Origin of the sequence: Streptomyces roseus, from assembly GCF_001044425.1 — a bacterium.
Lineage (GTDB): Bacteria > Actinomycetota > Actinomycetes > Streptomycetales > Streptomycetaceae > Streptomyces > Streptomyces roseus.
The window spans coordinates 1-110877 of record NZ_LFML01000053.1 but is presented as its reverse complement, the minus strand read 5'-3'; the positions used below and the strand labels follow the sequence as shown (position 1 = coordinate 110877).

Genomic DNA, 110877 nt, shown 5'->3' with positions numbered 1-110877 from the left:
GAACGCGGAGACGGCGTAGACGACGACGGGGGCGTCGGGGACCACGGACGCGGTCCAGGCGGCGCGCTGGCTGTCGGCGAAGCCGTAGCCGGGTGGGGCGGGCAGGTGTCCGCGCAGGGCCGCCATCGCGGCCGCGTCGGCCGGGGTGAAGACCAGGCCGACGGTGACGAGGGAACTGCGGGTGGCGTCGCTGTAGGTGGCGCGCAGGACGCGGGTGCAGCCGGTGGCGGCGAGGGCCGCCCGCCAGTCGGCGGCGAGCGCGGGCGCGCAGTCGGAGTCGGGGGCGAGCGCGACCCGGATCCAGGTCCGGTCGGCCCCGCCGGGGCCGGCGTCGGCGCCGTCGAGGACGGGCGGGATCAGGGTGTCCACGGGCGTCTCGCGCCACAGGGATCCGGCTTCGCGATAGGCGGCCGCGGCGGCCGGGGGCCGCCGGGCGTCGCGCTGCTGGGCCCAGCCGCCGACCCCGGCTCCGCCGAGGAGGGCGACCCCCAGTACGGCGCACACCACGACGGCGACGCTGCGGCCGGCCCCGCGCCGCCCCGGCCGGGAGGGGGCCACGGGCTCGGACCAGGCCGCGGTCTGCGGTGTAGACGCACTCATCCGGCGGCTCCGCCCCCCGTTCCGTCCGGCTGCCACCCCGTACTCTACGCGCCCCCGCCGTCCCGGCCCCTGGACCGGGACGGCGCCCCGGGGCGCAGGCCGGGGCGGGGCCGGGGCCGCGGACCCCTACCCACCGGTATGAGCATCTGGCAGGCTGCCGCCCATGAATCTTCCCGCCGGTGGAGACCGCGCCCGCTACGACCGGGCCACCGCGCACCTCGACGCGCCCCTGGCCATCGTCGATCTCGCCGCCTTCGACGCCAACGCCGACGATCTCGTCCGCCGCGCGGCCGGCAAGCCGATCCGGGTGGCCAGCAAGTCCGTGCGCTGCCGCGCGCTCCTCGAACGGGTCCTCGCCCGGCCCGGTTTCGCCGGGATCATGTCGTACACCCTCGCCGAGAGCATCTGGCTGGCCCGCTCCGGTTTCGAGGACGTGCTCCTCGCCTACCCCTCGGCCGACCGCACCGGATTCGCCGAGCTGGCCGGCGACCCCAAGCTGGCCGGGGCGGTCACCGTCATGGTGGACGATCCCGCCCAGTTGGAGCTGATCGACGGGGCGCGCGACGGGGGGACGCAGGAGATCCGCGTCTGCCTGGAGCTGGACACCTCCCTGCACCTCCTCGGCGGCAGGTTCCGCGTCGGCGCCCGCCGTTCGCCGCTGCGCGAGCCGTCCCAGCTGGCGGACCTGGCCCGGGCCGTCCGCGCCCGCCCCGGCTTCCGGGTCGTCGGGATCATGGGCTACGAGGGCCACGTCGCCGGCGTCGGGGACGCCCTCGCCGGGCGCCCGTTGCGCTCCCGTGCCATCCGGCTCATGCAGGCCGCCGCCCGCAGGGAGCTCGCGGCCCGCCGCGCCGAGGCCGTACGGGCCGTCCGCGCGCTCGTGCCGGACCTGGAGTTCGTCAACGGCGGCGGTACCGGCAGCGTCCAGCAGACCGCCGCCGAGGACGCGGTCACGGAGATCGCCGCGGGCTCGGGGCTGTACGTGCCGCGGCTGTTCGACAACTACACGTCCTTCCGCGGCCGTCCGGCGGCGCTCTTCGCCCAGCCGGTGGTCCGCCGGCCCGGCGTCGGCGTGGTCACCGTGCTGGGCGGCGGGTACCCCGCCTCCGGCGCGGCCGGCGCGGACCGGCTGCCGGTCCCGTACCTTCCGCAGGGTCTGCGTTACGACCCCCAGGAAGGGGCGGGCGAGGTGCAGACGCCGCTGCTCGGCGGCCCGGCCGACGATCTGCTGATCGGCGACCGGGTCTGGTTCCGCCACGCCAAGGCGGGGGAACTGTGCGAGCGCTTCGAGGCGTTGCACCTCGTGGAGGGCGACCGGGTGACGGCCACCGTCCCGACGTACCGGGGCGAGGGCCGCACCTTCCTGTAGGCGCGCGGCTAGGCCGTGCCTTTCGGATCATGGCGGGCCCGGGGCGCCTGGCACCGCGCCTCGCGGCGTTCTCGTCGGTCGCCGACACACCACGTCGGCTCCCTCCTCGGCCTTGCGACGCACGGCACCAGACACCCCGCCCTGATCCACCCCGATCCGAAAGACACCGCCTAGAAGACGCGGTCCGTCTGGTCGGGGATGACGCTGGTGTCGCCCCGGCGGACGGGGCCGGGCGTGCCGTCGTGGTCGACGTAGCCCGTGGTCGAGCAGGGGTAGGGCGCGGCCTTCTGCTTCTTCGGCTCGATGAACATCGGGTTCACGATCCACTTGCCGTCGCTGTCGTCGTACGCGCGGCACATCAGCTCGTTCTTGTTCCGGTTCAGCACCAGCCGCAGGGCGGTGGCGTCCCGCAGGAACGAGATGTCGGTGTCGGAGTCGCCCGCGGCGAACACCTGGCGACGGGCGGCGGGCTGGACCTTCTCGGCGGCCGCGCCGCGCACGCCGAAGACCTCCTGGTTGATCCAGCAGCGCTTGCCGTCGATGTACGTGATCATCGTGTCGGCGCCGTCCTGCACCGATCCGCAGCCCTTCAGGTGCGCGGTGAACTTCCCGCCGGCGGTGGTCGTGTTGCGGATGCCGATGACGTGGTCGGCGGCGACGCCCACCCCCTTGGCCCAGACCTCGACGACCGGCTGCGGCGAGGCCGAGCTGATCCAGACGTCGAAGCCGGCTTTGCGCAGGCCTGCGATGAGGTCCTTCTGCTGGTCGTAGTAGCGGACCCAGCCGGTGACGGATGCGCTGCCGACCCGCTGTGTGGCGCCGATCGGGGCGGCCAGGTTCTCGGCCCGCGCCGCGGCGGCGAAGCCGCGGACCTCGGCCGCGGTCCAGCCCTGCATGAGCTGGGGCAGCCAGGCGTAGGCGGGCTCGATGGTGCGGTGGTCCCAGCCGGCGAAGGCGGCGGCGCCGGAGCGGGTCGCGGCGGTGCCGTAGACGGCCGCGAGTTCGTCGGCGCAGCCCGCGCCCGCGGGGGTGCCGGTGGGCAGCGGGGCGCCGGGGCGGGCGAGGGCCGCGCAGGCGTCGGCGAGGGACCGGGCCGCGGCGGGTGTGAGGTGGCGGCTGGTGGTGGTCCAGTCCCCGCCGGCGGGCTGGCGGATCCTGCCGTTGCGCAGCAGCCAGTACATCTGGGCGTCGCCGACGTCGTTCTTGACGACGGTGTTGTCCCAGTCGAAGACGGCGACGGGCTTGGCGCGGGTGGGCCGGTACGGGTTGCACTTCCCGTACTGGTCGATCAGCTGCTGGAGCCGGGCCTGGTTGTCCCCGTACCAGCCGGCCGCGAGCCGCGGGGTGGCGCAGTGGGCCGCCTGTGCGGCGGGTGCGGTGGCGACGAGGGTGCCGGCGGCTATCGCGGCGGCGGCGCCGACGGCCTGCAGCCGTCGTGCGGTGTTGCGCGGGGTCACTGGGGTGAACACTCCCTCACGTTCCTATGAAGATCATCTCGGACGGTAGAACACGACGGCCGGACGTCGTGCGACGCCCGGCTGTCGTGCGGGTGGAGTCCGGGTGAACGCTTACAGCGGCGTCACGTACGCGCCCGAGATGCCGCCGTCGACCAGGAAGTCGGTGGCGTTGATGAACGAGGAGTCGTCGCTCGCGAGGAAGGCGACGGCGGCCGCGATCTCGGTGGGCTCCGCGAACCGGCCCAGCGGGATGTGCACGAGGCGCCGGGCCGCGCGCTCCGGGTCCTTGGCGAACAGCTCCTGGAGCAGCGGGGTGTTGACCGGGCCCGGGCACAGCGCGTTGACGCGGATGCCCTCGCGGGCGAACTGCACGCCGAGCTCGCGCGACATCGCGAGCACGCCGCCCTTGGAGGCGGTGTAGGAGATCTGCGAGGTGGCGGCGCCCATGATGGCGACGAAGGAGGCGGTGTTGATGATGGAGCCGCGGCCCTGGCGCTGCATGTACGGCAGGGCGGCCTTGCAGCACAGGTAGACGGAGGTGAGGTTGACGTCCTGGACCCGCTTCCAGGCCTCCAGGCCGGTGGTGAGGATCGAGTCGTCGTCCGGGGGCGAGATACCGGCGTTGTTGAAGGCGATGTCGACGGAGCCGTAGGTGTCGAACGCGGTCTTGAAGAGGGCCTCGACCTCCTCCGGGCTGGTGACGTCGACCTTCACGAAGAGCCCGCCGACCTCTTCGGCGGCGGCCTTGCCGGCGTTCTCGTCGATGTCGGCGCAGACCACGTTGGCGCCCTCGGAGGCCAGGCGGCGGGCGGTGGCGAGGCCGATGCCGCTGCCGGCTCCGGTGATGACGGCGGTGCGGCCGACGAGGCGGCGGCAGACGATCTCGGTGTCAGAAGTGGTCATGATGGGCTCAGGCCTCCGTGCTGATGAAGACGTTCTTGGTCTCGGTGAATGCGGTGAGGGCGTCGGGTCCGAGCTCGCGGCCGAGTCCGGACTGCTTGTAGCCGCCGAAGGGGGTCCAGTAGCGGACGCTGCTGTGGGAGTTGACGGACAGGTTGCCCGCGGCGACGGCGCGCGAGACGCGCAGCGCGCGGCCGATGTCGCGGGTCCAGAGGGAGCCGGAGAGGCCGTACTCGGTGGCGTTGGCCAGGCGTACGGCGTCCTCCTCGTCCTCGAAGGGGAGGACGACGGCGACGGGGCCGAAGACCTCGGCGGCCGCCACGGGCGCGGTGGGGTCGACGTCCGTGACGAGGGTCGGCGGGTACCAGAAGCCGGGGCCCTCGGGGGCGGTGCCGCGGATCGCGGTGAGGTCGTCGCCGACGTAGGACCGTACGCGGTCCAGCTGCACCCGGGAGATCAGCGGGCCCATCTGGGTCCTCTCGTCGGCCGGGTCGCCGACGACGACGCCCTCGATGCCGGGGGCGACCAGCTCCAGGAACCGGTCGTGGACGGATCGCTGGACGAGGATCCGCGTACGGGCGCAGCAGTCCTGGCCGGTGTTGTCGAGGAAGGACATCGGCGCGGCCGCGGCGGCGGCTTCGAGGTCCGCGTCGGCGAAGACGATGTTGGGGCTCTTGCCGCCGAGTTCGAGGGTGACGCGCTTCACCCGGTCGGCGCACTTGGCCATGATCTGCTTGCCGACCGGGGTGGATCCCGTGAAGACGATCTTGGCTACGCCGGGGTGCTCGACGAGTGCGTCGCCTGCGACGGCCCCGTGGCCGGGGAGCACCTGGAAGAGGTGCTCGGGGATCCCGGCTTCGAGGGCGAGTTCGGCGAGGCGCAGTGCGGTGAGCGGGGTGGTCTCGGCGGGTTTGAGGAGGACGGCGTTCCCGGCGGCCAGGGCGGGGGCCAGGCCCCAGGCGGCGATCGGCATGGGGAAGTTCCAGGGGGCGATCACGCCGATGACGCCGAGGGGTTCGAGGAAGGTGACGTCGATGCCGCCGGCGACGGGGATCTGCCGCCCGGAGAGCCGCTCCACTCCCCCGGCGGCGAATTCGAGCAGGTCGCGGACGTTGCCGGCTTCCCAGCGGGCGTTGCCGATGGTGTGCCCGGCCTCGCGGACCTCGAGCCGGGCCAGTTCCTCGATGTGCTCGTCGACGACCGCGGCGAAGCGGCGCAGGAGGCGGGCCCGGTCGGCGGGAGCGGCCGCCGCCCAGCCGCGCTGGGCCGCCGCGGCCCGCGCCACGGCGGCGTCGACATCGTCCCGTGTGGCGGCCGGGACGATGGCGACGACCTCCTCGGTGGCCGGGTTCAAGACTGTCAACTTGTCGGGGGCCAGCGCATCGGACACGTATTGCCTCACAGATGTTCGGGGGCAGGGTTGGCGGTGACCGGTCGGCCGGGTGGCGACCGGATGGCCGGGGGGCGACCGCTTTGCCGGGCGGCGGCCGGTTTGAGGGGGGGAGGGGCGGACGGCCGGGGGCGCCCGGACGGCCGGATGGCTACAGGCGTTCGAAGGAGCGCCGCAGCTCCCAGTCGGTGACGGCGGAGTCGTAGGCGTCCAGTTCCACGCGGGCCATGTTGCGGTAGTGGGCGACCACTTCGGGTCCGAAGGCGGACTTGGCGATCTCGCTGTTCTCCCAGAGTTCCGCCGCCTCGCGCAGGGTGGTGGGAACGTGCGCGAAGTCGGCGGTGTACGCGTTGCCCGCGCAGGCCTCGGGCAGTTCGAGGCGGTGCTCGATGCCGTACAGCCCGGCCGCGACCAGGCCGGCGACGGCCAGGTACGGGTTGACGTCGCCGCCGGGGAGGCGGTTCTCGAAGCGCATGGAGCGGCCGTGGCCGACGACTCGCAGCGCGCAGGTCCGGTTGTCCACGCCCCAGGCGACGGCGGTCGGCGCGAAGGATCCGGGCCGGAAACGCTTGTAGGAATTGATGTTCGGGGCGTAGAGAAGGGAGAAGTCGCGCAGCGCGGCCAGCTGGCCGGCCAGGAAGTGCCGCATCACCGGTGACATTCCGCCCGGGCCGTCACCGGCCATCGCGTTGTGCCCGTCGGCGTCGCCCAGCGAGAGGTGGATGTGACAGGAGTTGCCCTCGCGCTCGTCGAACTTGGCCATGAAGGTGAGCGAGACGCCCTCCTGGGACGCGATCTCCTTGGCGCCCGTCTTGTAGACGGCGTGCTGGTCGCAGGTGGTCAGCGCCTCGTCGTAGCGGAAGGCGATCTCGTGCTGGCCGAGGTTGCACTCGCCCTTGGCGGACTCGACGGTCAGCCCCGCGGCCTGCATCTCGTTGCGGATCCGGCGCAGCAGGGGTTCGATGCGGCCAGTCCCGAGGACCGAGTAGTCGATGTTGTACTGGTTGGCGGGGGTCAGCCCGCGGTAGCCCGAGTTCCAGGCCTGCTCGTAGGTGTCCTGGAAGACCATGAACTCCAGCTCGGTGCCGACCATGGCCGTGTACCCGTGCTCGGCGAGGCGCTCCAGCTGACGGCGCAGGATCTGGCGGGGCGCGGCGACCACGGGCGAGCCGTCGTTCCAGGCGAGGTCGGCCAGGAGGAAGGCGCTGCCCGGGTTCCAGGGGATCCGGCGCAGGGTGGCGAGGTCGGGGTGCATGGCGAAGTCGCCGTAGCCGCGGTCCCAGGAGGACATCTCGTATCCGTCGACGGTGTTCATGTCCGTGTCGACGGCGAGGAGGTAGTTGCAGCCCTCGGTGCCGTGGGCGAGGACCTCGTCGAGGAAGAACTGTGCGGCGAACCGCTTGCCCTGGAGGCGTCCCTGCATGTCGGGGAAGGCCAGGACGACGGTGTCGATCTCACCGCTCGCCACGAGAGCACGGAGCTCTTCGGGCGCGAGCGGCGGCTTGCGGTCTACCACTGGAATCTCTCCTTCGGTGAGCCGAGAACGCCTAAGGTATTGAACAGAACCATTGCTTGGGAAGGGGAGGAGCCGAGATGACCGACACGGCGAGCGAAGGCGGCGCGATCGCGCGGCTGAATCCGGTACTGCGGCAGGTGCGGGCGGGCAACGGTTTCGAGGAGGCCCTGGAGCAGATCCTCCAGGTGGTCCGGCTGGGTCTGGTGCCGGGCGGCGAACGGCTGCCGCCCGAGCGGGAGCTGGCGGAGCGGATGGGGATCAGCCGGGTCACCCTGCGCGAGGTGCTGAAGGTGCTCCAGGACCAAGGGCTGGTGGAGGCCCGGCGCGGGCGGTACGGCGGCACGTTCGTGCTCCCCCGCCCCGACCCCCCGGCCGGCGCCGCCGAGGACGAGCTGCGCCGGCGCGTGGTGGGGGTGGACATCGAGGACGTGCTGCGGTTCCGCGAGGTCCTGGAAGTGGGCGCGGCCGGGCTGTGCGCCTCCCAAGGGCTGACCGAGGAGGGCTCCGAGCGGTTGCTCGGCGCGCTGGCCGCCACCCACGACGCCCCGCTGACCGACTACCGCCGCCAGGACACCCTCTTCCACCTCACCTTGTGCGAGCTGGCCGGATCGGCCACCCTCACGGCCCAGTACGCCGCCGTCCGGGCCACCGTGAACGACCTGCTGGACTGCATCCCGCTGCTGGTGCGCAACCTGGAGCACTCCCAGCAGCAGCACAGCGCGCTCGTGGAGGCGGTGCTGGACCGCCACGCCGACGCGGCGCGCGAGGTGATGCGCGAGCACTGCTGCGGGACGGCCGCCCTGCTGCGCGGGTTCCTCGCCTAGCAACGCGGTGCCGAACGGCCCGGAAACGGACGCGGCGGCAGCGGACCGAGAGGTTTTCGTAACCCCTGTTTAACGCAGGGGTCTTGCGCACTCCACTCCGCTACGGCAAAGGTACGCCACACAACCATTGCCCTAGGCAGGAGCGCACATGGCCGACGACACCGAGGCACGGCTCGCAGCCGTACCCGAACCCACCACATCGACCGAGGGCGGCGACGGCTATCTGGAGCGGCGTACGCTGCGCCGCGGCAGTGCCGGCTGGCTGCTGCTGACCGGCCTCGGCGTCGCGTACGTCGTCTCCGGCGACTTCTCCGGCTGGAACGTCGGCCTCGCCCAGGGCGGTTTCGGCGGGCTCGCCATCGCCACCGCCCTGATGGGCGCGATGTACGCCTGCCTGGTCTTCTCCCTCGCGGAACTCTCCGCGATCCTGCCCACGGCGGGCGGCGGCTACGGCTTCGCCCGCCGGGCGCTCGGCACCTGGGGCGGCTTCCTCACCGGCACCGCGATCCTCATCGAGTACATCCTGGCCCCCGCCGCGATCTCCATCTTCATCGGCGACTACGTCGAATCCCTGAACCTGTTCGGCCTCACCTCCGGCTGGCCGGTCTACCTCGCCTGCTTCGCGGTCTTCATCGGCATCCACCTCTGGGGCGTCGGCGAGGCCCTGCGCTTCTCCCTCGTCGTGACGGCCGTCGCCGTGCTCGCGCTGATCGTCTTCGCGCTGGGCGCCTTCACCGGGTTCGACCCCTCGAACCTCGACGACATCGCCGTGGACACCACCGCCGCCGGGGCGAGCTCCTGGCTGCCGCTGGGCCTCCTCGGCATCTGGGCCGCCTTCCCCTTCGGCATGTGGTTCTTCCTCGGCGTCGAGGGGGTGCCGCTGGCCGCCGAGGAGGCCAAGGACCCGGTGCGCTCCATGCCCCGGGCCCTGTCGATCTCCATGGGCATCCTCGTCCTGCTCGCCCTGGTCACCTTCCTGGCCTCGACCGGCGCCCGCGGCGCCGACGCCATCAAGGACGCCGGCAACCCGCTCGTCGTCGCCCTCGAAGGCAACCCGGGCCTGTCCTGGCTGAAGACCTTCGTCAACTACGCCGGTCTCGCGGGTCTCGTGGCCTCCTTCTTCTCCCTCATCTACGCCGGCTCCCGCCAGCTCTTCGCCCTCTCCCGGGCCGGCTACCTGCCGCGCTTCCTCTCCCTCACCTCGAAGCGCAAGGCCCCGTACCTGGGCCTGCTCATCCCCGGCGCGATCGGCTTCGCGCTGGCCGCGGCCACCGGGAACGGCCCGCGCATGCTCAACATCGCGGTGTTCGGCGCGACCATCTCGTACGCGCTGATGGCCCTGTCCCACATCGTGCTCCGCAAGCGGGAGCCGGGGCTGGAGCGCCCGTACCGTACGCCCGGCGGGATCGCCACCTCCTCGGTGGCCTTCGTCCTCGCCCTGTCCGCGCTCGTCGCCACCTTCCTGGTGGACAAGGACGCGGCGTTCATCGCCCTGGGTGTGTACGCCGTCGCCCTCGCCTATTTCGCGTTCTACAGTCGGCACCACCTCGTGGCGTCCGCACCGGAGGAGGAGTTCGCGGCGCTGGCCCAGGCCGAGGCCGAACTCACCCGGGACTGACCGCCGTTCCCCACCCCCCTGGAGGTAGCAACCGTGCCCAGGCCGCTCATCGGCATCACGACCTACGTGGAGGAATCCACCCGCTACGGGGTGTGGGACGTCCCCACGTCCCTCGTACCCACCGGGTACCACGAACTCGTCCAGGCGGCGGGCGGCGCGGCCGTGCTGCTCCCGCCGGACGAATCCGGTACGGCGGCGGAGGTGCTGAGCCGGCTGGACGGCCTGGTCGTCGCGGGCGGCCCCGATGTGGACCCGGCCCGCTACGGGGCCGACCGGGACCCGCGCACGGGCGCTCCCGCCACCCGGCGGGACGAGTGGGAACTCTCCCTGATCGCGGCGGCCCTGGCAGCGGGGATGCCGGTCCTGGGCATCTGCCGGGGCATGCAGGCGCTGAACGTGGCCCTCGGCGGCACGCTGATCCAGCACATCGACGGCCATGCCGTCGCCCCGGGCGTCATGTCCTGGCACCCGGTCCGCCCGGTCGAGGGCACCCGGTACGCGGCCCTGGTCCCGGAGGAGGCGGAGGTGCCGACCTACCACCACCAGGCCGTCGAACGCCTCGGCGAGGGCCTGATCGCCTCGGCGCACGCGGCCGACGGAACGGTCGAGGCCATCGAGCTCCCCGACCCCGCCCACTGGGTCCTCGGCGTCCAGTGGCATCCGGAGCGCGACAAGGACACCCGCGTCATGGCGGGCCTGGTCGAGGCCGCCGCGATGGCCCCGGCCGTGCGGGTCTGACGGCTCCGACGTGCGGGCATTCCTCCGGGTCGCAAGACTGGAGGCATGAGGGACAAAGCCGTGCTGGAGGGCGGACCGGGTGACCTGCCCGGGCGGATGGTCGACGCCCCGTCCTCCGGCGAGGACCTGAAGATCCCGTTCCGCGGCGGGTACGAGCACTACCGGCCCACGGCGCGGGTCCAGGACGGCCCGCTGGGCTCGCTGCGCGTGTTCGAGTGGTGGGAGCGGACCGAGATCGCCGAATGACGGGACGGGCCGCTCCGCAGCTCGAACCACACCGCCTTCCCGACGCCGCAGCCCCGCGGGTACGCGCCCCAGTCCGCGGCCAGGGCCGCCACGATGGCCAGCCCCCGCCCGGCCTCGTCCTCGGGGGCCGCCTCCCGGGGCACCGGCAGGTCCCGGCTCGCGTCGAGCACCTCCACCCGCAGCCGGTCGCCCGCCCACTCGGCCCGCATCCACACCTCGCGGCCGGCGGGTACCCGGGCGTGCCGGCAGGCGTTGGTCATCAGCTCGCTGAGCAGGAGCAGCGCCGTCTCCGCGAGGTCGTCGGGCAGCTTCCACTCCCGGGCCTGCACGGCGAACAGCGCCCGCGCGAGACGAACGCTGCGCGGGCTGCGGACGAAGTGGCACTCCATGGTCTGGTCTTCCATGATCCGCAGCCTCCCGCCGGGCACGCCCCGGCGGCGAGCAACGGCCCGGTGGGCAGAGCCGGTTGTACCCGTCCGGTACCGGCCGAGAACGCACTCGTTGGAGTGACGCGCGGTGTGCCGGGCCCGCCGGGGGGTAAGGGCCGGGCGGACAGGGGTGCGGGGAGGGGCGGGGGCGCGATGAGCGAGGCGTGGCGGTACGGCGGCAACCAGATCAAGCTCTGGCGGATGGAGGCGGGCAAGACCCGCGAGGAGCTCGGCGAGGAGGCCGGCTACGCCCCCGAGTACGTGAAGTCCATGGAGCAGGGCCGCCGCCGCCCGACCCTGCACCTGCTGCGGATCGCGGACGCGATGTTCGGAGCCGGCGGAAAGCTGACCGCTGCCGCGGAGTACATGAAGCCGGAGCCGTTCCCGAAGCGGTCCGAGGAGTACATGACCGCCGAGGCCGAATGTCTTGAGTTGCACTCCTACGAACCGCTGTTCATTCCTGGGCTGCTTCAGACCGAGGAGTACATGCGAGCCCTCTTGCGGGATGGGTGCCCACCGCCGGACGACGAGACCTTCGAAGAAAGGGTGCGCGTTCGTCTGGCTCGTCAGGCAACTCGCGCCAGCCGGGTGACGACACAGTACGGCTTCATCATCTACGAAGCTGCGCTCCGCACGTGCGTCGGCGGCGTGGAAACGATGCGCCAGCAACTCGTCCAACTGACAGAACTGGCGAACGTGCGCAACGTCAACGTGCAGGTACTTCCGGCCCATCAAGCATCAGGCCAGGCTCTGCGGGGCTCCCTCGTCATGCTGGAGACTCCAGATCACCAGCTCTGGGCCTGGACCGAGGGGCAAGGCGTGAGCGCCATGCACACGTCACCGGAGAAGGTGAGCGAACTTCGCCAGACACATGGAATGATCCGCGTCAACGCGCTCAGCGCGGCGGAATCAGCAGAATTCATCAAGAAGGCCGCGGAGGAACTGTGAGCAGCACCGAACTGATCTGGTTCAAGTCCAGCTACAGCGACGACGAGGGCAGCAACTGCGTCGAAGTGGCTCTCGACTGGCACAAGTCGACGTACAGCGACGGCGAGGGCAGCGCCTGCGTCGAGGTCGCCACCTGCGCCCACGCCGTCCACGTCCGGGACTCCAAGCTCGGCGGGGACGGGCCGACGTTCGCCGTCCCCGCGGGGGCCTGGCAGGCGTTCCTGTCGCAGGTCAGCTGAAGACGACCGACCGCAGCTTCAGCCGTTCCGAGCCGCGGCCCGTGAGCGGGCGCAGCGTGAAGTAGTCGCCCTCACAGTCCGGTTCGGTGAACACCGTCGCCGTCGAGGTGGTGCGGTTGCGCGGGGAATGCGCCGGCGAGCTGGCGCTCGGGTCGGCCACTTCGGGGAGCGTGATGCACTCCCCGCTCGGCGGGTCCAGCAGGAACCCGGCCTTCGCGTTGCCGTCGAGGCCGACGTACGTGTACTGGAACTCGCCGACGGCGGCCGACGCCGACGTCGGGATGGCGAGGACAAGGGTCAGCGCGCCGAAGGCGGCGACGGCTGCGCGGCGAAGATGCATGGGGGTCCCTTCACGACAGGCGACAACGTGCAGGAGCCACCTTTCCGGCGGGACCCGTCCGGGGTCACCGTCCACCCCGCGGCGAATCGATCCCTCCTCGCCCGAACGGCCTACGCCCGGCGCCGGGTCAGGGACAGCAGGTCCCGGGCCGGGCCCGCCGGGCGGGCGCCCGCCGGCCAGACCGCCCGCAGGGCCCGGCCGAGGCCGGCGTCCGGTACCGGGACCTCCACGAGACGGCGGGCCGCCAGTTCGTCCCCCAGCGCCAGCTCCGACAGGACGCACGGACCGGCGCAGCTGACCGCCGCCGACTTCACCGCGGTGGTGGACGCCAGCTCCAGCAGCGGCGCCGCCAGGCCACCGGCCGCCGCGAGGGCGGCGTCCAGGACCTGGCGGGTGCCCGAGCCCCGCTCCCGCAGGATCAGCGGGCTCCCCGCCAGCTCCGCCGCGTCGATCCCCTTCGCGCGCCGCGCCCAGGGGTGCGTCGGAGCCACCGCCACCACCAGGCGGTCCTGCGCGATGACCACCGAGTCCAGGCCGTCCGGCACCCTCAGGCCCTCCACGAAACCGAGGTCCGCCTCGTGCGCGAGGACCCGCTGGGCCACGTCGGCGGAGTTCCCCGCGTGCAGCGACACCGCCGTGTCCGGCCGGTCCGCGCGCAGCGCGATCAGCCATCCCGGCAGCAGGTACTCGGCGATGGTCATGCTGGCGGCCACGCGCAGCCGCGAGTCGCGCCGCCCGCGCAGCGCCTGCGCCCCCGCGTCGAAGGCCTCGGCCGCCTCCACCACCTGGCGGGCCCAGTCCGTCACCAGGGCCCCTTCCGCCGTCAGGGTCGAGCCGCGCGGCGAGCGGTCCACCAGCGCCACCCCGAGCCGGGTCTCCATCGCGCGGATCCGGCTGCTCGCGGCGGGCTGGGTGATGCCCATGTGCTTGGCGGCGGCGCTCAGGCTGCCGACCCGGGCGACCGCGAGCAGCAGCTCCAGCGCCCCCAGGTCCGGTACCCGGTGCGCCAGCGGAACCCACTCCTCGTTACCCATAAAGTCAGTTTATGGCCTCATAGGAACACGGCCTCTGCCGTCCGGACGGGCCCGCCCGCAGGCTGGGTCCATGGCCACCACCCTCGTGCGACCCCGCACCGTCGTCCCCCTCGCATCCCGGACCCACAAGGCCCCCGCGCTGCGTCACCTCGGCCCCAACTGGTACGCCTCCGTCATGGGCACGGCGATCATCGCCAACGCCGGGGCCACGCTCCCGTACCAGGTGCCCGGTCAGCGCGTGGCCTGCCAGATCGTCTGGGTGCTGTCCGCCGTGGCCCTCGCCGTCCTGCTGGCCGCCCGCGCCGGGCATTGGCTGCACCACCGCGACCAGGCCCGCGCCCATCTGCTCGACCCCGCCGTGGCCCCCTTCTACGGGTGCCTGTCGATGGCCCTGCTGGCCGTCGGCGGCGGCACCCTGATCGTCGGCAAGGACCTGATCGGGACCGGCGCCGCCGTGGCCGTGGACGCCGTCCTCTTCACCGCCGGCACGGCGACAGGCCTGGTCATGGCAGTGGTGGTGCCCTACCTGATGGTGGTCCGGCACAGGGTCGTGGCCTCCCAGGCCACCCCGGTGTGGCTGCTGCCCCTGGTCGCCCCGATGGTCTCCGCCGCCGTGGGCCCCCTGCTGGTCCCCCACCTGCCCGCGGGCCAGCCCCGCGAGGCGCTGCTGCTGGCCTGCTACGCCATGTTCGGCGTCAGCCTGCTGGCGACCCTGCTGATGTTGCCCCTGATCTTCGGGCGGCTGATCCTGAGCGGCCCCCTGCCCCTGGCCCTGACCCCGGCCCTGTTCCTGGTGCTGGGCCCGCTCGGGCAGTCCACCACCGCCGTCAACCAGCTCGCCGACGTGGCGCCCGGGGCCGTCGACGCCTCCTACGCCCACGCCCTCGGCGCCTTCGCGGTCGTCTACGGAGTGCCCGTGATGGGGTTCGCCCTGCTGTGGCTGGCGCTGGCCGCCGCGATGCTGGTGCGGGCCGCCCGGGGCGGCATGGGTTTCGCGATGACCTGGTGGGCGCTGACCTTCCCCGTCGGCACCTGCGTCACCGGAGCCGCCGGTCTGGCCCGGCACACCGGTCTGGACGCCTTCGCCTGGCTGGCCGCCGCCCTCTTCCTCGGGCTGGTCACCGCCTGGCTGGCGGCCGCCGCCCACACCCTGCGCGGGCTGTTCAGCGGCCGGCTGCTGCCGAGGACCGCCTGATCGCCGCCGAAAGGACCTCCGGGGCCTCGGCCAGCGAGGGCCCGTACCAGGTGAGGTGGCGGCCGCTGACCAGGGCGGCCGGGAGGCCCGGGAAGGCCTCCGGGCCGTCCTCGGCCGTGAAGGCGTACGGCTCGTCGGGGAGCACCACCAGATCGCAGCCGCTCGCCACCAGCTCGGCGAGCGGCACCTTCGGATAGCGCTCGGGATCGCCCGCGTAGGCGTTGCGGATCCCCAGCCGGGCCAGCAGGTCGCCCGCGAAGGTGTCCCGGCCGAGCACCATCCAGGGCCGCCTCCAGATCGGCACGAACGCCGTCAGGGGGCCGAGGGGCTCCACGGCCGCCCAGGCGGCCTCCGCCTCGTCCAGCCACTTCGGCCGCTCCAGCCCCAGCGCCCCCACCAGCAACCGGTCCAGTTCGGTCAGCGCCTGCGGCAGCTCGCGTACCTCGGTCACCAGCACCTCCACCCCGGCCGCGCGCAGCGCCGCCAGGTCCGGGGCCCGGTTCTCCTCCTCGTTGGCGATCACCAGATCGGGGCGCAGCGCGGTGATCCGCTCCACGTCGGGGTTCTTCGTACCGCCGATGCGGACCGCGCCGCGCCCGTCGAGGTCGCCGGGGTGCGTGCACCAGTCGGTCACCCCGACGAGCAGCCCGGGAGCGCTCACGGCCACCGCCTCGGTCAGCGAGGGCACGAGCGAGACGACGCGCGTACGGGCGCGGCTCACTGCCCGGGAGAGGGCGGCTCGGAGGTCGCGTGGATGTGCTCGCCCACCGCCACGACCAGGAGCCGGGTGTCCTCGGAGACGGCCCGCCAGCGGTGGCGCACGCCGCCGGACAGGAACAGCGCGTCCCCGCTCTCCAGCCGGTACGCCCGCCCCTCGGCCTCCACCTGGCAGGCGCCCGAGACCACGTACATCAGCTCGTCGTTGCGGTGCTGGTACTCGCGGCCGGCGTCCTGATCCCCGGTGAACTCCAGCGCGTGCAGCTGGTGGTGGCCGCGCACGAGGGGCCGTACGCCGGGGACCGGCGTGAGCCCGGAGTCGTCCCCGGCCCGTACGAGGTCGACCGTGCGCGCCGTGTCGGAGGCGGCCAGCAGCTCGACGGCCGTGGTCTCCAGGGCGTCCGCGACCCGTTCCAGGGAACGCATGCTCGGGCGGGCCCGCTCGTTCTCTATCTGGCTGAGGAAGGGCACCGACAGACCGCTGCGCGCCGACACCGCGGCGAGGGTCAGGTGGAGCGCCCGGCGCCGCTTGCGCACGGCCACGCCCACCCGGAGCGGTTCCTTGGCGTCCTTGTCCCGTTCCTTGTCGTCCGAGCCGTCCCTGTCGTCCATGGCGGGGCTGCCCTCCCCTTGTCTGGTCCGTCGGCGTACGTCGGCGTCCGGCGCACATCGGAGTGCTGTAAGCACCTTACGCAGCAACCGCCCCCGGTTTCGCGTGCAAGAGCCGACCAGCGTACGCCCCGGGTGAAACTCCCGTGCCGTTTCCGAGCGCTCTCACGGCCACTTTCCGTACCCCGGGGCGTCACCGCCGACTGCGGGCGCGCGCCCGGGGTGCGGCATCATCGTCACCGTGACGACGACTCGACGCCTGATGCTGCTGGACACCGCCTCCCTCTACTTCCGCGCGTACTTCGGCGTACCGGACTCCGTGAAGGCCCCGGACGGCACCCCGGTCAACGCGGTGCGCGGGCTGCTCGACTTCATCGGGCGCCTCGTCCAGGACCACCGCCCCGACGATCTGGTGGCGTGCATGGACGCCGACTGGCGGCCGGCGTGGCGGGTGGAGCTGATCCCCTCGTACAAGGCGCACCGGGTCGCCGAGGAGACGGAGAGCGGCCCGGACGTGGAGGAGACCCCCGACACGCTGTCCCCGCAGGTGCCGATCATCGAGGCGGCCCTGGACGCGTTCGGGATCGCCCGGGTGGGCGTCGCCGGGTACGAGGCCGACGACGTGATCGGCACGCTGACGGCGCGCGCCACGGGCCCCGTGGACATCGTCACCGGCGACCGGGACCTGTACCAGCTGGTGGACGACGCCCGGCAGCGGCGCGTGCTGTACCCGCTCAAGGGCGTCGGCACGCTCCAGGTGACGGACGAGGCGTGGCTGCGCGAGAAGTACGGGGTGGACGGCCCGGGCTACGCGGACCTGGCGCTGCTGCGCGGGGACCCGAGCGACGGGCTGCCGGGGGTGCCGGGGATCGGCGAGAAGACGGCGGCGAAGCTGCTGGACGCCTACGGCTCGCTGGCCGGGATCATCGCGGCGATCGACGACCCGAAGTCGAAGCTGACGCCCACGCAGCGCAAGCGGCTGGACGAGTCCCGGCCGTATCTGGCGGTGGCCCCGAAGGTGGTCCGGGTGGCCTCCGACGTGCCCCTTCCGGAGTTCGATCCGGCCCTTCCCGCGGCGCCCGCGCAGCCGGACCTGGTCGACGCGCTCGCGCACCGGTGGGGTCTGGGCGGAGCCGTATCGCGCCTGAGCAGCGCGCTGCGCCCTTGAGATGCTAACTTAGGTAATCCTAAGTTTCAGGGGAGCAAGGGGAGACGCCGTGGCAGAAGGACGCGCCCGCAACATCGGCACCGCAGTCGTCGTGCGCACAGAGCGGCTGACGCCGCACATGGTGCGCGTCGTGCTGGGCGGCGCCGGACTGGTCCGATTCAGCGCGGGCGAGTTCACGGACCACTACATCAAGCTCCTGTTCGCCCCCGAAGGCGTCACCTACCCCTCGCCGTGGGACCTGGAGCGGATCCGCGCCGAGTACCCGCGGGACGCCTGGCCGCGCCAGCGGGCGTACACGGTCCGCGCCTGGGACCCGGTGCACCTGGAGCTGACGCTCGACTTCGTCGTCCACGGCGACGAGGGGCTGGCCGGCCCCTGGGCGGCCCGCGTCCAGCCGGGCGAACTCGTCCGCTTCCTCGGCCCCGGCGGCGCCTACGCACCGGATCCGGCGGCCGACTGGCACCTCCTCGTGGGCGACGAGAGCGCCCTGCCGGCCATCGCGGCCGCCATGGAGCGGATGCCCGCGGGCGCGCGGGTGCGCGCGTTCGTCGAGGTCGAGGGCCCGGAGGACGAGCAGAAGTTCGCCACCCCGGACGGCGTCGTCCCGGTCTGGCTGCACCGCGGCTCCGGCCGGGTCGGCGAAAGACTCGTCGAAGCGGTCAGAGCCATGGAATTCCCCTCCCGCGACGTCCACGCCTTCGTGCACGGCGAGGCGGGCTTCGTGAAGGACCTCCGCAGCCACCTGCGCCTGGAGCGGGGCATCCCCAGGGAGCGCCTGTCGATCTCCGGCTACTGGCGCCTCGGCGAGACCGACGAGGGCTGGCGGGCGATCAAGCGCGACTGGAACGCCAGGGTCCTGGCCGAGCAGGAGTCGCAGCAGGAGTCGGCTGCCTGACGGCCGCGGCCACCGCCCCGGGGGACACCGGGGACGTCTGCGGCTCCGGCGTCTGCGGCTCCTTGCGCGGGCCACCCGCTACGCGTCCCGTACCCGTCGCCACGGCGGGCGGGTTCGCCCGTTCGGCGGGACAATATCGCCATGCGAACGCTCCACTCGCTCGGTGTGGCAGGAGCCGCCGTCGTGCTGGCCGCGACCGGCGCAGCCGCCGCACCCAGCCCACCGCCCGCGCCGAAGCCCCAGATCACGGATGCGGAGGTGGACAAGGCGCTCGCGCGCCTGCCCGGCTTCGTCACCGACGCCATGCGCAGCACCGGGGTCCCCGGGGCCGCCGTGGCCGTCGTCCACGACGACAAGGTCGTCTACCTCAAGGGCTTCGGCGTCCGGCGCACCGACGCGCCCGGGGCCATCGGCCCCGACACCGTCTTCCAGGTCGCGTCCGTCTCCAAGCCGATCTCCTCCACGGTGGTGGCCGGAGCCCTCAAGGACCCCGCCGAATGGAACGACCGCACCGAGCTGCCCGGCTTCGCGCTGAAGGACCCCTGGGTCACCGGCCACGTCACCACCGCCGACCTCTTCTCCCACCGGAGCGGCCTCCCCGACCACGCCGGGGACCTCCTCGAAGACCTCGGATACGACCAGGCGTACATCCTCGACCACCTGCGCCTGGAGGCCCTCTCCCCCTTCCGCGCGAGCTACAACTACACCAACTTCGGGCTCACCGCGGCCGCCGAGGCCGTCGCCCGGAAGCACGGCACGACCTGGGAGAAGCTCAACCAGGACGTCCTGTTCAAGCCCGCCGGGATGACGCACACCAGCACCGAGTTCTCGGCCTTCGTCAACGCCCCCGACCACGCGGCCACCCACGTCAAGAACCCGGACGGGACCTGGTCCCCCCGCTTCGTGCGCGACCCCGACGCCCAGGCACCGGCCGGCGGCGTGAGCTCCACCGCCACCGACATGGCCCGCTGGCTGCGCCTCCAGCTCGCCGGCGGCACCCTCGACGGGAAGCGGATCATCCCCGCCGACACCCTCGCCACCACCCGCCTGCCGCACATCCTGTCGCAGCCGCCGACCCCGCCCCTGGAGCACACCGGCTTCTACGGGCTCGGCTGGAACGTCTCGTACGACGAGGCGGGACGGCTGCGCCTGAGCCACTCCGGCGCCTTCGAACTCGGCGCCAACACCAACGTCACCATGCTCCCGCTGGAGAAGCTCGGCATCGTCGTCCTCACCAACGGCGCCCCGGTCGGCCTCGCCGACGCCATCGCCGCGGACTTCTTCGACACCGCCGAGCACGGCAAACCGACCACCGACTGGCTCCCCCTCTTCGCCGAGCTCTACGCCCGCCAGCTCGGCCCCGGCCCCTCCGCCACCGACTACGCGCACCCGCCCGCCGGCGCCAAGCCGGCCCGCGCCGACACCGCGTACACCGGCACCTACACGAGCCCCTACTACGGGAAGCTCACCGTGACCGCGAACACGGGCGGCAAGGGCGGTCTCACCCTCTCCCTCGGCCCCAAGCCGATGCGCTTCCCGCTGACGCACTACGACGGGGACACCTTCAGCTACGTGACCGCCGGCGAGAACGCCGTCGGCCGCACCGGGGTGGTCTTCAAGGACGGCACGGTCCGCATCGAGTACCTGGACGCCAACCACCTGGGCACCTTCACCAAGCAGTAGTCCCCGGCACATAGCCTGGACCCGATGAGACGCAGAACCCAGGCGCCCCCCTCGCCCCTGCCCCAGGTCGCCGGCATCGACCCGGTCCGGCTGCGGCTGCCCGCCGACCCCGACGGGCGCTGGCCCGACCTCGGCGGCTACCTCGCCGCCCGCTACGCCGGCACCCGCGGCGCCGAATCCATCGCGCACCTGCTGCGCGCCGGGCGGGTGCTCGGCCCCGGCGGACGGGTCCTGAGGGCGCAGGACCCGTACGAGCCGGGCGCCTACCTGTGGTTCCACCGGGACATGGAGCCGGAGCCCGTGGTGCCGTTCCCGATCCGCGTCGTCCACCGCGACGCGCACCTGCTGGTCGTCGACAAACCGCACTTCCTGGCCACCACCCCGCGCGGCAGCCACATCACGCAGACCGCCCTGGCCCGGCTGCGCACCGAGCTCGGGCTGCCCGAGCTCAGCCCCGCGCACCGGCTGGACCGGCTGACCGCCGGACTGGTGATGTTCAGCATCCGCCCTGAGGACCGCGGCGCCTACCAGCTGCTGTTCCAGGAGCGGCGCGTACTCAAGCAGTACGAGGCGCTGGCCCGCCACGATCCGGCGCTCGCACTCCCGCGCACCGTCCGCAGCCACATCGAGAAGGCCCGCGGGGTGATGGCGGCGGTCGAGGTCCCCGGCGCGCAGCCGAACGCGGAGAGCCTGGTCGAACTCCTCGACACCAAGGGGGAGCTGGGCCGCTACCGGCTGACCCCGCACACCGGCCGCACCCACCAGCTGCGGGTGCACATGAACGGCCTCGGGCTGCCGATCCTCGGCGACCCCCTCTACCCGCAGGTCACCGACCCGGCCCCGGACGACTACCGCCGGCCGCTCCAGCTCCTGGCCCGTACGGTGTCCTTCACCGACCCCGTCACCGGGGTCGCGCGCCGCTTCGAGAGCGGCCTGGGCCTCGGGGCCTGGGAGGACCTCGCCGGATGGCGAGGCTCCGAGGACCCGGGGCACGAGGACCCGGGGCACGCCGGCCGGCCCGGAGCCCGTCAGCCGACCGAGCTGTAGGCCACCACACCGCGCAGCAGCGCGTCGACGGCCTTGCGGGCGTTGCGGGCCACCGTGCTCCCGCTGTCACCGGAGGCCGCGGGAGCCGCGGCCGCGATCTGCCCCAGCACGTCGATGACCTGCTTGCACCAGCGCACGAAGTCGCCGGCCGGCATCTCCGCCTCCCGCAGCACCTCGTCCAGGCTCTTGTCGGAGGCCCACTGGTAAGCAGCCCACGCGAAGCCGAGGTCCGGCTCGCGCTGGCCCACGCCCTCCGCCTGGTTGATGCGGTGCTCCTCCTCCAGCGCGTCGAGGCGGCCCCAGATCCGGACCATCTCGCCCAGCGCGGCCTTGGCCGCGCCGCCCGGCACCTTCGGCGCCACCGCGTCGTCCGACTGCCGCGCCTCGAACACCAGCGCCGAGACGCAGGCCGCCAGTTCCGCCGGGGACAGCCCCTCCCAGACGCGCTCGCGCAGGCACTCCGAGGCCAGCAGGTCCAGCTCCCCGTACAGCCGGGCGAGCCGCTTGCCGTGCACGGTGACCTCGTCCTCGCGCAGGTAGTCCAGCTCGGTGAGCAGGGCGTGGATCCGGTCGAAGGTGCGGGCGATCGTGTTCGTCCGGCCCTCGATGCGCCGCTCCAGCTGCTGGGTGTCCCGCTTGAGCCGGTGGTAGCGCTCCGCCCAGCGCGCGTGGTCCTCGCGCTCGTCGCAGCCGTGGCAGGGGTGCGCCCGCAGCGCCGCGCGCAGCCGCGCGATCTCGCGGTCGTCGGCGGCCGCGGCCCGGCCCCGCCCGCGCCGCTCCGGCGCGATGTGCCCGGCCTTGGCCCGCAGTTGGGAGGCCAGGTCCCGACGGGACTGCGGCGAGCGCGCGTTGAACGTCTTGGGGATCCGCATCCGCTCGATGGCCTCGACCGGCACCGGGAAGTCGATCGCGGCGAGCCGCTTGACCTGCCGCTCCGCGGTCAGCACCAGCGGGCGCGGGCCCTCGGCGTACTCGTACCCGCGGTGCCCGTTGACCCGCCCGGCCGGCACGCCCGGGTCCAAGACGAGGGCGAGCCCGGCGAACTTGCCGGTCGGCACGTGGATGATGTCGCCCGGCTTGAGCTTCTCCAGCGAACCGGCCGCCTGCACCCGGCGCTGGGCCGCGCCCTGCTTGGCCAGGTCCGTCTCGCGGTCCTTGAGGTCGCGGCGCAGCTGCGCGTACTCCGCGAAGTCGCCGAGGTGGCAGGTCATGCCCTCCCGGTAGCCCTCCAGGCCCTCCTCGTTGCGCTGCACCTGCCGGGAGATCCCGACGACCGAGCGGTCGGCCTGGAACTGCGCGAAGGAGGTCTCCAGCAGCTCGCGCGAGCGGCGCCGCCCGAACTGGCTGACCAGGTTCACGGCCATGTTGTACGAGGGCTTGAAGCTGGAGCGCAGCGGATACGTACGGGTGCCCGCGAGCCCGGCGAGCCCCGCCGGGTCCATGCCCCGCTGCCACAGCACCACGGCGTGGCCCTCGACGTCGATGCCGCGCCGCCCCGCCCGGCCGGTGAGCTGCGTGTACTCGCCGGGCGTGATGTCGGCGTGCTGCTCGCCGTTCCACTTGACCAGCTTCTCCAGGATCACCGTGCGCGCGGGCATGTTGATGCCCAGCGCCAGCGTCTCGGTGGCGAAGACGGCCTTGACGAGGCCGCGGACGAACAGCTCCTCCACGACCTCCTTGAAGGTGGGCAGCATGCCGGCGTGGTGCGCGGCGATGCCCCGCTCCAGCCCTTCCAGCCACTCGTAGTAGCCGAGGACGTACAGGTCCTCGGTGGGGATGGAGGCGGTCCGCTCCTCGACGATCTCGCGCACCCGCAGGCGGGCGGTGTCGTCGTTGAGCCGCAGGCCCGCGAAGAGGCACTGCTGGACGGCGGCCTCGCAGCCGGCCCGGCTGAAGATGAAGTTGATGGCGGGCAGCAGCCCGTCCCCGTCGAGCCGGGCGATGACCTCGGGCCGGCTCGGGGTCCAGATCCGGCCGCGGGAGCGCCGCTCGCGCTCGCGGTCGGCCTCGCGGACCATCTTGCCGCGCCGCCGGTCCTTCGGACTGTACGTACGGGTGTTCTCCTCGCGCGCCATGCGCAGCAGGTCGGGGTTGACCTCCCGGCGCGCGGAGCCGCGGCCGCCGTGGTCGGACTCCTCCTCGAAGAGGTCGTAGATCTTGCGGCCGGCCATGACGTGCTGCCACAGCGGGACGGGCCGCTCCTCGGAGACGATCACCTCGGTGTCGCCGCGCACGGTGTCGAGCCAGTCGCCGAACTCCTCGGCGTTGGAGACGGTGGCCGACAGCGACACCAGCGTGACCGACTCGGGGAGGTGGATGATCACTTCCTCCCAGACGGCTCCGCGGAACCGGTCGGAGAGGTAGTGCACCTCGTCCATCACGACGTAGCCGAGGCCGCGCAGCGACTGCGAGCCCGCGTAGAGCATGTTGCGGAGCACCTCGGTGGTCATCACGACCACGGGTGCCTCTGAGTTGACGCTGTTGTCACCGGTCAGCAGGCCCACCTTGTCGGCGCCGTAGCGCTTGACGAGGTCGGCGTACTTCTGGTTCGACAGGGCCTTGATCGGCGTCGTGTAGAAGCACTTGCGGCCCTGTCCGAGGGCGAGGTGCACGGCGAACTCGCCGACGATCGTCTTGCCCGAGCCCGTCGGGGCGGCGACGAGGACGCCCTTGCCGGCCTCCAAGGCCTTGCAGGCCTCGACCTGGTACGGGTCCAGGTCGAATTCGTACATCTCGCGGAAGGGGGCCAGGGCGGTGGCCTCTTCGGCGGCGCGGATCCGGGCAGCGGCGTACCGCTCCGCCGGTGAGAGTTCTTCGGTCATCTTGTCTTCGAGCCTACCCGTCGCCCCTGACAACAGTCGCGATCATTTATACGGACCGCGCGGCCGCCGCCACCGCCCCTACACCAGGAGCCGCACGGCCCCGGGGACGCACCGCGCGGTCACCGGCAGCGCTCCCAGCGGCTCGCCGTCGGCGTACGCGGTGATCCCCGCGGCCTCCAGGGTGACCTTCGCGGCCCGGTGGACGGCCACCTTCGGGTGGCCCAGGTGCGTCCCCTTGTAGACCTGCGGAAACACCTTCAGCAGGGTGGTCCGGCTGCAGTCGCCCACGATCACGACGTCGAAGAGCCCGTCGTCCGGGACGGCGTCCGCGCAGATGCGCATGCCCCCGCCGTACGAGGAGCTGTTGCCGACGGCCACCAGCGTGGCCTCGGTCTCGATCACCGGGCCGTCGTCGAGGGTGATCCGGTACGGGAACGGCCGGAAGGAGGCGAGCTCCGCCAGGATCGCCAGGTCGTACTTGAACCGGCCGGCCGGCAGCCGCATCCGGTTGCCGCGGTCGTTGACCCGCGAGTCGAAGCCGGAGCACAGCACGGTCCCGTACCAGGCCTCCGCCCGGCCCGGGGCCCCCGCCAGCAGGCCGAGGTCCACCTCGCGGATCCGCCCCTCCTTGAGCGCCGCGGCGGCCAGCCGCCCCGCCCGGGCGGGCTCCCGTACGGGCAGCCCCAGGGCCCGCGCGAAATCGTTCCCGGTGCCCGCGGCGACCACCCCGAGCGGCACCAGCGTCCCGGCCAGCGCCTGCAGGGCCAGGGAGACCACCCCGTCACCGCCCACCGCGATCACCGCCCCGGTGCCCTCCCGGACGGCGGTGCGCAGCCGGGCCAGCGCGTCCGCGGCGTCGGCGCCGAGGACCGTCCGCACGGAGAATCCCGCGGCCCGCAACGCGGAAGCGGCCGGCTGCGCGGCGTGCGCGCCCCGGCCGCGTCCCGCGGTGGGATTGACGAAGAGGGTGATCTCAGCGGTCACTCACGGGAATGTACCTGTCAGGTCGCGTCGTCGTAACCGTTGATCTGCCGACGCCCGCCGTCGGCCTGCTCGGGCAGGGCGGTCGGTGCCTGGACGGGCTCCATCTCGCCGATCGGGGCGGGCGTGAGGTCCAGCTCCGAGGCCTCGTCGTCGTCGAGCAGTGCGTCCGGGTTGCCGCGGCGCCGCCTGCGGTCGTTGACCAGGCAGATCCCGAGGGCGATGAAGTAGAGGGCGACGATCGGCGCGGCCAGCGACATCATCGTCAGCGGGTCACCGGTGGGCGTGGCGAACGCCGCGAAGATCGTGATGCCCAGCACCATGGCCCGCCACCAGCTCGCCAGCCGCTTCGCGGTCAGGACCCCGGTGAAGTTGAGGAGGATCAGCAGCAGCGGCAGCTCGAAGGCGAGGCCGAAGACGATGACCATGCGCGTGACCAGGTCGAGGTAGTCGTCGACCGGCAGCAGGTTGCGCGCGTTGTCCGGGGTGAACTCGAGCAGGATCGTCGCGGTCTGCGGCAGCAGCTTGTACGCGAGCACCCCGCCCGCGGCGAACAGCGGAGCGCCGACGGCCACGAAGCCGACCGCGTAGCGCTTCTCGTGGTTGTGCAGGCCCGGGGCGACGAATGCCCACAGCTGGTAGAGCCACACCGGCGCCGAGAGCACCACACCGGCGGTGAGCGACACCTTGAGGGCGATCGAGAACGGGGCGATGAGGCCGTTCACGGTCATGTCGGCGCAGGGCCGGCCGTTGCGCTGCGAGACCACCCCGTTGGTGCAGCCGACGGAGTCCAGCATCGGCTTCAGCATGAAGTCGATCAGGTCCTTGTAGTAGAACGCCGCCACGATGGTGATCACGAGGATCGCCAGGACCGACTTCAGCAGGCGGTTTCTCAGCTCACGCAGGTGCTCGACAAGAGGCATCCGCCCTTCGGCGTCCTTGCCCTTGCCTTGCTTCTCCTGCTTGCGGGCAGACTTGAGCAACCCACGTCCCTTGTCTCGTTGCAGATGACCGGCGTGATCCGGGCCGCGGGCGGACAGCCCGGCGGCCGGGCGATCAGCCCTGGGTGGTGTGGTTCGGCTCGGTGACCGGACGCGAGCCCGTCACGTCGCCGGGGGCGGCCTTGATCGTGCGCGGGGCGGCGGCCTGCTGCGGGGCCTGGTCGGCGACCGTCGCGGCGGCGGCGTTGTCCTCCGCCGCGCTCTCCGCCTTCATGGCCTTGGCCTCGCTCTTGAGGATGCGGGCCGACTTGCCGAGGGAGCGCGCCATGTCGGGGAGCTTCTTGGCACCGAACAGCAGGAAGATCACGGCGATGATCAGGAGGATCTCAAGAGGCTTCAGATTGCCGATCATGTCTGACTTCCTTCTCACCGGAACGGCTGGTTGTGGGGTAGGCGGCCGCGGATGCTGATCCGTGGCCGCTCAGGCAAGGATCGTAACCCCCGGGGGTTAACGCCCGGCAATCCCCGGGGGTATCCCGCCTTGCGTGCGGCTGGGACCGACGGTACGGCTCGCGACCCGCACTTTCCAGAGACCTGCGGGCCATGATCCTGCGGTTTGTACCGTTTTCACGTGCGGGCGGCGCCGCCCGCACGCGCCAGGTCGCCCGCCGCGCGCTCCAGCTCCCCCGAGGCGTCCGCGATCCGCCGGCTGGCCAGCTCGACCTGGCCGGACAGCCGCCGCACCTCCACGAAGACCCGTACGGCGAGGACGGCGAGAACGGCGAGCCCGAGGAAACCCAGGGCGATTGCGAGCATCGGCCACAGCATGGGTCGAGCCTAGGCCACCGGCCGCCTCAGACGCTGCGCAGGGTGCTCACGCCGCCGCCGGTCAGCAGCTCCACGATCCGCTCACCGGCCGGTTTGCGCACCGACGCCCCGCAGGCGGGACAGGTGAACGAGTAGAACGTGGTGCGCCGGCTCCCGCCGATCACCAGCCGCAGGGCCCCGGCGTCCAGCTCGAAGCGGGCCCGGCAGTCCGAACAGGCGGCTTTGAAGGAGACCGGCGGCCCCGCGGCCCGCACCCTCCGTGACCCGGACATTGGCGACATCGCTCGGCGCTCCCCTCAGACCGTCCCTGGCGGACGGCGCGGCTCCCATGCGGAAGGGGCCGTGCCTCCGGCCCCGCCGCCTCCCCTTGCCCAGCCCTGCTCGTACCGCTGCCTCAGCCCTGTTCCCCGTAGCCGGCCAGCGCCTCCCGCGCCGCCTGCCGCGCACTGTCGGCCAGCTCGGCGGGCGCCACGATCAGCCCCTCGCGGCCCAGCCGCAGGGCGAGCCGGCGCAGCGAAGCAGGGTCCGGGCTGCGCAGCGTGATCCGCAGACCGCCGTCGGACAGCTCCTCGGCGCTGTCGTGCGGGTAGTACTCGGCGACCCAGCGGCCGCCCGGTCCGACCTCGACCACGACCTCCGGGTCCTCGGCGGCCGGCTGGACGAGCCCCTCGGACAGGTCGCGCGGCTCGATGGCGGGCGGCTCCGCGCGCTCGTCCAGGAGCCGGATCTCGGCGACCCGGTCGAGGCGGAAGGTGCGCCGGGCCTCGGAGAGGTGGCACCAGCCCTCCATGTAGGTGTGGCCCACCGCGAAGAGCCGGATCGGGTCGACCTTGCGCTCGGTCAGCTCGTCGCGGGCCGGCGAGTAGTACCGCAGCCACAGCCGCCGGCGCTCCGCGATGGCCCGGTCCACGTCCGCGAAGACCCCGCCCTCCGACTCGAAGGTCACCGACAGCCGGGCGCTGGCCCCGGCCGCCTCTCCCGCGGCCGCCTCCAGCTTCGCGGTGGCCCGCAGCAGGGCGTCCCGGTCGCTCTCGCGCAGCCCCGGGAGCGTGGCCACGGCGCGGGCGGCGACCAGCAGCGCGGTCGCCTCGTCGGCGGCCAGGCGCAGCGGCTCGGCGGTGGACTCCCCCGAGGCGTCGGGGTTGCGCCACCAGATGCGCTCCCCGTCGGTGTCGATGTCGAGCAGGTCCCCGCCGCGGAAGCTGGTCCCGCACATGGGCAGCACGTCGAGGTCCGAGATCAGCTCGTCCTCGGTGATCCCGAAGGCGCGGGCGACGTCGGCGACGTGCGCCCCGGGGCGCTCGCGCAGGTACGTCACCAGGGACAGCATCCGGCGGGTCTGGTCGATGGCGTTGGCAGCCATGCTGGTACGTCTCCCCCTCAGGGCACGTCTTGCGGACGTTGCGGTGGTGCGATCGGTGCGGCGGATCGGCCGCCGGACGGGGCGGACCGGGCGGACCGGGCCCGTCCGGTCCGCCGGTGCGGCGGCCTCAGCCCGCGGCCACGGCGCGCAGCCGGTCCACGACGTCCGCCCGCAGGTCGGCGGGGCCCACGACCACCACGTCCGGCCCGAACTCGACGAGCCAGGCGTCGAGCCCGTGCCCGTACGGGATCTCCAGCTCGTCCCAGCCGTCCCCGCCCTCGCGCACGGCGGTGGCCTTGGCCCGCAGCGGGTACCCGGCGCCGCTGCGCAGCCGGATCAGCGCGGAGCGGTCCGCGCTCTCCCCGGCCCAGCTCGCCACGGTCTCCCGCACGGTGACCACGTCCGGCACCTCGGCGGTGTACCCGGCCGACCGGGACTTGACCTTGCCGGTGATCCGGGAGAGCCGGAACACGCGCTCCGCCCCGCGGTCGCGGTCGTATCCGGCCAGGTACCAGTGGCCGCGCCAGCACTCCAGCGCCCACGGCTCCACCTGCCGGGTCTCGGGGCGCGCGGCGGTGGACTTGCGGTAGTCGAAGACCACCGGCCGGCGGTCGCGGCAGGCCAGCATCAGCGGCTCGAAAGCCGCCTCGTGGACCGGGATGCGCGGCTCGATGGCACTGTGCTGGCCCTCGTACGGGTCCCCCGCCTCGGGCATCCCGCCCGCGCGCAGCTTCTGCAGGGCGCCGCTGGCCGCTCCGGCGAGGCGCGCCTGCTGCCAGACCTTCGCCGCGAGCCCCAGGGCCGCGGCCTCCTCGGCGTCGAGGGAGACGGGCGGCAGCCGGTTGCTGTCGCGGCGGGCGAGGTAGCCGGTCTCGCCCTCCAGGTTCTCCACCGTCTCGATGACCAGGCCGAGTTCACGCAGATCGTCCTTGTCCCGCTCGAACATGCGGTTGAACGACTCGTCGTTGCCGGCTTCCATGTACGCCTCGATGGAACCGCGCAGCTCGCGCTTGCTGAGCGGCCGGCGGGTCCCCAGCAGACACAGCGCCAGATTCATCAGCCGCTCGGCCTTGGCAATCGCCATCGACGCCCTTCCGCCCTTCTCCGCCCACACGTTGCACCCACGGCACGCAGGACACGCCCCGTGACCGCTGACCGTACCGCCCCGGCGGGCCCCGGCAAAAGTGAGGGCCCCCGCCTGACGGCGGGGGCCCTCGCTACCGATCGGAGGTCGTCGGATCAGACGCCCATCAGGTCGCAGACGAAGATCAGCGTCTCGCCCGGCTTGATCGCGGGGGTCGGGCTGTTGTCGCCGTACGCCAGGTGCGCCGGGATGACCAGCTTGCGCCGGCCGCCGACCTTCATGCCCTGGACGCCCTGGTCCCAGCCGGAGATGACCTGACCGATGCCCAGGATGAACTGCAGCGGGGCGCCACGGTTCCAGGAGGCGTCGAACTCCTCACCGGTGGAATAGGACACGCCCACGTAGTGGACGGAGACCTTCTTGCCGGCCTCGGCCACCGGTCCGTCGCCCTCCCAGATGTCCTCGATGACCAGGTCGGTCGGGACCGGGAAGTCCGGGAAGTCGATCTCGGGCTTTTCGAGCTGGTTGCTCACGGAACTGCTCCTCAGAACTGAATCAGGTCAACCCGGACAGTCTTACATCACGGCGAGGATGTCGAGGCTGAAGACCAGCGTCGAGTTAGCCGGGATGGTGCCCGTCTCCTTGTCGCCGAAGCCCTGGTCCGGCGGGATGACCAGGAGGATCCGGCTGCCGACCTTCTTGCCGGTCAGGCCCTCCTTGAGCCCCTTGACCGAGAGCTGGTCCATCGGCCAGGTCACCGTCTGGTCCGTGGCGTACGTGCTTTCGAAGGTCTTGTCGTCCTTCCACGTCTTGCCGTTGAACTTGACCACGACGCTGTCGGTGTCCTTGACGGCCGGGCCGTCACCCTCCAGCACGTAGTTCGAGACCAGCTTCGCCGGCGGCGCCACGTCCTTCGGAACGGTCACGGAGACTTCCTTGCCGTCCGTGTTCGTACCGATCTTCGGCAGGTCCTTGTCGTCCTGCGCGACCTCCTTGCCCTTGGCCGAGGCCGGGACCGAGGTGCCCTTGACGATGTCCACCACGAAGACCAGCGTGGCGTTCGGCTTGATCTTGTCGCCGGAGCCCTTCTCCCCGTAACCGAGGTCCGGCGGGATCACCAGCTCCAGGCGGCTGCCGACCTTCTTGCCCTCAAGGCCTTGGTCCCAGCCCTTGATGACCATTCCGGCACCGATGGTCACCTCGAACGGCTTGCCCTTGCCGAAGCTCTGGTCGAACGGCTCCTTGCCGTCCCAGACCTGACCGAGGTAGTTGACCTGGGCGACATCGCCCTTCTTCAGCACCGGGCCGTCGCCCTCGCTGACGGTCACGACCTTCAGTTCCTTCGGCGGGTCCCCCTTGCCCTTCGACAGGGTCGGGGTCTCACCGAACTTGGCACCCTTCGTGATCGCGGGCGCCCCGTTCTTCATCTCGGCAGAATCGGAGCCGCTGTCGCCACACGCTGCTGTCGACAGCAGCAGAAGGGGTACGACAAGCAGGCCGGCAAGTCGGCGCACGTGTTCCTCAGATCTCAGACGGCGGTGCGGTCGACGCCACTCTAAGGCGTGGGCCGGGCCCCGTACGAGATCCGTACGGGGCCCGGCCCAAGATCAGCGGGATCTCACATCCCCGCGATCAACTTCTCCACCCGGTCGTCCACCGACCGGAACGGGTCCTTGCACAGCACGGTCCGCTGCGCCTGGTCGTTCAGCTTCAGGTGCACCCAGTCGACCGTGAAGTCCCGCCGCTGCTCCTGCGCCCGGCGGATGAAATCGCCGCGCAGCCGCGCCCGCGTCGTCTGCGGGGGCACCGACTTGCCCTCGAAGATCTTGAGGTCGTTGCAGATCCGCGCCGCCTGCCCCTTGCGCTCCAGCAGGTAGTACAGCCCGCGCCGGCGGTGGATGTCGTGGTACGCGAGGTCTATCTGGGCCACCCGCGGGTTCGACATGGTCATGCCGTGCTTGGCACGGTACCGCTCGATCAGCTGGTACTTCATGACCCAATCGATCTCGGTCCCGATCCGGTCCAGGTCCTCCGCGTCGATCGCGTCGAGCGTGCGGCCCCACAGCTCCAGCACCTGGTCCACGGTGCCGGTACGGATCCCGCGCCGCTCGGCGAAGTCCACGGCCTTGTCGTAGTACTCCCGCTGGATCTCCAGCGCCGAGGCCTCGCGCCCGCTCGCCAGCCGCACCTTGCGCTGACCCGTGATGTCGTGGCTGACCTCGCGGATCGCCCGGATCGGGTTCTCCAGGGTCAGGTCCCGCATCACCGTGCCCGCCTCGATCATGCGCAGCACCAGGTCGGTGGCCCCGACCTTGAGCAGCATGGTCGTCTCGGACATGTTCGAGTCCCCGACGATCACGTGCAGGCGGCGGTAGCGCTCCGCGTCCGCGTGCGGCTCGTCCCGGGTGTTGATGATCGGCCGCGACCGGGTCGTCGCCGAACTGACACCCTCCCAGATGTGCTCGGCCCGCTGGCTCACGCAGTAGACCGCACCCCGGGGGGTCTGCAGCACCTTGCCCGCACCACAGATCAGCTGACGCGTGACCAGGAACGGAATGAGGATGTCCGCCAAGCGGGAGAATTCCCCGTGCCGGGCCACCAGATAGTTCTCGTGGCAACCGTACGAGTTGCCCGCCGAGTCGGTGTTGTTCTTGAAGAGATAGACGTCGCCCGCGATTCCCTCCTCGTGCAGGCGGCGTTCGGCGTCGACGAGCAGACCTTCGAGAATGCGCTCGCCCGCCTTGTCGTGCGTGACGAGTTCCGTCACGTTGTCGCATTCGGGAGTTGCATATTCCGGATGCGAACCCACGTCGAGGTACAGGCGGGCGCCGTTCCGCAGGAAGACATTGCTGCTGCGGCCCCATGACACAACACGGCGGAAGAGGTAGCGCGCCACTTCGTCAGGAGACAGTCGGCGCTGTCCCCTGAACGTGCACGTGACGCCGTACTCGTTCTCCAGCCCGAAAATGCGGCGGTCCATGACTGAACATTACGCCTTCCGCACTGTTCTGAAACCGGGTTCGTGAACGCCGTTTCGATCAGTTCCCGACGAACCGCTCCGCCGGACCCTCCACCGCGCCCCCGCCCGCACCCCCGTCCACGTCCCCGTCCGCACCCGCGGCCCCACCCGCCGCGGGGCCCGCAGCAGAGCCCGACACCGTACGGGCCCGGCCCGGAGCCGCCAGCACCCGCTGAGTGACCGTCAGCACCAGCAGCGCCGCGGCCCCCGCGACACTCGCCACGGCAAACCCGCTCGCCGTACCCCCCAGTTCCACCGCCGGGCCCGCCGCTGCCGTACCGATCGCCGCACCCACCCCGAAGAACGTCACCAGCCACGAGAACGCCTCCGTCACCGTCCCCGCCGGCGCGTGCCGGTCCACCACGATGAACGCACACGCCAGCGCCGGCGCCAGGAACACACCCGCCAGCGCCGCCAGCCCCGCCATCGCCACCGGACCCGGGACCAGCATCAGCGGCAGATAGCAGACCGCCAGCAGCGCCACCAGCAGCCGCAGCCGCCGCTCCGGCGCCCCCGCCCACTGCCGCGCCCCGTACGTCACCCCGCCGGCCAGCGCCCCCAGACCCAGCGCCGCCATCAGCCAGCCGTACACCGCCTGGTTCCCGTGATCATCCGCATACGCCACACCCGCCACCGTGATCGAACCCAGCGCCCCGCCCACGAAGAAGAACGAACCCAGCAGCGCCAGCAGCCCCGGCGAACGCAGCGCGCCCAGCCAGTGCGCCTCCCGCGGCTCCGAACGCCACGTCCGCGACGGCTCCGACACCACCACCGACAGCGCCCCCAGCACACCGATGGCATTGATCACCAACAGCGCGGCCGCCGGATCCCACAGCGCCACGAACAGCGTCACCAGCAGCGGACCGACCGTGAACATGACCTCCTGCGCCACCGCGTCCATCGCGTACGCGGCGTGCACCCGCTCCTCCCTGCCGCCGAGCACACCCGGCCACAGCGCCCGCAGCCCGCCCTCCAGCGGAGGAGTGAACAGCCCCGCCACCACCACGGCCCCGTACGCCGCCCACGCCGACCCGGTACCCGCCACCGCCAGCCACACCATGCCCAGCGCCGACACCACCGCCGCCGGCAACTGCACCCGCGGCTGCCCGAACAGGTCCACGGCCCGCCCCAGCAACGGCTGCCCCACCGCGTTCGCCAGCCCGTACACCGCCGCCAGCGCGCCCGCCAGGCTGTAGCTGCCGCCCTCCGCCCGGGTGAACAGCACGATCGCGATCGGCCCGGTACCGTTCGGCAGCCGGCCCACCAGCGTGCCCACCAGCAGCCTCGCGGCGTGCCGGGTCCTGAGCAGCTCCGCGTATCCCGCGGCCATGACGGCCCCCTTCTGCCCGGATCCAGCCGGGGTAATACGTATAACGTGACCCGTCATACGTACCATGTCCCCACCACAGGGGTCCACCCGAACAACGCCACCAGGAGCACCGTGTGACGAGACCCACCAGCCGCGACGTGGCCACCGCCGCCGGAGTCTCACAAGCCACCGTCTCCCTCGTCCTCGGCGACAAATGGCGCGGCCGCGTCTCCGAACGCACCGCCGCCCACGTCCGCCACACCGCCACCACCCTCGGCTACCGCCCCAACCTCGCCGCCCGCAACCTCCGCCTCGGCTCCACCCGCACCGCCCTCCTCGTCGTCCCCGCCCTCACCAACGAGTTCTTCGCCCGCGTCTACACCGGCGCCGCCCGCATCGCCGCCGAACACGGCTTCGGCGTCGTCCTCTACCCCTCCCCCGACGGCACCGGCCCCGCCCGAGACCCCTTCCCCTCCGCCAGCACCGCCCTCGACGGCGTCATCGCCTCCTCCATGGCCGCCCACGCCCTCGACGCCATCGGCGGCGACACCGAACTCCCCCTCGTCATGCTCGACAGCGACCCCACCGCCACCCGCGCCAGCGCCCACGTCAACCTCGCCATGGCCGACGGCATGCGACAGATCACCGAACACCTCCTCACCCTCGGCCACCGCCGCATCCTCCACCTCGCCTCCGCCGTCGACTCCTGGACCTTCGACGTCCGCGCCCACGCCCTCGCCGCCCTCCTCCCGCCCCACGCCGAGCTGCGCACCGTACGAGCCCCCCTCACCGTCACCGGGGCCCGCACGGCCATGGAAACCGCCCTCGCAGCCCCCGGAACCCGCCCCACCGCCGTCGTCTGCGACGACGACATCCTCGCCGCCGGCACCTGCAAAGCCGCCCGGCGCCTGGGCCTGCGCATCCCCGAGGACCTCTCCGTCACCGGCTTCGACGACCTCGCCCTCGCCACCGCCGTCGAACCCGAACTCACCACCGTCCACCTCCCCGCCGAACGCGTCGGCGAACAAGGCATGACCGCCCTCCTCGCCGTCCTCGACGGCACCCCCTGGAGCGCCCCCGACCTCCCGGTCGACCTCGTCGTCCGCGCCTCCACCGGCCCGGCCCCCGCCTGACAACACGAAAGCGCCCCCGGCCCGAAGGCCGGGGGCGCTCTTCACACGGGGATCCCTACTCGGAATCGTCCTCGGGAGCCTCGTCGTTCGACACGGCGTCCGCCTGCACCGCCGCCGTCACGTCCGCCTCCAGCAGCCGCGACAACTGCCGCCCCCGGATCCGCTTGAACTTCCGCTGCTGGGCCCGCGTACGGTCCAGCACCGCGACCTCCAGCCGCTCGGCCGGAATCGTCTTGTCCGCACCGTTCGCCTGGCTCGACAGCGCCTGCACCGCCAGCTTCACCGCCTCCGCCAGCGTCATCCCGTCCCGGTGCCGCTGATCCAGGTACGTACTGATCTGCTCGGCATTGCCACCGACCGCGACCGAACCGTGCTCGTCCACGATCGAACCGTCGTGCGGCAGCCGGTAGATCTGGTCACCCGCCGCCGTCGCACCGACCTCGGCCACGACCAGCTCCACCTCGTACGGCTTCTCACCGGCCGACGAGAAGATCGTGCCCAACGTCTGCGCGTAGACGTTCGCCAGCCCACGGGCCGTCACATCGTCACGGTCGTAGGTGTATCCGCGCAGATCGGCATAGCGCACGCCACCGATCCGCAGGTTCTCGTACTCGTTGTACTTGCCGGCGGCCGCGAAGCCGATCCGGTCGTAGATCTCGCTGAACTTGTGCAGCGCGCGCGACGGGTTCTCACCCACGAACACGATGCCGTCGGCGTACTGCAGCACGACAAGGCTGCGACCGCGGGCGATGCCCTTGCGGGCGTATTCCGCCCGGTCGGCCATGGCCTGCTGGGGTGACACATAGAACGGAGTCGACACCGGTTGTCCGTCCCTTTCTTCTGGGCGACGAGAGGAGTGGTCAGAGCAGGGCGGCGCGCGGGCCGTCGGGCTGCTCCAGCCGGCGGTTGGTGACGGTACGGGCGAGCTCCTGCGACTCCTCGTCCGTCAGCCTGCGGAAGCCCTCGTCGGTGATGACCGTGACGATCGGGTAGATGTGGCGGTACAGGTCCGGACCGCCCGTCGCCGAGTCGTCATCGGCGGCGTCGTACAGCGCCTGCACGACCAGGGTGGTGGCCTGCTCCTCCGTCAGGTCGGGGCGGAACAGCTTCTTCATCGAGCCCCGGGCGAAGATCGAACCGGACCCCGTCGCGGCATAACCGTGCTCCTCGGAGCGGCCGCCGGTCACGTCGTAGGAGAAGATCCGGCCCTTCTCCTTGGCCTCGTCGTACCCCGCGAACAGCGGAACGACCGCCAGCCCCTGCATCGCCATGCCCAGATTGCTCCGGATCATGGTGGAGAGCCGGTTGGCCTTGCCCTCCAGGCTGAGGGTCGTCCCCTCCACCTTCTCGAAGTGCTCCAGCTCCAACTGGAACAGCTTGACCATCTCCACGGCCAGACCGGCCGTACCGGCGATGCCCACCGCGGAGTACTCGTCGGCCGGGAACACCTTCTCGATGTCCCGCTGCGCGATCATGTTCCCCATGGTCGCGCGCCGGTCACCGGCCAGCACGACCCCGCCGGGGAAGGTGGCCGCGACGATGGTCGTCCCGTGCGGCGCCTCGACGACGCCCTCGGGCAGCTTCCGGTTGCCCGGCAGCATCTCGGGCGAGTGCGCCCCGAGGAAGTCCATGAACGAAGACGAACCCGGCGTCAGGAAGGCTGCCGGTAGACGCCCTGTGCCGCGATTGTTGGCTTCCACAGGTTTCCTTCCACGTAAGCGGCTGCACGCCGTATGACGTCCGGCCGATCCTTGAACTGTCCCAGTGCCGCGTTACAGCTGAAGCACAGTACGCCTCGGACCTTACCCGTCTGATGATCGTGATCCACGTGCTCTGCCGGACCCGCTTGGCAGATGACGCAGACCCCGCCCTGCGCGGCGATCATCTCGTCGCGCTCCGACTCGGTGATGCCGTAGTGCCGCTTGAAGTACGAGGCCCGATTGCGCTGAGCCCGGCATTCTCGGCAATAGCTGGCCCACCCGTCCGAACTCGTCTTGTTGGGCTCCCACTGCGAGTAAGGCTTGACCTCCCCGCACTGGGGGCACCGTTTATGCCCGGACGGCACGGGGATCTTGACCCGTACCGTCCTCCCCTTCGCCTCTTGCCGCTGCTTGTAGTGCTCGGCCTGGCAATCCCGGCAGTACGCCTGCAGACCGTCCCGCATGGCGCGATTACTCGCGAAGGCGTCGCACGACTGAACGCGCTTACATCGCGAGCAGCGCTTCATGCCTTCAGGCACCGTCTTGGCCACCCAACCCCCCATACCTTCGATTCGAAGGCTAAACGGCCCCGACGAGCCTTACTCGCCACCCTTTTGCACGAATGACCTCACGAAATCCTCGGCGTTCTCTTCCAAGACATCGTCAATCTCGTCAAGTACGGAGTCGACGTCGTCGGAGAGCTTTTCCTGGCGCTCCTTGAGGTCGGTCGATTCCTCGACCGCCGCCTCCTCGACCTCCTCGGTCGAGCGAGTCGCCTTCTGCTGTCCGCCGCCGGTGTCCTTGGTCGCCATGTCTACCTCACCCCGCTCGGTTCGCACGCTCATGTCGAGAGACCCCGGGATCGGGATCTCTCAAGATCAGACCCTATGCCGGACCCTACAAGGAGGGTCCGACATCCGTCCCCGCACTTTCACAACATGCGGCTGCTTTCATGATTCCCTGACCGGAGGCTTTTCAGCCCTCAGTTCCCGCTGAGTACCCGCACCAGGTCCTCCGCCGTGCGGCAGCGGTCCAGGAGCTCCTTCACGTGCTTGCGGGTACCCCGCAGGGGTTCCAGGGTCGGGACCCGCTGGAGGGAGTCGCGGCCCGGGAGGTCGAAGATCACCGAGTCCCACGAGGCCGCGGCCACGTCGTCCGCGTACTGCTCCAGGCACCGGCCCCGGAAGTAGGCCCGGGTGTCCTCCGGCGGCTTGCCCTGGGCCCGCTCCACCGCGGCCTCCTCCACCAGCCGCTTCATCTTGCCGCGGGCCACCAGGCGGTTGTACAGCCCCTTCTCGGGCCGTACGTCCGCGTACTGGAGGTCCACCAGGTGCAGCCGGGCGGCGTCCCAGCCGAGTCCGTCGCGCCTGCGGTAGCCCTCCAGGATCTCTCGCTTGGCGATCCAGTCCAGCTCCCCCGACAGGCTCATCGGGTCGCTCTCCAGCCGGCCCAGCACGTCCTCCCAGCGGACCAGGACGTCCTTGGTCTGCTCGTCCGCGTCCGAGCCGAAACGCTCGTCCACGTACTTCCTGGCCAGCTCGAAGTACTCCATCTGGAGTTGTACGGCGGTCAGGGTGCGCCCGCTGCGCAGCGTGATCAGGTGTTGCAGATCGGGGTCGTGTGAGACCTGGTGCAGGGTCCGGACGGGCTGGTCCACGGCCAGGTCGACGTTGATGAAGGAGTCCTCGATCATGGAGAGGACGAGCGCCGTGGTGCCGAGCTTGAGGTACGTGGAGATCTCGGAGAGGTTGGCGTCGCCGATGATCACGTGCAGGCGGCGGTACTTCTCGGCGTCCGAGTGCGGCTCGTCGCGCGTGTTGATGATGGGCCGCTTGAGCGTGGTCTCCAGGCCGACCTCGACCTCGAAGTAGTCCGCGCGCTGGCTGATCTGGAAGCCGTGCTCGCGGCCGTCCTGACCGATCCCCACGCGTCCGGCGCCGGTGACCACCTGGCGGGAGACGAAGAAGGGGGTCAGGTGGCGCACGATCTCCGAGAAGGGGGTCTCCCGCTTCATCAGGTAGTTCTCGTGCGTGCCGTAGGAGGCGCCCTTGTTGTCGGTGTTGTTCTTGTAGAGGTGGATGGGCTGGGCGCCGGGGAGCTGGGCGGCCCGTACGGCGGCCTCGGCCATGATCCGCTCCCCGGCCTTGTCCCAGAGGACGGCGTCGAGCGGGTTGGTGATCTCCGGGGAGCTGTATTCGGGGTGCGCGTGGTCGACGTAGAGCCGTGCGCCGTTGGTGAGGATGACGTTGGCGAGGCCGATGTCCTCGTCGGTCAGCTGGCTGTTGTCTGCGGCCTCGCGGGCGAGGTCGAAGCCGCGGGCGTCCCGCAGCGGGTTCTCCTCCTCGAAGTCCCAGCGGGCGCGGCGCGCCCGGTGCATCGCCGCCGCGTAGGCGTTGACGATCTGGGACGAGGTGAGCATGGCATTGGCGTTCGGGTGCCCCGGGACGGAGATCCCGTACTCCGTCTCGATTCCCATTACTCGCCGTACGGTCATGCGGCCCTCCTTGCCCGGCGGCGCTCCCGTTCGGGAGCGGCGCTCAAGTACCGCTGGTGCTCCGGTGCGTGTGCGGTGCCCGTCCCCGCACTGCGCGACCGGCGGTACGGAAGAGCCTAGAACCACTCCGCGCCGGTGGGGAGATCATTTCAGTCATTGACTTCACTCCGTCACCGGCTGAAAGCAGTCGGTAAAGCAGTCGGCTGCGGGTGCCCGGGCAGGGCACCCGCAGCCGCCCTGTTCGATCAGAGGTACTGACCGGTGTTCGCCACCGTGTCGATGGAGCGTCCGGTGTCCGCGCCCTGCTTTCCGGTGACGAGTGTGCGGATGAATACGATCCGCTCGCCCTTCTTGCCGGAGATGCGGGCCCAGTCGTCGGGGTTGGTGGTGTTGGGCAGGTCTTCGTTCTCCTTGAACTCGTCCACGCAGGCCTGGAGCAGGTGTGCCACCCGCAGGCCCTTCTGGTTGTGTTCGAGGAAGGCCTTGATCGCCATCTTCTTGGCCCGGTCCACGATGTTCTGGATCATGGCGCCGGAGTTGAAGTCCTTGAAGTAGAGGACTTCCTTGTCGCCGTTGGCGTACGTGACCTCGAGGAAGCGGTTCTCCTCGGTTTCGGCGTACATCTGCTCGACGACGGTCTGGATCATGCTGTGGACGGCGACCTCGGGCGAGCCGGAGTGCTCGGTGAGGTCGTCGGTGTGGAGCGGCAGCGAGGCCTTGAGGTACTTGGCGAAGATGTCCTTCGCCGCTTCGGCGTCGGGGCGCTCGATCTTGATCTTCACGTCGAGCCGGCCGGGGCGCAGGATGGCCGGGTCGATCATGTCCTCGCGGTTGGAGGCGCCGATGACGATGACGTTCTCCAGGCCTTCCACGCCGTCGATCTCGGCGAGCAGCTGGGGGACGATGGTGTTCTCCACGTCCGAGCTGACGCCGGATCCGCGGGTGCGGAAGAGGGATTCCATCTCGTCGAAGAAGACGATGACGGGGGTGCCCTCGCTGGCCTTCTCGCGGGCACGCTGGAAGACGAGGCGGATGTGCCGCTCTGTCTCGCCGACGTACTTGTTGAGGAGTTCGGGGCCCTTGATGTTCAGGAAGTAGGACTTGCCCTGGGCCTGTCCGGTCACTTCGGCGACCTTCTTGGCAAGGGAGTTGGCCACTGCCTTGGCGATGAGCGTCTTGCCGCAGCCGGGGGGGCCGTAGAGCAGGATGCCCTTCGGGGGCCGCAGTTCGTGTTCCTTGAAGAGGTCGGGGTAGAGGTACGGGAGCTCGACCGCGTCGCGGATCAGTTCGATCTGGTCGCCCAGGCCGCCGATCTTGTCGTAGTCGATGTCGGGGACCTCTTCGAGGACCAGGTCCTCGACCTCGCTCTTGGGGACGACCTCGTAGACGTAGCCGGAGCGGGGTTCGAGCAGGAGGGCGTCGCCGGGGCGGATGGTGATGTCCAGGAGCGGCTCGGCGAGCCTCACCACCCTCTCCTCGTCGGTGTGCCCGACCACCAGGGCGCGCTCGCCGTCCTCGAGGATCTCCTTGAGGGTGACGATGTCCCCGGCCCGCTCGAACTCCATGGCCTCGACCACGTTGAGGGCCTCGTTGAGCATGACCTCCTGGCCGCGCCGGAGGTCTTCCGGTTCGACGCTGGGGCTGACGTTCACGCGGAGCTTTCGGCCGCCGGTGAAGATGTCGACGGTGCCGTCTTCGTTGGCCTGAAGGAAGACGCCGAAGCCGGCCGGCGGCTGCGCGAGCCGGTCGACTTCCTCTTTGAGCGCGATGATCTGGTCGCGGGCCTCACGGAGCGTATTTGCCAGTCGCTCGTTTTGCGCGGAGACGCCGGCCAGGTTTGTCTGGAGCTCGACGATCCGCTCTTCGAGAATCCTCGTGTGTCGCGGAGAGTCGGCGAGCTTTCGTCGCAGGACGGCGATTTCCTGCTCGAGATAGGCAACCTGGCCGGCGGGGTCCTCAGACCCTCGCCCCGGCCGGATGCCGCGGTTGATGTCGTCGTCGTGGGCTGCCACGGTCCTCACCTCCTCCAAGGGGAGCTGGACGCTTCCTGACCCTACCTGGGCTGGTGGTGATTGAAACCCCTAGATCACAAAGACGGTAGAGGTGTGTCCGATCTTCACCCTTGCGTACTCCCTCACGCCAAGGAAATACCCACCCATCAACATCGGAAAGCGGCCGGTTGTAAGGTCGAAGTGTTCAACACCCGTCAGGGCCCGCGCGACTTGCCGCGGCTCGTGGCGGAAACGGATCACTGAGCGCAGGGAACGGCAGGAGATATGACCGTGCAGCAGGAGGCTCCCACGGGTGGTGCCGGGCAGGCCGGCGAGCCGCTCGAGGTCTGGATCGACCAGGACCTGTGCACCGGTGACGGCATCTGTGTGCAGTACGCGCCGGAGGTGTTCGAGCTGGACATCGATGGTCTGGCGTATGTGAAGAGCCCTGAGGACGAGCTTCTGGTGGAGGCGGGGGCGACGACTCCGGTTCCTCTGACGCTGTTGCAGGACGTGGTGGACTCGGCGAAGGAGTGCCCGGGTGACTGCATCCACGTAAGGCGCGTTTCGGACAGGGTCGAGGTGTTCGGTCCGGACGCGGAGTGAGGGTTCAAACACTCCCGGCGTCTGAGTTCGTCAGCTCCTGGCGGAATTTTCCGCCGGTCCAGCGCCACTTGGCGAGCTGTTTCACGTCGGGGCTGTAGCGGGGCACCTGGGGTGAGGAATAACCCAGGAGGCTGGCGGTGACGACTCCGTCGCTGATCGTGAGGTCGGCGGCGGTTTGTCGTTTCCCGGCCTCCAGGAGGGTCGCGACGATCCTCGGGGTCGCGCCGGGGGTCCTGTCCTGGGCGAGGACGTAGATCGCGTGGGGCGGGGTGCCGGATCCTGCGTCGCAGCGTACGGCGGCGACGGTCTCGGGGCGGCGGTCGCCGTCGAGGTCGCCCTGTGCGGTGGCCGTGACGGCCGTGGGGAGCCCTTTGCAGTCCAGCGGGTAGGTGACGGCCGCCGGGTCGGGGGCGGTGGCCTGCGGGCCGCTCGCGGGGGCTGCGGTGGTGCCGGTCGGGGCGGCTGCGCGGCCGGTGGCGGAGGCGTCCGGCTGGAGGAGTCCCGCGAGGGCCACGACGGCGGCCATGGCGGTGGCCGTGGCGAGCCAGTGGAGCGGCCCGGCGCCGTGGTGGGACAGGAGTTCCGGCGTCGGCGTCAGCTCTGCGGGGCGGTGCGGCACGCGGGGTGTCTCCTGTGCGGGGGATGACGGGGAGCCAGCATCGTGCCACACCTCACACCGGGGTGGAACGGCCGGGTCCGTGTCGGCTGGGGCCGGTATGGGGGGGGGTGGCTGGTGGGACAACGAAAAGGCGCTGTGGCGCAGTTCCCGGATGGTGCGGGGAACTGCGCCACAGCGCCTTGGTGTTGGGTGGGCCGGGGGGCCTCGCCGGGGTCTAGGCGGAGCGGTCGCTGCCGGGTCCGTCGTAGTCCTCGCCGTAGGCGCCCTTGGCGGGGCGGCGGCGACGCATGGGCGGCTCGACGCCGTCGGCGAGGCGGCGGGCGGTGACGAGGAAGCCGGTGTGGCCGATCATCCGGTGGTCGGGGCGGACGGCGAGGCCTTCCACGTGCCAGTTGCGGATCATCGATTCCCAGGGCTGCGGCTCGGCGAAGCAGCCGATCTCGCGGATGGACTCGACGGTCTTGGAGAGCTGGGTGGTGGTGGCCACGTAGCAGCAGAGGATGCCGCCGGGGACCAGTGCCTTGGAGACGGCCTCCAGGCACTCCCAGGGAGCGAGCATGTCGAGGATCACGCGGTCGACGTCGGTGTCGGACAGGTTGTCCTGGAGGTCGCCGACGGTGAGCTGCCACGCGGGGTGGGGTCCGCCGAAGTAGCGCTCGACGTTGGCGGTGGCGATCTCGGCGAAGTCCGCGCGGCGCTCGTAGCTGTGGAGCATGCCCTGGTCGCCGATGGCGCGCAGCAGGAAGCTGCTGAGGGAGCCGGAGCCCACTCCCGCTTCCACGACGCGGGCGCCGGGGAAGATGTCGGCGAAGGCCAGGATCTGGCCGGCGTCCTTGGGGTAGACCACGGCGGCGCCGCGGGGCATGGACAGGACATAGTCGGGGAGCAGGGGACGCAGCGCGAGGTAGGCGACGTTGCCCGTGGTACGGACGACGCTTCCTTCGGGGGAGCCGATCAGCTCGTCGTGCGGGAAGGAACCCTTGTGGGTGTGGAAATTCTTCCCTGCTTCGAGCGTGAACGTGTAGTGGCGGCCCTTGGGGTCGGTGAGCTGAACCTGGTCCCCGACCTCGAAGGGCCCGCGTCGGCGGGCGGCACCGGTCGGTTCGGACATGTGACCAGTGTATTGGCTTCAGGACTGGGGCCGTGCCATGGCCTTCACGAAGGCCTTCTCGACGTCGAGGGTGGACAGGACGCCGTAGATCTCGCCGGTGGGTTCGAGGACGAGGTATTCGGTGGCGGGGGTGGCGCGGAGGTGGTCGAGGAGTGCCTCGCCGGAGAGTTCGGCGGAGACCTTCATTCCGTCGGTGAGGTCCTGGGCGAGGGTGCTGACGGCGATCCAGGGGCGGCGGTGTTCGGGGACGGAGGCGATGGCGCTCTCGCGGACGAGGGAGAGCGGGTCGCCGTGGGCGTCGACGACGACGATGGCGCGGGCGCCGTGGGCGTTGGCGCGGCGCAGGGCCTCGGAGAGGGGGGTGGCGTTCTCCACGGGGACGGCGCGCCGGGTGAGGGTGCGGGCGCGTAGTTCGGGGAGGTGTTCGCGCAGGCGGGCCATGCGCAGGCTGTTGCCGGCGCCGGTCCAGATGATGGCGGCGAGGATCGCGGCGAGCAGGGCGTCCATGACGGTGTTCATGCCGGTCGACTCGTTGGCGCCGGTGCCGGCGCCGAGAATGCCGGTGTGGGTGATCATCGGGAGTCCGATGAGGACGGTGACGGCGAGGGCGCGGCCGACCCAGGCGGCGGCGACGGTGCCGGTCATGGGTTTGCCGGTGATGCCCCAGATGAGGGCGCGGAGCATGCGGCCGCCGTCGAGGGGGAGGCCGGGGAGCAGGTTGAAGGCGGCGACGAGCAGGTTGGAGATCATCAGGCCGGCGAGGAGGACGCCGGGGACGGTGGCCGGGTCGACGAGTTCCATGCCGAGGTAGAAGGCGCCGGCGAGGAGGAGGGAGAGGAGGGGGCCGACGAAGGCGAGGACGAATTCGCGGCCGGGGGTCTCGGATTCCTTCTCGATCTCGGAGACTCCGCCGAAGAACTGGAGCTGGATGCGGCGCACGGGGAGTTTGAAGCGGAGTGCGGCGACGGTGTGGGCGAGTTCGTGGACGAGGACGGAGGCGTAGAAGGCGACGGCGAAGAAGAGGGAGACGAGGTAGCGGGCGGGGCCGAGGTCGGGCAGGACGCGGTCGAGCTGGTCGCCGAAGACCCAGGTGATGAGGGCGGCGACGAGGAACCAGCTGGGCGAGACGTAGACGGGCACGCCGAAGGGGCGGCCCATGAGGATGCCGCCGCCCGGTCCGGAGCGCTTGTGCGCGCGCTCGCCGGTTTCGTCGGTGTCTGCCACGGCTGTCCTTCGTTCGGTGCTGTCCGGCGGGGTTGCGGCCGGCGGTTCTCTCAGTGTGGTGCAGGTGCACGTTCGGTGCGGGGTGGGGGGTGTGGTGGCGCGGTGTGATGCTCTGATCATGCAGTGCGATGGGGGTCGGCGTCGATGGTATGCGCGTGCCGTCGGCGGCGGGTCGTAGGGTTTTGTCCATGACGACGAGTCCCGGTCCGGTTCCCGGTACAGCCGATGCGGTCGCAGCGCCGCGCGCTGTGGCGCCTTCCTCGCTCTCCCCTTCGCGGGCGAGCGATTTCATGCAGTGCCCGCTGCTGTACCGGTTCCGGGTGATCGACAAGCTGCCGGAGAAGCCGAGTGCGGCGGCGACGCGGGGCACGCTGGTGCACGCGGTGCTGGAGCGGCTTTTCGATCATCCGGCGGTGGAGCGGACGGCGCCGCGGGCGAAGGCGCTGATTCCGGGGCAGTGGAACCGGTTGCTGGAGTCGAAGCCGGAGCTGGTGGAGCTGTTCCCGGAGGCGGATGAGGGGGCGGGGCTGGCGCGGTGGCTGTCGGAGGCCGAGGCGCTGGTGGAGCGGTGGTTCACGCTGGAGGACCCGACGCGGCTGGAGCCGGTGGAGCGGGAGTTCTTCGTGGAGACGGAGCTGGAGTCGGGGCTGCGGCTGCGCGGGATCATCGACCGGGTGGATGTGGCCGCGTCGGGTGAGGTGCGGATCGTCGACTACAAGACGGGCAAGGCGCCGCGGCCGGAGTACGCGGAGGGTGCGCTGTTCCAGATGAAGTTCTACGCGCTGGTGGTGTGGCGGCTGAAGCAGGTCGTGCCGCGTCGGTTGCAGCTGGTGTATCTGGGCAGTGGGGACGTGTTGACGTACGACCCGGTGGTCGCGGATCTGGAGCGGGTGGAGCGCAAGCTGCTGGCGCTGTGGGAGGCGATCAGGGAGGCGACGGAGACGGGTGAGTGGCGGCCGCGGCCGACGAAGCTGTGCGGCTGGTGCGATCACCGGGCGGTGTGTCCGGAGTTCGGCGGGACTCCCCCGGTGTATCCGCTGGTGATCGTGCCGAGGCCCGGGGCGGGGCCCGATTCCGGTTCCGGGGCCGGGTCCGGTTCCGGGGCTGAGCCCGTTGCCGGGTCCGGGTCCGGGGAGTCCTGAGGGGCCGGTCAGGGCAGAATGGGCGGCGTCCGTCGATGTCGCCGTACGAATACGAGGTACCTCACCGTGGCGATCCGCGTCCTACTGGTCGACGACCAGCCGCTGCTGCGCACCGGTTTCCGGATGATCCTGGAGGCCGAACAGGACTTGGCGGTCGTGGGCGAGGCCGGGGACGGTCTGCAGGCCTTGGAGCAGGTGCGGGCGCTGCAGCCCGACGTGGTGCTGATGGACATCCGGATGCCCCGGATGGACGGGGTGGAGGCGACCCGGCAGATCACGGGTCCGGGCCGGGACGGTCCGGCGAAGGTGCTCGTGCTGACCACGTTCGATCTGGACGAGTACGTGGTGGAGGCGCTGCGGGCGGGGGCGAGCGGGTTCCTGCTGAAGGACGCGCCGGCCGTGGAGCTGGTGCAGGCGATCCGGGTGGTGGCGGGCGGCGAGGCGATGCTGGCGCCGAGCATCACGCGGCGGCTGCTGGACAAGTACGCGGGTCATCTGCCGTCGGGTGAGGAGAGCGTGCCGGACACGCTGGGGACGCTGACGGAGCGGGAGGTCGAGGTGCTGAAGCTGGTGGCGCGCGGCCTGTCGAACGCGGAGATCGCGGCGGACCTGTTCGTCAGCGAGACGACGGTGAAGACGCATGTGGGGCACGTGCTGACGAAGCTGGGTCTGCGCGACCGGGTCCAGGCGGCGGTGTACGCGTACGAGAGTGGTCTGGTGCGGCCGGGGGCCGGGGGCTAGGCCGAGGATGCCGGAAGGGGCCGGTGGCCGCGTTGCGCGGCCGCCGGCCCCTTCGCCGTACCGGGTCGGGTCAGCCCTTGCTGATCTCCCAGAAGCGGAAGACGGTGGAGGCGTCCAGGGACCACTGGAGGCCGGTCACGTTCTGGCGGGTGACGGCGTACTGCTTGCTCTGCCAGAGCGGGAGCAGCGGGATGTCGTCGGCGACGAGGTCCTGGAGGCGGTTGTAGTCGGTGTTGGCCGCGGTGCGGTCGGACTTCGCGGAGGTCGACGGGATGATGGTCCCGCTGATCTCCTTGTTGTCGTAGTTGTTGTGGACGACGTTGTCCGGGCCGAAGAACGGCTGGGTGAAGCTGTCGGCGTCGGGGTAGTCGGGGACCCAGCCCTTGACGTACACGCCGTACTTGCCGTCCTGGATGTCCTTCTGGTACTGCGTGAACTCCACCGACTTGACGTCGGCCTCGAAGAGTCCGCTCTCGTTGAGCTGCTTGGCGATGAGCTGGAACTGCTGGTCGGTGGAGGGGCCGTTGCGGGTCGTCGTCGAGTACAGGGTGATCTTCACCTTGTCCTTGATGCCGGCGGCGCGCAGGACGGCTTCGGCCTTCTTCGGCTGCGGGGTGCCGCCGTAGCGGTCGAAGAAGGCGGTGTTGTGGGAGGCGATGCCTGCCGGGACGATCGAGTAGAGGGCGGTCGTGGTGCCGTCGTAGACCTCCTTGACGATCGCTTCGCGGTCGACGAGGTAGGCGATGGCCTTGCGGATGGGGAGCTTTCCGGCGACGGGGTCGTTCATGTTGAAGACGAGGTGCTCGACTTCGGCGCCGGTGCCCTGGACGACCTCGACCTTGTGGTCTCCGGTCTTGGTGGAGGACAGGGCGGCGATGTCCTTGGCGGCGAGGCCGCGGAAGGCGAAGTCGACGTCGCCGCCTTCCAGGACCTTCTTCAGGCCGGCCTGGTCGCCGTTGAAGAACTTGAGGGTGACTCCGGTGTTCTTGGCCTTGGCCTTGCCGCTGTAGTTCTCGTTGACGGAGAAGGCGGCGCTCTTGTCGTTGAAGGAGTCGAGCTTGTAGACGCCGGAGCCGACGGCCTTGTTGTCGGTGCGCAGCTTGTCGGCGGGGTACTCGCTGTGGTCGACGATGGAGCCGGCGCCCGAGGCGATCTTGCTGGGGAAGGTGGCGTCGGAGGTCTTGAGGCGGAAGACGACGGTCTTGTCGTCGGGGGTGTCGATGCCGGCGATCGAGGCGAGCATGACGGCGGGGCCGTTGTCGTCGTTGATCTTCAGGGTGCGCTCGAAGGAGTACTTGACGTCCTTGGAGGTGAGCGGGTGGCCGTTGCTGAACTTCAGGCCGGTGCGCAGGACGCACTTGTAGAGCTTGCTGTCGCCGCCCTCGAAGTTGCAGCTCTGTGCGGCGTCGGGTTCGGGGGTGGTGCCGCCGCCCTTGGGGAAGGCCAGCAGGGACTGGAAGACGTTGTTGAAGAGCAGCCAGGAGCCGGCGTCGTAGCCGGAGGCGGGGTCGGTGGACCGTACCCGGTCGGATATGCCCATGACCACGCCCTTGCCGCCGCCGTCGGCGGTGGGGCTGCCGGTCGAACCGCAACCGCTGAGCAGTGCGGCGGCGGTGGCCGCGCCGAGCGGGGCCGCAAGCCACTGGTTACGTCTCATCACGCGAACGTCCTTCACAGTCAGTCGAACTGTTTCGTTTTTCCGCCGGCCTGCGACACCCGCCGCCGGTTCTGCCGGTACTGCCGGTGTCAGCCGCTGACGCCCCGGCCGAGTTCCCACAGCTGGAGGTCGGAGATGGCGTTGACCGACCACTCCACTCCGGTGATCCCGTCGCGTGCGGCGACGTACTGCTTGCCCTGCCACAGGGGCAGGACGGGCACGTCCTCGGCGACGATGTCCTGCATCTCCGTGATCGCGGGGGCGGCGACGTTGCGGTCGACCGCGCGCCGGGAGTCGGGGATGAGCTTGGTGCGCACCGCGGTGTTGGCGTACGGCGTGCCCAGGAAGTTGTCCTGCTCCAGGAAGGGGGCGAGGAAGTTGTCGGCGTCCGGGTAGTCGGGGAACCAGCCGAGCCCGTAGGCGGCGTAGTCGCCCTTCTTCTGCGCGGGCCGGAAGTCGGACCAGTCGGAGCCCTGGACGGTGATGTCGAAGAGCTGGGTCGAGTTCAGCTGGTTCTTGAGGGTTTCGAACTCGGTGGCGGTGCCGTCGCCGTAGTGGTCCGTGGTGTAGTTCAGCGTCAGCTTGACGGGGGTCTTGATTCCGGCGCTCTTCAGCAGGTCGGCGGCCTTGGCGGTGTTGGCCTCGCCGTACTTGTTGAAGAAGGCGTTGACGTGGCCGGGGACCGAGGAGGGGACCAGGGAGTACAGCGGCTGGGCGGCCTTGCCGTAGACCTTGTCGATGATCGCGTTGCGGTTGACGGCGGCGGCGAGGGCCTGGCGTACGGCCTTGTCCTTGACGCCGGGGGCGTCGGTGTTGAAGCCGATGTAGCGGATTTCCAGGCCGGGCATCGGGACGAGCTTGACGCCCTTGGGCGGCTTCGCGGCGAACTCGGTGATCTGGGCGGGCGACAGGGTGCGGGAGACCATGTGGACGGTTCCGGCGGTGAGGGCCTTGCCCATGGCGGCGGAGTCGTCGAAGGTGCGCAGTTCGACCTTGTCGTTCTGCAGCTTCAAGTCGCCCTTGTAGTTCGGGTTCTTGGTGAAGACGGCGCGGACGAGGTGGTTGTCCTTGACTTCGGCCTTCATCGTGTAGGGGCCGGAGCCGTCGACGGCGAAGCCGTCGCGGAGCTTCTTGGCGTCGTAGTTCTTCTCGCTGACGATGCCGGTGGCGGGGGTGGAGAGTTTGTAGGGGAAGGTCGCGTCCGGGGTCTTCAGGTGGAAGACGACGGTGTCGGCGGACTTCGCCTCGACGGTGTCGAGGGTGGAGAGCAGCGAGGAGGGGCCGTTCTCGTCCTTGATGGCGAGGACGCGGTCGATGGAGTACTTGACGTCCTTGGCCGTGAGGGGCTCGCCGCTCGCGAACTTGAGGCCGGGGCGCAGGGTGCAGCGGTAGCTCTCGTTGCCGGCGTCGGTGAAGCGGCAGTCGGAGGCCGCTTCGGGGACGGGCTGGCCGCCGCCGCGGGGGCTGTGCATGAGCGTCTGGACGGTCTGCCGCAGGACGTTCCAGGCGCCGGCGTCGTACGCGTAGGCGGGGTCGAACGGTGCGGGAGCGTATTCGGCCGCCTCGAACCGGTCGGTGGTGCCGACGACGATCACTCCGGATCCCGCTGCGCCTCCGCTCGTGCTGCCGCAGGCGGCGAGCGTGGGGGTGAGCAGTCCGGCCGCGGCCGTCAGCACCAGGGTCTTGCGGTTCATGCTGGAAGTACTCCCTTGACCGGCACTTGCTCAAAGCGGCGTAAAGGGCACTTCGCGGCGGTCGCCCGTTCAGGGCGGAACGATCGGGCCGGTGTTGTGACGATCGGTCCACGCGGGTCCGGCACATGGGTGTGTGTCCGGGACAGCAGAGGTGCGGCGTAGTGCCCGCGTCGACATTAGTGGTCTGGGAGGGGATGGCTTGAACTGGCAGGACTTGGGGCGTAATCGCACGGTGATGGGCGCGGACTGGCTGTTTATGTGCCGGTCGCCTCAGATTCGGTCAGGAGCTGATCAATCCGGACACAAGGGCAGGTTTCCCGGCCTCTGGACCGGTCCGTCGGAGGGTTGGCGGGTGACAAAGGTCACCCGACTCAACTGCCACGGAAAGGATGGAATTTCAGCCTCCAGGCCATGGAACGGAAGATCCTTCCGTGGGACCTCGGTCACACCGTGATTCCGTTCGGCACTGAGCGTATGCGATCAGTTCAGCGGAGTGATGAGGGAGCGCAGGAACGGAAGGTCCACTTCCTCCAGCGAGCGGACGATCGTGCGGCCCGGGGCGGGCGGGATGACGCCGACGGAGGGCACGGCCACGACCCGGCAGCCGGCCGCCTCGGCGGCGGCCACGCCGGTCGCGGTGTCCTCGATGACGGCGCAGCGCGAGGGGTGGGCGCCGAGGGCGGCGGCGGCGAGCAGGTAGGGGTCGGGGTGCGGCTTCGTACGGGCCACCTCGTCGCCGGCCACGCTGAGCGCGAACCGCTCGGGGCCCAGGGAGCGCAGTACCCGGTCGATGACGCGGCGGTGCGAGGCGGAGACGAGGGCGGTGGGCACGTTGTGCCGGGCCAGCTCGGCCAGCAGCCGCTCGGCGCCGGGCATCATCGGCACCTGGTCGGCGATCCGTGCCTCGAAGCGCTCGTTGAGCAGGACGCTCAGCTCCGAAAGGGTGATGGCGGCGCCGGTGGACTCGATGAGGAAGGCGGCGGAGCGCGTCATCGGCCCGCCGACGACGACGTCGCGCCAGGCCTCCTCCAGGCGGTGGCCGAGCTCGCCGAAGACGTCGACCTCGACCTCCCACCAGAATCCCTCGGTGTCGACGAGGGTGCCGTCCATGTCCAGCAGCACCGCCTGGAGGGCATGCCCGTCGGCCGTACGGGCGACGGACGCGGGAACGGTGCTGGTCATGCGGCACACACCTCTCTCAGGGGACGAGAAGGCCGGCCGCCTCTTCCCCATGGGCATTCCCCGGGGGAACAGGCGACCGGCCTGTATGGGACCGACAAGTGTACGTCGGTCCGCGTCAGCGTGCGTTGAAATACTTCGCTTCGGGGTGGTGGATGACGATCGCGTCGGTGGACTGCTCCGGGTGGAGCTGGAACTCCTCGGAGAGGTGGACGCCGATCCGCTCCGGCCGGAGGAGGTCGGCGATCTTGGCGCGGTCCTCCAGGTCGGGGCAGGCTCCGTAGCCCAGCGAGAAGCGGGCGCCCCGGTACTTCAGGTCGAACATGTCCTCGACGGCCGCCGGGTCCTCGCCGCCGAAGCCGAGCTCGGCCCGGACGCGGGCGTGCCAGTACTCGGCCATGGCCTCGGCGAGCTGTACCGACAGGCCGTGCAGCTCCAGGTACTCGCGGTAGGAGTCGGATTCGAACAGCTTGGCCGTGGCCTCGCCGATCCTCGACCCGACCGTGACCACCTGGAGGCCGACCACGTCGGTCTCGCCGGACTCCTCCGGGCGGAAGAAGTCGGCGAGGCACAGGCGCCGGCCGCGGCGCTGGCGCGGGAAGGTGAAGCGGGTCCGCTCGTTGCCGTCGTCGTCGAGGATGATCAGGTCCTCGCCCTTGGAGACGCAGGGGAAGTACCCGTAGACCACCGCGGCTTCGAGCAGGTTCTCGGTGTGCAGCTTGTCGAGGAGTCCGCGCAGCCGCGGCCGGCCCTCGCTCTCGACGAGCTCCTCGTACGTGGCCCCGCCGGCGCGGGCCTGCTTGAGGCCCCACTGGCCCTTGAACAGCGCGCCCTCGTCGAGCCAGGAGGCGTAGTCCTTGAGCGGGATGCCCTTGACCACGCGGGTGCCCCAGAACGGCGGGGTGGGGACGGGGTTGTCGACGGCGACGTCGGAGCGGCCGCCCTTCTCCTCCGGCTCCTCCACCTGGACGACGGGCGTGTCGCGCTTGGCGACGCGGCGCTGCTTGAGCTCGGGAAGGGAGGCGCCGGGGACCCCTCGCTTGACGGCGATCAGGGCGTCCATCAGGCGCAGGCCCTCGAAGGCGTCGCGGGCGTAGCGGACCTCGCCCTCGTAGATCTCGTGGAGGTCCTGTTCGACGTAGGCGCGGGTGAGGGCGGCGCCGCCGAGGATCACCGGGTAGTCGGCCGCCAGCTTGCGCTGGTTGAGCTCCTCCAGGTTCTCCTTCATGATCACGGTCGACTTCACGAGGAGGCCGGACATGCCGATGACGTCGGCCTTGTGCTCCTGCGCGGCCTCGAGGATCGCGGAGACCGGCTGCTTGATGCCGATGTTGACGACGTTGTAGCCGTTGTTGGTGAGGATGATGTCGACGAGGTTCTTGCCGATGTCGTGGACGTCGCCGCGGACGGTGGCGAGCACGATCGTGCCCTTGCCCTCGTCATCGGTCTTCTCCATGTGCGGTTCGAGGTAGGCGACCGCCGTCTTCATGACCTCGGCGGACTGGAGGACGAACGGCAGCTGCATCTGGCCGGAGCCGAACAGCTCGCCGACGACCTTCATGCCCTCCAGCAGGGTGTCGTTGACGATGTCGAGGGCGGCCCTGGTCTGCAGCGCCTCGTCGAGGTCGGCCTCCAGGCCGTTCTTCTCGCCGTCGATGATGCGGCGCTGGAGCCGCTCGTCGAGCGGGAGCGCCATGAGCTCCTCGGCGCGGCCGGCCTTGAGGGACTTGGTGTTGACGCCCTCGAAGAGGGCCATCAGCTTCTGGAGCGGGTCGTAGTCCTGCGCGCGGCGGTCGTAGATGAGGTCGAGGGCGGTGTTGACCTGCTCCTCGTCGAAGCGCGCGATGGGCAGGATCTTGGAGGCGTGGACGATCGCCGAGTCCAGGCCGGCCTTGACGCACTCGTCGAGGAAGACCGAGTTCAGCAGGACGCGGGCGGCCGGGTTCAGGCCGAAGGAGATGTTGGACAGGCCGAGCGTGGTCTGGACGTCCGGGTGGCGGCGCTTGAGCTCGCGGATCGACTCGATCGTCGCGATGCCGTCCTTGCGGGACTCCTCCTGGCCGGTGCAGATGGTGAAGGTCAGCGTGTCGATGAGGATGTCCGACTCGTTGATGCCCCAGTTGCCGGTCAGGTCGGCGATCAGGCGCTCGGCGATGGCCACCTTGTGCTCGACGGTGCGGGCCTGGCCCTCCTCGTCGATGGTCAGGGCGATCAGCGCGGCGCCGTGCTCGCGGGCGAGCCGGGTGACCTTGGCGAAGCGGGAGTCGGGGCCGTCGCCGTCCTCGTAGTTCACGGAGTTGATGACGGCGCGGCCGCCCAGCTTCTCCAGGCCCGCCTGGATCACGGGAACCTCGGTGGAGTCCAGGACGATCGGCAGCGTCGAGGCCGTGGCGAAGCGGCCGGCGAGCTCCTTCATGTCCGCGACGCCGTCGCGGCCGACGTAGTCCACGCACAGGTCGAGCATGTGCGCGCCCTCGCGGATCTGGTCGCGGGCCATCTCGACGCAGTCGTCCCAGCGGGCGTCGAGCATGGCCTCGCGGAACTTCTTGGAGCCGTTGGCGTTCGTCCGCTCGCCGATCGCCATGTACGCGGTGTCCTGGCGGAACGGGACGGTCTGGTAGAGGGAGGACGCGCCGGGCTCCGGGCGGGGTTCGCGGACGGCCGGGCTGAGCGCGCGGACCCGCTCGACGACCTGGCGCAGGTGCTCGGGCGTGGTGCCGCAGCAGCCGCCGACCAAGGAGAGGCCGTACTCCCGGACGAAGGTCTCCTGGGCGTCGGCGAGCTCGGGTGCGGACAGCGGGTAGTGCGCGCCGTTCTTGCCGAGGACGGGCAGGCCGGCGTTGGGCATGCAGGAGAGCGGGATGCGCGCGTTGCGGGCCAGGTAGCGCAGGTGCTCGCTCATCTCGGCGGGGCCGGTGGCGCAGTTCAGGCCGATCATGTCGATGCCGAGCGGCTCCAGCGCGGTGAGCGCGGCGCCGATCTCGGAACCCAGCAGCATGGTGCCGGTGGTCTCGACGGTGACGGAGCAGATGAGCGGGACAAAGAGGCCGAGGGCCTCCATGGCGCGGCGGGCGCCGATGATGGAGGACTTGGTCTGCAGGAGGTCCTGGGTGGTCTCGACGAGCAGGGCGTCGGCCCCGCCGGAGATCAGGCCCTCGGCGTTGACCTGGTAGGCGTCGCGGATCGTCGCGTAGTCGATGTGGCCGAGGGTGGGCAGCTTGGTGCCGGGGCCCATGGAGCCGAGGACCCAGCGCTGCTGCCCGGTGGCGGCGGTGTATTCGTCGGCGACCTCGCGGGCGATGCGGGCGCCGGACTCCGACAGCTCGAAATTGCGTTCGGGGATGTCGTACTCGGCGAGGGCGGCGAAGTTCGCGCCGAAGGTGTTGGTCTCGACGCAGTCCACGCCCACCGCGAAGTACGCGTCGTGGACGGAGCGCACGATGTCGGGGCGGGTGACGTTCAGCACCTCGTTGCAGCCTTCGAGCTGCTGGAAGTCCTCCATGGAGGGGTCCTGCGCCTGGAGCATCGTTCCCATGGCTCCGTCGGCGACGACCACGCGGGTCGCCAGTGCCTCTCGGAGGGCATCGGCCCGGGTCCGGGTGTCGGCGGGCGGGTTCGGCAACGAGGCCATGGCGGTGCTCCCTGGGATGCGACGGCTGTCGGCTTTGCACCCTCGCTGTGTCAAGGGTGCACGCGGTCAGGGTAACCGCGTGGCACCCGCCCCGGTGGTGCCGTCCCACGTGGCGGACTGCATTCTGTGCGCGGGGGTCTGCCAGGGGTGTCCTGGTCGACGGAGGCCTGAACAGTTGCCCAACCATGCGCGAGGTCGACATGGGCCGATACTGTTCAGCATTGTCGAACTACGTCAGCAGGAGGCTGCGCGATGGCACGGAACATCCAGTCGCTCGAACGAGCCGCTGCGATGCTGCGACTCCTGGCGGGCGGTGAGCGCCGGCTGGGCCTCTCGGACGTGGCCAGCTCCCTGGGCCTGGCCAAGGGCACGGCGCACGGGATCCTGCGCACGCTGCAGGCCGAGGGCTTCGTGGAGCAGGACCCCGCCTCCGGCCGCTACCAGCTGGGCGCGGAGCTGCTGCGCCTGGGCAACAGCTATCTGGACGTGCACGAGCTGCGCGCCCGCGCGCTGGTCTGGACGGACGACCTGGCCCGGGCGAGCGGCGAGAGCGTGTACGTGGGCGTGCTCCACAAGAGCGGGGTGCTGATCATGCACCACGTGTTCCGCCCGGACGACAGCCGCCAGGTGCTGGAGGTGGGGGCCATGCAGCCGCTGCACTCCACGGCCCTGGGCAAGGTGCTGTCCGCGTACGACCCGGTCGCCCATACGGAGGCGCTGGAGGCGGAGCGTGAGGCGTTCACCCCCCGGACGGTCACCGACGGCGCGGGCTTCGAGGAGATCCTCGACCTGACCCGGGCGCGTGGCTGGGCCGCGGACGTCGAGGAGACCTGGGACGGCGTCGCCTCGGTGGCGGCGCCGATCCACGACCGGCGCCGGATGCCGGTGGGCGCGGTGGCGGTGGCGGGGGCCGTGGAGCGGGTGTGTGGGGAGGGCGGGGAGCCCCGTGCGAGCCTCGTGGCGTCGGTGCGGGACTGTGCGCGTGCTGTTTCACGCGATCTCGGCGCGGGCCGGTTCTAGGCCCCCTTCAGGGCATTTTCGGCCACTCTCTGGCCACTTTCTGCCCTCTTTTCGCCATATTCCGGCCATCGAGTGGCCGGGTTTGGCTGATCGTACCTAGTGGTAACGATCCGACACTTTGGCCTGGCCAACCCTTGACGCGTTCTTCACCTGGGATGAAAACTGCCGTTCATCGGTCGGCATTGTCGAACACCTACCGGCAATACGCGTTAGGCTGTGACGAGGCCATGGACCGGTGAAGCACTCACCGAGTGCGCGGACCACCGGACGGGACCCGGTGTCCGCCCACCCCTGGACGTAAGACAAAGGAGTCGCGGGTGTCCAGCTCCGACATCTTCATCGGCGAGACCATCGGTACCGCCCTGCTCACACTGCTCGGTGGTGGCGTCTGCGCCGCCGTGACGCTCAAGAGCTCCAAGGCCAGGAACGCAGGCTGGCTCGCGATCACGTTCGGCTGGGGTTTCGCCGTCCTCATCGCCGCCTACGTCTCCGCACCGCTCTCCGGCGCGCACCTCAACCCGGCGGTCACCGTCGGCCTTGCGATAAAGAACGGCGACTGGAGCGACGTTCCGGTCTACTTCGCCGGCCAGCTCCTCGGCGCCATGCTCGGCGCGGTCCTCATGTGGGTCACCTACTACGGGCAGTTCGCCGCGCACCTCTCGGACCCCGAGCACATCCGTGACGCCAAGCTCGGCCCCGAGGACCCGCACCCGCACGACCAGGCCGGCCCGGTGCTCGGTGTCTTCTCCACCGGCCCCGAGATCCGCAACATCGTCCAGAACCTCGCCACCGAGATCATCGGCACGGCCGTCCTGGTCCTGGCGATCCTGACCCAGGGCCTCCAGGACGACGGCAAGGGCCTCGGCGTCATCGGCGTCCTGATCACCTCCTTCGTCGTCGTCGGCATCGGCCTCTCGCTCGGCGGTCCGACCGGCTACGCCATCAACCCGGTCCGCGACCTCGGCCCGCGCATCGTCCACTCCCTGCTGCCGCTCCCCAACAAGGGCGGCTCCGACTGGGGATACTCCTGGATCCCGGTGGTCGGCCCGCTCGCCGGCGCCGCCCTCGCCGGAGGTCTGTACAACCTCGCGTTCGCCTGATCAGCACCGGCACGTATCGCAAGATCCGCACCGCCCCTGATTCCGCCTACACCGACCTTCCAGGAGCAGCCACATGAGCCACAGCACCGGCCCCTTCATCGCCGCGATCGACCAGGGCACCACCTCTTCCCGCTGCATCGTCTTCGACCGTGACGGCCGCATCGTCGCCGTCGACCAGAAGGAGCACGAGCAGATCTTCCCGAAGCCGGGCTGGGTCGAGCACGACGCCACCGAGATCTGGACCAACGTCCAGGAGGTCGTCGCCGGCGCCATCGCCAAGGCCGAGATCACCGCCGCCGACGTCAAGGCCGTCGGCATCACCAACCAGCGCGAGACCACCGTCCTGTGGGACAAGAACACCGGCCTGCCGGTGCACAACGCGCTGGTCTGGCAGGACACCCGCACCGACGCCCTCTGCAAGGAGCTCGGCCGCAACGTCGGCCAGGACCGCTTCCGCCGCGAGACCGGCCTGCCGCTGGCGAGCTACTTCGCCGGCCCGAAGGCCCGCTGGCTGCTCGACAACGTCGAGGGGCTGCGCGAGCGCGCCGAGGCCGGGGACATCCTCTTCGGCACCATGGACTCCTGGGTCATCTGGAACCTCACCGGCGGCGCCCAGGGCGGCGTGCACGTCACGGACGTCACCAACGCCTCGCGCACCATGCTGATGAACCTGCACACCCTGGAGTGGGACCCGAAGATCGCGGAGTCGATGGAGGTCCCCACCGACATCCTCCCCGAGATCAAGTCCTCCGCCGAGGTCTACGGCCACGTCAAGGAGGGCGTCCTCGCCGGTGTCCCGGTCGCCTCGGCGCTCGGTGACCAGCAGGCCGCCCTCTTCGGCCAGACCTGTTTCGCCGAGGGCGAGGCCAAGTCCACCTACGGCACCGGCACGTTCATGCTGATGAACACCGGCGACAAGGTCATCAACTCCTACAGCGGCCTGCTGACCACGGTCGGCTACAAGATCGGCGACCAGAAGCCGGTCTACGCGCTGGAGGGCTCCATCGCCGTCACCGGCTCGCTCGTCCAGTGGATGCGCGACCAGATGGGCATGATCAAGACCGCTGCCGAGATCGAGACGCTCGCGCTCTCGGTCGAGGACAACGGCGGCGCCTACTTCGTACCGGCCTTCTCCGGCCTGTTCGCCCCGTACTGGCGCTCCGACGCCCGCGGCGTGATCGCCGGCCTCACCCGGTACGTCACCAAGGCGCACATCGCCCGTGCCGTCCTGGAGGCCACCGCCTGGCAGACCCGCGAGATCACCGACGCCATGACCAAGGACTCGGGCGTCGAGCTCGCGGCCCTCAAGGTCGACGGCGGCATGACCTCCAACAACCTGCTGATGCAGACCCTCTCCGACTTCGTGGACGCCCCCGTGGTCCGTCCGATGGTCGCGGAGACCACCTGCCTCGGCGCCGCCTACGCCGCCGGCCTGGCCGTCGGCTTCTGGCCCGACACCGACGCCCTGCGCGCCAACTGGCGCCGCGCGGCGGAGTGGACCCCGCGGATGCCCGCCGAACAGCGGGACCGCGAGTACAAGAACTGGCTCAAGGCCGTCGAGCGGTCCATGGGCTGGATCGACGACGAAGACGCCAGCTGACGCACCAGCTGAGTCAATCGACGAGGAGCTAAGAGATATGAGCACCCTGCAGAGCGTCCCCGCCCTGGGTACGCACCCGACCGCCGGCTCGAACGCGAGCCGCGCCGAGACCCGTGAGCAGCTGGCGAAGGCCACGTACGACCTGCTGGTCATCGGCGGTGGAATCCTGGGCACCTCGGTGGCCTGGCACGCCGCGCAGTCGGGTCTGCGGGTGGCCATGGTGGACGCCGGCGACTTCGCCGGCGCCACCTCCTCCGCCTCCTCCAAGCTCGTCCACGGCGGTCTGCGCTACCTGCAGACCGGCGCGGTCAAGCTGGTCGCCGAGAACCACCACGAGCGCCGGGTGCTGGCCAAGGACGTGGCCCCGCACCTGGTCAACCCGCTCACCTTCTACCTGCCGGTCTACAAGGGCGGACCGGTCGGTGCGGCCAAGCTGGGCGCGGGCGTCTTCGCCTACTCCGCCCTCTCGGCCTTCGGCGACGGCATGGGCAAGGTCATATCCCCCGCCCGTGCCGCCGCCGACAACCCGGGTCTGAAGACGGACAACCTCAAGGCCGTCGCGGTCTACTACGACCACCAGATGAACGACTCCCGCGTCGCCGTCATGACGGTCCGCGCAGCTGTCGAGTCGGGCGCCGTCGTCCTCAACCACGCCGAGGTCACCGGCCTGCGCATGACGCGCGGCCGGGTCAGCGGCGCCGAGCTCAAGGACCGCCTCGACGGCACCGAGTTCGGCGTCGACGCGCGCGTCGTGCTCAACGCCACCGGCCCGTGGGTGGACCACCTGCGGCGCATGGAAGACAAGCACTCGATGCCGTCGATCCGCCTCTCCAAGGGCGCGCACATCGTCATGAAGCGCAAGTCGCCGTGGAAGGCCGCCATGGCCACCCCGATCGACAAGTACCGCATCACCTTCGCCCTCCCGTGGGAGGACCAGCTGCTGCTCGGCACCACCGACGAGGTGTACGAGGGCGACCCGGCGGACGTGCGCGCCACCGAGGCCGACATCCAGCAGATCCTCGACGAGGCGGCCTTCTCGGTGAAGGACGCCGACCTGGACCGCTCGCTGATGACGTACGCCTTCGCCGGCCTGCGGGTGCTGCCCGGCGGCCCCGGCGGCGTCGAGAAGGCCAAGCGCGAGACCGTCGTCTCCGAGGGCGCCGGCGGCATGCTGTCGGTGGCCGGCGGCAAGTGGACGACGTACCGGCACATCGGCCGCGTGGTCATGGACAAGCTGGCCAAGCTGCCCGGCAGCCCGCTCACCGACGACATGGAGCCGGTGAAGTCGCTCGTGCGCCGGGTGCCGCTGCCCGGTGTCGCCAACCCGAACGCCGTCGCGCACCGCCTGCTGGTGGACCACGAGCCCGGCACGCGGATGGACCCGCTCACCGCCCGCCACCTGGCCTCCCACTACGGCTCGCTGGCCTTCGACATCGCGCGCCTGGCGAACGAGGACCCGGCGCTCGCCGAGCGGATCCACCCGGACGGCCCGGAGATCTGGGCGCAGGTCGCCTACGCCCGTGACAACGAGTGGGCCGAGACGGTCGACGACGTGCTGCGCCGCCGTACCACGGTGACGGTCCGCGGCCTGGACGACGACTCCGTGCGCGCGCGGGTCCAGGAGATGCTGGGCCGCAAGGCATAGCTCGTACGCAGGTGGGGAAGAGGGGCGGTTCCGAGGGGAACCGCCCCTCCGTTCGTGGGCTGTGGCCGGTGTCCCTCCAAGGCATAGGCTGAGCCACGTACACAAGGGAACTTCGGAAGGAGACCTGGGTGATCGAGCTTGAGGGCGTGCCCGAGCTGATCGACCCGGTCATGGTGGCCGCGTTCGAGGGCTGGAACGACGCGGGTGACGCGGCCTCCGGTGCGGTCGCGCACCTGGACCGGGAGTGGAAGGGCGAGGTCTTCGCTGCGCTGGACGCCGAGGACTACTACGACTTCCAGGTCAACCGGCCGACGGTGTGGCTGGACAACGGGGTACGGAAGATCACGTGGCCGACGACGAGGCTGTCGGTGGTGCGGATCGGCGGTACGAAACCGCGCGACCTCGTACTCGTGCGGGGCATCGAACCGTCCATGCGGTGGCGGTCGTTCTGCAACGAGATCCTGGGCTTCGCGCACGAGTTGGGCGTGGAGATGGTCGTGATCCTGGGCGCCCTGCTCGGGGACACCCCGCACACCCGGCCGGTGCCGGTCAGCGGGGTCACCTCGGACGCGGACCTGGCACGGACGATGGATCTGGAGGAGACCAAGTACGAGGGGCCCACGGGGATCGTGGGCATCCTGCAGGAGGCCTGTACGCACGCGGGCGTGCCGGCGGTGTCCCTGTGGGCGGCGGTGCCGCACTACGTCTCCCAGCCGCCGAACCCGAAGGCGACGCTGGCCCTGCTGAACCGGCTGGAGGATCTGATCGACATCCGGATCCCCCTGGGTGAACTCCCGGAGGACGCGCGGGCGTGGCAGCTCGGCGTGGACCAACTGGCCGCGGAGGACAGCGAGGTGGCGGAGTACGTCCAGACGCTGGAGGAGGCGCGGGACACGGCCGACCTGCCGGAGGCCTCGGGCGACGCCATCGCCCGGGAGTTCGAGCGGTACCTGCGCCGCCGCGACCCGGCGGCCCCCTCGGCCGAGCCGGGCGACGGTTCGTACCTGCGGGACACCTCCAGCGGCCTGACCCGCCCGCCGAAGCGCAAGCCGGACCCCGAGCCGGGGCCCGACGCCGAGCCGGGCGAGGACGACACCCCGCAGGCCTAGGCACACAGCCTAGCCGAAACCGCCGATGCCCCCCGACCCGGACGGTCGGGGGGCATCGGCGGTTTCGGCCGCGGCGCCTTGCGGGGCCACGCCCGGGAGGCGCCTTACAGGGCCACGCCCAGGAGGGCGTCGACCGTGCGCGAGACCAGGCCGGGCGCGGACTCGTCGTCCCCGTCGGAGGCGTTCTGGGCCTCCACCCAGCGGTCCACGGCCGCGAGCGCGGCAGGGGCGTCCAGGTCGTTCGCCAGGGCCTCGCGGACCTCTTCCACGAGGGCGTCGGCCGGCAGGCCGTCGGGGCGGGAGACGGCCGCGCGCCAGCGCTCCAGGCGGGCCACCGCCTGTTCCAGGACCTCGTCCGTCCACTCCCAGTCGGCCCGGTAGTGGTGCGAGAGCAGCGCGAGGCGGATCGCCGCCGGGTCCACCCCGGCGCGGCGCAGCGCGGAGACGAAGACCAGGTTGCCCTTCGACTTCGACATCTTCTCGCCGTGCAGCGCGACCATGCCCGCGTGCACGTACGCCTTGGCCATCGGGAACTCGCCGGTCAGCGCCTGCGCGTGCGAGGCGCCCATCTCGTGGTGGGGGAAGACCAGGTCGGAGCCGCCGCCCTGGATGTCGAAGCCCATGCCGAGGTGGTCCAGGGCGATGGCGACGCACTCGATGTGCCAGCCGGGCCGGCCGCGGCCCAGCGAGCCGCCGTCCCAGCTCGGCTCGCCCGGTCGGGCCGCCATCCACAGCATCGGGTCCAGCGGGTTCTTCTTGCCCGGGCGCTCCGGGTCGCCGCCGCGCTCCGCGGACAGCAGCCGCATCGCCTCGGCGTCGAGGTGGGAGACGCTGCCGAAGTGGGCGTCGGACTCCACCGAGAAGTAGATGTCGCCCTCCAGCTCGTACGCGGCGCCGGCGTCGCGCAGCCGCTCCACGAGCGGCACGATGCCCGGTATGGCCTCGACGGCGCCGATGTAGTGCTGCGGGGGCAGCATCCGCAGGGCGGTCATGTCCTCGCGGAAGAGGGCGGTCTCGCGCTCGGCGAGCTCGGTCCAGTCCTGGCCGTCGCGCAGCGCCCGCTCCAGGAGCGGATCGTCGACGTCCGTCACGTTCTGGACGTAGTGGACCTGCCGCTTGGTGTCGAGCCACACGCGCTGTACGAGGTCGAACGCGTTGTAGGTCGCCGCGTGACCGATGTGGGTCGCGTCGTACGGGGTGATGCCGCAGACGTAGATACGGGCGACGGGACCGGGGGCGAGGGTGATCGTCCCCTGGGTCGCGGTGTCGTGGATCTTGAGGTCGCGGCCCTTGCCAGGAAGGGCGGGGACCTCGGAAGCGGGCCAGGCATGCATGGGTCGAGCCTAACCGGACGCGTGTTCCGAAAACGAACCGGACCTGCACTGTTGGCCTGATCGGCGCTCTTGCGGTCCGGCTCGTTGTGTGCCTGGCCGGGCTGCGCCCGGCCAGGCCTGTTCAGACCGGCGGCCAGGGGATGGCCGGCCACTGCCCGGACGGCCGCGGGTGCACCCCGGTGCGCAGCAGATCGGCCACCCGGGCCCGTACGGCGGCCAGCTCGACCGCGGTGATCAGTTCGGCCAGCCGGGTGGCCAGCGGCTCCCCGTCGGCCAGGCCGGCCGCGAGGGCGGTGAGCACCTCGCGTGCCTCGTCGGTCAGCGGTTCGCCGGCCCAGCCCCAGAGCAGAGTGCGCAGCTTGTCCTCGCGGTGGAAGGTCACCCCGTGGTCGATGCCGTAGAGCCGCCCGTCGGGCGCGGGCAGCAGGTGGCCGCCCTTGCGGTCGCCGTTGTTGATCACGGCGTCGAGGACGGCGAGCCGGCGCAGCCGGGGGTCGTCGGCGTGGACGAGCAGCGCGGTGCGGCCCTCCCCGACGTCGGCGAGGGCGACCGGCTTCCAGCCCTCCCCCGCCTCCTCGCCCTCGACGAGGGCCAGCAGGCCGGAGGGCTCTCCGGGCCCCTCGCCGTCGGACCCGTCTCCCGTCTCGGTGTCTCCGGCGTCCTCGGCGTCTGCGTCATCCTCGGCGTCCCGGTCGTCCCCGGACCCGATCCACAGCTGGACCATGCCCTCCCCGTAGGGCCCGTCGCGCAGCACGGTCGGCGGCACCAGGCCCCATCCCGTGGCCTCGGAGACCAGGTAGGCGGCGACCTCGCGCTGGGCCAGGTTCCCGTCGGGGAAGTCCCACAGCGGGCGCTCCCCCTTGACCGGCTTGTACACGCAGTCGGCGCTCAGGTCCCCGTACGCCACCGTGCACAGCAACACGGCGTTGGACGCCTCGCGGATCCTGCCGACGACGGTGAGCTCGCCCCGCGCGAGCAGCTCCTCAAGTTCCCCCGTGACGCTCACGCCTGGCGCCGGTAGCCGTTCTGGCGCGGGCAGACGTGCCCCTCGGGATCGAGCGGGAGACTGCACAGCGGGCACGGCGGCCGGCCCGCGTTGACCACGTCCAGGGCCCGCTTGGCGAACGCCCGGGCCTGGGCGCCGGTGAGGCGGACCCGGAGCATCGGCGGGCCGTTCTCCTCGTCCTGGAGCAGCCGCTCCTCCGCCTCGGCGAGGTCCTCCTCCGAGTCGGCGTCGAGTTCCACGAGCGCCTGCGCCTCGACGATCATCCGCTGTTCCTCGCCGTCCCAGGCCAGGGCCATGGTGCCGACGCGGAACTCCTCGTCGACCGGGACGTCCAGCGGCGCGGTGTCGGCGGCCTCGGCGGGAGCCATGGCCGGGACCGGGGCGTTGCCCCCGGTGCGCCGCACGACCTCGTCCAGCAGCTCGTCCATCCGCTCGGCCAACGCCGCGACCTGGGTCTTCTCCAGGGAGACGCTGGTGACGCGGGGGCCGGACGAGGCCTGCAGGAAGAACGTACGGCGTCCCGGCAGGCCGACCGTGCCCGCCACGAAGCGGTCCGGCGGGTCGTAGAGGAACACCTGACGGGGCACGTCCAGTCTCCAAGTCTCGGTGGCGGGTTGTTTCGGCCCGTCCACCCTACTGCGCGCTTCGATCAGGCCGCGCCCGCGCCGCCTCCGACGACGCCGTTGCCTCCGTCCTCCGTCGCGCTCTCGAAGTCGGCGGTGCCGGCGTCCGGGGCGGGGGCCGGGCGCGGGGCGAGCGAACCGAAGTCCCCCGTGTCGCCGAGCCGGAGCAGGAAGGGGCGCGTCGGCGTGTAGCGGACGGCGGTGACCGAGCAGGGGTCGACGTGGATGCGCTGGAAGAGGTCCAGGTGCATGCCGAGGGCGTCCGCCACAAGGGACTTGATGATGTCCCCGTGCGAGCACATCAGGAAGACGGCGTCGCTCCCGTGCTCCTCCTCGATGCGCGCGTTCCACTCCCGTACGGCGTCCACGGCGCGCGCCTGCATGGCGCGCATCGACTCGCCGCCGGGGAAGGCGGCGGCCGAGGGGTGCTGCTGGACGATCTTCATCAGGGGTTCGTCGGAGAGCTCGGAGAGTTTGCGGTTCGACCAGTCACCGTAGTGGCATTCGCCGATCCGGTCGTCGGTGTGCAGCTCCAGCTCGGGGCGCGCGGCGAGCAGCGGGGCGAGGGTCTCCCGGCAGCGCTGGAGGGGGCTGCTGACGGCGGCGGCCAGCGGTACCGCGGCGAGCCGCCCGGGCAGCGCCGCCGCCTGCTCGGCGCCGCGCTCGTCGAGGGCGACTCCCGGCGTCCATCCGGCGAGCAGCCCGGCGGTGTTGGCGGTGGACCGTCCGTGTCGTACGAGGATCAGCGTGGCCATGACGCAAGCGTAAGCGGTGGCGCTTGCGTGCGGACCGGGGGAGGCCGGGGGAGAATGCCGTCCGTGATAGTCGACTGCGCCATGTACCGCGACGGACGCCGCTCCGCCGCGCCCGACGACCTCTCGGACGCCCTCGACGAGGCACGGGCCAGTGGTGACGCCTTCCTCTGGGTCGGCATGCACGAGCCGACGGAGGAGGAGTTCGAGCACGTCAGCAGGGAGTTCCGGCTGCACAAGCTGGCCGTGGAGGACGCGCTGACCGCGCACCAGCGCCCCAAGCTGGAGGTGTACGACGACTCGCTGTTCGTCGTCCTCAAGCCGGTCATGTACGACGACGACAGCGACACCGTCACCACCGGCGAGCTGATGCTCTTCATCGGCGACTCCTTCGTGGTCACGGTCCGGCACGGCGAGGGGGCCCCGCTGAGCGCGGTGCGCCACCGGCTGGAACACGATCCGGAGGTCCTTCGGCACGGGCCGACGGCGGTGCTGTACGCGGTGTCCGACGCCGTGGTCGACCACTACATCGAGGTCGCCGCCGAACTCCAGGTCGATCTGGAGGAGGTGGAGGCCGACGTCTTCGCACCGCAGGCGACGGACAAGAACACCGCCGCCCGGATCTACGCCTTCAAGCGGCAGGTGCTGGAGTTCCGCCGTGCCACGAACCCGCTGCTCCAGCCGATGGACCGGCTGGCCTTCGGAGACGTGCCCTTCGTGCACGAGCACGCGCAGCCGTTCTTCCGTGACGTCGCCGACCACCTGACCAAGGCGAGCGAGTACATCGAGGGCCTGGACCGGCTGCTGTCGGACGCGCTGTCCGCGCACCTGGCGCAGATGGGCGTCCGGCAGAACGACGACATGCGCAAGATCTCGGCCTGGGCGGCGATGGCGGCCGTGCCGACGATGGTGGCGGGCATCTACGGGATGAACTTCGACCACATGCCGGAGCTCCGGCAGGTCTGGGGCTATCCGGCCGTGGTTGTGGTGATGATCGGCACCTGTCTGGGCCTGCACCGCCTGTTCAAGAGCCGCGGCTGGCTGTAGGGGCTGCCGGGCCGCTCACGCGTACTCGGGCGTGGTCAGCGCCGCGCCGCCCAGCGCGTCGCGCCGCTCCGGCATGCGCAGGCTGATCATCCGGTGCCAGCCGGCGAACCGCTCGTACGCGTACGCCCCGCGGATCCCGGCGGCCAGCGCGGCCGCCTTGGGCGCGGGCCAGCGCAGCAGCCGGCCCATGTGGCCCATGACGGCGAGGCTCACGTCCCGGTAGATGGAGATCTCGGCGAGGGCGCTCTCGCGCAGCACCCGCTGGATGGTCCGGCCGTGCCCTTCGCGGACCAGGCGGAGCAGCTCCTCCTGGCAGTAGGCGAGGTGGTTGTCCTCGTCGTGGCTGATCATGCGGACGGCCTTGCCGACCTCGGGGTGGTCCCCGAACTGCCGCACCAGCATGACCATCTGGTCGGCGGCGCGCTGCTCGGTGACGCGGCTGTGGGCGAGGTAGACGACGATGTCCTGCTCGGTCAGCGGCTCGTCGCGGCGGAGCTTCTCGTGCGCGAGGCCGATGCCGCGCCGCTCCAGCAGCATCGTGTAGTCGGTCTCGGGGGGCACGGGGACAGGAGGCAGCCCGCGCTTGCGCAGCAGGGCGTGGAAGATCCGGCCGTGCTTGTCCTCGTCGGCGCCGTGCCGGGTGATCTTGGGTGCGAGCTCGCGCATGCCGTCGGGCACCAGGGCCGCGATCCGGGCGTTCTCCCAGCCGCCCTGGGACTCGCCGCTGGCCGCGATGGAGCAGAACAGCTGGAACGAGTCGTCGTGGTCGACGATCTCCTGGAACAGGCTGCGGGCAGAGAGCATGCATCGAGTCAACGGCCGATCCGGGGGCCCGGCAACCGAAGGGGTGGACGGCTCGGCCGAATGAACGACGGCGACGGGCGGGGGTACGGGCGTAACCCGCGGGGCGTCGCACGCGTTGTGCCTGTGTCGGCCGTGGCGGGGGAGACCCCCGAGCCCCCCCCACGGCCGCAGAGCATGCGGGGAGCGGTTACGCCAGGCCGGCGCGTTCCATGGCCTCCGTGCCGGCGCGCAGTGCGGTGATCCGCTCGTCCAGGGTGAAACCGGCCGGGGCGAGCGTGAGGGTGGTGACCCCGGCCTCGGCGTAGGCCCGCATCCCGTCGGCGATCCGCTCGACGGAGCCGAGCAGGGTGGTCGAGTCGATCAGCGAGTGCGGGACGGCCGCGGCCGCGCCCGCCTTGTCGCCCGCCAGGTACTTGTCCTGGATCTCGGCGGCTTCCTTCTCGTAGCCCATGCGCTGGGCGAGCTGGTTGTAGAAGTTCTGCTTCCGGCTGCCCATGCCGCCGACGTACAGGGCCGTGTACGGGCGGAACATGTCGGCGAGGCCGGTCACGTCCTCGCCGACGGCCAGCGGGACCGTCGGGCAGACGTCGAAGCCCTCCATGGTCAGTCCGGCCCTCTCGCGACCCGCCCGGATGTGGGTGAGCGCGGTGGCCTCCAGGTGTTCGGCGGCCGGGAAGATGAGCAGGGCGCCGTCGGCGATCTCGCCGGTCTGCTCCAGGTTCTTGGGCCCGATGGCGGCGATGTAGAGCGGGATGTGCTCGCGCTCGGGGTGCACGGTCAGCTTGATCGGCTTGCCGGGGCCGCCGGGCAGCGGCAGGGTCCAGTGCTCGCCGTCGTAGCTGAGGCGCTCGCGGGACATGGCCTTGCGGACGATCTCCACGTACTCGCGGGTGCGGGCGAGCGGCTTGTCGAACTTGACGCCGTACCAGCCCTCGGAGACCTGGGGGCCGGAGACGCCGAGGCCGAGGCGGAAGCGGCCCTTGGTGAGGGAGTCGAGGGTGGCGGCCGTCATCGCGGTCATCGCGGGCTGGCGGGCCGGGATCTGCAGGATCGCGGAGCCTACGTCGATGCGCTCGGTCTGGGCGGCGACCCAGGCGAGCACCGTCGGGGCGTCGGAGCCGTAGGCCTCGGCCGCCCAGCAGACGTCGTAGCCCAGGCGGTCCGCCTCCTGGGCCACGGCCAGGTTGTCGGCGTCCATGCCAGCGCCCCAGTAGCCGAGATTGATGCCGAGCCGCATGTGTCGTCCCCTTACGGTGATGCCGGTTTACCGATCAGTAACGTGGGTCTGCGGGGGACTGTAGCGCGCCAGGGCGTCCCGCGTCAGTGCCCCAGTAGTCTCAGCGGTCATGGAGCACAGGCATCTCGGCCGCACCGGACTGCGCGTCTCCCGGATCGGCCTCGGCACCCTGACCTGGGGCCGTTGCGCGGAGGGCCCGGACGAGTCGGGCGCTGCCGAGCAGTTGAAGACGTTCTGGGAGGCGGGCGGGACGCTCGTGGACACCGCCGACGTGTACGGGGGCGGTGAGGCGGAGTACCTGCTGGGGCAGTTGATCGGCGGGCTGGTCCCGCGCCGGGACCTGGTGATCGCGACGAAGTCGGGCTCGGTGCGGGCCGCCGACCGCCGGGTCGACGGCTCGCGCGGGCACCTGCTCGCCGCGCTCGACGATTCGCTGGCCCGGCTCGGCACCGACCACGTGGACCTGTGGCAGGTCCACGCCTTCGACCCGGCGACCCCGCTGGAGGAGACCCTCCAGGCCCTGGACCTGGCGGTGAGCAGCGGCAGGGCCCGGTACGCGGGGGTGGCGGGCTTCTCCGGCTGGCAGCTGGCGAAGTCGGCGACGTGGCAGCTGGCCGCACCGGGGGTGCGGACGCGGCTGGCGTCGGCGCAGATGGAGTACTCGCTGCTCCAGCGGGGCGTGGAGCGCGAGGTGCTCCCGGCGGCGCTGGACCTGGGGGTCGGGCTGCTCCCGTCCTCCCCGCTGGGGCGGGGGGTCCTGACGGGCAAGTACCGGGACGGCGCGGCCCCGGCCGGCTCCCGGGGGGCCTCGCCGACGATGGGCGGCTTCGTGGAACCGTATCTGGAGGAGACGGCGAGCGGCATCGTGGACGCGGTCGCGACGGCGGCCCAGGGGCTCGCGGTGACCCCGCTCCAGGTGGCACTGGCATGGATCCGGGACCGGCCGGGCGTGGTCGCGCCGATCGTGGGCGCGCGGACGTCCGCGCAGCTCAGCGAGGCGTTGTCGGTGGAGCCGCTTACCCTTCCCGAGGAGATCTGCCGGGCGCTGGACGATGTGTCCGCGCCCGTGCACCGCTACCCCGACCACGACTGGAGCACGCTGTGAGCACGGACCGCCAAGCCGTTTCCCCGAAGGACCCGGCCACCCCCGAGGCGGCCCCCTCCGGGGCGGAGGCGGCGGAGCCGCAGGCCGCCGGCGCCGGAGCGGGCAGCGCGGGGCCGCAGGCGCAGCCCCCGGTGCCGGAAGGGGACGCGGCGCAGGGCGAGGAGGGCGCGGCGGTGCCGGAGTCCGGGTCGGGGGCGGGGCCGGCCCCTGACGGCGGCTCCGACGCGCCGGAGGCCGCGGTCGCAGCGGCTTCCGATGTCGATTCCGACGCGCCGGAGACCGAAGCCGAGGCCGAGGCCGAGGCCGGGGCCGAGCCCGGGGCCGGGGCCGGGGCCGAGTCCGAGGCCGGGGCCGCCGCCGGGGAGGTGGCGCAGCCCGTGGTGAGCGAGGCCGCCGCCGAGCTGGCCGCGCAGAAGGTGGAGCGGGAGCGCATCGCCCGCCGCAAGGCCGAGCGTCAGGCCCCCGTGGAGGCAGGAGCCAAGCTCAGCGGGAAGGCCGCCGATCTGCTGGCCGCCGTACGGGCGGTGGAGAGCGGGGAGAAGCCCTCCCCCGTGTACTTCGACGAGGCGCCCGTCGCTCCGCGGCGGGCGGCGGAGGCTCCCGCGGCCCCCCGCCCCGCCCGGCCCGCCGTCCCCGCCCCGACCGCCGCCGGCGTCGACGGCGTGCGCGCCGTGCTCGCCCGCGGCGGCGCCCCCGAGGCGCTGGCCGTCCCGGCCGCCACCGCCCTCGGCGAGGCCGCCGCCGAGCGGCTCGCCGAGGACCCCTGGCAACTCCTCGCCGTCGCCGCCGTCCGCCCCGCGCAGGCCGACGGCTTCGCCCGGGCCCTGCTCGGCCCGGAGGCCGGCCCCGGCGACGAGCGGCGCGCCGCCGCCCTGGTGGGCTGGCTGCTGGGGCAGGCGGCGCTCAAGGGGCACACCGCCCTGGAGGCCCCCGCTCTCGAAGCCGCCCTGGCCCAGTACGGCGTCCCGGACCCCGCCGGAGCCCTGGAGCGGTCCATCGGCGAGGGCGCCGTCCTCGTGTTCCAGGAGCCGCTCGGCCCGCCCGTCGCCGAGGGCGAGGAGCAGCCCGTCCGCGTGCTCGTCGGCCTGGAGGGCCACGCACTGGCCGAGGAGAGCCTGGCCGACGGCCTGGCCCGGCTCGCCAACGCCTTCGACGCTCCGGCGGACTGGGAGAAGGCCGCCACCGGCCCCGGCGCCGAGCTGATCCGCGCCGTCTCCGGCCACGGCCTGGTGACCCACACCGGCGGCGAGGCCGCCCGCGCCGAACCGCTGGCCCTGCTCGCGGCCGCCCGCGATCTCGGCCTGCGCGTCTGCCTGGCCGCGCACACGCCCCTGCACGGCGCCGTCGCCGTCGCGGACCTGCTCTCCGGCGCGGCCGGCCCCGGCCGGGACGCGGACGGGCAGTTCGCGGTGGACCTGCTCGTGGTCCTCGACGCCCCCCAGCTGGACGTGGAGAGCGCCGCCGCGCTCGTCGAGTCCGTCCCCGACGGGGCCCGCCTGGTGCTCTCCGGGGACCCCGGGGTGCTCGGGTCCGCCGGGCCCGGCCGGGTGTTCGGCGATGTACTGGCGGCCCGCGCCTGCCCGCAGGTGGTCTCCCGCACGCCCGACCCCGGGCCGGTCGGCGAGCTCGTCTCCGGGATCGGCGTCGGCGAGCTGAACCAGGTCGAGGCCCCCGGCAAGGAGGTCGTCATCGTCCCGGTGCGCGATGCCGGGGAGGCCGTCCACCGCACCGTGCAGCTGGTGGCCGAGTCCGTACCGCGCGCCTTCGGGATCGCCGCGGACGCCGTCCAGGTCATCACCCCGGGCCACGGGGGCTCGGCGGGCACCCGCGCCCTGAACACGGCCCTCAAGGAGCGGCTGAACCCGGGCCCCGGCCGGTTCGGCGGTTTCGACCCCGGCGACCGCGTCGTGCACGTGCCCTCGCCCGGCCGGGCCGTCCCGGCCACGGTGGTGTCGGCCGACGCGCAAGGGCTGCACCTGGACGCCTCCGGCGCGCGGATCGTCGTACCGAAGGAGCGGGTGGAGACGCAGGTGCGGCACGGCTGGGCGGTGACGGCGCACCAGGCGGTGGGCGCGCGCTGGCCCGCCGTGGTCGTCGTGCTGCCCGGTGACGCGGCGCAGGCCCTCTCCCGGGACTGGGTGTACACGGCGTTCGGGCGGGCCGAGCGGCACCTGTCCGTGGTGCACGGCGTGGACCAGGCGCTGCCGCGCGCGGTCGCCGAGGTGCTGCCGAAGCCGCGTACGACCCGGCTGACCGGCCTCCTGCGGGCCCTCGTGGCGGCGGCGCGGGACCAGCCGGAGTGAGCCGCGCGTAAGGCGTACGCGCCGCGGCCCCCGCCCTTGCCTTCGGTTCTAGTGGTCCTTGCAACACCCCAGCTCAAGGGGTGCGATGGACTTCGTGATTCGTCAGGATCGGACACAGCGGGGGCCCCGCAGGTTGGTCGCCGAGCGGGCCGCATACTTCCAGCTCATGGAGCAGGGCTACAGCACCCGGGAGGCGGCCCGCATCGTCGGTATCGACCTGCGGACCGGCAAGAGATGGCGCAATGGGCATCACTCGCCGGACCGGGGACGAAAGCCGGTCCCCCCGATTTACCCGCTCCCTGGAGGGGCGGTTGATCAGGGGGAGCCGGCTCTCCCGACGTCGCGGTACCTGCGCGAGGACGAACGCATACACATCGCTGACCGGCTGCGTGAGAAGGCGTCCGTCCGGCAGATCGCGGCCGAATTGGGCCGCAGCCCTTCGACCGTCAGCCGCGAGATACGCCGCAACCGCCGACCGATGCCCAGGGGTGGTTTCTTCTATCAGCCCTTCCAGGCCGACGTCCGGGCTCGGAACAGACGCGCTCGCCCGAAGGCCGGGAAGATCGGCCAGTGTTCCGAGCTGCGGGACTTCATCCAGGATCGCCTCACAAGGAGGTGGAGCCCGGAGCAGATCTGCCAGGCTCTGCGGGCCGCCTTTCCCGACCGCACGGAGATGCACGTGGTCCACGAGACGATCTACCGGGCTCTCTATGTCCAGGGCCGTGGAGAACTCCGCCGGGAACTGACCCGCTCGCTGCGGACCGGCCGGGCTGCGCGACGCCCGCACCGCCACGCCTACAAGCGTCTCCCCGGTCCGATCAAGAACATGGTCATGATCAGAGAGCGGCCCGCCGAGGCTGCCGACAGGGCCGTTCCGGGCCACTGGGAGGGCGACTTGATCATCGGCAAGAACGGCAAGTCCGCCATCGGCACGCTGGTCGAACGCGCCACCCGCTACCTGATGCTCGTCCACCTGCCCGCCGGTCACACCGCCATGGCCACCCGCGACGCGCTCGCCACGACCGTTCAGTCCCTCCCGCGCCACCTCTGGCGGTCTCTGACCTGGGACCAGGGCTCGGAGATGTCCGCCCACCGCTCGTTCACCGTCGCCACAGACATACCCGTCTTCTTCTGCGATCCAGCCAGCCCCTGGCAGCGCGGATCGAACGAGAACACCAACGGCCTGCTGCGGCAGTACTTCCCCAAGGGCACCGACCTGGCAGCCCACACCCCCGACGACCTGGCGGCCGTCGCGACAGAACTCAACAGTCGCCCACGCAAAACACTCGGCTGGGAAACCCCAGCCGAGCGCCTCGCTAAGCTCCTGGCAACAGCCAGTTGATCAATGTGTTGCAACGACCCCTGGAATCCGCCTGCGGGACGGGGGCCGCGGTGTCCTGTGCGCGGGAGGCGGTCAGGCGGGGGTCAGCCCGGGCCGCGCCGCCCGGCCACCCGCCTCTTCTTCCTCGTCCTCGTCGAAATCGTCCGTCTCCTCGTCGAAGACGGAGCTCACGTCGAACCGGTGCAGCACGTCCTGCGGATCGGTGTGCCCGAAGGGCGAACCCAGCCACTCCCCCGGTTCCGCGACCTCCTCCGAGGCCGCGATCCAGAGGGTGGAGTCCCCCTCCTCCAGGCCGAACTCCTTGTAGCGGGAGGCGATCTCGTCGGGCTCGTACTCCCCGAAGAGCACGCCCAGGGCACCGGCCGTACCGCCGTCGAGGGCGAGCTCGGCGTCCCGGTCGTGGGCGGCGACCCGCTCGGCCTGGGCGATCAGCCTCGGCGGTTCGACGACCGCGTAGTCGCGGCGGATGAGCACGCTGAAAGCGGCGGGTTCGGCGGGCCCGGTGTACGGGACACCGTCCTCGGGCGTGGGGATCTCGAACGGGGTGACCTCGTCGTACCGGTCGTAGAGGAGCTCGTCGTACTCCTCGGCGGCCGCGGCGAGTTCGTTGAAGGCGGCGTAGACGGCCGGGTCCTCGTCCCCGATCCTGCTCTCGACCGCGGCGAGGTGACGGTCGAGAGCGGCTTTGACCGCCTCGGCGGCGGCGCGTACCTCGGCAACACTGGGCAGAGCGGCATCAGACATAGTGCAGACGCTATCCGTAGCAGGGCTCTGCCCGCACAATAGATGCGATGCCGGAATACGAATTTGTCGACGTGTACGTGCCCCGCGGTGTGCCCCGCAAGGAGGCGACCCGCCTGCTCACCGATCATGCCGAGTACGGGAACTGGGAGATCGACCGGCTGGCCCTCTACCGGGACGGCAGTCGCCGGGTGCGGCTGCGCCGGAGGATCATCCGTCAGGTCCGCGCCACCTGGTGACGCGGGCCAGATGACGCGGGCCCCGGACCGGGACCCGCGTCGTAGGGCTGCCGCGCCTCAGGTCGCGCTGCGGGCGCGCCGGTAGAGCACGGCGCCGGCCAGCAGCGTGCCCGCGGCGAGCGGAAGGCCCACGCCGAGGACGTCTCCGGCGCCGGTGGCGGCGAGTCCCGCCTGCTGGGCCGGGGCGATGCCCTGGCCGGGGTGGGTCACAGGAGTGACACCGCCCGTGCCGGGCCCGGTGGGCCCGCCGGGAAGCCCGGGGGTACCCGGCTGGCCCGGGTGGCCGGGCTGGCCCGGGTGGCCGGGCATGCCCGGGGTGCCGGGGTTACCGGGAGTGCCGGGGTTACCCGGGGTGCCGGGGTGGCCCGGGTGACCGGGGGTTCCCGGGTGGCCCGGAGTGCCCGGGTGGCCCGGAGTGCCCGGGTGGCCGGGCGTGCCGGGGTTTCCCGGGTGGGCCGGTTCGTCCTCGTCGCACGGCTCGTCCGGCTCCTCGGGCTCGGCCGGGTGACCGGGGTTGCCCGGGTGGCCGGGGTTGCCGGGGTGACCCGGGTGGTTGGGCGTGGCCGAGTCGTTGGAACACCGGTTCCCGAAGGCCGGGTTGAGCAGCCCCACCACCGAGATGGTGTTGCCGCAGATGTTCACCGGCGCGTCCACGGGCACGTGGTCGGAGTTCCCGGACGCCACGCCCGGAGAGTTCACGGCATGGCCGGACGTGCCGGAGTCCGCGTGTGCGTAACCCCCGCCCAGCGCGAGCACACCCCCCGCCGCCGCCATCGTGATCAGCGTCTTCCTGGTGACCGCTGCCGCTGCCTGTCGTCGCATGTGTGTTGTCCCCCTGCGGTGTAAGAACAGCCGGGCCCTGAAAGCCCGGCGGCCCCGGAGCGCTGGAATGCGCTCCGGGGCCCAAGACTTCAGAAGCGTCAGGCGTTGACGCAGGTGTTGCCGAAAGCGGGGTTCAGCAGGCCGATCACGTTGACCGTGTTACCGCAGACGTTCACGGGGATGTGAACCGGAACCTGGACGACGTTGCCGGACAGGACACCGGGGGAGCCGATGGCCGCACCCTGCGCACCCGCGTCGGCGGCGGCGATGCCCGCACCCGCGAGAACGAGACCACCGGTGGCAGCCGCAGCGGCGACAACCTTCTTAAGCATGAGTTCCTCCTAGTTGGCAATGCGGTCCCAGCCGCGGACCGCACCACCTGTAACGAGGAGGCATCACCGGGGCTACGAGCGTATGAGTGCATTCACTCTTCCCAGTGAGAAACGCACACCTTCCCGATTCTCAGCAGTTGTCGATGAATCGGTCGAGAACGCGCACGCCGAACTTGAGCCCGTCGACCGGCACCCGCTCGTCCACCCCGTGGAACATCCCGGCGAAGTCGAGCTCCGGCGGGAGCTGGAGCGGGGCGAAGCCGAAGCAGCGGATGCCGAGGTCGTCGAAGGACTTCGCGTCCGTACCGCCGGAGAGCATGTACGGGACCGCCCGCGCGATCGGGTCCTCGGCCTTCAGGGCGCCCTGCATGGCGTCCACGAGCCGCCCGTCGAAGTCCGTCTCCAGGGCCTTGTCCCCGTGCACGTCCTCGTACTTCACGCGCGGCCCGAGGATCCGGTCGAGGTCGGCGAAGAACTCGTCCTCGTAGCCGGGCAGGAAGCGGCCGTCCACGTGCGCGGTGGCCTGGCCGGGGATGACGTTGACCTTGTAGCCGGCGCCGAGCATGGTCGGGGCGGCCGAGTTGCGCAGCGTCGCGCCGACCATCTTGGCGATGCCGCCCAGCTTGGCCAGGGTCGCGTCCATGTCGTCGGGGTCGAGCGGGGTGCCGAGCGCGTCCGAGAGCTCGTCCAGGAAGCTCCGTACGGTCTTGGTGACCCTCACCGGCCACTGGTGGCGGCCCAGGCGCCCCACGGCCTCGCACAGCTCGGTGATGGCGTTGTCGTTGTTCGTCATCGACCCGTGGCCCGCGGTGCCCTCCACCGTGAGCCGCATCCAGTGCATGCCCTTCTGGGCGGTCTCCACCAGGTACAGCCGCAGGTTCTCGTTGACGGTGAACGAGAAGCCGCCGACCTCGCCGATCGCCTCGGTGACCCCGTCGAACAGGCCGGGGTGCTTGTCCACGAGGTGCCGGGCGCCGTACACGCCGCCCGCCTCCTCGTCGGCGAGGAAGGCCAGCACGATGTCCCGCGGGGGCTTGCGGCCGCTGCGCAGCCGGTCGCGTACGACGGCCAGCGTCATCGCGTCCATGTCCTTCATGTCGACGGCGCCGCGGCCCCACAGGCAGCCGTCGGCGATCTCGCCCGAGAAGGGGTCGTAGGTCCAGTCGGCGGCATTCGCCGGGACCACGTCCGTGTGGCCGTGGATCAGCAGCGCCGGCCGCGACGGGTCCTCCCCCTCGATGCGCGCGACGGTCGAGGCGCGCCCCTTGTGGGACTCGAAGATCTGCGGCTCCAGCCCGACCTCGGCGAGCTTCTCCGCGACCCACTCGGCCGCCTTGCGCTCCCCGGGACCGGAGTGGTCCCCGTAGTTGCTGGTGTCGATCCGGATGAGGTCCCGGCAGAGGTCGACGACCTCGTCCTCGCCGGAGACGGTCCTGCCCGCGCTCGACTCGCTCACGCTGCTTCCTCCCACTGATCGGTACCGACTGCCTCCCCATCCTCCCGCTTCACCCGCCTCCGCCCAAGGGCGATCCCCGGCCGCAGGGGGGTGTGATCGAGGGCCCCGGAATGTTTGGTAATGTTTTCCACGTCGGAACGGCCCGCGAGGGACGCGAGACAGACACCTTGTCCGGGTGGCGGAATGGCAGACGCGCTAGCTTGAGGTGCTAGTGCCCTTTATCGGGCGTGGGGGTTCAAGTCCCCCCTCGGACACAGAGCGAGAACCCCATTTCGGTGGGGTTTTTCGCGTTGTACGGCCTGTTTCCGCTGCGGCTGCCCCGGCGGCCACGGCATCGGCCGGAGCCGGGTGAACGAGAAGGACCCCGCCCGAGGGCGGGGTCCTTCTCGTTCGCGGAGGGGGCGTCAGCGGTTCGCGGCGATCTCGGCCACGCGGCGGCGCACCAGGAACCAGCCGCCGACGAGCGCGGCGCCGATGACGGGGACGCACATGACCGTGGTGCGGCCGACGCCGCCGTCGCACCACATCAGGACCAGCACGGTGACCAGGAACACCAGCGTGACGATCTGCGTGTACGGGGCCCAGGGGAGGCGGTAGGCGGGGCGCTGCACGCCGCCCTGCTGCGCGCGGCGCCAGAAGAAGAGCGAGCAGACCATGACCATCGCCCAGGTGCCGAGGATGCCCAGCGAGGCGAAGTTCAGGACCAGCTCGAAGGCGTCCTTGGGCATCAGGTAGTTCAGGCCGACGCCGGCGAGGCCGAAGGCGGCGGTGAAGAGCACTCCGCCGTAGGGGACCTTGCCCTTGTTCATGCGGGCGGTGAACTTCGGCGCCGAGCCGGACATGGCCATCGAGCGCAGGATGCGGCCGGTGGAGTAGAGCCCGGAGTTCAGGCTGGAGAGCGCGGCGGTCAGGACGACCAGGTTCATGACGCCGGCGGCGCCGGGGACGCCCAGCTTGTCGAAGACGGTGACGAAGGGGCTCTGGTCCGAGGAGTACGAGGTGTACGGGAGCAGCAGAGCGAGCAGGACCACCGAGCCGACGTAGAACAGGCCGACGCGCCACATGATCGAGTTGATCGCCTTCGGCATGATCTTCTCGGGGTTCTCGGTCTCGCCGGCGGCGACTCCGCACAGCTCGACGGAGGCGTACGCGAAGACCACGCCCTGGAGCAGCAGGAGCATCGGGAGCATGCCGGAGGGGAAGATGCCGCCGTTGTCGGTGATCGAGGACAGGCCCGGGGTGTGGCCGTCGATCGGGTGGCTGGTGGCGACCAGGTAGATGCCGACGAGCAGGAAGATGCCGAGGGCCGCGACCTTGACCAGGGAGAACCAGAACTCCATCTCGCCGAAGTACTTCACCGAGATCAGGTTCGCGGTGAGGACCACGGCGAGGGCGATCAGGGCGAGGACCCACTGCGGGACGCTGGTGAACATCGACCAGAAGTGCGCGTAGGTGGCGGCGGCGGTGATGTCGGCCACGGTGGTCGTGGACCAGTTCAGGAAGTACAGCCAGCCGGCCGTGTAGGCGCCCTTCTCCCCCATGAACTCACGCGCGTAGGAGACGAACGCGCCGGAGGAGGGACGGTAGAGCACGAGCTCGCCGAGGGCCCGGACGACGAAGAAGGCGAAGAGGCCGCACACCGCGTAGGCGATCGCGAGGGAGGGCCCCGCGTTGGCGAGCCGGCCGCCGGCGCCGAGGAACAGGCCGGTGCCTATCGCCCCGCCGATGGCGATCATGTTGATGTGGCGGGACTTGAGGTCCTTGCTGTAGCCCTCGTCACCCGCGTCGACGTGGCGGGACGACGCCGGGGCGGTGGCCTCGGTCAAGGTGCTGTCACTCATGTAGCGCTTCGCCTTCGTGCGTGGGACAGGCAGGCCCGGACGCCGCGCAGGGGAGCTGGGTGGTGTCACCTGTGCGGGGGTCCGAATGTTTTTGTCGCCCCAGGAGACCATGAGCCCCGGCCAGGGCCAAAACCCGGCCTCCCTACGCGGAAACCCCCGGCGACCATGGAAACGGGCGTCGGGGGCTTCGCATGGGCTTGAAAGCGAGGCGGTACGGGGTTGCACGGGGACCGGCCGCCGCGGCCGGGCCCTCTTACTGCCGGGGGCCGGCCTCCGCGGCCTGGTCGAGGCGGAAGGCCTCGTTCCCGAGGCCGATGCGGGCGTGCACCTCGGGGCGGCGGCTGCGCAGGAGGGCCCCGTACAGGAGCCCGGCGAGGGCGGCGGCGGCGATGACGCCGGGCAGGACCCAGCTGAGCGCGGAACCCTTCTCGGCGCCGACCAGGACGTCGAAGTCCTTCACCGTGTAGACGGCGATGGCGAGCAGCGCGATCCCGGCGGCGCCGGCCGCCACGAGCCGCCAGACCTGGGCGGCGGCGGTGCCGCGGCGGACGAAGAAGGCGATGACGGCGAAGGAGGCGGCGGCCATGAGGAGGGTCACTCCGAGGGCGCCGACGTTGCCCATCCAGGTGAAGAGGTGCAGCACGGGCGTGGTGGGGTCCCCGGTCGGCTGGTCGTCGGTGACGGCGAAGGCCAGGACGACGAGGACGGAGACGACGGTCTGCAGGAGCGAGCCGGTGGCGGGGGCGCCGGTGCCCGCGTTGGTCCGGCCGAAGGCGGCCGGGAGCAGGCCCTCGCGGCCCATGGCGAAGGCGTAGCGGGCCACCACGTTGTGGAAGCTGAGCATGGCGGCGAACATGCCCGTCACGAAGAGGACGTGCAGCACGTCGGTGAAGGTCGTGCCGAGGCGGGCCTCGGTGAGCTGGAAGAGCAGGCCGGGGCCGGCTTCGGCGGAGTTCTTGACGACCTCGGAGGGGCCGGTGGCGACGGTGAGGGCCCAGGCGCTGAAGGCGAAGAAGAGGGCGACGAAGCCGACGGCGAGGAACATCACGCGCGAGACGACGATGTGGGGCTTGCTGGTCTCCTCGGCGTAGACCGGCGACTGCTCGAAGCCGACGAAGGCGGCGATGCAGAAGCACAGGGCGGTGCCGAGGCCGGGGCCGCTCAGGGTGCCGGGGTTGAAGGCGTGCAGCGAGATGCCTTCGGCTCCGGGCTTGCCGATCGCGGCGATGTCGAAGATGACGACGAGGACGACCTCGATGAGCAGGAGGACGCCGAGGACCTTGGCGTTGAGATCGATCTTGAGCCAGCCGAGCGCGCCGGTGAGGGCGACGGCCGCCAGGGCCGGTATCCACCAGGCGAGGTCGGTGTGGAGGTACGTGGCGAAGAGGCCGGAGATCTCGAAGCCGAGGATGCCGTAGACGCCGACCTGCATGGCGCTGTAGGCCACGAGGGCGACGAGCGAGGCACCGGCGCCGGCGGTGGGGCCGAGGCCGCGCGCGATGTACGCGTAGAAGGCGCCGGCGTTGTGGACGTGCCGGCTCATCTCGGCGTAGCCGATGCCGAAGAGCGCGAGCACGACGCCGAGGATCACGAAGAGCAGGGGCTGGCCGACGATGCCCATGACGCCGAAGGTGGTGGGCATCACGCCGGCGACCACCATCAGGGGCGCGCTGGCGGCGAGTACGGAGAGCAGCAGCCCGGCGGTGCCGAGGCGGTCGGCGCGCAGGGCGCGGTCCTGGCCCTTGTAGGTGCGGATCTCGGGCGCGGTGCTGAGCGTGGTGGATCTGCCCGTCGCCATGGCGGGGTGTCCTTTCGGGGGAAGGTCGGGGGGGCGGGGGTGCGCGGTGCGGGGGTGCGCGGTGCGGGCCCGCCGCGTCAGTCCGTGCCGAGCGCGGCGCTGCGAGCGGCGAGGAAGGCCTTGTGGGGGTCGAGGTCCGGATAGGACCAGGGGGCGGGCGTGGCGTGGCTTCCGATGCGGTGGAAGAGGGCGGCGGCCTCGGCCGGCCGGCCCTCGCAGAGCTTGGCGTGGGCCAGGAAGTTGAGGTCGACCCGGTTGCGGGGGTGGTCCTCGCGCTCCCACTCCAGCCACCAGTCGAAGGCGGAGCGCAGCACCTGGCGGGCGCGCCGGCCCGACCAGTGGGCGGCGGGCCCGCCGGGGGCGCGGCCCGGGGTGGCGGCGAGCACCCGGTACCGCTCGGCGTGGGCGATGACCGGCAGGACGGCGAGCGGGGAGTCGGCCGGGGACTCCTCGGCGGCCCAGGCGGCGAAGTCGTAGACCTCGTGGAGCGGGTCGTGGCCGGATGAGGGGGTGTGTTCGGCCAGCCTGGCGACCATCAGGTGGTGGGCGTGGTGGTGCTCGCGGTGGCGGGCCCGGACCTGGTCGAAGTGGCGGCTGAACTCCTCCCCGGTGCCGAAGGCCCGGCTGAGCATGAGCAGCCCCAGCCAGGGGGTGGGGTCGGCGGGGAGCAGCGCGGCGGCCCGGCGGCAGGCCTCCTCGGCGGCTTCGGGCGTGCCCTTGCGGCGCAGGGCGGTGAAGACGGCGGCGCAGGCGAGGAGGGTGGCGGCGTCGGGGCTGTCGGGTTCGGCGAGCAGCCATTCGCGGGCCCAGGCGGTGGCGGCCGGGGTCTCGGCGAGCACGACGAGGCGGTGGCCGCGGCGGTCCCAGTCGTCGCCGGTGGAGACGAGGAGGGAACGGGCCCGGGTCCACCGGCCCTGGGTGAACTGTGCTCGTACGTCGACCAGTTCCGTGTCGCACAAGGCCGGATCGAAGAGCTGGGCGTCCCGCTTGCGGGCGCGGCCGAGGGGCGGCGGAGGCGGGGACATCCGCGGGATTCCCTCCAACACGGGCGCGGGCGGACGGTTTGGCTGGATGATCACGCACAGCAAAGCGGTAGGCACAGCTCCGCGTCAAGGTCCAGTCCACTGCGTGGCGTGTTTCAACTGGTAGGAACAAGGGGACAGTTGGTGCGCATTACCGCGTTCGCGACCGCCGTGGACGGCGCGACGGTCGCGGACGGCGGTGCCGTGCGGGGCTCGGCGGGGCGGAGGCCTCGGCGACCGGGTCGCCGGCCGCGTACGAGGTGACGGGCGACCCCCCGCCGGTGACGGGCGCTCCGATGGCGGTCAGGGACTGCGCGCAGCGTCCGGTGGCCGTGGCGCAGGGGACGGAGGAACGGGTGCCGCCGCGTACGGAGGCGGGCCCCGAAGCACGCCCCGGACGAGGGCAGGGGCTATCCGACTGTGGCCGAATGGCGCACTGCACACGAGCGGACCGCCCGGACCGCCCTGGCGCACCACCTCGCCCGCCGCCTGGCGCACCTCGTCACCCGCCTCCTAATCAGCCCACCGCCTGGGCCGCGGCGCGGCCCGCCGCGCGCCCCGAGAAGATGCAGCCGCCGAGGAAGGTGCCCTCCAGGGCGCGGTAGCCGTGGACCCCTCCCCCGCCGAAACCGGCCGCCTCGCCCGCCGCGTACAGGCCGGGCAGCGGCTCGCCGGATCCGGTCAGGACCCGGGAGGACAGGTCGGTCTCCAGGCCGCCCAGGGACTTGCGGGTCAGGATGGAGAGCCGTACGGCGATCAGCGGGCCCGCCTTCGGGTCGAGGATGCGGTGCGGGGCGGCGGTGCGGATCAGCTTGTCGCCGAGGTACTTGCGGGCGCCGTGGATGGCCGTCACCTGGAGGTCCTTGGTGAAGGGGTTGGCGATCTCCCGGTCCCGGGCGACGATCTCGCGGCGGACGGTCTCCTCGTCGAGGAGGTCCTCCTTGGTGACGGCGTTCATCCCGCGCACCAGCGCGCCGAGGTCGCGTTCGACGACGAAGTCGGCGCCGCGGTCCATGAAGGCCTTCACCGGCCCCGGTACGGCCTGGCGCGCCCGGTCGATGACGTCGCGGACCGATTTGCCGGTCAGGTCCGGGTTCTGCTCGGAGCCGGAGAGGCCGAACTCCTTGCCGATGATGCGCTGGTTGAGCACGAACCAGGTGTGGTCGTGCCCGGTCTTCATGATGTGGTCGAGGGTGCCGAGGGTGTCGAACCCGGGGAAGAGCGGTACGGGCAGCCGCCTGCCGGTGGCGTCCAGCCAGAGCGAGGACGGGCCGGGCAGGATGCGGATGCCGTGCCTGGACCAGATCGGGTTCCAGTTCTCGATGCCCTCGGTGTAGTGCCACATGCGGTCCTTGTTGATGTGGCTGGCCCCGGCCCGCTCCGCGATGCCGAGCATCAGGCCGTCCACGTGCGCCGGGACCCCGGAGAGCATCCGCCGCGGCGGGGTGCCGAGCCGGTCGGGCCACTGCGCGCGGACGAGGTCGTGGTTGCCGCCGATCCCGCCGCTGGTGACGATCACGGCCTGGGCCCGGAGGGAGAAGGTGCCGGTGCTCTCGCGGCCGCTCGCGGTGCCCCGTACGGCGTCCGAGGGCTCCAGGACCTCGCCGGTCACGGTGTCCAGGGCGCCGGCCGTGCGGGCGAGCCCGGTGACCCGGTGGCGGAAGCGGAGCCGGACCAGCCCGCGGGCCACCCCTGCGCGGACCCGCCGCTCGAAGGGGGCGACGAGGCCCGGACCGGTGCCCCAGGTGATGTGGAAGCGGGGGACGGAGTTGCCGTGGCCGTTCGCGTCGTACCCGCCGCGTTCGGCCCAGCCGACCACCGGGAAGAAGCGGACGCCCCGGGCGTGCAGCCAGGGGCGCTTCTCGCCCGCCGCGAAGTCCACGTACGCCTCGGCCCAGCGGCGCGGCCAGGCGTCCTCCTCGCGGTCGAAGCCGGCGGTGCCGCTCCAGTCCTGGAGGGCGAGCTCACGGCTGTCCCTGATCCGCATCCGCCGCTGTTCGGGTGAGTCGACGAAGAAGAGCCCGCCGAAGGACCAGTGCGCCTGGCCGCCGATCGACTGCTCCGGCTCCTGGTCGAGCAGGATGACCTTGCGGCCCGCGTCGACGAGCTCGGCGGTGGCCACGAGACCCGCGAGACCCGCCCCGATCACGATCACGTCTGCGTCGTACGTCATGTGTGCGAACCCGTCCTCCGGTCGGTGGTGGGGCAGATCCTTGGCTACGCAGCGGTAACCAGTCAACAGCGGTGGTTGGATGGGCCGTGTGAGTGCTGCTGACGAAGTGCTGGACGTGGTGGACCGGGACGACCGGGTGACGGGACGGGCGCCGCGGGGCGAGGTGTACGCGGGCGGGCTGCTCCACCGGTGCGTGTTCGTCCAGGCCAGGGACGCGCGGGGAAGGGTCTTCGTGCACCGGCGGACGGCCTCGAAGCTGGTCTTCCCCTCCGCCTACGACATGTTCGTCGGCGGGGTGGTGGGCGCCGGCGAGAGCTATGCCGAGGCCGCGCTGCGGGAGGCAGAGGAGGAGCTGGGAGTGGCGGGGCTGGCGCAGCCGGTGCCGCTGTTCAAGTTCCTGTACGAGGGCCCGGGCGGGGCCTGGTGGTCCTACGTGCACGAGGTGCGCTGCGAGCTGCCGGTGCGGCCGCAGGAGTCGGAGGTGGCCTGGCACACGTGGCTCTCCGAGGAGGAGCTCGCGGGGCGGGTCGCGGACGGGGAGTGGGAGTGGGTGCCGGACGGGCTGGAGGCGTACCGGCGACTGCGCGCGCACCGGGAGTCCCGCCAGTAGATTGATCAGGTGATCGACTTCGTCAAGGACGTGCGCCTGTGGTTCGCGCCGCAGCGGGTGAGGGACGAGGGCGAGACCCCCGACTACCGGTTCTCGCTGGCCAACGAGCGGACCTTCCTGGCCTGGATCAGGACGGCCCTCGCCCTGGTGGGCGGCGGGTTCGCGGTGGACCAGTTCCTGCCGGACCTGCGCTGGGGGGTGCGGGTCGGGATGTCGCTCGCGCTGCTCGCGGTGGGCGCCGCCTGCGCGCTGCGGGCGGTGAACCACTGGGTGAAGTGCGAGCGGGCGATGCGGCGGGGCGAGGACCTGCCGCTGTCCCGGTTCCCCGTGGTGCTGAGCCTGGGGGTGGGGCTGGTCGCGGTGGCGATGGTCCTGGTGGTGTTGATGGGCTGGACGAGCCGGCCGTGACGACCCCCGGTCCGGCGGCCCGCGACGCGGGGCTGCAACCCGAGCGGACCCGGCTCGCGTGGCGGCGTACGACACTGGCGTGCTCGGTGACGGCGGTGCTGGCCCTGCGGACGGCGCTGCGCGGGTCGGGCTCGCCGGTGGAGGTCCTCGGGGCGGCGGTGATCGTGCTGATCTGGCTGGCGTTCCTGGGGGTCGCGCACCGGCGGGTACGGCAGCTGGCGGCGGCCCGGCCGCCGGGGCTCCCGGCGAGGTCGGCGCTGGCGGCGGTGGCGTGCGCGGTGGCCCTGTCGGTGTTCGCGGTGGCGGTCATCATCTGAGCCGGTGATCGGATGATCCGGCTTCTCCGCGCCGGTCGGCGCATAACAGGCGATACGGGATGTTCCGCACTAGCCTCTGCGCCATGACGAGCCTCCACCAGGAACACCCCACCCACGCCCACGCCCACGGCCCCGACTGCGGCCACGCGCAGGTGTCCCACGGCGACCACCTCGACTACGCGCACGACGGCCATCTGCACCGCGAGCACGCCGGGCACTGGGACGAGTGCGAGCCCGCCGGGCACGCGGCCCACGAGAACCACGACCACGCCCACGGACCGGCCTGCGGGCACGAGGCCGTGCGGCACGGTGACCACGTGGACTACGTGCACGACGGGCACCGGCACGCCGAGCACGACGGACACTACGACGACCACTGACCACGGAGCACTGAGCACTGAGCACTGAACCACTGACCACTGACGGCGCTCGCGGCCTCCGAGGGCTGCGGCAGGGCCGCCGCGGGCCACCCGCCGACGGCCGCAGACGGCCGCAGACGGCCGCAGACAGGGTCGGCCGCCCCGGCGCGGCAGACCCCCGCCCTCCCCCGGCGCCGCCGGGGCTGGCAGGATGCTGACCGCTTGTCAGAGCGACCCGGGGAGAGCCCACATGACCGCCGAAGAGCCGTACCTCGTCCAGCCCGCGACCGGGGTGTACGCCTACGTCCAGCCGGACGGCGGCTGGTGCCTGAACAACGCCGGCTTCGTCACCGACGGCGGCCGGACCCTGCTCATCGACACCGCGGCCACCCAGCGGCGCGCCCTGGCCCTGCGCGAGGCGGTCGTGGGCGCCGGTGTGCCGCTGCCGCGCACGGTGGTCAACACCCACCACCACGGCGATCACACGTACGGCAACGCCGTCTTCGCCCCCGAGGCGCTGATCCTCGCGCACGACAACGCGCGTACCGAGCAGATCGCGGCCGGCCACCAGCTGGAGCTGATCTGGCCCGCCACCGACTTCGGCTCGGTCGAGATCACCGCGCCCGACCTCACGTACAGCGACCGGATGACGCTCCACCTCGGCGGGACGGAGGTCCGGGTCATCCACCCGGGCGTCGCGCACACCACCGGGGACTCGATCGTGTTCCTTCCGCGGCAGGGCATCGTCTTCACCGGCGACCTGGTCTTCGCCGAGGGCACGCCCTTCCTGGCGATGGGCTCGCTCGCCGGTTCGCTGCGGGCGCTCGAGCTGCTGCGCTCGCTGGACGCGGAGACCGTCGTACCGGGCCACGGGCCGCTGACGGACCCGTCCGCGTACGAGGCCACCGAACGCTATCTGCGGTACGTGGCCGAACTGGCCCGCGAGGGCCGGGCGAAGGGGCTGAGCCCGCTGGAGGCTGCGCGGCAGGCGGATCTCGGGGAGTTCGCGGCCTGGCGGGAGAGCGAGCGGCTCGTGGCGAACCTGCACCGGGCGTACGCGGAGCTCGCCGGGGAGCCGGAGGGGGCGCCGCTGAACATCCTGGCGGTGCTCCAGGACATGACCGTGATGAACGGCGGGACGCCCATCCTGTGCCACGCCTGAGGCGCGGGCAACGCGTGAGGCACGGGCAGCGCGTGGTGCGCGGGCCTCGCGGTACGCGCCCGCAGCGGGCGTTCTGAGTCGCGTGCGGGCCGGAGGATCCCCCTCCGGCCCGCACGCGTACGCCCGGCGCACTGGACGACATACCGACTGGTCGGCATGATGTCACTCGTTCGTCCCGTCCCGTCCACTCCGTACGGAGGTGCGCACCATGACCTCAGCGCCAGCGTCAGAGCCCGCTTCGGCCGGCCCCCGGGGCCTCGACCTGGAAGGGCTGCGCGGTCATCTCGACCGGGTGCGGCCCGGGCTCGTGGCCGGGGCGCTGCGCGGCCGGCTGATCGAGGGGGGCCGCTCCAACCTCACGTACGAGATCACCGACGGGACCGGCCGCTGGGTGGTGCGCCGCCCGCCGCTCGGCCATGTGCTGGCCACGGCACACGACATGAAGCGCGAGCACCGGGTGATCCGGGCGCTGCACGGCACGGCCGTGCCGGTGCCCGAGCCGGTGCTGCTGTGCGAGGACGACTCGGTCCTCGGCGCGCCGTTCTACGTGATGGAGTACGTGGACGGGGTCCCGTACCGCAGCGCCGACCAGCTCGCCGAGCTCGGCCCCGAGCGCACCCGGCGGGCCGTGCTGGGCCTGGTGGACACCCTGGTCGACCTGCACGCGGTGGATCCGGCGGCGGTGGGCCTGGGCGACTTCGGCCGGCCCGAGGGCTTCCTCGACCGGCAGCTGCGCCGCTGGGGCAAGCAGCTGGACTCCTCGCGGGGCCGCGAACTCGCGGGCATCGACGAGCTGCACGCCGCACTCGGCCGCTCCCTGCCCCGCTCCCCCGCCCCCGCCGTCGTGCACGGGGACTTCCGGCTGGACAACGTGCTGATCGGCGGTCCGGACGACACGATCCGGGCGGTGCTGGACTGGGAGATGTCCACGCTCGGGGATCCGCTCACCGACCTCGGCCTGCTGGTGATGTACAGCTCGGACCTGGGGCTGACGGACTCGCCGGTCAGCACCACGAGCGGCGCGCCCGGCCACCCGGCGCCGGCCGAGCTGATCGAGCGGTACGCCGCCCGTTCCGGCCGGGACACCGGGGCGATCGCCTGGTACACCGCCTTCGCCTGGTTCAAGCTCGCGGTGATCCTCGAAGGCATCCACTACCGCTACACGCTGGGACAGACGGTGGGCGCGGGCTTCGACCGGATCGGCGACCTGGTCCCGGTGTTCATCGAGCACGGCCTGGCCACCCTCGGGGGCCGCCACACATCCGCAAACCGCCAGGAAGGCTGAGGCACACCCATGGACTTCGCATTCGACGCCCGGACCGAGGAACTCCGCGAGCGGCTCCTCACGTTCATGGACGAGTACGTGTACCCGGCGGAACCCGTCGCCGCCGAGCAGCGCGCGCGGCTGGCCTCGCCCTGGGACACCCCGGCCGTCTTCGGTGAACTGAAGGCCGAGGCGCGCCGCCAAGGCCTGTGGAACCTCTTCCTGCCGGATGCAGCGCACGGCGCCGGGCTGACCAACCTCCAGTACGCCCCGCTCGCCGAGATCACCGGCCGCAGCCCGCACCTGGCGCCGATGGCGACCAACTGCGCGGCCCCGGACACCGGGAACATGGAGGTGCTCGCGCAGTTCGGCAGCGAGGAGCAGCAGAAGCAGTGGCTGGAGCCGCTGCTGGCCGGGGAGATCCGCTCCGCGTTCGCGATGACCGAGCCGGAGGTCGCCTCCTCGGACGCGACGAACATCGAGACCCGCATCGAGCGTTCGGCCAGCGGTGACGAGTACGTGCTCACCGGACGCAAGTGGTTCATCTCCGGGGCCATGAATCCGGACTGCAAGATCTTCATCGTCATGGGCAAGACCGACCCCGAGGGAGCCGATCCGCGCCGCCAGCAGTCGATGATCCTGGTCCCCCGCGACACCCCGGGCGTCGAGGTGCGCCGGGCGATGACGGTGTACGGGTACGAGGACCACGACCACGGCGGCCACGCCGAGGTGGTCTTCGACGGGGCCCGGGTGCCGGCCGCCCACCTGATCGGCGAGGAGGGCTCCGGGTTCGCCATCGCCCAGGCCCGGCTCGGCCCGGGCCGCATCCACCACTGCATGCGGCTGATCGGCATGGCGGAGCGGGCCATCGAGCTGATGTGCCGGCGCGCGGTGGGCCGTACGGCCTTCGGCAAGGAGCTGGCCGCGCAGGGGGTCGTACAGAACTGGATCGCGGACGCCCGGGTCACGGTGGAGCAGCTGCGCCTGCTGGTGCTGAAGACGGCCTGGCTGATGGACACGGTCGGCAACCGGGGCGCGCACACCGAGATCCAGGCCATCAAGATCGCGACCCCGCGGGCGGTGGTGCGGATCCTGGACGACGCCGTGCAGCTGCACGGCGCGGGCGGGGTGAGTCAGGACTTCCCGCTGGCCGAACTGTGGGCGGCGGCGCGGACTTTGCGCCTCGCGGACGGCCCGGACGAGGTGCACCAGCGCTCGCTGGCCCACCGCGAGCTGAAGAAGTACGCGTCCCGCGCCTGAACGTGAGGGAATCGTGCGGAAGTTCTCACGAACCCATGTGCGAAGTGAAGGCGATGCGGGGGGCCCTTTAAGAAACCTTGTTGAACAACCTCGAACCGCCGGTACGTTCTTGATTTGCGCCTGTCAATCGGAACAGGGTTCTTCAGAAGTTTGACGCCCCACACGTCAGCAAGAGGAGAACTCTCCATATGGCAACTCACAAGCGCTCGCGCACATTTCGGTACGCGGCGATCGGCACGGCAGTGGCCGCCACGGCCGCAGTGACCCTGATCGCCAGCCCCTTGGCCGGGGCCGCGACCCCGGCCGAGGGCACGGTGTACGGACTGGGCGCACCCGGTGCGATCAGCGGTAGCTACGTCGTCATCCTCGACGCATCCGCGAACAAGGAGCAGCTGGCCAAGAAGTACGGCGGCGAGCTGAAGCGCACCTACAGCTCCGGGGTCAACGGCTTCTCGGCCGCGGGGCTGAGCGAGACCGAGGCCAAGCGGCTCGCCGCGGACCCGGCCGTCGGCAAGGTCGTGCAGAACAAGAAGTTCACCATCAAGGCCACGCAGGACAACCCTCCCTCCTGGGGTCTGGACCGGATCGACCAGAGCGCCAAGGCGGGCGACAAGAAGTACAACTACCCCGACAGCGCCGGCGAGGGCGTGACGGCGTACGTCATCGACACCGGCATACGGACGACCCACAAGGACTTCGGCGGCCGCGCGACGTCCGGGTTCGACGCGGTGGACAACGACGACAAGGCCGACGACGGCAACGGCCACGGCACGCACGTCGCGGGCACCATCGGGGGGACCGCGCACGGCGTCGCCAAGAAGGCGAAGCTGGTCGCGGTGCGGGTGCTGGACGACAACGGCTCCGGCACCACCGAGCAGGTGGTCGCCGGGATCGACTGGGTCACCCAGCACCACTCGGGTCCCTCGGTCGCCAACATGAGCCTGGGCGGCGGCGCGGACGAGGCGCTCGACGAGGCGGTGCGCCGGGCCATCGCCTCGGGCGTGACCTTCGCGGTGGCGGCGGGCAACGAGTCCGCGGACGCCGGCCAGGGCTCGCCCTCCCGGGTCCCGGAGGCGATCACGGTGGCGTCGAGCACCATCGACGACCAGCAGTCCTCGTTCTCCAACTTCGGCTCGGTGGTGGACCTGTACGCGCCGGGTTCGGACATCACGTCCGACTGGAACGACAGCGACACCGGCACGAAGACCATCTCGGGCACCTCCATGGCCACCCCGCACGTGGTGGGCGCCGCGGCGGTCTACCTGGCCGGGCACCCGTCCGCGACCCCGGCGCAGACGGCCGCGGCGCTGACGGCCGCCGCCACCAGCGGCGCGGTGACCAACCCTTCGGCGGGCAGGGCGAACAAGCTGCTGAAGGTGGCCCCGTAACGGATCCCGCGAGGCGCCCCGCCAGGGGTCCCGCCGCGGCTCCCGCGAGGGGCCCGGCGACGGGTCCGGCGACGGGTCCGGCGACGGGTCCGGTGACGGGCGCCGTTACGGACGCAGGGCGCGCAGCAGCAGGTCGGCGAGGTGATCGGCGACCTGCTGCGGCGTGAGCGGACCGTCCACCCGGTACCAGGTGGACAGGTGGTGGACCGACCCGAAGTGGTAGTCCACCACCAGGTCCGCGGGGGTCGCGGTGGAGAACACCCCGGTGCGCTGGCCTTCCTCGACCAGCGCCCGGAACCGCTCGTGGTAGCGCCGGCGCTCGGCCCGCACCTGCTTGAACTTCTCCGGGCTGAGCTGGTGCATCGACCGGAAGAAGATCGCCGCGTCGTCGAGGTTCTCGATGGTGGTGACCACCACGTCGGCGGCCGCGGCGCGCAGCCGCTCCTCGACCGGGGCACCGGAATCGGCCACCGCGTCGAGGCGCTGCTGCTGGAGGCGCAGCATCCGTGCGTACACCTCGTGCAGCAGGTCGTCCTTGGACCCGAAGTAGTGGTAGAGCGCGCCCTTGGTGACCCCGGCCGCCTCGACGATCTCCTGGACGGAGGTGCGGTCGTAGCCGCGCTCGGCGAAGAGCCGGGTGGCGACGGCCAGCAGCCGCTGCGGCACCGGGGTCTCGTGCGTGCCTTCGGGCTCCGTGGTCCTGGCAGCCATGGCGCTGACCTTCCCTTCCCTGTTCCCTGGTCCGTACGACCAGCTGTGCGAGCGGCTGGACGACCGTACGGCTGTTTTCAGCCGCGGTCGCGCAGCTCCCGTCGCAGGATCTTGCCACTCGTGGTCTTCGGCAGGACAGGCAGGATCTCCACTTCGCGCGGGTATTTGTACGCGGCGATGCGGGCGGCGCAGTACCGCGACAGCTCGTGCGGCTCGGCCGAGGCGCCGGGGCGCAGGCTCACGTACGCCTTCACGCTCTCGCCGCGGTACGGGTCCGGGACGCCGACCACGGCCGCCTCGCGCACGGCGGGGTGGGTGTAGAGCACGTCCTCGACCTCGCGCGGCCAGACCTTGAACCCGGAGGCGTTGATCATGTCCTTCTTGCGGTCGACGACGTAGAGCCAGCCGTCCGCGTCCATGAAGCCGACGTCGCCGGTGCGCAGTTCGCCGTCCGGGAAGGCCTTGGCGGTGTCCGCGGGCAATCCCCAGTAGCCGGGGGCCACCTGGGGTCCGCGGACGGCGATCTCGCCGGTCTCGCCGAAGGGCACCTCGGCGCCGTGCTCGTCGAGGATCCGTACGAGGGTGTCGGCGCCGGGCAGGCCCACGGAGAGGGTGCCGGAGGCGGGGTCCACGGGGGCTTCGAGGTGCACGGGCACCGAGGCGCAGGGGGCGGTGCACTCGGTGAGGCCGTAGCCGTTGCGCAGGTAGAAGCCGTACGCGGCGCGCAGGCGCTCGACGAGGGCGGGCGGGAGCGGGGCGCCGCCGCTGGAGAGCACCTGGAACGAGGCGAAGTGGTCGGCGGTGGCCTCGGGGTGGGCGGCGAGGGCCATGAAGGCGGTGGCCGGGCCGACGGTGTAGGCGGGGCGGTGGGCGAGGAAGGCGTCGAGGACGACGCCGGCGTCGAACCGGTGGGCGAGGACGAGGGTGCCGGCGTTGGCGAGGCAGGCGCCGAGCTCGCAGACCATGCCGGTGATGTGGAAGAGGGGCGCGAGGGCGAAGTAGGTGGCGCCCTCGGGGAGGGGGTGTCCGGTGACCTGCCGGACGGCGTTGTGGGTGAGCGCGCCGTGCGGGTTCATGGCGCCCTTGGGGGTGCCGCTGGTGCCGGAGGTGTAGCTGATGAGCGCGGTGTCGGCGGCGGTGAGACCGGGGTCCGGCGGGGCGGGGTGGCCGCGCCGGGCCACGGCGGTGAGGTCGGCGGGAGCGGGCGCGTCGGCGGGCTCGGCCGTGGCGGGCTCCGGAACGGCGCCTGGAGCGGCACTCGGCGCGGCATCCGGTTCTGCCGGGGCGAAGACGCGCGGGTCGTTCCGGCTCTGGAAGTCCCGGTCCGAGGCGGTCAGGGCGACCCGTACGGCGGTGCCGCGGGCGGCTCCGGCCGCGTACGCCGTCCACGCGCGCTCCTCGCAGACCAGCGCGGCGGCCCCGGAGTCCCGGAGGATGTGCCCGATCTCGCCCGCTTTGTACATGGGGTTGAGGGGTACGACCACGGCCCCGGCCTTCCAGGCGGCCAGGACGGCCAGCACGAAGTGCGGGGTGTTCTGGAGCATGACGGCGACCCGGTCCCCGCGCCCGATGCCGTGGGCGGCGAGGTGGCCGGCGACGGAGTCGGAGAGCGCGTCGGTCTCGGCGTAGCCGATGCGGCCGTCGAAGTAGGCCAGCGCGGTGCGCCCGGGGGCCCTGGCGACGGCCTCGCGGAAGGCGTGCAGCAGGCTCGGCGGCGGGGAGACGGGGGCGCGCTGGGCCGCACTGAGCAGTCCCAGCCACGGTTTGGACGCGTAGCCGGAGGGCCGGGTCGGCTGTGTCACCTGGTCTCCCACTTCTGCTGGATGTGGTTCATGCCCGAGATCCAGCGGTCCGGTTCGGTGGCGCGGGCGGCGTAGTAGTCCGCGACCTCGGGGTGCGGCAGGATCAGGAACCGGCCCTTCTCCATGCCGTCGAACAGTGCGTCCGCGACCGCTTCCGGCTCGATCGCGGTCGGCGCGAGGACGAGTTCGCCCGCCGAGCCCGCCGCCGTCAGCATGTCGGTGCGGACCCCTTGCGGGCAGATGGCGTGGACCTGGAGGCCGCGGTGGCGGTAGGTCAGCGAGAGCCACTCCGCGAAGGCGAGCGCACCGTGCTTGGTGACACTGTACGGCGCCGCCCCGATCATGGTCAGCAGTCCCGCCGCCGAGACGGTGGACACGAAGCGCCCGCTCCCGCGCTCCAGCCAGTCGGGCAGCAGCAGCCGTGCCGCGCGCACGTGCGCCATGACGTTGGTGTCCCAGGCCGCCTCCCAGACGGCCTCGTCGGCGAACGCGTCGCCGCCGGAGCCGAGGCCGGCGTTCGCGCAGTAGACGTCCACCCGGCCGCCGAGTGCCTCGCGGGCCTCGGCCACGACGGAAGAGGCGTCGCCCGGGACCGCGATCGCCCGGGCGCCGATCTCCCCCGCCACGGCGGCGGCCCTGGCCGCGTCGAGGTCGTTGACCACGACCGTGGCCCCCTCCGCGGCGAAGCGGCGGGCGAGGGCGGCGCCGATGCCGCCGCCCGCGCCGGTGACGACGACTCGCTGGTCCTGGTACGCGCTCACGGGATCACCTTTCAGGGGGCTCACGGCCGGATGCCCGGCAGACTAACCGGTCGGTATGTCGGGGTGGAAGAGGGGCGGCCCCTAGCGTGACGGGATGACGCTGTCGCGACGGGGGCTGCTGGGACTGGCGGGAACGACAGGGGCCCTGGGGGCGGTGGGCGCGGCGCCGGGCCCGGCTCCGGACCGGGCCGGCGAGGCCGCCGACCGGGTGCGCACCGGCTTCGAACAGCTCGCCGCCGACGGCTACGCGCTGCTCACCGGCCGGCGGGTCGGCCTCGTCACCAACCCCACGGGGATCACCGCCGACGCCCGCCACCTGGTCGACGTACTGCACGAGGACCCCCGGGTGAAGCTGGTCGCGGTGTTCGGGCCGGAGCACGGGTTCCGCGGGACGGCGCAGGCGGGCGACTCCGAGGCGGCCGGGCGCGATCCGGCGACGGGCCTGCCGGTGTACGACACGTACGGCAAGAGCGGGCAGAAGCTCGCTGACGTGTTCACCGCGGCCGGGATCGACACGGTCGTCTTCGACATCCAGGACGTCGGGGCCCGGTTCTACACCTACATCTGGACCCTGTACGACTGCATGCGCGCGGCCGCGCTGGCGGACAAGGCCGTCGTCGTGCTGGACCGGCCGAACCCGGTGGGCGGCCGCCGCGCCGCCGGGCCCGTACTGGAGCCGGCGTACGCGAGTGGCGTGGGGCGGGAGGCCATCGCGCTCGCGCACGGGATGACGGTGGCCGAGTTGGCCCTGCTGTTCAACGCGGAGTTCCTGGCCGCGAAACCGGTCAGGCTGAGCACCGTACGGATGAGCGGGTGGCGGCGGGAGTCCTTCTTCGCGGCGACCGGGCTGCCCTGGGTGCCGCCGAGTCCGAACGTGCCGACGCCGGACACGGCGCTCGCGTACGCCGGCACCTGCCTGTTCGAGGGCACCAACCTGTCCGAGGGGCGCGGGACGACCACGCCCTTCGAGGTGGTCGGCGCGGAGGGCGTGGACCGGCGCTGGGCGGAGGCGGCCCAGGAGCTCGGCCTGCCCGGGGTGTGGTTCCGGGAGGCCTACTTCACCCCGGCCTTCTCCAAGTTCACCGGAAAGGTGTGCGGCGGGGTCCGGCTGATCGTGCACGACCGGGCGGCCTTCGATCCGGTGCGGGCGGGCATCGGGCTGCTGGTGACCGCGAAGCGGACGTGGAGCGGCTTCGCGTGGCGCACGGACCACTGGATCGACCGGCTGACCGGAACGGACCGGGTCCGGAAGATGATCGACGCGGGGGCCGGGGTGGAGGAGATCGCGGGCGACTGGGAGGCCGGGCTGGAACGGTTCGCGGCGGTGCGGGGGCGGTACCTGCTGTATCCGTGAACTCCCGGGAATCCGCGCGAGTTCCCGGGAATGCGTGGGCACCGGGGGTGAGACCGGGTAAGAGCACCGGCAGGGTGCCGGACGGCACCGGAGAGACGGCGCGGAGGGGGCCTCATGTCGGATGCGACGGCGGTGGGCGGCGGGATCGGGGTCGGTCCGTACGCGGAGCTGACCTTCGATGCCGACGGGGACGTGGACCCGGGCAGCCAGGACGCGGTGAGCGCGCTGGAGGCGACCGACCTGCTGGTCTTCGCCCACGGCTGGAACAGCGACCGGGCGACCTCGACGCGGCTCTTCGACCGGTTCTACGCGCCGTTCCCGGGGCTGGTGGCGCCGGGGGTGCGGCTGGGATACGTGGGTGTCGTCTGGCCCTCGATCCGGTTCTCGGACGAGCCGATACCGGACTTCGACCCGCACGGCGCGCTCGCCGTGCCCGGCCACGGCACGGCCCTGGACCCCGCCACGCTGCGGGCCCTCGGGGAGTTCTGGCCGGGGCGGGTGGCGGAGCTGGACCGGGTCGCCGAACTGCTGGAGGAGCGGCCGGAGTCCCCCGCGGCGTTCACCGAATTCGGGGCGCTGGTCCGGGAGCTGGCGGGCCTGGACACGGTGGACGCCGTGGACGCGGTGGACGCGGTCGTCGTCGCCGGTGCGGCGGGCGCGGGAGGTGCGAGGGGCACCGCCGCCGTTCCTCCGGCCGCGCCCGCGGTGCCCGCCATCTTCACCGAGGACGTGCTGGAGGTGTGCCGGACCCTCACGGAGGGGCTCGCCGAGGCGGGCGGGCCGCCGGGGGGTGCCGCCGGGCCCGGTCTCGGCCTCGGCGGCGGCCTGCGCGCGCTGTGGAGCGGCGCCAAGGAGCTGCTGCGGCAGGCCACGTACTACCAGATGAAGAAGCGGGCCGGCGTCGTCGGCGAGCGCGGCCTCGGCCCGGTCCTGGCCGAACTGGCGGGCCGCCGCCCCGCCCTGCGCATCCACCTCATAGGCCACAGTTTCGGGGCCCGGGTGGTCTCCTACTCGCTGCGCGCCGTGCCGGACGGCGCCCGCTACGTGAAGTCCGCGACCCTGCTCCAAGGCGCCTTCTCCCACTACTCCTTCGCCGACCGGCTCCCCCACGACAAGAGCAGCGGCGGCACCCTGCGCGGCATGCAGCGCAAGGTCGACGGCCCGGTGGTCGCCTGCCACTCCCCGTACGACTCCGCCCTCAAGGTCTTCTATCCGCTGGCCTCCCGGATGGCAGGGGATTCGGCCGGTCTCCTCGGCCTGGACGAGCGGTGGGGCGCGATCGGGCACGACGGGGTGCAGGCGGTGACGGGCGCACCGCGGCTCACCCTCGACGCGGCCCTGCGCTCGGGGGTGCCGCAGGCCGGTTGCGTCAGTGTGGACACCGGGTCCGTGGTGCGCCGCGGGGGCCCGCCCTCGGGGGCGCACAGTGACATCTGCCACGAGGAGCTGGCCCGGCTCGTGGTTGCCGCGGGGCGCATGGGGCGCTGACTTCCGGCCATGTGCCACCCGCACGCCTCGACCGCCCCCGCATGCGCCCGCACCTGGCCGGGCATGTTGGGCACATCTCACGGTGCGTCGTCGTTCGACGTGGTACGACGACGCCCCCCGGTGCGGGCGTGGGCGCGACGGAGGTGAAGGTGTGATGGCGGGATTCCGAAGTCTGGCGTACCAGGTGCGGGACGCGCGCAACGATCGTGCCCTGCGGCGCCATTCGCTGCGCCGCTGCCTGGAGCGGTTCGCTCCGTACGGGCACCGGGCGACGTGGTGGCATCTGTGCGACCGGCACGGGATCGCCCCCGAGGACCGGGCGGCCGATCCGCAGCGGCTGGTGGCCGCGCTGGAGGAGCTGGAGGAGGCCCGGGCGGTCTGGCTGGAGTACGAGCGGCAGTTCGCGGAGCGGCGCCGCAGGGAGAAGTACCACGGGCTGCGCCGGCCCGAGTGGGCGTGGGGCGGCAGTGGGGACGCGGTGGTGCGGTGCGCCGATCCGGGGGTGCGGCCGGACGGGACGCTCGGCGAGGTGCTGCGTCGGCTGGTGGCGGCGCTGGAGTCGGAGCCGGGGACGGGGTGCCCGGTCTGCGGGGAGCAGGAGCTGCTCTGGCCCGCGCACGGGCCGGGGCACAGACGGGGGCCCCGTGCGGGGCATCGCGCCTGGGAGGGTGCCTGGGCCTGGGACGGCCCGGTGTGCGCGGGCTGCGGGATCGTCGTGCCGAGGCCGGCGCTGCTGGACGCGGTCTCGGTGGCGGACCCCGCTTCGGCGGGGGCGGCGTGAGCGGGCGGGGACGGGGGACGGCGGGATCGGATCCGGCGCGGGATTCGGCGACGGGTTCCGTGCCGGCTCCGGTGCTGGTGTCGCTGAACGGTGGGCGCGGCGGCGCCGACGGCGTGGCCGTGCCCCTGTCCCCGCCGGACCTGGTGGAGTCGGCTCTGGCGGCGGTGGCCGCAGGGGCCGGGGAGGTGCTGGTCCACCCGCGGACCCCGTGCGGCCGGGAGAGCCTGTCGCCCCGGGTGGTCGGGCCGCTGCTGGAGGCGATGCGGGGCGCGGGGGTCTTCGTACCGCTTTCGGTGTCCGCGGGAATCGGGGCCGAGCCGGATCCGGCGGGGCGGCTGGAGCGGGTCCGGTCGTGGACGGTGCTGCCGGACCGGGCGGTGGTGCATTTCGCGGAGCCGGGGGCCGAGGAGCTGGCTCAGGCCCTGCTGGCGCGGGGCGTGGCGGTGGACGCGGTGGTTCCGCTGGGCTCGGAGGGCGGAGCCGGGCCCGGCGCGGAGCCGGGGCCGGACGCGCTGGAGCGGTTCCTGGCCTGGCCCGTACGGGACCCCGGGCGGATCCGGCTCGCGGTGGAGCTCGCCGCCGCCGATCCGGCGCTGGTGGCGGGGCTGCGGTGGCTGCCGCCGGTGCCGCTGCTGCTGTTCGGGCGGGGAGCCGCCGCCTGGCCGGTGCTGCGGCTGGCCGCGCGGTGCGGTGCGGCCGTGCGGACCGGCGTGGGCGACGTACTGCACCTGCCGGACGGCCGTCCGGCGCGCTCGAACGCCCAGCTGGTGGCGGCGGCCCGGGAGATCTCCGCCGCCGCGGGGGCGGCTACAGCCGGGAGCCGGTGAGCTGTTCGCCGAAGACGTCGTCCGGGTTGGACAGGGCGCAGTTCTTCAGCGAGAGGCAGCCGCAGCCGATGCAGTCGGTCAGATGGTCGCGCAGCCGTGCCAGCTGGGTGATGCGGCGGTCGAGCTCGGTGCGCCAGGTCTCCGAAAGCCGGGCCCAGTCCTCGCGGTTGGGGGTGCGCTCCTCGGGGAGCTGGGCGAGTGCCTCGCGGATGGCGGCGAGCGGGATGCCGACGCGCTGGGCGGCGCGCACGAAGGCCACCCTGCGCAGTGCGTCGCGGCTGTAGCGGCGCTGGTTGCCGGTGGTGCGGCGGCTGCTGATGAGGCCCTTGGTCTCGTAGAAGTGCAGCGCGGAGACGGCCGCGCCGCTGCGGGCGGACAACTGGCCGACGGTGAGCTCGTGGACTTTCTCGGGAATCTGCGGCACGAGGCCGAGGGTAGTCGGCCGGTCCGACATTCGTTGACAGACGAGTCGTTGACAGATACATGCGGCCCCAGCATGCTGAGCAGCGCGCTGAGCAAGCGCTTATTCGCCCGAGAACGCCAGGGAGAGGGAGACGCATGGCCGAGCCGAGGATCTTCACGTCCGCCGAGGAGCTGCGCGCAGGGGTCGGGGAGCCGCTCGGTCCGAGCGGGTGGCTGGAGGTGGACCAGAAGCGGATCGACCTGTTCGCCGACGCCACCGGTGACCACCAGTGGATCCACGTGGACCCCGAGCGTGCCGCGGACGGGCCCTTCGGCTCCACCATCGCCCACGGCTATCTGACGCTGTCGCTGCTGCCGAGCCTGGTCCCCCAGATCATGCGGGTCGAGGGCATGAAGATGGGCATCAACTACGGCACGAACAAGGTGCGCTTCCCGGCGCCCGTGCCGGTCGGCTCGCGACTGCGCGCCACCGCCGTGATCACCGAGGTCACCGAGGCGGGCGGCGGCGTCCAGGTCACGGCGGCGGTCACCGTCGAGCGCGAGGGCGGCGACAAGCCGGTGTGCGTCGCGGAGTCGGTGTCCCGCTACTACTTCTGACCGGCCCGCGCACTACTTCCGGGGCGTACCGGAGCCGTCCGGGGCGGCTCCGACCATGCGCAGGACGAGGTCGGCGTAGAGCGCGCCGACCTCGTCGGGCGTCCGGCGGCCGGCCGCGTTGAACCAGCGGGCCACGTCGATGCACAGGGACAGGACGGCGAGGGTGGTGCCGGGGACGTCCGGAACGTGGAACTCCCCCGCCGCGACTCCTTCGGCGAGGATGCGGCGGACGGCGGCGTCGCTCCGCTGCCGCAGTTCCACGATCTCGCCGCGGTGCTCGGGGGCGAGGGCGTCGAGCTCGTACTGGACCACGCGGGCGGTGGTGTGGTGCGCGGCGTGCCACAGCACGAAGGACCGTACGGCGGCGTCGAGGCGTTCGGCGGCCGAGCCCGGTCCGCCCGCGGCGGTCTCCAGGATCTCCAGGGCCTTGTCGTGGCCGATCCGGCTGATCCGGTGGAGGAGCTCTTCCTTGGTCTTGTAGTGGATGTAGAGCGCGGCCGGGCTCATCCCGGCCCGCCCGGCGATGTCCCGCGTGGTGGTGGCGTGGTACCCGCGCTCCGCGAACGCTTCGACGGCGGCGACGAGCAGCCGCCGTGCGGCGTCGGGGGTGACCTCCGACCACGGCCGGTAGCCGCCGGTCGTCTCCTCCGCGCTGTCCATCGCTCGCTCACCCTCTTCGTCCTGTGGAAGGAACACCTTACCGGAGGGTGAGCAAGCGCTTAGCGACCTTCGGGACACGTGGCCGCCGCTCAGACCTTCGGCTGGAAGGGGTCGTAGTCGGCCATGATCTTCTCCATCCGGGCCTGGTCGACCCGGGTGACGATCTGGGTGAGCTCCTGGCGGTCCCGGATCACCTTGGCGAGGGTGAAGGCCGAGGTCGTGAGGTAGAGGACCGCGATGCCGAGGAAGGCGCGGACCCAGCCGTCCACCTGGAGGTGGTAGATCCCCAGGGCGACGGCACAGAGGGCGACGGCGAAGGAGGCGAGGGCCTGACCGTAGTACGCCGTCGAGTTGCGCTGCTTGACCGGTGTCTCGTTCATGGGCCCAGCATCGGGCGGCGCGGCCGCGCGCGCCTGCGCGCACGTACTCAAGTGCGTACTCAGGCCGGGCCCTCGGGCGGACGGGCCCGTACTCGGTACGGGCCCGGGCTCAGAAGGCGGAAACCCCGGTGCGGGCGCGGCCGATCAGCAGCTTCTGGATCTGGCTGGTGCCCTCGTACAAGGTCATCACGCGGGCGTCGCGCAGCAGTTTGCCCGCCGGGTACTCGTCGACGTAGCCGTAACCGCCGTGCACCTGGAGGGCATTGCTCGCGGCGCGCACGGCGGCCTCGGAAGCGAAGAGCTTCGCGGTGGAGGACTCGGTGGCGAAGGGCTGCCCGCGGTCGACGAGGTCGGCGACCCGCCAGGTGAGCAGCCGGGCGGCGTCCACGTCGACCGAGATGTCGGCGATCAGCTCCTGGACGAGCTGGTGGTGGGCGATGGGCTTGCCGAACTGCTCGCGCTGGGCGGCGTACGAGACGGCCGCGTCCAGCGCCGCCTGCGCGATGCCGACGCAGCCGGCGGCGACCGACATCCGCCCCTTGGCCAGGGCCGACATGGCCACGGAGAAGCCCTTGCCCTCGGGGCCGAGCATCGCGGAGGCGGGGACGCGGACGCCGTCGAGGACGAGTTCGGCGGTGGCCTGGCCGCGCAGGCCCAGCTTGCCGTGGATCTCGCGGCGGGTCAGTCCCGGGGAGTCGGCGGGGACGAGGAAGGCGGAGACCCCGCGGTGGCCGGGCTCGTCGTTGGTGCGGGCGAAGAGCAGGACCACGTCGGCCCAGGTGCCGTTGGTGATGAACATCTTGTTGCCGCTGACGACGTACGCGTCCCCCTCGCGCACGGCGCGGGTGGTGAGGCTGCCCGCGTCGGAGCCGGTGCCGGGCTCGGTCAGGCCGAAACAGCCGAGCGCCCGGCCGGAGCAGAGGCGGGGCAGCCAGGCGCGCTTCTGCTCCTCGGTCCCCCAGGCGGCGATGGTCTTGGCGACCAGGCCGAGGGAGACGGAGACGATGCCGCGCACGGCGGAGTCACCGCGGCCGAGTTCCTCGGTGACGAGGACGTAGGCGAGGTGGTCGCCACCGGAGCCGCCGTACTCCTCGGGGACGGTCAGGCCGAGGAAGCCGAGGTCGCCGAGCTTCTTGACGATGGCCCGGTCCACGCTCTCGGCGCGGTCCCATCCGGCGGCGTACGGGGCGATCTCGCGGTCGGTGAACTCGCGGGCGAGCCGGCGCACGGCTTCCTGTTCCTCGCTCAGCTCCAGATTCACCGGGCACCTCCGGGCGGTCCGGCGCGGTCGACCCGGAAGGGTTAACTAGCACCGGTAGTTTATGGCGGGCAGGCCCTACTATGTGGCGCATGGCCAGACCGCGCAAGCCCCTCCTCAGCCGGGACCTCATCGTCGGGGCGGCGGGCGCGCTGGTGGACGCGGAGGGACTGGAGGCGGTCTCGACGCGGCGGCTGGCCGCCGCGCTGGGGGTCAGCGGGCCGTCGCTGTACAACCACTTCCGCACGAAGGACGAGATCCTGGAGGCGGTCGCGGACGCGGTGAGCGCCCGTGTCGACTTGTCGATGTTCGAGCCGGGGGCGGGGCGTGACTGGCGGGGCGCCCTGCACGACTGGGCCCACTCGTACCGGGACGCGCTGTCCGACCACCCGAACATCGTGCCGGTGCTGGCGCGCGGCCCGGGCCGGCGGCCGGCGGGGCTGCGGGTGGCGGACGCGGTGTTCGGCGCGATGACGGCGGCCGGGTGGCCGCCGGCCCAGGCGACCCGGATCGGCGCGCTGATGCGGTACTTCATCCTGGGCTCGGCGGTGGCCTCGTTCGCCGGAGGTTTCGTGGACGACGAAGCCGCGTACGACCCGTCGGACTACCCCCACCTCGGTCAGGCCCACCTGCTGGCCGAGCGCCGGCGCGAGGTGGACGAAGGCGCGTTCGAGACGGGTCTGGCCGCCCTGCTGGACGGACTGGCCCTCCAGCACGAGGCGTTGACGGGTCGGACGACGGGCCGCTAGGCGTGGGAGGCCGACCGGCGCCGACGGGCGGCGGCCAGTAAGCGGCGGGCGGCGTCGGCGGGGGGGGCGGGCGGCGGTATGCGGCGGGCGGTCAGAACACGACGAGCGAGCGGCCGCCCTTGCCGGCCAGCATCGCCTCGAAGGCGGCGGGGATGCCGTCCAGGGTGATGCGGTCGGTGACCAGGGAGCCGAGGTCGAGGCGGCCGGCGCGGACGTGTTCGGCGATCAGCGGCAGATCGCGCGCCGGGTCGCTGTTGCCGTACACGCAGCCGGTGAGGGTGCGGGCGAAGTGGAAGATCTCCAGGGCGTGGAAGCCCACCTTCTGGTCCTTTCCGCCGATGCCGACGACCGTGGTGCGGCCTCCGCGGCGCGTGGAGTCCCAGGCCGCGCGGATGGACGCCGCCCGGCCCGCGCACTCGACGGCGACGTCGGCGCCCTGTCCGCCGGTGAGGGCGCGGATCTGCTTGGCGGTGGTGTCGGAGGCGAGCACGAACGCGGTGGCTCCGGCCGCCCGGGCCAGCTCCTCCTTGGCCGGGGAGACGTCGACGGCCACGATCGGGCCCGCTTCGGCGATGCGCGCGGCCTGGAGCGCGGCCAGGCCGACTCCGCCGACGCCGAAGACGGCGACGGACTCGCCCGGGCGCACCCGGGCGCTGTTGCGCACCGCGCCGTAGCCGGTCAGGACCGCGCAGCCGAGCAGGGCCGCCTCGACGAGCGGGATCCCGGCGGGCGCGGGCAGCACGCAGTGGGCGGCGACGACCGTCTCCTCGGCGAACGCGGCCACGTTCAGCCCCGGGTGCAGCGCCGTGCCCTCGGCGTCATGGGCGTAGACCGCCCCGACCCCGCTGAGCGCCTTGGCGCAGAGCCAGACCTCGCCGATCGAGCAGTGGTGGCACTCCCCGCAGGACGGGGACCAGTTGAGCACCACGCCGTCGCCGGGCGCGACGTGGGTGACGCCCTCGCCGACGGCCAGGACCGTCCCCGCACCCTCGTGGCCGAGGACGGCGGGGACGGGGACCGTCATGGTGCCGTCGGTGAGCGAGAGGTCGGAGTGGCAGACACCGGCCGCGGCGAGCCGCACCCGTACCTGGCCGGGGCCGGGATCGGGCAGGACGATCTCCCTAATCTCCAGCGGTGCTCCGACGGCGGGCAGGATGGCGGCGCGGACCATGGTCGTTTTCCGTCTCTCGGGCTCGGGAGTGCGGGGCGGTGGCTTGGTGCGGTTGATGCGGTGCGGTGCGGTGCGGTGCGGTGTGGTTCTGCGCTGTCGCTCAGAACTGCAGGGACTTGGTCTGGAGGTACTCGGCCAGACCGTGCGGGCCGAGCTCGCGGCCGACGCCCGACTGCTTGTAGCCGCCGAAGGGCGCGAGCGGGTTGAAGCGGCCGCCGTTGATGTCGACCTGGCCGGTGTCCATGCGGCGCGCGAAGGCGACCGCGGTCTCCTCGTCCGCCGCCCACACCGCGCCGCCCAGCCCGTAGACGGTGCCGTTCGCGATGCGCAGGGCCTCGTCCTGGTCCTCGTACGGGAGGATCGACAGCACCGGGCCGAAGATCTCCTCCTGCGCGATGGTCATGTCGGGGGTGACGTCGGCGAACACGGTCGGGGCGATGAAGTACCCGTGCTCGTGCGGCGCCTCGGGGCCGCCGGCGACGAGTCGGGCACCCTCCTCGACGCCCTTGGTGATGTACCCGCGCACCCGGTCGCGCTGCTTGGCGTTGACGACCGGGCCGAGGCGGGTGCCGGGGTCGAGGGGATCGCCGGAGGGGTACTTGGCGACGGCGGCGGCCGCGAGCGAGACGGCCTCCTCGTACTGGTCGCGATGGACGAGCATCCGCGTGAGCGCGTTGCAGCTCTGGCCGGAGTTGTTCATGACGTGGCCCACGCCCGCCGCGACGGCCTTGGCCAGGTCGGCCCCGGGCAGGATGACGTTGGCCGATTTGCCGCCGAGTTCGAGGGCGACGCGCTTGACGGCGGCGCCGGCCGTGGCGCCGATCTGCCTGCCGACCGCGGTCGAGCCGGTGAAGGAGACGAGGTCCACTCCCTCGTGCGCGGCCAGGGCCTGGCCGGCGACCGGGCCGGTCCCGGTCACCAGGTTGAACACGCCGGCCGGGATGCCCGCCTCGTGCACGGCTTCGGCGAAGAGCTGTGCGGTCAGCGGGGTGTCCTCGGCCGGCTTGAGGACGAGGGTGCAGCCGGCGGCGAGAGCGGGTGCCACCTTGGCAACGATCTGGTGCAGCGGGTAGTTCCAGGGGGTGATGGCCCCGACCACGCCCACCGGCTCCATCAGCACGGTGGAGTTGCCGATCTTCTCCTCGAAGGCGTAGGAGGCGCCCAGCTCCGCGAAGGAGGAGGACACCGCGATCGGCGCACCCACGTGGACCATCTCCGAGAAGCCCCGCGGGGAGCCGAGCTCGGCGGTGATGAGCTCGGCGAACTCGCCCTTGCGGGCGACCAGCACGTCGCGCAGCGCCCCGATCAGGGCGGCCCGCTCGGCCGGGGGCGTGGCGGCCCAGCCGGGGAAGGCCGCGCGAGCCGCGCGGACGGCCGCGTCCACGTCGTCGGCGTTTCCGGCCGGGACCCCGCCGATGACCTGCTCGTCGGCCGGGTTGACCACCTCGATCCGCTCGCGTCCGGCGGCGGGCCGCCATGCGCCGTCGATGTACATCCCGTCGTGGGCCTTCATGGCTTTCCTCCCGAGCGTGCACGAACGCGTGGACGCGTAGACCTGACTCGTTCGACCACCCTACAAACTACCGCCGGTAGTTTTCGGCCCGCCAGGGGTCCCGGGCTCAGATGATGCCGAAAAGCATCCCTGCCCCGAGGACGACGAGGGAGGTGAGGGCCGCCCATTTCACGGTGAAGCGGGTGTGGTCGCCGAACTCGACCTTGGCCATGCCGACGAGGACGTAGACGGCGGGAACCAGCGGACTGGACATGTGCAGGGCCTGTCCGACCAGCGCGGCGCGGGCGATTTCGAGCGGGGAGACCCCGTGCGCGGCACCGGCCTCGGCGAGGACCGGCAGGACGCCGAAGTAGAAGCCGTCGTTGGACATGAAGTAGGTGAGCGGCAGGCTGAGCAAGCCGGTGACCAGGGCCATGTGCGGGCCCATGCCCTCCGGGACGACGCCGACGAGCCAGTCGGCCATGTGCTTGACCATGCCGGTGCCGCTGAGGACGCCGGTGAACACGGCCGCGGCGAAGACCATGCCGGCGACGTTCAGGACGTTGTCGGCGTGGGCGGCGATCCGGGCCTTCTGGTCGGGCATGTGGGGGAAGTTGACGGTGAGGGCGAGGGCGGCACCGAGGAGGAAGAGCACCGGGATGGGCAGCAGTTCCATGATCATCGCGGCGAGGAGGGCGACGGTGAGGCTGGCGTTGAACCAGTAGAGGCGCGGGCGCAGCGTCGCGCGGCGGGGGTCGAGGCCCTGGAAGCCTTCCTCGTACGGGGCGGCGCCGGAGGCGGCACCGGGAGCCGGGTCGGCAGCGCAGTCCGCGGCGGGGTCGGAGCCGCCGCGGGGACGCCGGATCCGCCGGACCCGGACCCCGCCCCAGCCCCGGTCGCCGTCCCGGCGGCGGCCCCCGTGGCGGTGGCGACCAGCAGACGCTCCTCGGCGGGCTCCGCGGGCTCCCCGGCCGGCCGCTCCGCTTCGTCGCCCGGCATGGCCAGCGTCCCGATCCGGCGGCGCTCCTTGAGGCCGAGGACGTACGCGAGGCCGAACACGAACAGCAGTCCGACCGCGAGGGCGGGGATCATCGGGACGAAGATGTCGGAGGCGTCGACCTTGAGGGCGGTCGCGGCGCGGGCCGTGGGGCCGCCCCAGGGCAGGGTGTTCATCACGCCGTTGGCGGTCGCGGCGACGCCCGTCATGACCACCAGGCTGAGGCCGAGCCGCTTGTACAGCGGGTACATGGCCGAGACGGTGATCATGAAGGTGGTCGAGCCGTCGCCGTCGAGCGACACGATCGCGGCCAGGACCGCGGTGCCGACCACGACCCGCACCGGGTCCGCCTTGCAGAAGCGCAGGATGCCGCGCACGATCGGGTCGAACAGGCCGACGTCGATCATCACGCCGAAGTAGACGATGGCGAACATCAGCATGGCGGCGGTCGGCGCGAGTTTGCCGACCCCGTCGATGACGTAGTCGCCGAGATGGGCGCTCTTTCCTGCGAACACGCAGAACAGCGCGGGGATGAGGACGAGCGCCGCGATGGGCGACATTTTCTTCATCATGATCAGCACCAGGAAGGTGGCGATCATGGCGAAGCCGAGGAAGGTCAGCATGCAGGGAACGTAGGTGCCTCCCCGGCACGTCAACAAGACGTCAGGGCGTGAGCAATACGAGCAAAACCCCAGCTCAGGGCAGGGGTGTCAGTTCGACGGGGAAGCCGTTGAGCACCGCGGTGCCGGACAGCGGGTCCAGCAGGGAGCCGTCGAGAAGCTGGTTGACGTTGACTCCGGGCGCCGCGGAGGCGACGGAGAGCCGGGCCCCGTCGCGGTCGTGGCCCCAGCCGTGCGGGAGGCTGACGACCCCGGTGCGGACGGTGTCGGTGACCTCGACGGGGACCTCCAGGCTGCCGCCGTCGGCGGTGATCCTGGCCATGCCGCCCTCGGTGAGGCCGAGCCGGCCTGCGTCCTCGGGATGCACCTGGAGGGTGCAGCGGTTGGAACCTCCGGTGAGGGCCGGGACGTTGTGCAACCAGCTGTTGTTGGACCGCAGGTGGCGGCGGCCCACGAGCACCAGGGTGGCGGGGCGGTCGGCGAGCGCCGCGCGCAGCCTGGGGAGCTCGGCCGTGATCGGGTCCGGGAGCAGCTCGATCCTGCCGCTGCGCGTCCTCAGCACCTCGGGGAGCCTGGGCCGCAGCGGGCCCAGGTCGATGCCGTGCGGGTGCGCGAGCAGCCGATCCAGGCTGAGCCCTTCGGCGGCGGCGCCGCTCGCGGGCGCGTCCTCGGCCGCGCCCGGCCCCGCGCCGGGAGCGCCGCCGAGGCCGAACCGGTCTCCGTACGGGCCGAGTCGGAGCATCAGGTCGAGCCGGCGCTCGGGGCCGTCGTCCCCGGTGAGCAGGCCGGCCAGGCGCTGGGGGTCCTGCCCGTGCAGCGGGGAGCGCGGGTCGGCGGTCTCCTTGGCGAGGACGCCGTGGATGACCATCTCGTCGACCGCGGACGGGGCCGCGGAGCCGTACCGGCCGGAAACGGCCAGGACCAGACGGGCGTGGATCTCGCACTCGTCGAGCCGGTCCGCTTCGAGCGGGACGGCCGGCCGGCTGTAGCGGACCTGGTTGCGGATGGCGAAGCCGTTGAAGGCGAAGTCGTGGTGCGCGCTCTGCGAGGGCGGTGGCGGGGGCAGTACGACGTGCGCGTGGCGGGAGGTCTCGTTGAGGTAGGGGTCGATGCTGACCATGAAGTCGAGCCCGGCCAGGGCCGCGTCGAGGCGCCGGCCGTCGGGGGCGGACAGCACCGGGTTGGCGGCGATGGCGACCAGGGCCCGGATCCGCCCCTCCCCCGGCGTCTCGATCTCCTCGGCCAGGGCTGCGATGGGCAGTTCGCTCTTGGCCTCCGGGTGGCCGCTGACCCGGCTGAGCCAGCGGCCCAGGGCGAAGCCCTTGCCCGGCCCGGCGGGGCGCGGCCGGGGACCGGCGGCCGGGAGCGGGAAGAGGGCTCCCCCGGGCCGGTCGAGGTTGCCGGTGAGGATGTTCAGCACGTCGATCAGCCAGCTGGCCAGCGTGCCGTACTCGACGGTGCAGCTGCCGATCCGCCCGTAGACGGCGGCGGTGGGCGCCGCCGCGAGGGCACGGGCCAGATCGCGGATCTCGGCGGCCGTGAGGTCGCAGGCGGGGGCGACGGCCTCGGGAGTGAAACGCGCGAGGGCTTCGGCGAGTTCCCCGAGCCCCTCGGTGCGTTCCGCCAGGGCGCCGGGGGCGGCGAGCCGCTCCGCGAGGAGGGTGTGCGCGAGGGCGGCCAGCAGCAGGGCGTCGCTGCCGGGGCGGGGCGCGAGGTGGAGATCGGCCAGTTTCGCGGTGCGGGTGCGGCGCGGGTCGACGACGACCAGGGTGCCCCCGCGGGCGCGCAGCGCCTTGAGCCGGCCCGGGAAGTCGGGGGCGGTGCACAGGGATCCGTTGGACTCGACCGGGTTGGCGCCGAGGAGCAGGAGGAAGTCGGTCCGGTCGAGGTCGGGGACCGCGATGGCGAACGGGTCGCCGAAGAGGAGCCCGCTGGAGACGTGCTTGGGCATCTGGTCGAGGGTGCTGGCGGTGAAGAAGTTGCGGGTGCCGAGTGCTTTGAGCAGGAGCGGCGGGTACAGGTTGCCGGCCATCGTGTGCACGTTGGGGTTGCCGAGGACGACGCCGACCGACTGGGGCCCGCACTCCCGCACGAGGGCCGGGATCGCGGCGGCGACGGCCTCGTACGCCTCGTCCCACGTGGCCTCCCGGAGTCGGCCGTCGCGGCGGACGAGGGGGGTGCGCAGGCGGTCGGGGTCGGCGTCGAGCCCGCCGAAGGCCGCGCCCTTGGGGCAGATGAACCCGCGGCTGAAGACGTCTTCGCGGTCCCCGCGGGCGCCGGTGACGGTGGTGCCCTCGATGGTGAGGGTGAGGCCGCAGGTGGCTTCGCAGAGGGGGCAGATGCGCAGGGCGGTGCGGGGCATGGGCCCTCCAGGGGCGGCAGACGCGACACGAACACGGCGGCGAGCCGAGCATACCGACCGGTTGGCACGCGCGGGAGGGGTCTGCTGCCCGAGGACGGGCCGCTCGGCCCGCGGGCGCTGCGGAACGCGTCGGGGCAGCCGTCACCGCTCGCCGCCCGGCGGACGCAGTCAGTCCAGTACGCGGGCCAGGTACGCGTGCATCATGGCCCGGATCTCGGCCACGATGGCGGGGTCGCCCTCCGGATCGGCGCGGAAGGCCAGCTTCGTCAGCGCGTCGGTGGCCTCCACCGCGACCAGGACCGCCCGTTCCAGGGCGGGGTCCGGGGTCAGTCCGAGGTGGGCGGCGAGCAGTTCGGTGAGGCGTACGGCTACCAGCCCGTTGGGGTCGGCGGCCGGGCCCTCGGCCGGCGGCGCGGGCACCCCGAAGTCGACGAACGCGAAGCCGGGGACGGTCCGCTTCATGACGAGGTACTCGTCGAGCACGGCGTCCACGACCGACCTCCAGTCGCCGGCCGGGAGCGCGTCGAGCCGCTCCGCGATGGCGTCGGAGTACCGGTCCAGGTTGCGGTGGGCGAGGGCGATGGACATGGCCCGTTTGTTGCCGAAGAAGCGGTAGACCGAGCCGATGGGCACGCCGGCGCGCAGGGCGACGGCCCGGGTGCTGAGGTTCTCGTACCCGGTCTCGTCCAGGAGTTCGGCGCAGGCGTCGAGGATCCGGGCGAGCCGGTCGGCACTGCGCTGCTGGATCGGCGTCCGGCGCAGGGGGTGGGCGGGGGGCACGGGGTCCATCATGCCGCTCCTGGCTCCTCGGATCGGCAGCGGTCTCATTTCAGCAGGAGGCCGATGCCCCCGACCGTGTAAGTGATCATGAGCGCGAGCAGCGGCAGCTGGCCGGTGACGGCCCTGGCGGGTGGGAACAGGCGTACGGAGCGGTCGTGGGCGGCGATCACACCGAGTACGTGCCCGGTGACGACGGCGATGACCTGGAGGGCGGCGAGGCCGCCGGGGCCCAGTGGCGGCAAGGGTTCCGGGGCATTGTCAGTGCCGAGTGCGATGGTTACCGTGCGTGGTCCTTCGGCGACGAGGAGGGAGAAGTAATGGGCGACGAGATAGCCGAGCGCGATCGGCACGAGTGAGTGCGCGAAGGCGGTCAGCGGGCCGGGGTGCGGGCCGCAGACGAGGCGGGTGGCCGCCGCGCAGAGGCAGTACAGGGTGGCGATGAGGGCGATGGCGGTGAGCAGTCCGAGCGTGGCCGTGGGGGTGCGGCCGAGGGGGGAGGTCTGGAGGGTGTTGATCCACGAAGGGGTGTCGCAGTAGCCGTCGTAGGCGGTGGATCCGAGCAGGACGCAGACGGTGGCGACGAGTCCGGGCCGCTCGGGCGTCGCGTCGAGTCCGTGGAAGGGGTTGCGCAGGACCAGGCGGCCGTCGCTGCGGCGGCCGAGGGGGGAGAGCCGGGCCAGGAGGCAGGAGTACGCCTCGAAGGCGTCGGCGTCGGCGAACCAGCGCTCGCCGTAGTGGGCGGCGAACGCGAGGTGGACCGCGGCGTAGAGGACGAGGGCCGACAGGAGGGTGGTGGTGGATGCGGGGTCCGGAGCGGCGAGTTCGAGCCAGGTGAAGCCGAACAGTCCGGCGGCGGCGGGCCATTGCCCGAGCCGGGCGGGAAGGGGGGCGGGTGCGTGGTGCCGCAGGCGGGCGCGGGGCAGCCGGCGGCAGAGGCGGTGGAGGGTGCGGAGCGGGTTGAGCAGGCGCCAGACGGGGCCGAGGAGGAGGGAGGCGGGGACGAGTCCGACCCAGAGGAGGACGTAGACGGCGCCGGGGGCGGGGTTGCGCGCGGGGTCGTCGGGACCGAGGAGGAGGTGGAGCAGGACGGCGAGGGCGGCGGCGAGGCCGAGTCCGCGCAGGGCGGTACGGGTGGCCGGCGCGTCGGCCACCCGCTCCAGCCGGGCGGGCAGGGCGAGGCCTGACCGCTCGCCGCGGAAGCGGGAGGAGGACCAGAGGAGGCCGAGCGCGAGGAAGGAGAGGAACAGTGCGGCGAAGGCACCGGCGAAGGCGTAGAAGGGAGAGATCGGCAGATCGTGCTGGGAGCCGATCCCGTGCGCGAGCGTGGTGAGCGGACCGGCCGGACCAGGGACCACGCCCCGGCCCCCGCCACCACCGCCCGCGACGGGCCCGAGCCCGAGTGCGTCCGGGGTCACGACGGCCTGCCCGCCGCGGGGGCGCGTCCTGGTCCGGGCGGGGTCATCGGACGAGGAGCTGGATCAGGACGAGGTGGGACCCGTGGGTCTCGACCTCGAAGAGGCCCGTACGGTCGGCCGTCAGGACCAGGGTGGCCTCCTGGCCCGCCGGCAGGGCGAGTTCCCGGTCGTAGCCGTGGACGTGCAGGGTGTCGGCGCGGTCGCTCGTGACGCGCAGGGCCACGCGCTCCCCGCGCCGCAGCTCGGTGCGGCCCGGGGCGGGGGTGACCTTGCCGTCCCGGACGGTGAGGGTGACCGTGCGGTCGGCGGGGACCTGCGGCGTCGACTGCGGCGGTGACGCGGGCGCCGACTGCGGGGTGTGGCCGTGCCCTGCTTGGCCGGAGGTGGCGGCGGAGGCGGTGAGCGGGAGCGCGCTCTCGATCGGTTTGCCGGCGACGGCCCAGGCCGTGTGGTCGTCGGCGTAGAGGCGAACGGTCAAGGTGTGCGCGCCCTCGGGTACCTGGGCCGCCGGGAGGTGGAACCAGGGGCCGTACAGCCGGGCCAGTGTGCGGCCGTCGAGCTCCAGGTGCGCGTGGCCGGCGCCCGGGAGGGCGGCTCCGCCGGTGCTGTCGGGGGTGAAGCGGAAGTTCTCCACCGTCAGTTGGACGTTCCAGCCGTCCTCGGAGTCGGAACGGGCGGCAAGCCGTACCTCCGGCGCGCCCTCGGCCGGGATCTCGCGGAGCCGGTGGCCCGTCGGGTCCTGGGCGTCGAGCAGGGCGCCGGCGCTGCCGGTGGCCTGTTCGTGGCTGGTGCCGGGCTTG

Annotated in this window: 102 protein-coding genes, 1 tRNA gene and 1 pseudogene; 41 read left to right on the top strand and 63 right to left on the bottom strand. The window is 72.0% G+C overall.

Translation table 11 applies throughout. The features are described 5' to 3' along the window. Nucleotides 1-600, bottom strand: a 600-nt coding sequence (locus tag ACS04_RS14470; RefSeq protein WP_048476984.1) for a hypothetical protein, incomplete at its 3' end; no start/stop codon positions are given. Nucleotides 601-763: 163 nt separating this feature from the next. On the opposite strand from ACS04_RS14470, the gene ACS04_RS14465 reads away from it, so the two are divergent. Further along, complete coding sequence (locus ACS04_RS14465; protein ID WP_048476983.1) at nucleotides 764-1969, top strand: amino acid deaminase/aldolase; 1206 nt, start codon at nucleotides 764-766, stop codon at nucleotides 1967-1969. A gap of 170 nt (nucleotides 1970-2139) precedes the next feature. Here ACS04_RS14465 and ACS04_RS14460 read toward each other — a convergent pair whose 3' ends face one another. The 4 genes from ACS04_RS14460 to ACS04_RS14445 form a co-directional block, all read right to left on the bottom strand. Beyond that, nucleotides 2140-3426 carry a haloacid dehalogenase-like hydrolase gene (locus tag ACS04_RS14460; protein ID WP_048476982.1) on the bottom strand — a complete coding sequence of 429 codons (1287 nt, stop codon included), beginning with the start codon at nucleotides 3424-3426 and terminating at the stop codon, nucleotides 2140-2142. A 111-nt stretch (nucleotides 3427-3537) separates the two neighbouring features. After that, nucleotides 3538-4329, bottom strand: coding sequence for a 3-oxoacyl-ACP reductase (locus ACS04_RS14455; RefSeq protein WP_048476981.1), 792 nt, complete (start codon nucleotides 4327-4329; stop codon nucleotides 3538-3540). Nucleotides 4330-4336: 7 nt separating this feature from the next. Further along, the gene (locus ACS04_RS14450) at nucleotides 4337-5704 is read right to left on the bottom strand and encodes an aldehyde dehydrogenase family protein (protein ID WP_048477022.1); all 1368 of its coding nucleotides are present in this window, start codon (nucleotides 5702-5704) and stop codon (nucleotides 4337-4339) included. 163 nt (nucleotides 5705-5867) lie between these two features. Beyond that, on the bottom strand, nucleotides 5868-7232 hold the full coding sequence (locus ACS04_RS14445) for a glutamine synthetase family protein (protein ID WP_048476980.1): 1365 nt from the start codon (nucleotides 7230-7232) through the stop codon (nucleotides 5868-5870). A 77-nt stretch (nucleotides 7233-7309) separates the two neighbouring features. Here ACS04_RS14445 and ACS04_RS14440 point away from each other — a divergent pair, with 77 nt between their 5' ends. The 4 genes from ACS04_RS14440 to ACS04_RS36230 all read left to right on the top strand — a co-directional run bounded on the left by ACS04_RS14440 (nucleotide 7310) and on the right by ACS04_RS36230 (nucleotide 10658). Beyond that, a complete protein-coding gene (locus ACS04_RS14440; protein ID WP_048476979.1) occupies nucleotides 7310-8056 on the top strand; it encodes a FadR/GntR family transcriptional regulator in 747 nt (248 codons plus the stop codon). 148 nt (nucleotides 8057-8204) lie between these two features. Beyond that, complete coding sequence (eat, locus tag ACS04_RS14435) at nucleotides 8205-9674, top strand: ethanolamine permease (protein WP_245236390.1); 1470 nt, start codon at nucleotides 8205-8207, stop codon at nucleotides 9672-9674. 33 nt (nucleotides 9675-9707) lie between these two features. Further along, on the top strand, nucleotides 9708-10412 hold the full coding sequence (locus ACS04_RS14430) for a gamma-glutamyl-gamma-aminobutyrate hydrolase family protein (RefSeq protein ID WP_048476978.1): 705 nt from the start codon (nucleotides 9708-9710) through the stop codon (nucleotides 10410-10412). A gap of 45 nt (nucleotides 10413-10457) precedes the next feature. Then, nucleotides 10458-10658, top strand: coding sequence for a DUF5988 family protein (locus ACS04_RS36230; protein WP_078864756.1), 201 nt, complete (start codon nucleotides 10458-10460; stop codon nucleotides 10656-10658). Here the strand turns inward: ACS04_RS36230 and ACS04_RS14425 are convergent. Further along, on the bottom strand, nucleotides 10571-11062 hold the full coding sequence (locus ACS04_RS14425) for an ATP-binding protein (protein WP_063839263.1): 492 nt from the start codon (nucleotides 11060-11062) through the stop codon (nucleotides 10571-10573). The genes ACS04_RS36230 and ACS04_RS14425 overlap by 88 nt on opposite strands. Before the next feature lie 177 nt (nucleotides 11063-11239). Between ACS04_RS14425 and ACS04_RS14420 the strand changes: the two genes are divergently transcribed. Beyond that, a complete protein-coding gene (locus ACS04_RS14420) occupies nucleotides 11240-12034 on the top strand; it encodes a helix-turn-helix domain-containing protein (RefSeq protein WP_048476977.1) in 795 nt (264 codons plus the stop codon). After that, on the top strand, nucleotides 12031-12273 hold the full coding sequence (locus tag ACS04_RS14415; RefSeq protein WP_048476976.1) for a DUF397 domain-containing protein: 243 nt from the start codon (nucleotides 12031-12033) through the stop codon (nucleotides 12271-12273). Before ACS04_RS14420 ends, ACS04_RS14415 begins: the two co-directional genes overlap by 4 nt. Here the strand turns inward: ACS04_RS14415 and ACS04_RS14410 are convergent. Further along, nucleotides 12266-12613, bottom strand: coding sequence for a hypothetical protein (locus tag ACS04_RS14410; protein ID WP_048476975.1), 348 nt, complete (start codon nucleotides 12611-12613; stop codon nucleotides 12266-12268). The genes ACS04_RS14415 and ACS04_RS14410 overlap by 8 nt on opposite strands. Before the next feature lie 110 nt (nucleotides 12614-12723). Beyond that, entirely contained in the window at nucleotides 12724-13647 is a 924-nt protein-coding gene (locus ACS04_RS14405) for a LysR family transcriptional regulator (protein WP_048476974.1), read from the bottom strand. A gap of 70 nt (nucleotides 13648-13717) precedes the next feature. On the opposite strand from ACS04_RS14405, the gene ACS04_RS14400 reads away from it, so the two are divergent. Further along, nucleotides 13718-14842: a TDT family transporter gene (locus ACS04_RS14400; RefSeq protein ID WP_048476973.1), complete on the top strand. Its 1125-nt coding sequence runs from the start codon at nucleotides 13718-13720 to the stop codon at nucleotides 14840-14842. Here ACS04_RS14400 and ACS04_RS14395 read toward each other — a convergent pair. Continuing rightward, nucleotides 14811-15563, bottom strand: a complete 753-nt coding sequence (locus tag ACS04_RS14395; protein WP_048476972.1) for a helical backbone metal receptor — start codon at nucleotides 15561-15563, stop codon at nucleotides 14811-14813. The two genes, ACS04_RS14400 and ACS04_RS14395, sit on opposite strands and share 32 nt — an antisense overlap. Further along, nucleotides 15560-16171: a helix-turn-helix domain-containing protein gene (locus ACS04_RS14390; RefSeq protein WP_048476971.1), complete on the bottom strand. Its 612-nt coding sequence runs from the start codon at nucleotides 16169-16171 to the stop codon at nucleotides 15560-15562. Before ACS04_RS14390 ends, ACS04_RS14395 begins: the two co-directional genes overlap by 4 nt. Before the next feature lie 259 nt (nucleotides 16172-16430). Between ACS04_RS14390 and ACS04_RS14385 the strand changes: the two genes are divergently transcribed. The 4 genes from ACS04_RS14385 to ACS04_RS14370 all read left to right on the top strand — a co-directional run bounded on the left by ACS04_RS14385 (nucleotide 16431) and on the right by ACS04_RS14370 (nucleotide 20961). Continuing rightward, nucleotides 16431-17336: a 5'-3' exonuclease gene (locus ACS04_RS14385; RefSeq protein WP_048476970.1), complete on the top strand. Its 906-nt coding sequence runs from the start codon at nucleotides 16431-16433 to the stop codon at nucleotides 17334-17336. A 49-nt stretch (nucleotides 17337-17385) separates the two neighbouring features. Then, nucleotides 17386-18231 carry a siderophore-interacting protein gene (locus ACS04_RS14380; RefSeq protein WP_048476969.1) on the top strand — a complete coding sequence of 282 codons (846 nt, stop codon included), beginning with the start codon at nucleotides 17386-17388 and terminating at the stop codon, nucleotides 18229-18231. A gap of 141 nt (nucleotides 18232-18372) precedes the next feature. After that, nucleotides 18373-19914 (top strand): serine hydrolase, encoded by a 1542-nt coding sequence (locus ACS04_RS14375; RefSeq protein ID WP_048476968.1) that lies wholly within the window; start codon nucleotides 18373-18375, stop codon nucleotides 19912-19914. Nucleotides 19915-19938: 24 nt separating this feature from the next. Next, entirely contained in the window at nucleotides 19939-20961 is a 1023-nt protein-coding gene (locus tag ACS04_RS14370; protein WP_078864753.1) for an RluA family pseudouridine synthase, read from the top strand. Here ACS04_RS14370 and ACS04_RS14365 read toward each other — a convergent pair. The 12 genes from ACS04_RS14365 to ACS04_RS14310 all read right to left on the bottom strand — a co-directional run bounded on the left by ACS04_RS14365 (nucleotide 20943) and on the right by ACS04_RS14310 (nucleotide 33329). Continuing rightward, on the bottom strand, nucleotides 20943-23783 hold the full coding sequence (locus ACS04_RS14365; RefSeq protein ID WP_048476967.1) for a DEAD/DEAH box helicase: 2841 nt from the start codon (nucleotides 23781-23783) through the stop codon (nucleotides 20943-20945). The two genes, ACS04_RS14370 and ACS04_RS14365, sit on opposite strands and share 19 nt — an antisense overlap. A 78-nt stretch (nucleotides 23784-23861) precedes the next feature. Then, nucleotides 23862-24767: a diacylglycerol kinase gene (locus ACS04_RS14360; RefSeq protein WP_048476966.1), complete on the bottom strand. Its 906-nt coding sequence runs from the start codon at nucleotides 24765-24767 to the stop codon at nucleotides 23862-23864. 17 nt (nucleotides 24768-24784) lie between these two features. After that, entirely contained in the window at nucleotides 24785-25747 is a 963-nt protein-coding gene (gene tatC / locus ACS04_RS14355; protein WP_048476965.1) for a twin-arginine translocase subunit TatC, read from the bottom strand. A 73-nt stretch (nucleotides 25748-25820) separates the two neighbouring features. Beyond that, nucleotides 25821-26117 carry a Sec-independent protein translocase subunit TatA gene (gene tatA, locus ACS04_RS14350; RefSeq protein WP_048476964.1) on the bottom strand — a complete coding sequence of 99 codons (297 nt, stop codon included), beginning with the start codon at nucleotides 26115-26117 and terminating at the stop codon, nucleotides 25821-25823. 215 nt (nucleotides 26118-26332) lie between these two features. Then, the gene (locus tag ACS04_RS14345) at nucleotides 26333-26533 is read right to left on the bottom strand and encodes a hypothetical protein (RefSeq protein ID WP_048476963.1); all 201 of its coding nucleotides are present in this window, start codon (nucleotides 26531-26533) and stop codon (nucleotides 26333-26335) included. A 26-nt stretch (nucleotides 26534-26559) separates the two neighbouring features. Beyond that, entirely contained in the window at nucleotides 26560-26814 is a 255-nt protein-coding gene (locus ACS04_RS14340; RefSeq protein WP_078864752.1) for a CpXC domain-containing protein, read from the bottom strand. A gap of 113 nt (nucleotides 26815-26927) precedes the next feature. Next, nucleotides 26928-27896: a helix-turn-helix transcriptional regulator gene (locus ACS04_RS14335; protein ID WP_048476961.1), complete on the bottom strand. Its 969-nt coding sequence runs from the start codon at nucleotides 27894-27896 to the stop codon at nucleotides 26928-26930. Between the two features lie 127 nt (nucleotides 27897-28023). Next, complete coding sequence (locus tag ACS04_RS14330; protein ID WP_048476960.1) at nucleotides 28024-28980, bottom strand: helix-turn-helix transcriptional regulator; 957 nt, start codon at nucleotides 28978-28980, stop codon at nucleotides 28024-28026. Between the two features lie 155 nt (nucleotides 28981-29135). Continuing rightward, nucleotides 29136-29513, bottom strand: a complete 378-nt coding sequence (locus ACS04_RS14325) for an FKBP-type peptidyl-prolyl cis-trans isomerase (RefSeq protein ID WP_048476959.1) — start codon at nucleotides 29511-29513, stop codon at nucleotides 29136-29138. 42 nt (nucleotides 29514-29555) lie between these two features. Beyond that, nucleotides 29556-30494: an FKBP-type peptidyl-prolyl cis-trans isomerase gene (locus ACS04_RS14320; protein WP_048476958.1), complete on the bottom strand. Its 939-nt coding sequence runs from the start codon at nucleotides 30492-30494 to the stop codon at nucleotides 29556-29558. A gap of 104 nt (nucleotides 30495-30598) precedes the next feature. Further along, nucleotides 30599-31960 (bottom strand): Pup--protein ligase, encoded by a 1362-nt coding sequence (pafA, locus tag ACS04_RS14315; RefSeq protein WP_030157196.1) that lies wholly within the window; start codon nucleotides 31958-31960, stop codon nucleotides 30599-30601. Between the two features lie 58 nt (nucleotides 31961-32018). Next, the gene (locus tag ACS04_RS14310; RefSeq protein WP_078864751.1) at nucleotides 32019-33329 is read right to left on the bottom strand and encodes an MFS transporter; all 1311 of its coding nucleotides are present in this window, start codon (nucleotides 33327-33329) and stop codon (nucleotides 32019-32021) included. Between the two features lie 113 nt (nucleotides 33330-33442). Here ACS04_RS14310 and ACS04_RS14305 point away from each other — a divergent pair, with 113 nt between their 5' ends. Continuing rightward, nucleotides 33443-34441, top strand: a complete 999-nt coding sequence (locus ACS04_RS14305) for a LacI family DNA-binding transcriptional regulator (protein ID WP_078864749.1) — start codon at nucleotides 33443-33445, stop codon at nucleotides 34439-34441. 55 nt (nucleotides 34442-34496) lie between these two features. On the opposite strand, the gene prcA is transcribed toward ACS04_RS14305, so the two are convergent. The 6 genes from prcA to arc all read right to left on the bottom strand — a co-directional run bounded on the left by prcA (nucleotide 34497) and on the right by arc (nucleotide 40647). Next, complete coding sequence (gene prcA / locus ACS04_RS14300; protein ID WP_078864747.1) at nucleotides 34497-35261, bottom strand: proteasome subunit alpha; 765 nt, start codon at nucleotides 35259-35261, stop codon at nucleotides 34497-34499. A 40-nt stretch (nucleotides 35262-35301) separates the two neighbouring features. Further along, nucleotides 35302-36141 (bottom strand): proteasome subunit beta, encoded by an 840-nt coding sequence (gene prcB, locus ACS04_RS14295; RefSeq protein ID WP_048476955.1) that lies wholly within the window; start codon nucleotides 36139-36141, stop codon nucleotides 35302-35304. After that, a complete protein-coding gene (locus ACS04_RS14290) occupies nucleotides 36093-36692 on the bottom strand; it encodes an endonuclease VII domain-containing protein (protein WP_398023758.1) in 600 nt (199 codons plus the stop codon). Before ACS04_RS14290 ends, prcB begins: the two co-directional genes overlap by 49 nt. A gap of 48 nt (nucleotides 36693-36740) precedes the next feature. After that, a complete protein-coding gene (locus ACS04_RS14285) occupies nucleotides 36741-36953 on the bottom strand; it encodes a ubiquitin-like protein Pup (RefSeq protein ID WP_030233608.1) in 213 nt (70 codons plus the stop codon). Nucleotides 36954-37123: 170 nt separating this feature from the next. Further along, nucleotides 37124-38635: a depupylase/deamidase Dop gene (dop, locus tag ACS04_RS14280; protein WP_048476954.1), complete on the bottom strand. Its 1512-nt coding sequence runs from the start codon at nucleotides 38633-38635 to the stop codon at nucleotides 37124-37126. 245 nt (nucleotides 38636-38880) lie between these two features. Continuing rightward, complete coding sequence (gene arc, locus ACS04_RS14275; RefSeq protein WP_048477016.1) at nucleotides 38881-40647, bottom strand: proteasome ATPase; 1767 nt, start codon at nucleotides 40645-40647, stop codon at nucleotides 38881-38883. Between the two features lie 264 nt (nucleotides 40648-40911). On the opposite strand from arc, the gene ACS04_RS14270 reads away from it, so the two are divergent. Further along, on the top strand, nucleotides 40912-41232 hold the full coding sequence (locus ACS04_RS14270) for a ferredoxin (protein ID WP_030157182.1): 321 nt from the start codon (nucleotides 40912-40914) through the stop codon (nucleotides 41230-41232). 4 nt (nucleotides 41233-41236) lie between these two features. Here the strand turns inward: ACS04_RS14270 and ACS04_RS14265 are convergent, their stop codons facing one another. The 3 genes from ACS04_RS14265 to ACS04_RS14255 form a co-directional block, all read right to left on the bottom strand. After that, entirely contained in the window at nucleotides 41237-41851 is a 615-nt protein-coding gene (locus ACS04_RS14265; RefSeq protein WP_048476953.1) for a hypothetical protein, read from the bottom strand. 214 nt (nucleotides 41852-42065) lie between these two features. Then, nucleotides 42066-42962 (bottom strand): tRNA (adenine-N1)-methyltransferase, encoded by an 897-nt coding sequence (locus ACS04_RS14260; RefSeq protein WP_030157179.1) that lies wholly within the window; start codon nucleotides 42960-42962, stop codon nucleotides 42066-42068. An 18-nt stretch (nucleotides 42963-42980) separates the two neighbouring features. Continuing rightward, the gene (locus ACS04_RS14255; RefSeq protein ID WP_245236391.1) at nucleotides 42981-44423 is read right to left on the bottom strand and encodes a site-2 protease family protein; all 1443 of its coding nucleotides are present in this window, start codon (nucleotides 44421-44423) and stop codon (nucleotides 42981-42983) included. On the opposite strand from ACS04_RS14255, the gene ACS04_RS14250 reads away from it, so the two are divergent. Together ACS04_RS14250 and ACS04_RS14245 are read left to right on the top strand one after the other, a co-directional pair. Next, nucleotides 44375-45328, top strand: a complete 954-nt coding sequence (locus ACS04_RS14250; protein WP_048477015.1) for a RecB family exonuclease — start codon at nucleotides 44375-44377, stop codon at nucleotides 45326-45328. The genes ACS04_RS14255 and ACS04_RS14250 overlap by 49 nt on opposite strands. A 66-nt stretch (nucleotides 45329-45394) precedes the next feature. Continuing rightward, complete coding sequence (locus ACS04_RS14245) at nucleotides 45395-46069, top strand: response regulator (protein WP_048476951.1); 675 nt, start codon at nucleotides 45395-45397, stop codon at nucleotides 46067-46069. Nucleotides 46070-46139: 70 nt separating this feature from the next. Here ACS04_RS14245 and ACS04_RS14240 read toward each other — a convergent pair whose 3' ends face one another. From ACS04_RS14240 to metH, 4 genes are all read right to left on the bottom strand, one after another. Next, a complete protein-coding gene (locus tag ACS04_RS14240; protein ID WP_048476950.1) occupies nucleotides 46140-47726 on the bottom strand; it encodes an ABC transporter substrate-binding protein in 1587 nt (528 codons plus the stop codon). 89 nt (nucleotides 47727-47815) lie between these two features. After that, on the bottom strand, nucleotides 47816-49420 hold the full coding sequence (locus ACS04_RS14235; protein WP_048476949.1) for an ABC transporter substrate-binding protein: 1605 nt from the start codon (nucleotides 49418-49420) through the stop codon (nucleotides 47816-47818). Between the two features lie 480 nt (nucleotides 49421-49900). Beyond that, nucleotides 49901-50602, bottom strand: coding sequence for an HAD family hydrolase (locus tag ACS04_RS14230; protein ID WP_048476948.1), 702 nt, complete (start codon nucleotides 50600-50602; stop codon nucleotides 49901-49903). A 115-nt stretch (nucleotides 50603-50717) separates the two neighbouring features. Further along, entirely contained in the window at nucleotides 50718-54230 is a 3513-nt protein-coding gene (gene metH, locus ACS04_RS14225) for a methionine synthase (RefSeq protein WP_048476947.1), read from the bottom strand. 252 nt (nucleotides 54231-54482) lie between these two features. On the opposite strand from metH, the gene ACS04_RS14220 reads away from it, so the two are divergent. The 5 genes from ACS04_RS14220 to ACS04_RS14200 all read left to right on the top strand — a co-directional run bounded on the left by ACS04_RS14220 (nucleotide 54483) and on the right by ACS04_RS14200 (nucleotide 60704). Next, nucleotides 54483-55250, top strand: coding sequence for an IclR family transcriptional regulator (locus ACS04_RS14220; protein WP_048476946.1), 768 nt, complete (start codon nucleotides 54483-54485; stop codon nucleotides 55248-55250). Between the two features lie 317 nt (nucleotides 55251-55567). After that, nucleotides 55568-56350 carry an MIP/aquaporin family protein gene (locus ACS04_RS14215; protein WP_048476945.1) on the top strand — a complete coding sequence of 261 codons (783 nt, stop codon included), beginning with the start codon at nucleotides 55568-55570 and terminating at the stop codon, nucleotides 56348-56350. Between the two features lie 73 nt (nucleotides 56351-56423). Beyond that, complete coding sequence (gene glpK / locus ACS04_RS14210) at nucleotides 56424-57950, top strand: glycerol kinase GlpK (protein ID WP_048476944.1); 1527 nt, start codon at nucleotides 56424-56426, stop codon at nucleotides 57948-57950. 37 nt (nucleotides 57951-57987) lie between these two features. Next, nucleotides 57988-59595 (top strand): glycerol-3-phosphate dehydrogenase/oxidase, encoded by a 1608-nt coding sequence (locus ACS04_RS14205; RefSeq protein WP_048476943.1) that lies wholly within the window; start codon nucleotides 57988-57990, stop codon nucleotides 59593-59595. Between the two features lie 128 nt (nucleotides 59596-59723). Then, a complete protein-coding gene (locus ACS04_RS14200) occupies nucleotides 59724-60704 on the top strand; it encodes a PAC2 family protein (protein WP_048476942.1) in 981 nt (326 codons plus the stop codon). 104 nt (nucleotides 60705-60808) lie between these two features. Here the strand turns inward: ACS04_RS14200 and mshC are convergent, their stop codons facing one another. From mshC to ACS04_RS14180, 4 genes are all read right to left on the bottom strand, one after another. Further along, nucleotides 60809-62038 carry a cysteine--1-D-myo-inosityl 2-amino-2-deoxy-alpha-D-glucopyranoside ligase gene (gene mshC / locus ACS04_RS14195; protein WP_048476941.1) on the bottom strand — a complete coding sequence of 410 codons (1230 nt, stop codon included), beginning with the start codon at nucleotides 62036-62038 and terminating at the stop codon, nucleotides 60809-60811. Between the two features lie 121 nt (nucleotides 62039-62159). Then, complete coding sequence (locus ACS04_RS14190) at nucleotides 62160-63077, bottom strand: SCO1664 family protein (protein ID WP_048477014.1); 918 nt, start codon at nucleotides 63075-63077, stop codon at nucleotides 62160-62162. Next, on the bottom strand, nucleotides 63041-63631 hold the full coding sequence (locus tag ACS04_RS14185; protein ID WP_048476940.1) for a DUF3090 domain-containing protein: 591 nt from the start codon (nucleotides 63629-63631) through the stop codon (nucleotides 63041-63043). Before ACS04_RS14185 ends, ACS04_RS14190 begins: the two co-directional genes overlap by 37 nt. A 62-nt stretch (nucleotides 63632-63693) precedes the next feature. After that, on the bottom strand, nucleotides 63694-64422 hold the full coding sequence (locus ACS04_RS14180) for a histidine phosphatase family protein (RefSeq protein WP_048476939.1): 729 nt from the start codon (nucleotides 64420-64422) through the stop codon (nucleotides 63694-63696). Between the two features lie 54 nt (nucleotides 64423-64476). Between ACS04_RS14180 and ACS04_RS14175 the strand changes: the two genes are divergently transcribed. Further along, nucleotides 64477-65466 carry a magnesium and cobalt transport protein CorA gene (locus ACS04_RS14175; protein ID WP_048476938.1) on the top strand — a complete coding sequence of 330 codons (990 nt, stop codon included), beginning with the start codon at nucleotides 64477-64479 and terminating at the stop codon, nucleotides 65464-65466. A 15-nt stretch (nucleotides 65467-65481) separates the two neighbouring features. On the opposite strand, the gene ACS04_RS14170 is transcribed toward ACS04_RS14175, so the two are convergent. Both ACS04_RS14170 and ACS04_RS14165 read right to left on the bottom strand, forming a co-directional pair. Further along, complete coding sequence (locus ACS04_RS14170) at nucleotides 65482-66270, bottom strand: ferritin-like domain-containing protein (protein ID WP_048476937.1); 789 nt, start codon at nucleotides 66268-66270, stop codon at nucleotides 65482-65484. 187 nt (nucleotides 66271-66457) lie between these two features. After that, nucleotides 66458-67507 carry an LLM class F420-dependent oxidoreductase gene (locus tag ACS04_RS14165; RefSeq protein WP_048476936.1) on the bottom strand — a complete coding sequence of 350 codons (1050 nt, stop codon included), beginning with the start codon at nucleotides 67505-67507 and terminating at the stop codon, nucleotides 66458-66460. Nucleotides 67508-67616: 109 nt separating this feature from the next. Between ACS04_RS14165 and ACS04_RS14160 the strand changes: the two genes are divergently transcribed. From ACS04_RS14160 to ACS04_RS14150, 3 genes are all read left to right on the top strand, one after another. Continuing rightward, nucleotides 67617-68612 carry an aldo/keto reductase gene (locus ACS04_RS14160; RefSeq protein WP_048476935.1) on the top strand — a complete coding sequence of 332 codons (996 nt, stop codon included), beginning with the start codon at nucleotides 67617-67619 and terminating at the stop codon, nucleotides 68610-68612. Beyond that, nucleotides 68609-70915, top strand: a complete 2307-nt coding sequence (locus tag ACS04_RS14155) for a helix-hairpin-helix domain-containing protein (RefSeq protein WP_048476934.1) — start codon at nucleotides 68609-68611, stop codon at nucleotides 70913-70915. The genes ACS04_RS14160 and ACS04_RS14155 overlap by 4 nt, the downstream gene beginning before the upstream one ends. 85 nt (nucleotides 70916-71000) lie before the next feature. Next, nucleotides 71001-72257, top strand: a complete 1257-nt coding sequence (locus tag ACS04_RS14150) for an IS30 family transposase (protein WP_048476933.1) — start codon at nucleotides 71001-71003, stop codon at nucleotides 72255-72257. A 72-nt stretch (nucleotides 72258-72329) separates the two neighbouring features. On the opposite strand, the gene ACS04_RS14145 is transcribed toward ACS04_RS14150, so the two are convergent. Further along, nucleotides 72330-73001, bottom strand: coding sequence for a hypothetical protein (locus ACS04_RS14145; RefSeq protein WP_048476932.1), 672 nt, complete (start codon nucleotides 72999-73001; stop codon nucleotides 72330-72332). 47 nt (nucleotides 73002-73048) lie between these two features. Between ACS04_RS14145 and ACS04_RS14140 the strand changes: the two genes are divergently transcribed. Beyond that, nucleotides 73049-73237, top strand: coding sequence for a DUF5703 family protein (locus tag ACS04_RS14140; protein ID WP_030860319.1), 189 nt, complete (start codon nucleotides 73049-73051; stop codon nucleotides 73235-73237). A 57-nt stretch (nucleotides 73238-73294) separates the two neighbouring features. Here ACS04_RS14140 and ACS04_RS14135 read toward each other — a convergent pair whose 3' ends face one another. The 3 genes from ACS04_RS14135 to ACS04_RS14125 all read right to left on the bottom strand — a co-directional run bounded on the left by ACS04_RS14135 (nucleotide 73295) and on the right by ACS04_RS14125 (nucleotide 75847). Further along, nucleotides 73295-74059 carry a chaplin family protein gene (locus ACS04_RS14135; protein ID WP_048476931.1) on the bottom strand — a complete coding sequence of 255 codons (765 nt, stop codon included), beginning with the start codon at nucleotides 74057-74059 and terminating at the stop codon, nucleotides 73295-73297. Nucleotides 74060-74157: 98 nt separating this feature from the next. Continuing rightward, entirely contained in the window at nucleotides 74158-74391 is a 234-nt protein-coding gene (chpH, locus tag ACS04_RS14130) for a chaplin ChpH (RefSeq protein WP_030037336.1), read from the bottom strand. Nucleotides 74392-74521: 130 nt separating this feature from the next. After that, on the bottom strand, nucleotides 74522-75847 hold the full coding sequence (locus tag ACS04_RS14125) for a M20/M25/M40 family metallo-hydrolase (RefSeq protein ID WP_048476930.1): 1326 nt from the start codon (nucleotides 75845-75847) through the stop codon (nucleotides 74522-74524). Nucleotides 75848-76016: 169 nt separating this feature from the next. On the opposite strand from ACS04_RS14125, the gene ACS04_RS14120 reads away from it, so the two are divergent. Then, nucleotides 76017-76101 (top strand) — tRNA-Leu (locus ACS04_RS14120). A 150-nt stretch (nucleotides 76102-76251) separates the two neighbouring features. Here the strand turns inward: ACS04_RS14120 and ACS04_RS14115 are convergent. The 4 genes from ACS04_RS14115 to ACS04_RS14100 all read right to left on the bottom strand — a co-directional run bounded on the left by ACS04_RS14115 (nucleotide 76252) and on the right by ACS04_RS14100 (nucleotide 82681). Continuing rightward, nucleotides 76252-77688 carry an amino acid permease gene (locus ACS04_RS14115; protein ID WP_048476929.1) on the bottom strand — a complete coding sequence of 479 codons (1437 nt, stop codon included), beginning with the start codon at nucleotides 77686-77688 and terminating at the stop codon, nucleotides 76252-76254. Between the two features lie 253 nt (nucleotides 77689-77941). Continuing rightward, entirely contained in the window at nucleotides 77942-79486 is a 1545-nt protein-coding gene (locus tag ACS04_RS14110) for an APC family permease (RefSeq protein ID WP_048476928.1), read from the bottom strand. 77 nt (nucleotides 79487-79563) lie between these two features. Continuing rightward, the gene (locus ACS04_RS14105) at nucleotides 79564-80511 is read right to left on the bottom strand and encodes a hypothetical protein (protein WP_048476927.1); all 948 of its coding nucleotides are present in this window, start codon (nucleotides 80509-80511) and stop codon (nucleotides 79564-79566) included. Between the two features lie 514 nt (nucleotides 80512-81025). Continuing rightward, nucleotides 81026-82681: an FAD-binding dehydrogenase gene (locus ACS04_RS14100; RefSeq protein WP_048476926.1), complete on the bottom strand. Its 1656-nt coding sequence runs from the start codon at nucleotides 82679-82681 to the stop codon at nucleotides 81026-81028. A gap of 79 nt (nucleotides 82682-82760) precedes the next feature. Here ACS04_RS14100 and ACS04_RS14095 point away from each other — a divergent pair, with 79 nt between their 5' ends. From ACS04_RS14095 to ACS04_RS14060, 8 genes are all read left to right on the top strand, one after another. Beyond that, complete coding sequence (locus tag ACS04_RS14095; protein ID WP_048476925.1) at nucleotides 82761-83291, top strand: NUDIX domain-containing protein; 531 nt, start codon at nucleotides 82761-82763, stop codon at nucleotides 83289-83291. Between the two features lie 9 nt (nucleotides 83292-83300). Continuing rightward, nucleotides 83301-83699 carry a YidH family protein gene (locus tag ACS04_RS14090; protein ID WP_048476924.1) on the top strand — a complete coding sequence of 133 codons (399 nt, stop codon included), beginning with the start codon at nucleotides 83301-83303 and terminating at the stop codon, nucleotides 83697-83699. Then, nucleotides 83696-84016: a DUF202 domain-containing protein gene (locus ACS04_RS14085; protein WP_048476923.1), complete on the top strand. Its 321-nt coding sequence runs from the start codon at nucleotides 83696-83698 to the stop codon at nucleotides 84014-84016. The genes ACS04_RS14090 and ACS04_RS14085 overlap by 4 nt, the downstream gene beginning before the upstream one ends. Nucleotides 84017-84099: 83 nt before the next feature. Then, nucleotides 84100-84396 (top strand): hypothetical protein, encoded by a 297-nt coding sequence (locus ACS04_RS14080; RefSeq protein ID WP_048476922.1) that lies wholly within the window; start codon nucleotides 84100-84102, stop codon nucleotides 84394-84396. Nucleotides 84397-84625: 229 nt separating this feature from the next. Further along, complete coding sequence (locus ACS04_RS14075) at nucleotides 84626-85537, top strand: MBL fold metallo-hydrolase (protein ID WP_048476921.1); 912 nt, start codon at nucleotides 84626-84628, stop codon at nucleotides 85535-85537. 208 nt (nucleotides 85538-85745) lie between these two features. Further along, nucleotides 85746-86822, top strand: coding sequence for a phosphotransferase family protein (locus ACS04_RS14070; protein ID WP_048476920.1), 1077 nt, complete (start codon nucleotides 85746-85748; stop codon nucleotides 86820-86822). A gap of 9 nt (nucleotides 86823-86831) precedes the next feature. Then, nucleotides 86832-88061: an acyl-CoA dehydrogenase family protein gene (locus tag ACS04_RS14065; protein ID WP_048476919.1), complete on the top strand. Its 1230-nt coding sequence runs from the start codon at nucleotides 86832-86834 to the stop codon at nucleotides 88059-88061. A gap of 188 nt (nucleotides 88062-88249) precedes the next feature. Beyond that, a complete protein-coding gene (locus ACS04_RS14060; protein ID WP_048476918.1) occupies nucleotides 88250-89449 on the top strand; it encodes a S8 family peptidase in 1200 nt (399 codons plus the stop codon). A gap of 105 nt (nucleotides 89450-89554) precedes the next feature. Here the strand turns inward: ACS04_RS14060 and ACS04_RS14055 are convergent, their stop codons facing one another. The 3 genes from ACS04_RS14055 to ACS04_RS14045 form a co-directional block, all read right to left on the bottom strand. Next, complete coding sequence (locus ACS04_RS14055) at nucleotides 89555-90160, bottom strand: TetR/AcrR family transcriptional regulator (protein ID WP_048476917.1); 606 nt, start codon at nucleotides 90158-90160, stop codon at nucleotides 89555-89557. Between the two features lie 77 nt (nucleotides 90161-90237). Further along, the gene (locus tag ACS04_RS14050) at nucleotides 90238-91962 is read right to left on the bottom strand and encodes a class I adenylate-forming enzyme family protein (protein ID WP_048476916.1); all 1725 of its coding nucleotides are present in this window, start codon (nucleotides 91960-91962) and stop codon (nucleotides 90238-90240) included. After that, complete coding sequence (locus ACS04_RS14045; protein WP_048476915.1) at nucleotides 91959-92723, bottom strand: SDR family oxidoreductase; 765 nt, start codon at nucleotides 92721-92723, stop codon at nucleotides 91959-91961. Before ACS04_RS14045 ends, ACS04_RS14050 begins: the two co-directional genes overlap by 4 nt. A 94-nt stretch (nucleotides 92724-92817) precedes the next feature. Here ACS04_RS14045 and ACS04_RS14040 point away from each other — a divergent pair, with 94 nt between their 5' ends. The 4 genes from ACS04_RS14040 (at nucleotide 92818) to ACS04_RS14025 (ending at nucleotide 97173) form a co-directional block, all read left to right on the top strand. After that, complete coding sequence (locus tag ACS04_RS14040) at nucleotides 92818-94077, top strand: exo-beta-N-acetylmuramidase NamZ family protein (RefSeq protein WP_048476914.1); 1260 nt, start codon at nucleotides 92818-92820, stop codon at nucleotides 94075-94077. A 114-nt stretch (nucleotides 94078-94191) separates the two neighbouring features. Then, entirely contained in the window at nucleotides 94192-95565 is a 1374-nt protein-coding gene (locus tag ACS04_RS14035) for a hypothetical protein (RefSeq protein WP_048476913.1), read from the top strand. Between the two features lie 154 nt (nucleotides 95566-95719). Continuing rightward, nucleotides 95720-96346 (top strand): hypothetical protein, encoded by a 627-nt coding sequence (locus ACS04_RS14030; protein ID WP_048477013.1) that lies wholly within the window; start codon nucleotides 95720-95722, stop codon nucleotides 96344-96346. 71 nt (nucleotides 96347-96417) lie between these two features. Next, a complete protein-coding gene (locus ACS04_RS14025; protein ID WP_048477012.1) occupies nucleotides 96418-97173 on the top strand; it encodes a 3-keto-5-aminohexanoate cleavage protein in 756 nt (251 codons plus the stop codon). On the opposite strand, the gene soxR is transcribed toward ACS04_RS14025, so the two are convergent. Continuing rightward, nucleotides 97154-97597: a redox-sensitive transcriptional activator SoxR gene (soxR, locus tag ACS04_RS14020; RefSeq protein ID WP_048477011.1), complete on the bottom strand. Its 444-nt coding sequence runs from the start codon at nucleotides 97595-97597 to the stop codon at nucleotides 97154-97156. The two genes, ACS04_RS14025 and soxR, sit on opposite strands and share 20 nt — an antisense overlap. 134 nt (nucleotides 97598-97731) lie before the next feature. Between soxR and ACS04_RS14015 the strand changes: the two genes are divergently transcribed. Further along, nucleotides 97732-98193, top strand: a complete 462-nt coding sequence (locus ACS04_RS14015; RefSeq protein WP_048476912.1) for a MaoC family dehydratase — start codon at nucleotides 97732-97734, stop codon at nucleotides 98191-98193. 12 nt (nucleotides 98194-98205) lie between these two features. Here the strand turns inward: ACS04_RS14015 and ACS04_RS14010 are convergent, their stop codons facing one another. The 3 genes from ACS04_RS14010 to ACS04_RS14000 all read right to left on the bottom strand — a co-directional run bounded on the left by ACS04_RS14010 (nucleotide 98206) and on the right by ACS04_RS14000 (nucleotide 100494). After that, nucleotides 98206-98853 carry a TetR/AcrR family transcriptional regulator gene (locus tag ACS04_RS14010; protein ID WP_048476911.1) on the bottom strand — a complete coding sequence of 216 codons (648 nt, stop codon included), beginning with the start codon at nucleotides 98851-98853 and terminating at the stop codon, nucleotides 98206-98208. An 89-nt stretch (nucleotides 98854-98942) separates the two neighbouring features. Then, on the bottom strand, nucleotides 98943-99233 hold the full coding sequence (locus ACS04_RS14005) for a YiaA/YiaB family inner membrane protein (RefSeq protein ID WP_048476910.1): 291 nt from the start codon (nucleotides 99231-99233) through the stop codon (nucleotides 98943-98945). A gap of 109 nt (nucleotides 99234-99342) precedes the next feature. Next, complete coding sequence (locus tag ACS04_RS14000) at nucleotides 99343-100494, bottom strand: acyl-CoA dehydrogenase family protein (RefSeq protein ID WP_048476909.1); 1152 nt, start codon at nucleotides 100492-100494, stop codon at nucleotides 99343-99345. An 89-nt stretch (nucleotides 100495-100583) separates the two neighbouring features. Between ACS04_RS14000 and ACS04_RS13995 the strand changes: the two genes are divergently transcribed. Further along, nucleotides 100584-101240: a TetR/AcrR family transcriptional regulator gene (locus ACS04_RS13995; RefSeq protein ID WP_048477010.1), complete on the top strand. Its 657-nt coding sequence runs from the start codon at nucleotides 100584-100586 to the stop codon at nucleotides 101238-101240. Between the two features lie 91 nt (nucleotides 101241-101331). Here the strand turns inward: ACS04_RS13995 and ACS04_RS13990 are convergent, their stop codons facing one another. From ACS04_RS13990 to ACS04_RS13960, 7 genes and pseudogenes are all read right to left on the bottom strand, one after another. Continuing rightward, the gene (locus ACS04_RS13990) at nucleotides 101332-102411 is read right to left on the bottom strand and encodes a Zn-dependent alcohol dehydrogenase (RefSeq protein WP_048476908.1); all 1080 of its coding nucleotides are present in this window, start codon (nucleotides 102409-102411) and stop codon (nucleotides 101332-101334) included. 100 nt (nucleotides 102412-102511) lie between these two features. Next, nucleotides 102512-103924 carry an aldehyde dehydrogenase family protein gene (locus tag ACS04_RS13985; protein ID WP_048476907.1) on the bottom strand — a complete coding sequence of 471 codons (1413 nt, stop codon included), beginning with the start codon at nucleotides 103922-103924 and terminating at the stop codon, nucleotides 102512-102514. Between the two features lie 106 nt (nucleotides 103925-104030). After that, a pseudogene (locus tag ACS04_RS13980) lies at nucleotides 104031-105523 on the bottom strand (CitMHS family transporter). 73 nt (nucleotides 105524-105596) lie between these two features. Continuing rightward, nucleotides 105597-107882, bottom strand: coding sequence for a molybdopterin oxidoreductase family protein (locus ACS04_RS13975; protein WP_048476906.1), 2286 nt, complete (start codon nucleotides 107880-107882; stop codon nucleotides 105597-105599). Between the two features lie 168 nt (nucleotides 107883-108050). Beyond that, on the bottom strand, nucleotides 108051-108671 hold the full coding sequence (locus tag ACS04_RS13970; RefSeq protein ID WP_048477009.1) for a TetR/AcrR family transcriptional regulator: 621 nt from the start codon (nucleotides 108669-108671) through the stop codon (nucleotides 108051-108053). A gap of 35 nt (nucleotides 108672-108706) precedes the next feature. Continuing rightward, on the bottom strand, nucleotides 108707-110017 hold the full coding sequence (locus ACS04_RS13965) for a hypothetical protein (protein WP_048477008.1): 1311 nt from the start codon (nucleotides 110015-110017) through the stop codon (nucleotides 108707-108709). Nucleotides 110018-110120: 103 nt separating this feature from the next. Further along, the coding region (locus ACS04_RS13960; protein ID WP_048476905.1) for a cupredoxin domain-containing protein at nucleotides 110121-110877 on the bottom strand (757 nt) is incomplete at its 5' end.

Excerpts from the sequence above, each read along its gene's own strand:
- ACS04_RS14465 (WP_048476983.1), top strand. The coding sequence starts at position 764 with ATGAATCTTCCCGCCGGTGGAGACCGCGCCCGCTACGACCGGGCCACC.
- ACS04_RS14455 (WP_048476981.1), bottom strand. The coding sequence starts at position 4,329 with ATGACCACTTCTGACACCGAGATCGTCTGCCGCCGCCTCGTCGGCCGC.
- ACS04_RS14440 (WP_048476979.1), top strand. The coding sequence starts at position 7,310 with ATGACCGACACGGCGAGCGAAGGCGGCGCGATCGCGCGGCTGAATCCG.
- eat (WP_245236390.1), top strand. The coding sequence starts at position 8,205 with ATGGCCGACGACACCGAGGCACGGCTCGCAGCCGTACCCGAACCCACC.
- ACS04_RS36230 (WP_078864756.1), top strand. The coding sequence starts at position 10,458 with ATGAGGGACAAAGCCGTGCTGGAGGGCGGACCGGGTGACCTGCCCGGG.
- ACS04_RS14425 (WP_063839263.1), bottom strand. The coding sequence starts at position 11,062 with ATGGAAGACCAGACCATGGAGTGCCACTTCGTCCGCAGCCCGCGCAGC.
- ACS04_RS14420 (WP_048476977.1), top strand. The coding sequence starts at position 11,240 with ATGAGCGAGGCGTGGCGGTACGGCGGCAACCAGATCAAGCTCTGGCGG.
- ACS04_RS14410 (WP_048476975.1), bottom strand. The coding sequence starts at position 12,613 with ATGCATCTTCGCCGCGCAGCCGTCGCCGCCTTCGGCGCGCTGACCCTT.
- ACS04_RS14405 (WP_048476974.1), bottom strand. The coding sequence starts at position 13,647 with ATGGGTAACGAGGAGTGGGTTCCGCTGGCGCACCGGGTACCGGACCTG.
- ACS04_RS14400 (WP_048476973.1), top strand. The coding sequence starts at position 13,718 with ATGGCCACCACCCTCGTGCGACCCCGCACCGTCGTCCCCCTCGCATCC.
- ACS04_RS14390 (WP_048476971.1), bottom strand. The coding sequence starts at position 16,171 with ATGGACGACAGGGACGGCTCGGACGACAAGGAACGGGACAAGGACGCC.
- ACS04_RS14385 (WP_048476970.1), top strand. The coding sequence starts at position 16,431 with ATGCTGCTGGACACCGCCTCCCTCTACTTCCGCGCGTACTTCGGCGTA.
- ACS04_RS14375 (WP_048476968.1), top strand. The coding sequence starts at position 18,373 with ATGCGAACGCTCCACTCGCTCGGTGTGGCAGGAGCCGCCGTCGTGCTG.
- ACS04_RS14370 (WP_078864753.1), top strand. The coding sequence starts at position 19,939 with ATGAGACGCAGAACCCAGGCGCCCCCCTCGCCCCTGCCCCAGGTCGCC.
- ACS04_RS14365 (WP_048476967.1), bottom strand. The coding sequence starts at position 23,783 with ATGACCGAAGAACTCTCACCGGCGGAGCGGTACGCCGCTGCCCGGATC.
- tatA (WP_048476964.1), bottom strand. The coding sequence starts at position 26,117 with ATGATCGGCAATCTGAAGCCTCTTGAGATCCTCCTGATCATCGCCGTG.
- ACS04_RS14345 (WP_048476963.1), bottom strand. The coding sequence starts at position 26,533 with ATGCTGTGGCCGATGCTCGCAATCGCCCTGGGTTTCCTCGGGCTCGCC.
- ACS04_RS14340 (WP_078864752.1), bottom strand. The coding sequence starts at position 26,814 with ATGTCGCCAATGTCCGGGTCACGGAGGGTGCGGGCCGCGGGGCCGCCG.
- ACS04_RS14335 (WP_048476961.1), bottom strand. The coding sequence starts at position 27,896 with ATGGCTGCCAACGCCATCGACCAGACCCGCCGGATGCTGTCCCTGGTG.
- ACS04_RS14330 (WP_048476960.1), bottom strand. The coding sequence starts at position 28,980 with ATGGCGATTGCCAAGGCCGAGCGGCTGATGAATCTGGCGCTGTGTCTG.
- pafA (WP_030157196.1), bottom strand. The coding sequence starts at position 31,960 with ATGGACCGCCGCATTTTCGGGCTGGAGAACGAGTACGGCGTCACGTGC.
- ACS04_RS14310 (WP_078864751.1), bottom strand. The coding sequence starts at position 33,329 with ATGGCCGCGGGATACGCGGAGCTGCTCAGGACCCGGCACGCCGCGAGG.
- ACS04_RS14285 (WP_030233608.1), bottom strand. The coding sequence starts at position 36,953 with ATGGCGACCAAGGACACCGGCGGCGGACAGCAGAAGGCGACTCGCTCG.
- dop (WP_048476954.1), bottom strand. The coding sequence starts at position 38,635 with ATGACCGTACGGCGAGTAATGGGAATCGAGACGGAGTACGGGATCTCC.
- ACS04_RS14270 (WP_030157182.1), top strand. The coding sequence starts at position 40,912 with ATGACCGTGCAGCAGGAGGCTCCCACGGGTGGTGCCGGGCAGGCCGGC.
- ACS04_RS14260 (WP_030157179.1), bottom strand. The coding sequence starts at position 42,962 with ATGTCCGAACCGACCGGTGCCGCCCGCCGACGCGGGCCCTTCGAGGTC.
- ACS04_RS14250 (WP_048477015.1), top strand. The coding sequence starts at position 44,375 with ATGACGACGAGTCCCGGTCCGGTTCCCGGTACAGCCGATGCGGTCGCA.
- ACS04_RS14240 (WP_048476950.1), bottom strand. The coding sequence starts at position 47,726 with ATGAGACGTAACCAGTGGCTTGCGGCCCCGCTCGGCGCGGCCACCGCC.
- ACS04_RS14235 (WP_048476949.1), bottom strand. The coding sequence starts at position 49,420 with ATGAACCGCAAGACCCTGGTGCTGACGGCCGCGGCCGGACTGCTCACC.
- ACS04_RS14230 (WP_048476948.1), bottom strand. The coding sequence starts at position 50,602 with ATGACCAGCACCGTTCCCGCGTCCGTCGCCCGTACGGCCGACGGGCAT.
- metH (WP_048476947.1), bottom strand. The coding sequence starts at position 54,230 with ATGGCCTCGTTGCCGAACCCGCCCGCCGACACCCGGACCCGGGCCGAT.
- ACS04_RS14220 (WP_048476946.1), top strand. The coding sequence starts at position 54,483 with ATGGCACGGAACATCCAGTCGCTCGAACGAGCCGCTGCGATGCTGCGA.
- glpK (WP_048476944.1), top strand. The coding sequence starts at position 56,424 with ATGAGCCACAGCACCGGCCCCTTCATCGCCGCGATCGACCAGGGCACC.
- ACS04_RS14205 (WP_048476943.1), top strand. The coding sequence starts at position 57,988 with ATGAGCACCCTGCAGAGCGTCCCCGCCCTGGGTACGCACCCGACCGCC.
- mshC (WP_048476941.1), bottom strand. The coding sequence starts at position 62,038 with ATGCATGCCTGGCCCGCTTCCGAGGTCCCCGCCCTTCCTGGCAAGGGC.
- ACS04_RS14180 (WP_048476939.1), bottom strand. The coding sequence starts at position 64,422 with ATGGCCACGCTGATCCTCGTACGACACGGACGGTCCACCGCCAACACC.
- ACS04_RS14175 (WP_048476938.1), top strand. The coding sequence starts at position 64,477 with ATGCCGTCCGTGATAGTCGACTGCGCCATGTACCGCGACGGACGCCGC.
- ACS04_RS14170 (WP_048476937.1), bottom strand. The coding sequence starts at position 66,270 with ATGCTCTCTGCCCGCAGCCTGTTCCAGGAGATCGTCGACCACGACGAC.
- ACS04_RS14165 (WP_048476936.1), bottom strand. The coding sequence starts at position 67,507 with ATGCGGCTCGGCATCAATCTCGGCTACTGGGGCGCTGGCATGGACGCC.
- ACS04_RS14160 (WP_048476935.1), top strand. The coding sequence starts at position 67,617 with ATGGAGCACAGGCATCTCGGCCGCACCGGACTGCGCGTCTCCCGGATC.
- ACS04_RS14150 (WP_048476933.1), top strand. The coding sequence starts at position 71,001 with ATGGACTTCGTGATTCGTCAGGATCGGACACAGCGGGGGCCCCGCAGG.
- ACS04_RS14145 (WP_048476932.1), bottom strand. The coding sequence starts at position 73,001 with ATGTCTGATGCCGCTCTGCCCAGTGTTGCCGAGGTACGCGCCGCCGCC.
- ACS04_RS14140 (WP_030860319.1), top strand. The coding sequence starts at position 73,049 with ATGCCGGAATACGAATTTGTCGACGTGTACGTGCCCCGCGGTGTGCCC.
- ACS04_RS14135 (WP_048476931.1), bottom strand. The coding sequence starts at position 74,059 with ATGCGACGACAGGCAGCGGCAGCGGTCACCAGGAAGACGCTGATCACG.
- chpH (WP_030037336.1), bottom strand. The coding sequence starts at position 74,391 with ATGCTTAAGAAGGTTGTCGCCGCTGCGGCTGCCACCGGTGGTCTCGTT.
- ACS04_RS14115 (WP_048476929.1), bottom strand. The coding sequence starts at position 77,688 with ATGAGTGACAGCACCTTGACCGAGGCCACCGCCCCGGCGTCGTCCCGC.
- ACS04_RS14110 (WP_048476928.1), bottom strand. The coding sequence starts at position 79,486 with ATGGCGACGGGCAGATCCACCACGCTCAGCACCGCGCCCGAGATCCGC.
- ACS04_RS14105 (WP_048476927.1), bottom strand. The coding sequence starts at position 80,511 with ATGTCCCCGCCTCCGCCGCCCCTCGGCCGCGCCCGCAAGCGGGACGCC.
- ACS04_RS14100 (WP_048476926.1), bottom strand. The coding sequence starts at position 82,681 with ATGACGTACGACGCAGACGTGATCGTGATCGGGGCGGGTCTCGCGGGT.
- ACS04_RS14095 (WP_048476925.1), top strand. The coding sequence starts at position 82,761 with ATGGGCCGTGTGAGTGCTGCTGACGAAGTGCTGGACGTGGTGGACCGG.
- ACS04_RS14080 (WP_048476922.1), top strand. The coding sequence starts at position 84,100 with ATGACGAGCCTCCACCAGGAACACCCCACCCACGCCCACGCCCACGGC.
- ACS04_RS14075 (WP_048476921.1), top strand. The coding sequence starts at position 84,626 with ATGACCGCCGAAGAGCCGTACCTCGTCCAGCCCGCGACCGGGGTGTAC.
- ACS04_RS14070 (WP_048476920.1), top strand. The coding sequence starts at position 85,746 with ATGACCTCAGCGCCAGCGTCAGAGCCCGCTTCGGCCGGCCCCCGGGGC.
- ACS04_RS14065 (WP_048476919.1), top strand. The coding sequence starts at position 86,832 with ATGGACTTCGCATTCGACGCCCGGACCGAGGAACTCCGCGAGCGGCTC.
- ACS04_RS14060 (WP_048476918.1), top strand. The coding sequence starts at position 88,250 with ATGGCAACTCACAAGCGCTCGCGCACATTTCGGTACGCGGCGATCGGC.
- ACS04_RS14055 (WP_048476917.1), bottom strand. The coding sequence starts at position 90,160 with ATGGCTGCCAGGACCACGGAGCCCGAAGGCACGCACGAGACCCCGGTG.
- ACS04_RS14040 (WP_048476914.1), top strand. The coding sequence starts at position 92,818 with ATGACGCTGTCGCGACGGGGGCTGCTGGGACTGGCGGGAACGACAGGG.
- ACS04_RS14035 (WP_048476913.1), top strand. The coding sequence starts at position 94,192 with ATGTCGGATGCGACGGCGGTGGGCGGCGGGATCGGGGTCGGTCCGTAC.
- ACS04_RS14030 (WP_048477013.1), top strand. The coding sequence starts at position 95,720 with ATGGCGGGATTCCGAAGTCTGGCGTACCAGGTGCGGGACGCGCGCAAC.
- ACS04_RS14015 (WP_048476912.1), top strand. The coding sequence starts at position 97,732 with ATGGCCGAGCCGAGGATCTTCACGTCCGCCGAGGAGCTGCGCGCAGGG.
- ACS04_RS14010 (WP_048476911.1), bottom strand. The coding sequence starts at position 98,853 with ATGGACAGCGCGGAGGAGACGACCGGCGGCTACCGGCCGTGGTCGGAG.
- ACS04_RS14005 (WP_048476910.1), bottom strand. The coding sequence starts at position 99,233 with ATGAACGAGACACCGGTCAAGCAGCGCAACTCGACGGCGTACTACGGT.
- ACS04_RS13995 (WP_048477010.1), top strand. The coding sequence starts at position 100,584 with ATGGCCAGACCGCGCAAGCCCCTCCTCAGCCGGGACCTCATCGTCGGG.
- ACS04_RS13990 (WP_048476908.1), bottom strand. The coding sequence starts at position 102,411 with ATGGTCCGCGCCGCCATCCTGCCCGCCGTCGGAGCACCGCTGGAGATT.
- ACS04_RS13985 (WP_048476907.1), bottom strand. The coding sequence starts at position 103,924 with ATGAAGGCCCACGACGGGATGTACATCGACGGCGCATGGCGGCCCGCC.
- ACS04_RS13975 (WP_048476906.1), bottom strand. The coding sequence starts at position 107,882 with ATGCCCCGCACCGCCCTGCGCATCTGCCCCCTCTGCGAAGCCACCTGC.
- ACS04_RS13970 (WP_048477009.1), bottom strand. The coding sequence starts at position 108,671 with ATGGACCCCGTGCCCCCCGCCCACCCCCTGCGCCGGACGCCGATCCAG.